Source organism: Elusimicrobiota bacterium, from assembly GCA_026388095.1.
Classification (GTDB): domain Bacteria; phylum Elusimicrobiota; class Elusimicrobia; order UBA1565; family UBA9628; genus UBA9628.
In genome coordinates this window covers 1-115,343 of record JAPLKL010000075.1, presented here as the reverse complement: position 1 = coordinate 115,343, position 115,343 = coordinate 1, and the positions used below count along the sequence as shown (strand labels likewise).

Here is a 115,343-nt window from a genome sequence, read left to right as displayed (position 1 = left end):
GCGGGTGGTCGCGCGAGACCTCAGGGCCGCCGACCACGGCGCGCAGGCGCGGGAGCCTCTTTTTCAGCGACCCCAGAAGCCGGATGCTGCGCTCGACGTTCCAGAGATAGACGGTGCACGCCACAACCGTCGGCTCGAGCTTGACGATGGCGTCGGCCAGGACGGCATTATCGGAGCTGTCCTGCTCCGCGGGCGTGGGCAGGATGCTCCAGGCCGCGCATTCCCGCGAAGTACGCAGCGCGTGCTGCAGACCGGCCGCGGCCAGCATCACGTTCTCGCCCGGCATGGAGACATCCGGATCGAGACGCGGCAGCTGGAGAAAGACGATCCGTTGATCCGAAGTCCGGGAAAGCGGCATAGGCCGTCGAGATTATACCACGACGGCTCTTGAGGTCACGATTTGGCGCCGCATGCCGGCGGCGCGTTTGATATCATCCCCACATGAAAGAGCTCACCACCAAGCAAGCCATACTCGCGCGGCGCAGCATCCGCCGCTACAAGCCCGACCCCGTGCCCGAAGAGCACCTCACCCAGCTCCTCGAAGCCGCCCGCCTGGCCCCCTCCGGCAGCAACTCCCAGCCCTGGCGCTTCAAGATCGTCCAGGACCCCGCCACCAAGGCCAAGCTCATGGCCGTGGCCAACGACCAGCCCTTCATCGGCGCCGCGCCCGTGGTGCTCGTCTGCTGCGTGGACATCAAAGCCTACGCGGCCGGCACCATCGCCACCATAGACGCCATGCGCGCCGACGGCCAGCTCCCCGCCCCCATGGCCGAGAGCATCCGCCGCCGCACCCAGGACCTCGTGGACGGCCCTCGCGACCTGGCCGCCCGCGGCATCGCCTTCAACATGGGCATCGCCGGCGAGCACATCGCCCTGCGGGCCTTGGACTTCGGCCTGGGCACCTGCTGGGTGCGCGCCTTCGACGAGGCCCGGGTGCGCGAGCTCTTCGGTTGGGACGAGAACCTCCACGTCGCGGCCCTTATCCCCGTCGGCTATCCCGATGAATCGCCGAAAGCGCGCCCCCGCCGGCCCCTCGACGAACTCATCCTGCCATGAGCCCTGACCAGAGCATTCCTGCCGGCAGGCTGCTGCGCATCATCCAAGAGCAGTTCGCCCTCGACTGCGACGGCGTCCACGGCAGCGCCCACTGGCAGCGCGTGCGGGACAACGGCCTGCGCCTGGCCGGGCTGACCGGCGCCAATCCCGGAGTGATCGAGCTCTTCGCGCTCTTCCACGATTCGCGGCGCCTCAATGACTGCCGCGACCCCGGACATGGGGCCAGAGGGGCCCTGTTCGCGCAGACTTTGGCCGGGTCCGCCTTCGAGCTCGCCGCCTGCGACCTCAAGCTGCTCATGGACGCCTGCCATGGCCACAGCGAGGGCCTGATGACCGGCGACATCACCGTCCTTGCCTGCTGGGACGCGGACCGCCTCGACCTCGGCCGGGTCGGCATCCGGCCCAGCCCGCAGCGGCTCTGCACGGAGGCCGCGCGCGACCCGGACATCCTCGACTGGGCCTACCAGCGCTCCATCCGCCCCGCGACGCGCTGACGACTACAGCCAGAGCGGCGCGGGGCCGGGCGAGTCTTGGTCCAGCTCGCCCGAGTCCAGCAAGGCGTCGAGCTCCGCCAAGAGCCGCGCCTGGTCCTTGGGCAGAGACCCCTCCAGAGGCACCACGTTGGAGGCGTGGTTGGCGCGGAACACGGTGCGCGAGAGCTTGAGCCCGGCGAGCAAGGCCCGCAGCTCCAGCGCCGCCTCGTGCTCCGAGAGCTCCGAAAAACGCCCGGCCCGGATCTGCTCCAGCAGCTCGGTGCCCCGCACCGGTATCACGCGCAGGGCCGAGAGCAGGCGCGGCTGCATCCGGTTGAGCGCCGCGGCCGTGGCTTGCGCGTGCTCCGCGCTGCGCGCTCTGCCGCCCAGGCCCAGCAGGACCATAACGGAGAGCTGCAAACCGCAGGCCTGGGCGCGCAGGCCCTGGCTCACCATCAGCTCGGCCGACTCCCCCTTGCGCATGCTCTTGAGCACCGCCTCGTCGCCGCTCTCCAGCCCCAGGTAGAGCGTGCGCAGGCGCAGAGCGCGCAAGGCGCGCAGTTCCGCGTCTGATTTCTCCGCGATGGCCGAGCCCGTGGCGTACGTGTTGACCCGGGCCAAGGACGGCAGACGCTCGCCCAAAAGCTTCAGGATCGCGGCCAGCTCGGCGAAAGGCCGGCGCAGGACGTCGCCGTCGGCCAGGAATACCCGCCGCGCCTCCGGGCGGGCCTGGCGCGCCAGCGCAGACTCGATCTCGACCAAGGTCAGCCGGCGGAAATGCACCCCCGAGTACATCCCGCAGAAGGAGCAGCGGTTGTAGGGACAGCCCCGGTCCACCTGCAGGATCAGGCTGTCCGCTTCGGCCGGAGGCCGGAACATAGGCTCTTGCATAAGGGACCATTTTATACAATCCCAAGCATGAACATCTCCCCAGCCCTTCTTCTGGCCGCAGCCGTAGCCGCAGCCCCGGCCCCCCGAACTCCCGAGGACTTCGCTTTCGACCTCTTCAAGAAGGTCGCCTCCGCCAGCCCCGCCAAGAACGTCTTCCTGTCTCCCTCCAGCGCGCGCTGGGCCCTGTCCATGGCCTATGCCGGCTCCGCGGGCGACACGCAGAAGGCCATGGCCCTGGCGCTGGGGGCGCCGCCGCTCGCCGAGGACCTGGCGCTTGAATCCAACCGGATCGCCTCTTTGATGTCGGCCGATCCCAAGGTCACGCTGCGCGTGGCCAACTCGATCTGGCTCAAGCGCGGCTTCCTGTTCAAGGAGGCTTTCACTTCCTCGGTGACCGCCGCCTTCCGCGCCGAGATCTTCGAGCGGGACTTCATGCCCGCCGACGCCGACGAGGCCAATGCCTGGGTCAGCGGAAAGACCGAGGGCAAGATCCCCACGATCCTGGACAAGTTCGGGCCCGGCGACAGGGCGCTGCTGCTCAACGCCGTCTACTTCAAGGGCAGTTGGACGGACCAGTTCAAGAAGGAGCGGACCAGGCCGGACGATTTTCATCTGGCCGGCGGCGCCGTGGTCAGGCGCCCGCTCATGGAGCGCTACGGCGGCTATCCCTACTTCGAGGGTGAGGGCTTCCAGGCCCTCCGCCTGCCCTACGGCGGCGGCCGGCTGGGCATGATCGTGCTGCTGCCCGCGCCCGGCCGCCCGCTCGATTCTCTCATCGAGACCACCGCCAACGCCGCCGGCTGGCGCGCGGTCATCGGCGGCTTGAATGAGAAGCAGGGGCTTGTCCGCCTGCCGCGCTTCAAACTCGATTTCAGCGCCTCGCTCGGCGGGCCCCTCGCGGGCCTGGGCATGGGCGTGGCTTTCGACCGGCTCCGGGCCGACTTCACGGGGATGGCCGAGGCGACCAAGCCCGCGGACCGCCTCTTCATCAGCCGCGTCCTGCAAAAGACCTTCGTCGAGGTCAACGAGGAGGGCACCGAGGCCGCCGCGGCCACCGCCGTGGTCATGGCGTCCAGAGGCTCGGCGCGCCCCGCGGCCCCGCCCTTCGAGTTCATCGCGGACCGGCCGTTCCTCTACGCGGTCGAGGACAACGCGACCGGCGAGCTCCTGTTCCTGGGCGCCCTCTACGAGCCGCCCGCCAAGCCGGCGCGGTGATCCGGCTGGAACCATTGACAGGATAATGAACTGGAGCTATCCTTACCGGTACCCGACTCCAGGCCTCTGCCGGAGGTGTCCCCCATGAAAAAGCTCATCGGCTGCATAGCCGTCGCGGCGTTCATCATCGCGGGAGCCCAGCTCCTGCGCGCGCACAAGAGCCAGGCCCTCGTCTCGCCCGCCGACCAGCTGACCCTGCGCGACGCGCCCAACGACGCTCCCCCCAACGGCGAGCCGCTCGCCATGCCCGAGTTGCCCAAGCTCAAGCTCAGCGGCGGCTCCGGGGGCTCCCAGGTCTACGAAGGCGTCGACGAGGACGGCAGCGCCTACAAGCACGTGGTCAACACCAAAGGCTTCTTCGGCGTGTACATGACCCGCAACAAGCACGTCACGGGCTTCCTGGACATCCTCGGCGGCAAGGACGGCTTCTGCCAGGGCGAGATGGTCACTATGCGGACCCGGGCCATGGACAACGACGGCAAGCCCATCATCATGGGGACCTGCCTGGCTCCGCCGGTCGACGGCGTGCTCCATTATGACTACGCGGGCTGCGCCTTCAAGCTGTCGCTCATGCGCGACGCGAAGAGCGGCGACGCCATGACCTACCTCAACGTCGTCGGTGGAAACTGCACGGACGTGGGCACCGGGCACGCGGACCTCTCCGCCATGAACGGCGTGGGTTTCTGGCTGCTGAAGTAGCGCCCGTCGCCGCGCCCGTCCAGGAAGCCATCCGCAAGGATGGCTTCCGCGTTTTCATAAGGGAACTTTTCGGGCCCGAGCTCGTATGTATAGTGGACCCCCGGGTCCAGGAGGATACATGCGGCTCTATCTCAACGACGCCCTCATCAACCCCAAGCCCGAGGCCGGCGACGTCCTGGCGGCCTTCGAGAACCTGCGCGCCTGCCGGGAGGCCCGCCTGGAGCTGCGCCGCGGCCCGAGCTCGTCCTTGAGCGTCAGCCGCGAGGCCGGGCTGGGATTCACGGTGGCGCTGCACCGGCCCGACGGCGTGTTCGGCGTGTGCATGGACGAGCTCTTCGCCGAGCAGGTGGCCGGCGCCTTGCGCGAGTACCTGGACGGCCAGAAGCCCGCCCTGGTCTCGGACGATCTCTACGAGCCCGACTGCCCGCTCTGCGCGGCCATGGCCGCCGCGCACGCCTAGGCCCCATGCCCCGGCTGGCGCGCCTGCTGCGCCCATGCGGCTGAGACCCATTGCGGCCTAGGACCATTGCCGGCGCGGCGCTTACCTTCCCAGCCCATACGCGCGCTAGCGCGTGTTGATAATATAGGGGCCTGCCATGCTGAGGCTCGCGGCTCTCGCCCTGCTCGCCCTCGATTCCCACGCCGCCCTCACCCTGTCCTCCATCCGCACCGCCCCGGCCCCGATACCCGCTTTGGCAGCGGCCCCGCTGCTGGCCAATCCCCTCTTGGGGCCCAGCGCCAGCCAGCCCTTGCTGAGCGCGCCGCTCCTGGCTCCGGCCTTGTCGCCTTCGACCCCGGCTCCCGTTCCCGTAGCGGCGCCTCTCATCGCCCCGCTGCCGGCCATGGCCCCGGCCGCCGCGGCGCTGGCGACGCCCGAGCCGGCCCAGCTCCCCGCGGCTCTGGGACGGGTCTTCGACGGCTCGGCCGCTCCAATACTCCCCGAGTTCGCTCCTCCCGGACAGACCTCGGCCTTGGGCAGGCTCTACGCGGCCGGCGAAGCCGCTTTCGCGCGCTATGCCAAGATCGGCCTCCAAGCGGTGCCGGAGGCGGACCAGGAGCGCGAGGCCTGGGCCAAGCGCAAGCTCCTCGATTACCGCGACCTCATGGCCGAGGTCTCGGCCAACCTGCCCAAGGACGCGGCCTTCATCTACCCCTTCATGGGCCCGGACGCGGTGCCCGCGCTCTTGCGCCCCACCTTCCCCATCGAGCACGACCCTGACGACTTCCGCCGCGGCCGCGCCATGGCCGAGAAAGTTCTGGGGCTCGACGTCTCGGCTTTGGACCGGAACCTCCTCAACCAGGAGGTCCTCGACGTGCGCCGGCTCGAGGACTACGCCCGGAAGGTAGACGCCATCGCCGGCCCGCGCGTCCTGGTGCTCAAGGACTTCTGGCGCTACGCGCAGGACCATCCCGAGCTCCTCGGCCGCATGCTGGACCGCCTCCTGCGGCCCGGCGACATGGTGCTCGTGCTGCGCGCAGGCGACGTGCGCCTCATGCAGGGCGCCGAGGCCCTGGGGCTCTCGCGCGTGGGACGCATCCAGACCGTGCCGGACCCCGGCGACTGGCTCTGGACCGAGCACCCGGTCATGGACCACAAGGTCCTCACCTTGCCCACCGCGTTCAGCCTCTGGGTCAAGGGGCAGACCGCGGCTGCGCCCGCGGCCGTTTCTTTGGCCAAGCCCAGCGTCTTGGAGCCCGGCTCCTGGCTGCCCGAGAACAAGGCGCGCCTGGAGCGCCTCATCCGCGAGCACGGCCGGGGCGCCCCCGGCTACGACCCCAAGCGTCCGCCCCTGGCCACCTTCGACTGGGACAACACCATGATCCGCAACGACATCGGCGAGGCCGTGTTCTACCGCGCGATCAAGGAGCTGGCCTTCAAGTTCGAGCAAGGCGACAAGTTCTGGGGCTTCATCCCCAAGGAGTTCGGCCGCGACGCCCTGCGCGCGGACTACGAGGCCATCGCCAAGCTGCCGCTGGCCCAGGCGCAGCGGACCCCGGAGTACCGCCGCTATCGCAAGCACTTCCACGAGGTCTACGAGCGCGTGAAGAAGGAGGGCCCGGGCCTCGGCCTGGACTACGGCTGGCTGGTCCAGCTCATGGTCGGCTTCTCGCCGGGCGAGCTGGAGCGCTTCGCCGATGAGACCATAGCCGAGGAGCTGGCCAAGCCCTTGGGCGAGGAGCTCATCGCCGGCTTCGACGGCGATCCGAGCCCGGTCAAGATCGCCTCGGGCATCCGGCCGCACAAGGAGATGTTCGACCTGGTGCGCCGCCTGCAGGAGGCCGGCTGGGAGGTGCGCATCGTCAGCGCCACGGCCGAATGGATCGTGGCGCGCTTCGCGGCCTTGGCCGGCATCCCGCCCGAACGCGCGCACGGCGTGCGCGTGCGCCTGCGCCGCGGCCGGCTCACCACGCTGCTGACCCAGCGCACCTGGGGCCAGGGCAAGGCCGACACCATCCTGCGCCTGGCGGGCCGGCCGAGCCTGCTGGCCGGGGGGGACAGCAACTCGGACACGCAGATGCTCGAGCTTTCCCAGGGCGAGCGCCTGGTGGTGGATTTCGGCCGCGAGCCTCTGCGCGGCAAGGCCCGCGAGCGCGGCTGGCTGCTGCAGCCTCCCTTCGTACCCTAGGGCGCTCTAGCGCTTGGCCGGGGCCGCCGGGGCCAGGCTTTCCAGGATGAGCTTGCTGTTGGGCAGGTCCAGCTGGACCATGAAGTTCTTCAAGAACGACATCCCCAGCAGGCCTTTCGCGTCCGGGCCGGGCGCGGCGATCACGATCACCGGCGTCTTCTCCACGCGCGCGTCGCCCACGGCCAGGGAATCCACGACGATCAGCCGGCCTTCCACCTGCCGGCCGTCGGCCACCGTGGAGTGCACCACCTCGCCTCCCTCCAGGCCCACCTCGGCCGCCACCTCGGGCGAGATCACGGTCTGGCTGGCGCCCGTGTCCACCAGCAGCGGCACGGTCACCTTGCCGTTGAAGACCACGTCCACGATCAGATGCGCGCCCACGCGCCGCGAGGGCACCGCCTGCTTGTTGAATTCCGCGGCCATCTCGGCGAGCTCCCGGGCCGCGTCCTCGTAGAAGACCTTGGCCGCCTCGTCCGGCGCGCCGGCGCGCAGGCGCTGGAGGTTGGCGGCCGAGTAGCGGCGCAGGGCGCTGTAGTCGCCGAGGTACTTGCCCAGCGCGGCCTCGCCCGCCTCGAGCTTGCGGCCCGCCTCCTCGACCTGGTAGGCGTTGGCCGACAGGCCGGCGTTGACGGCGTTGACCTCTCCGACCAGCGAGTTGTAGTCGCGCCGGTTGTTGGGGTTGGCGGAGCCCAGCGCCGCGGCCAGCCGGGGCTGGCGGCCGCGCAGCTCGCGCGCCTGCTCGGCGAGTTCGGCCTGCTCGTCCAGGATCTGCTCGCGCTCGCGGCGCGCGTCCTGGGCCTCTTCCCGGCCGCGCCGGGCCGCTTCCAGCAGGCGGGAGAGCTCCTCGGCGCCCGCGGGCGCCGCGATGGAGCCGGACTTGGCGGCCACGCCCAGGAGGCGGCGCTCCAGAGCCCGGCGCTGCTTCGGGGTGGAGCGGCGGATGGACGCGATGTCCGCCTTCTGCAGAGTCGTGGTCCCGTAGCCGAAGTCCAGGGTCACCTCGACGGCGTCCTCGCCGCGGATGATGCCTTCCATGGTCCGGCCGTTCTTGAGCAGGAGCTGGTCGGCCCGCGCCGCGGCGGGGTAGAGCGCGAGGAGCAGGAGCGCGAGCCGCAGACGCCGGCCGAGGGTGATCGGGTTCATGCGACGCGATATTATGGCAGAAATAGCCGGCCTTGGCGAACCCGGCGCGGGAGCCTCGGGCGGCTCAACACCGGGCCGTCTTATGCTATATTCTAATTCTCCGTCCAGTATGTGTCCCAGGGGGGCGGGGCCCCATCGCGCCCGCGCCCGGAAGACCAGATTCTCCGGAGTCCGAGGAACCCGCCATGTCCAACGTCGAAACCAAGAACATCAGGAACTTCATTCTCGCCGGCCATTCCGGCTGCGGCAAGACCTCTTTGGCCGAGGCCATGCTCTGCGCCGCGGGCGCCATCCCCCGGATGGGCAGCGTGGACGCCGGCAATACGGTCTCGGACTACAACGAGGACGAGAAGGAGCGGCACTGCTCCTTGAGCTCCTCCTTGATGAGCTTCAAGGCCGGCGCGGCCAAGGCCAACGTGATCGACACCCCCGGCTACACGGATTTCGTGGGCGAGATGATCGGCGGCCTGCGCGCGGTGGACGCCAGCCTGGTGGTGGTCAACGCCATGGGCGGAATCGAGCTGGGCACGGAGCGGGGCTACAAGATGGCCAAGGAGCGGGGCGTGGCGCCGTTCTTCTTCGTCAACAAGCTCGACAAGGACAACACGGAGTTCGACAAGACCTTGGAGGCCATCCGCAAGCGCTTCGGCAAGCACTGCGTGGCGCTGACCTACCCGCAGGGCGGCCAGTCGTCCCTGAAGGGCGTGGCGAACCTGCTCACGGGCGAGGGCCTGGACGCGCTGGCCGGCGAGGACAAGGCCAAGGCGCAGACGGCGCGGGAACAGCTGACCGAGGCGGTGGCCGAGACGGACGACGCCCTGCTGGAGAAGTACCTCGAGAAGGGGGCCCTCTCCGCCGACGAGCTGAAGGGCGCCCTGCGCAAGGCCGTGGCCGCGGGAAAGATCGCGCCCGTGCTCTGCGGCGGCGCGGTCCCGATGATCGGCATCAAGGAGCTGCTCGACGCGATCGAGGCCTATCTGCCTTCCCCGGCGGACCGGCCCGCGGTCGAAGCCACCAACGGCAGCGACGAGAAGAAGGAGCTGCCGCTCGATCCCGAAGGCCCGTTCTGCGCTTTGGTGTTCAAGACCTTGTCCGACCCCTACATGGGGCAGATCTCCATCTTCAAGGTCTACTCGGGCAAGGTGCAGTCCAACTCCGGCTTCTACAACGTGAACAAGGGCGCCAAGGAGAAGATCGGGCCGATCTTCTCCTTGATGGGGAAGAACCAGACGCCGATGGACGCGGCGGCCGCGGGCGACATCGCCTGCGTGGCCAAGCTCAAGGAGACCTCCACCAACGACTGCCTCTCCGAGGAGAAGGCGCTCTTGAAGGTCGAGCCGATCCAGTTCCCGGAGCCCGCGATCTCGTTCTCCCTCAAGCCGAAGTCGCGCGCCGACGAGGACAAGATCTCCACGGCCCTGCACAAGCTGACGGCCGAGGACCCGACCTTCCAGCTGACCCGCGACGAGCAGACCCAGGAGATGATCGTGGCGGGCATGGGCGACATCCACATCAACCTGATGATCAACCGGATGCGCATGCGCTACGGCGTGGGCGCGGACGTGGGCACGCCCAAGGTGGCCTATAAAGAGACCATCACGGCCAAGGGCAGCGGGATGTACCGGCACAAGAAGCAGACCGGCGGCTCCGGGCAGTTCGCCGAGGTCTGGCTGCACGTGGAGCCTCTGCCCCGCGGCGGGGGCTTCGAGTTCGCCAGCGCGATCAAGGGCGGGGCCATCTCGGCGCCGTTCATGGCCAGCTGCGAGAAGGGCATCCGCGCCGCGCTGAACCTGGGCATCCAGGCGGGCTACCCGATCATGGACGTCAGGGCCACGGTCTACGACGGCAAGATGCACCCGGTGGACTCCAAGGACATCGCCTTCCAGATCGCGGCGCGCTACGCCTTCCAGGAAGGGCTGGAGAAGGCGCGGCCGGTGATCCTGGAGCCGATCATGGACGTGGAGTTCGTGGTCCCGGAGCAGTACATGGGCGACATCGCGGGCAGCCTTAACCAGAGGCGCGGGCGCGTGATGGGCATGGAGGCCGGCGACGGCAGCCAGGTCATCAAGGCCAAGGTCCCGCTCGACGAGATGTACAAGTACGTCAACGAGCTGAAGTCCATCACGGGCGGGCGCGGGACCTACACCATGACCTTCTCGCACTACGAGACCGTGCCGTCGCACCTGGTGGCGGGGATCGTGGAGCAGGCCAAGGCGGCCAAGAAGCAGGAGCAGGAAGCCTAGCCGACGGGCGGCTCTTGGGCTGGGTGCTGTCTCTGCTGCTGGGCCTGGGCGGCGCGCGCCCGGCCGGGGCCGCGGAGCCGCCGCCGGTCCCCAAGCCTCGGATCGTGACCCGCGCGCAATGGGGCTCCAAGCCCATGCCCATCCCCGAGGCCCGCAGGCAGGTCCCGGTGTGGGTGACGCTCCATCATGCCGGCGATCCGTGGAAGAAGGGGGCGGACCCGGCCGAGTTCGTGCGCAGGATGCAGAGCTGGGGCCAGAACCGCGCGCGCCTGGAGAATCCGCCGCGCGACACCTTCTGGCCCGACCTGCCCTATCATTACCTCATAGCTCCCGACGGCCGCATCTTCGAGGGGCGGCCGGTGGAGTACGAGCCGGAGAGCAACACGGACTATGCCTTGAAGGGCAACATCGGGGTGGAGCTGATGGGCGACTTCAATCTCCAGCGCCCCAGCGTCGAGCAACTGCGCTCGGCGGCCCGGCTGACCGCCTGGCTCTGCCGCAAGCACGGCATAGACCTCTCCCATGTCCGGGGCCATCAGGACGCGGCGCCGGACCAGACCGACTGCCCGGGCCGGGACTTCTACCGCTACCTGCAGGACGGCCGGTTCAAGGCCTGGGTGCTCGAAGCCCTGGACGGCAAGATCCCCGACGTCAAGCCCGGGCCGCCTCTGCCCGGGGGGCCGGCCGACCCCATCCCGGGCGCGGCGCCCCAGTGAAGAGGCATTGTGTATAATCATCAGCTATGAAGACCCCGGTCTACCAGGAACTCGAATGGCGCGGCTTCATCAAGCAGAAGACCAGCCCGGACATCGAGGGCCTTCTGGCCCAGTCGCCCCTCAAGGTCTACGTGGGCTTCGATCCCACCGGGGCCAGCCTGCACATCGGCTCCTTGGTCACCATCATGGGGCTCTCCCACCTGCAGAGGGCCGGGCACACCCCGGTCATCCTCATGGGCGGGGCCACGGGCATGATCGGAGACCCCTCGGGCAAGACCGAGGAGCGCAGGCTCCAGACCTTGGAGACCATCCGCGAGAACATGGACGGCGTGCGCGGCCAGCTGCGCCGGTTCTTCTCCTTCGCGGGGCCCAACGCCGCGGTCATGGTCAACAACCTGGACTGGACCGCCAAGTTCTCCTACCTGGAATTCCTGCGCGAGGTGGGCAAGCACATCACGGTCAAGGACATGCTGGAGAAGGACTCGGCCAAAAGGCGCCTCGAGCGCGAGCAGTCCATCTCCTACACCGAGTTCTCCTACATGATCCTGCAGGCGCACGACTTCCTGCACCTTCATGACGAGCTGGGCTGCCGGCTGCAGGCCGGGGGCGACGACCAGTGGGGAAACATCACGCTGGGCATCGACCTCATCCGCAAGCTGAGGAGCAAAGAAGCCTATGGCCTGACCTTCCCCCTGCTGACCACGGCCTCGGGCGAGAAGTTCGGCAAGACCGAGAAGGGCACCAGCGTCTGGCTCGACGCCAAGCTCACCACCCCCTACCGCTTCTATCAGTACTTCGTCAACGTGGACGACAAAGATGTCGTCGGCCATCTCAAGCTCTTCACCTACCTCTCCCGCGAGGAGATCGCGGCTTTGGCCGAGGCCACGGCCAAGACGCCGGAGCAGCGCCAGGCCCAGAAGCGGCTCGCGCACGAGGTCACGGCTCTGGTGCACGGCGCGGCCGCGGCCGAGAGCGTGGCCAAAGCCTCGGAGGTCGTGTTCAGCGAGGCCGTCCGCGACATCCCGGAGGATGTGTTCCGCGAGGTGTTCGCCGACGTCACCACCGCCGCCTTCCCGGCCGCGGACCTGGCCGCCGGCCTGGCCCCGGTGGACGCATTGGTCAAGGCGGGCCTGGCCAAGAGCCGCGGCGAGGCCCGGCGCCTGGTCGAACAGGGCGGGGTCTACCTCAACAACCGCAAGGCCGGACTGGAAGCCAAGATCACCGCCGAGGGGCTCCTCTTCGGGCGCTGGCTCCTCCTGCGCAAGGGCCGCAAAGAAACCTGCCTGCTCAAGTTCGAATGAAGCCCGGCCTTCTCGCCGCGGCGTTCCTCCTCCCGGCGGCCGCGGCGGCCTGGGGGCTCATGAACGCCCATGAGGCCCCCGCCTGCCGGCCCGCGCAGCGCTACGCGGGCTCCTGGTCCGGACGGCAGACCTGCAGCAGCGGGCGGTACGCCGTCGCCTTCGACCTGCGCGGCGACACGGCGCGCTACACCGTTTCACCGGACGGCGGAGAGCCCGTCTCGGGCGAGGTCCGGCTGCTGGCCGGGCCCAAGCCCGACACCTGCGCGGCTTTGGCCGAGACCCCTTTGGGCGAGCTGGGCTTCTCTCTGCGCTTCGCCGCGGGCGGCGCGCGCATCTTCTACCAGGCTACCGGCATGCAGTTGATGGGCACGGCCGTGCCCGCCCCGGGCAAGGTCTACGGCAGCGCCAACGTGGACGCCTCCGCCAAGCGGGCGGACTACCGCTTCTGCAGCGAGGTGCCCCTGGCCGCAGACACCTGCCAGGGCCTCCTGCGCCGGACCTCCTCAAGGTAACGGCAGTTCCGCTTCGGGCCACAGGGGCGCGGCGAAGAGCAGGCGCTCCAGATACGGCGAGGACTTCCCGGCGTAGGACTTCCTGAGCGTGTCGTCGTAGAACCGGCGGGCTTGGTCCGCGGTCATCTTTCCCCGGGCGATGTCGCTGGCGAGGTTGAGGCAGAGGAGGTTGTGTTCCTCGCTGTCGCCGCTGGCCGCGAGCTCTCCCTGCTCCGGGTCGAAGCGCAGGCCGCGGCCGAAGCTCAGCAGGGCCGGCAGCCGGTCCCGCGGGATGCTGTAGGAGACCGCGTGCTCCAGGAAGCCGGCCGGCGAACTGCGCACCACGATCCTCTTCCAGGGCGGGACCACGAACCATTCCAGACGGCCCGCGCTCGCCCATTGCGGCGGCCCGTACTCCTCCACCATCAGCCGGGCGGCCAGGCTCGGGCCTTCGGGCCAGCCGGCGGTCTGCGCCAGCGCCCGCGCCCCGGCGTCGCGGCGCGCGCCTTGAACCCAGAGGCGGGCTCCGTAAACGGCCAGAGCCAAAAGCAGCGCTCCCGCGGCGACGGTCGCGAGCTTCTTGAACATGACGCACCTCCGGTCACTGATAGTGTGCCCGGAGGGGAGCAAGAAAAAGTCAACTCGACTTCACCCTCTCTCTTCGTTGCCGTTGCAGGAGGTTCCGGCGCACAGCGCCGGAACCTGCACGCCGCAGGTGCCCAAGAGGGGCTGACCACTAGCCTTTATGATTTCGCGCCGATGAGGAAAGGGCGGCACCGGGGTTGGCGCGGCGAACGCCGCGCCAGCCGCGAGAAGCATACCTGGGCATGCGGGATTCCCTACACTTTCTGAAAATTTCTGCTGGATTTTATGAAGTAATTCACATCGCGCGCGCGATGTGAATTATGATTATTAATTAAGCAGAATTTTTGCAAAAACGAAGGCTCGCGATGAACCCCCAATATCTCACAAGAAGAGGGTGAGGTCGTGAAAGTCAAGTCCGGTCAGTGGAAGTCAGGGCACCCGATCGCCTTGTGCTTGCCCGGGTGGCGCCGAGGCGTGTGACGGTGGGTGACCCGCAGGTGCGTGTGCCGGCGGAACTTGAGCCAGTGGCTGGTCTTGACGTCGATGTCGAGCGTCACGACCCGGGAATGCGTGTCCCCTTCTTTCTGGATGATCTCGGGCGGGACGTCCTTCTCGACCGGCTTCTCCACCAGGAATTTCACATCCACGAACTTGTACTGGTCGTAGTCCGCCGTGTCCTTGAGCGCGGGCTGGCCGTTGCCCTTGGCGCCCTTGCCGGAGGGGGCGGCGGGGCCCGAGGTCCCGTCCCCGTTCTCGCCCGAGGCGTCCACGGTCACCTGGCTCTGGTCGAGCCGCACGCCCTTGCCGTCGAGGTAGGCCAGGATGTACTTGAGGGCGGCGTTGGCGCGAGCCTGGCTGAGCTGCAGATGGCTCATGGCCGCGGCCTTGCCCGTATTGAGCAAAGTGCTGGCCGAGGAGTGGATGGTCAGGCCGGTGATGCGGCCTTGGGGGCCGGCCTGGGCCAGGGCGTCGTCGGCCTGGGCCTGCAGGTCCTGGGCGTCGTCCGAGCCTCCGAGCAGTTCCCACTCGTTGTCCTGGAACAGGCCGTGGAAGGGGTCGCCGTGGACCTCGATGAACTCCACGGCCGGCGGCCGGGCCACGAGCTCCGGAGGCGGGGCCGCGTCCTGCTTCTGCTGCTCGGAGACCACCTCCCGCTTGTTGATGGACTTGGCGTAGCGGGCGTAGAGGGCGTCGAGGTCGGCGTCGTCCACGTAGACGCCCACGTCGGTCTTGGAGAGGCTCTTCTTGCTGAAGAGGTGGGTCCAGTTGTAGCGGCGGACGTCGCGCAGCTTCTTGGCGATGGCCGAGACCACGAGGCGCTCCTCGGCGTCGTTGAGCTTGGCGAAGTCGGCGTCCTTATGCGCGATCGTCTCGGCCTTGCGTTCCAGGCGCTTGGGGACGTCGCCCCCCTGCTGGGCTCTCAGGGCCGGGGCCCAGAGCAGCAGCGCGGCGAGGGGAAGGATGGTCTTGAGCATGGGGCGGGCCTCCTGGGCTTCGCGTAGGGGTAATGATATCGTGGGGTCGGCGCCCCGTCAAGGCCTAGAGCGCAGGACCAGCCACAGCAGGACTCCCGCGGCCAGCAGACCCAGCCCCGCGCCGGCTTGGCGCTTGCGGCCGCGCGCCGCCCGCGCGGCCTGCGCGGCGCGCAGCGAGTCCTGGCTCCGGATGCGGCCCGGTCCGCCCGCGGCGGCACCGCCGGCCGCCGCCGAAACGGCCGCCGCTTCGCTGGAGAGCACATCGCCCGGGTCTTCGCCCGAGAACCAGCCGCGCCAGGAGGCCAGCCGGCCCAGCAGACGGCCCATGAGCGAGGGGGAGACCACGCCGGGGCCTGCGTCCGGCGCCGCGGCCCGCCGCCCCACCACCGCCTGCAGGAAGGTGTCCGCGGTCCCGTAGACCTGCCTCCAGATGCTGTCGAGGTCCTCGGGCGCCACCTCCGAGTCCTTCTTGTAGCCGCCCTCCCGGGCGTTGGGGTTGCAGCCGCCGGAGACCTGCTGGCAGGTCCGGTCCCAGACGAAGTCGCGGTCCTGCGGGGTGAGGCCCACGTCCTGGAAGGCCGCGGCCTTGAGCTCCGGCCGGCCGCGGAAATCCCGCTTGAGCTCCTGGTAATGCTCACGGGGCAGGACCTGGAAGAAGTCCGGGCGCCGCATCAGGGCCCGGGGCTCGGCTGCGATGCGCCGGCGCAGGGCCTCGAGGTCCGCCGGGGCCGCGGGCCGGCCGTCTTCGCGCAGAAGCCGGCCCGCGCCCGAGGCGTCGCGCTCGACCTTGAGGCCCACGGCCGCGGGCGAATCCCGGTACGCCGACTGCGCCGCCAGGACGAGCTCGTGCTCGGTGCGCGGCTGCGAGGGGTCGGCGGGCGGCCGCGCGGGTCCGGCGGGCGAGTTTCCCGCCACGGGGCCGGCCGAGGGCATCGCGCCCCGGGCGGAGGCGGCGTCCGGGAGCCCCGAGGAGGAGCCGTCCTTGAGCGAGCCCTTCAGGGCCTCGCCCATAGTCAGGGCCTTCTGGACCGCGGCTTCCCCGCTCTTCTCGGCGGCAGTGGCGTCCGCATCCTTGGCCGCGTCGGAAGCCTTCCGTCCGGCGCGCCGCCGAGCCCGGCGCTCGGCCCGGCGCATGCGCCGCAGCTCCTGGGCGCTGGGCGTCACGTCGGACTCAGGCGGTTCGTCCTGGGGCCCGGCGGCCTGCTCATGAGCGGGGGGCAAAGGGACCGGCGCCGGCCGTTCGTCGGCCGCCGCCGGCAGGCAGAGGCTGATGATTAGGGCGGCGCCGAGCATGGCTCTAGTATAGCCCCTTGCGCCCGAGGCCTCAAGCCCGGGCCGGCCTTGTCCGCGCGCCGGGCGGATTGGTATAGTGGCCCGAATGAGCGGCCTGAGCGCGCGCCTCCTGAGCCTCCTCATCATCCTGCTGGCGTCAGCGCCGGCCGCGGCCCGGCCCTCGGTGGGCCGCCTGCTCAAGCTTCTGCCCAAGACCCAAGGCGACGGCCAGCTGCGCCTGATCCGGGACCTGGGCCTCTCGGGCAAGCCCAAGGCCGCGGTCCCGCCGCTGCTGGCCCTGCTCGACGTGCGCCAGGACAGCCCGCGGCGCTCCGCGGTCATCGTCGAGGCCCTCGGGCGCCTGGGCGACCGCAAGGCCGCGGAGACCCTCTTGGGAGCCTGGGACTACCTGGTGGGCCTGCGCCAGCAGATGGACCTCACGGCCCAGGTCCAGGTCCTGCGCCTGGCCGTCGTCGAGGCCTTGGGCCGCGTCGGCGGGGAGGCCGCGGGCCGGGCCCTCATGGAGGCCCTCTCGGATCCCAACCCGGCCGTGGCGCAAGCCGCGGTCCGGGCCCTGGGGACGATGCGGGAGCGCAAGTCGGTCGAGGCCCTGGCGGAGCTGGCGGGGCGCGGCGGCGACCTGGGCCAGGCGGCCTGCGAGGCCTTGGGGGCCGTCGGCGACGCCCGGGGCCGGCCGGCCCTGGAGCGCCTGCTCAAGGCGGAGAACGCCTTGCAGGCGGCTCCGGCCGCCTACGGCCTGGCGCGCCTGGGCCGCAAGGAGGGCGTCCGGGCGCTGGAGGGGATGCTGGAGTCGTCCTTGACCGGGGATCCGGCGGCGCGGCTGGCCGCGTACTACCTGGCCAAGCTCGACCGCAGCTCCGGGCTGGATTTTCTGGTCCAGCTTCTGGAGGCCGAGGGCGGCAACCTGCAGATCTCCGCCGCCGAGATCCTGGGCAAGGCCGGCAACCGGCGGGCGGTGCTGCCGCTGACCGAGGCGATCCACGCGGCCGAGCCGGCTTTGCGGCTGGTCATCGCGCACAGCCTGGGCCAGCTCGGCGGAGCGCGGGCCGTCCTGACCCTCAAAAAACTCAAGGACGACGACCATCTCGCCGTGCGCGCCGCGGCCGCGGCCGCGCTCGCGGAACTGGGCGAGGATTAGGGCTCAGGCCCCCGAAGTCGGAGTCGCGAGGCGCCGCGCCAAAGCCTCGAAGTCGAGGGGCTTGGGCAGGAAGTCGGCGGCGCCCAGCAGCAGGGCGTCCTTTTTGAGCTCTTCATCGAAATGCGCGGTCATCATCAGGATGGGGGCGCGGCTGCGGCGCGAGAGCTCCGGGATCGCCCGCAGGCCGCTCATGCCGGGAAGCACGTTGTCGAGGAAGATGAAGTCGAACGGCTCTCGTTTGGCCGCGGCCAGGGCCTCTTCGGCGCTGGAGACCGGCGTCACCGCATAGCCCAGGTCGCCGAAATAGCGCGAGAAGGCGGCCAGGATGGACGGCTCATCGTCGACGACGAGCAGACGCCCTTTCATGCGTTCAGGACCTCCTGCAATCGGCGCGCCAATTCATCGGGCTGGAAGGGCTTGGAGATGAAGCCGCCGGGGTGGCTGCGGATGACGGCCTCGGCCTGCGCCGTGGCGTGTCCGCTCATGAAGACGACCTTGGTGTCGGGACGCAGCCCGCGGATGCGTTCGTAGGCGCCCACCCCGTCGAGCTTGGGCATGATCACGTCCAGCAGGACGATGTCCACCTCCGCCATGTGCGCCTGGAACAATCCCACGGCTTCCTCGCCGTCTTGCGCGGCCAGGACCGTGAAGCCTTGCATCTGCAGGATCTTCTGAAGCATGCTCCGGATGACCGCATCGTCGTCCGCGATCAGTATCGTCGGGTGGGATCGGGTCTTGACGTGTGCCGCGGCCGCGGCCGGGGCCTCCGGCTCGGCCTGCGCCTGCGCGCAGGCCGGCAGATAGACCTGGACGGCCGTGCCGCGGCCGAGCGCGCTTTTCGCGTCTATGGACCCGCCGTGCTCCTTTATGATGCCGTAGCAGATGGAGAGCCCCAGTCCCGTGCCTTGGCCGACCGCTTTCGTGGTGAAGAACGGCTCGAAGATACGCTTGAGGTCCTCAGGCGCGATGCCCGATCCGTCGTCGGCGACCGTCAAGACCGCGTAGGCCCCGCCGGGCAAGGAGCCCTGCGCGCAGCTCAGGGGGGATTCGAGCCTGCGGGCATGGGTCTCGATGCGCAGGCAGCCGGTCTCCGCCATGGCGTCGCGGGAGTTCAGGCAGAGATTGAGGAGGACCTGCTCCATATGGGCGAAGTTCGCGTTGATAGTCGGGAGGTCGGATGCCAAGTCGAGCTGGATCTTTATGCGTTCGCCGACCGCGGCCCTGACCATCTTGAGGTTGCGCTCTATGAGCTCGTTGAGATTGAAGATGCTCTTTTGGGACGGGACCTGGCGGCTGAAAGTCAGGACCTGGCTGACCAGGTCGACGGCGCGCCTGGAAGCGACTATGATCTCTTCGACATCGTCTTTGCTGGGGTGGGATTCCCCCAACGAGCTCTTGACCATGCTGGCGAATCCCATGATGCCGGTCAGTATGTTGTTGAACTCGTGGGCTATGCCGCCGGCCAGGCGGCCGAGGGACTCCAATTTCTGCGCCTCGAGCATCTGCTGTTCCCGCTTTCTGGTCTCGGTTATGTCCTCGGATATGCCCAGCAGGAACGCGTTGCGTCCGGCCTGGTCGCGGATGGGTATCTTCTTCGTGTGCAGCAGGCGCGGGCCGTTCTTGGTCTGGATCGGCTCCTCCGGTATGTCGAGGAGTTCTCCTTTATCGATGACGTCCCGGTCCTTGCTCGTGAAGAAGTCGGCTTCCTTTTTGGGGAAGAAGTCGTAGTCGTTCTTGCCGATGAGCTCGCCGCGGTCGTAGCCCAGCAGGCGCTCGCCGGCGCGGTTGAAGAGCACGAAGCGCAGGTCCTGGGCGTCCTTGACGAAGATCATGTCCGGGACGTTCTCCACGATGGAATCCAGGAACCCCTTGGCCTCCTGCAGTCCCTCCAGGGTCACTCTCCACCTTTCCGCGGCCCCCAAGGCCGCGGCCAGGATGCCGAAGAGCTCGAGGTCCTCGGCGGATGGTTCGTGGTCGCGCTGGAACACGACGCATAAGGAGCCGATCCCGTTGCCGCCGTACATGACCGGATGGCCCATGTAGGTCTTGAGCCCGTAGCGGGACACATTGGGGTCCTTGGCAAAGGGTCCTTGGTCCAGGTTGCGGATGACCCAGGGCTCGGCGCCGCCCTTCCGGATGACTTCGCAGCAGATATGCCCTTCGGCGGGGCTCGTGGCCGGAAGGTCGGGCGGAGCCTGCCACTTGGCGCAGGTGCGCAGGAGCGGGCCTTCGAGGCGGTTGTAGAACGCGGAGTCGCCGCCCATGAGCCGGCCGCACAGCTCCGTCACCTTCTGTATGTCGTCGTCACACTCTCCTCTGAGGGAAAGGAGGCATTCTCTGATCTGCGCGAGCCGGCTCAATGGCTGCTTTTTGGCCACGGAGGCGATGATACCATTCTGGAGGGCCCGCCGGGCGGCCGCGCGCCGGCTAGAACGGATATGCGCCGGCGCCCACGATGAAGGTCTCCGCGCCGTGCGCCGCTTTCCTGACGTAGGTGTGCTTCCGGGAAGGCGCGGTCTCCCCGGGCTTGGGCCACATGTAATCGACCCAGGCCGTGCCCTTGGCGAGCGCGGCCTGGATGAATTCGCGCACCGCGTATTTCCCGGCGGCATCCTTGAAATCCATCATGTTCTTGCCCTCCAGGCCGGGGAAGGCGGGGACGACCAGCTCGGTCCCGTCCGCGGCGACCACGAACACGTACGTGTCCAGGAAGATGAACGGTCCGTTCTTGTCGCGGAGCGCCGGGAAGGCGTCCCGCCCCTGTTTTTCGATCAGCGCGGCGGCGGCGTCGACCGCGCCGGAGAGGAACTCCTCCTCGATGCGCATGTTGTAGACCCCGCAGCCCACGATGTGGTCCCGGCCCGACGGGAAAGTCACCCGCTTGATGAAGGTGCTCTTCCAGGTCGGGAAGATGTCGCCGGGCTTGGGATAGAGATAGTGGACCCAGCCTTCCCCGGGCGCTCCCGCGGCCGTGTCGAGGAACATCCTGCCGATCGGCCGGCCCTGGACGTCTTTGAGGTCATGGACATCCTGGCCCTCGGAGCTCGGATCGGCCGCGTGGAAGATCCTTTTCCCCGCCATGTCCCAGACGAACAGGTAGGTGTCGCCGTCGAACCAGCGGCTCCCCTTCTTCCGGAATCCCGGGAAGGCGCTCTCGCCTTTTTCCTTCAGGAGCGCGGCGGCGTCCTGGACCAGGCGGATGATCCGCCGGGCGTCGGCGCTGGGAGCCGGCGCCGGCGCTTTGGCCGCTCCTTCCAGATAGACCCCGCAGCCGACCACGACCCAGCCGTCGCCCAGCCTGGCTTTGCGGACGTACGACGACTTCTGGGCGGGGATGTAGTCTCCGGGCTTGGGCCACATGTAGTCCACCCAGCCGGAGCCGCGGCCCTTGGCCAGGTCGATCATGTCCCGGATCGGGCGCTGGCCTTGCGTGTCCTTGAGCTCGAGCAGGTTCCGGCCTTCCAGGTTCCGGAACCCGGGATTGACGAGCTCCGTCCCGTCCGGAGCGAAGACGAACACATAGGTGTCCTTGAAGCGGAATTCCCCGGCGGTGGACCGGAGCCGGTCGAACGCCGCCTTCCCGTCCCGTTCGATCTGCGCGGCCGCGTCTGCGACCTTGTCGATCACGAACGCCCGCTCCATCTTCATGCCGTAGGCCCCGCAGGCGATCAGGTAGCTCTTGCCGGAGGGGGCGGCCGCCAGCTTGGCGAAAGTCGACTTCCAGTCCGGGAAGGATTTTCCGGGCTCAGGCCATTGATAATGGAACCACCCGCCATCACGCCGCTTGTCTGCGGCCGCCGCCATGAGGCCCTTGAAGATAGGCCGGCCGTTCAGGTCCATGAGTCCCAGCTGCTCCTTGCCCTCCAGCGCGGGGTCGGGATGCTCGACCATGAGCCCGTCCGTGTCCATGACGAAGACATAGAGGCTCCCGTGCCTCCACCGGCTCTCCGCTTTCTTGAACTCAAGGAAAGCGGCCTCGCCTTTGGCTTCGACCAGGCTGGCGGCGTCCTCGACCAGGGCCACGACGTCCTTGGTCTCCTGATACTGATATTCCGCGGCGGTCTCGGCGGCGAAGCTCGGCCCGCTGAAAAAGCAGACGCCGGCGAACGCGAAAAGAGCCATGATGGATGCCATTCAAACCTCCCGCCGCATGCCCCCAGCCTAGCCTATCCGACCGCGGCTGTCAATGCCGCGGATTTGCCGCGGATTGGCCAGACCGCCGCCAGAGGATTCTTGACGCCCTCTGCCCGCAAGCGGCATAATCCTCACCATGCCGCCCGGGGACGCAAGGAGATCGAGGATGAGGATTTTCTGGATCATGGTGGCTCTATTCATGCTGGCGGCCCCGGCACCCGCGCGGGGCGGGCTCGCCGAGGGCGAGATCCGGGCGGTGATCGCCAAGCTGCAGCGGGCTTCCCCCCCGGCGGAGCGGGAGCGCGCGCAGGCCGGGGTGCGGCAGGCGGCCACGCTGTGGACGGACGCCGACGGGACGGCGCGGGACTTCGAGCGGTTCTGCCTCGGGAACTTCGTCTCCGGCCAGCCGCTCGACGGCACCTTCGCCCGCTTCGAGAGCAAGCTGGAGGCTGTCCTCGGCCATTTCCGGGCGATGTCGGTGGATGTGCACCGGGAGGCCGACACGGACACCGGCCCCCTGCTCGCGGTGGACAGGCTCTTCGGCGGCTACAGCCCGGAGGCGCACCTGGCCGACGATCTGTTCCAGAGCAAGCTCGCCTTCACGATCCTGCTCAATTTCAAGAAGAGGACCTTGGCCGAGGCGCTCAAGGAGGGCGGCTCCTGGACGCGCCGCGATTGGGCGCAGTACCGGCTGCTCGGGCTGGTGGCGCATCGGGTGCCGGGTGCGGCCCTGCAGAAGACCGCCGCCGCGAAGGCGGAGGCGGACGCCTACATCGCCGATTATAAGGTCTTCACGGGCAGCCTGACCGCGGGCGGCCAGGCGCCGGTGTTCTCCGATGGCGAATTCCTGGTGTCCCATTGGGGTCTGCGGGACAAGCTCAAGGCGCTGTACTCCGACCCGGCGGCCAATCTGGGCAAACAGAAGCTGCTTTACGCCGTGATGGAGCGCATCGTCACCCAGGAGATCCCGGCCGCCGCCATCGCCCGGCCCTCGCGCTGGGACCCGCTGGCCAACACCATCGACGGCAAGCCCGCGGAGCGCGAGCCCGACCGGAGATACGCCGAGTGGCTCGACGTGTTCCGGGCCAATCGCGGGGAGGACCGGTACTACCCCGATCTGCCGACCTATCTCGACCGCAGCTTCGAGCTCGGGCGCGGCATGAAGCTGACCCAGGCGCAGGGGCTCATCGAGGCCATCCTCGACTCCGACCAGGAGGCCCCGCTCGCCGCCCTCATCCGCAAGCGCCTGGGGCGGGAACTGCTCCCTTTCGACATCTGGTACAACGGCTTCCGGAGCATCACGTCGCATCCCATGGAGGAGCTGGACCGGACCCTGCGGCAGAGATATCCTGCCGCGCAGGCGTTCCAGGACGACCTGCCCCGCATACTTACCGTGGTCGGCTTCGCGCCGGAGACGGCCCGCTTCCTGGCCGATCATATCGTGGTGGAGTCATCCCGCGGCAGCGGACGCTCCATGGAGCCCCTGATGCGGGGCGAGAAGGCCCACCTCTACGCCCAGGGCGTCGAGAACGGCCTCAACTCCCACAACCTGCGCACCGCCATGCACGAGCTGGGCCACTGCGTGGAGCATGTCTTCTCCCTGTACGGGATGGACCATTACCTGCTTCGGGGAACGCCCAGCGAGGCCTTCAGCGAGGGCTTCGCCTTCATCATGCAGGCCAAGCAGATGGAGATCCTGGGCTATGCCCCGGACGACGACTCCCTGAAGGCTTTGGACCGGTTCTCGGACTCTCGGCAGCTGGCTGGGGTCGCTTTGGTCGACATCCGGAGCTGGCAGTGGCTCTACGCGCATCCTCGGGCCGCGCCGGCCGAGTTCAAGCAGGCCGTGCTCGGCATCGCCCGGGAGGTCTGGAACCGCTGGTTCTCTCCCTACTACGGTGAAAAGGACAGCCCGATCCTGGCGGTCTACTCGCACCTGGTCGCGTCCACTCTCTATACTCCCGACTACCCGGTGGGCTTCATCGTGACCGCGCAGGTCGAGGCTTATTTCCGGCAGCACGGCTTCGCAAGCGAGATGGAGCGCGTCTGCAAGATCGGGGCGGTGACCCCGGACGAGTGGATGCGGCAGGCCGTGGGCTCGCCGGTCTCCGCCCGGCCCCTGCTCGATGCCGCGGCCTCCGCGATGCGCACGCTCAAGCAGTGATGCGCTTGTGATGATCAAAGTCCTCATCCTGCTCCTTCTTCCGTGGGATTGCCAGGCGGCCCGCTTGGCCGAGTCCGAGGCGGCGCTGCGCTACCGGCAGATCGCCGACCTGGGCTATACCCTCGCCCTCAAGGTGGACGCCGAGCGCGACGAGTTCGACGGCGCCGCCGAGATCCGTTTCGGTCTGCGCCCCGAGGCGGGCGCCGGCGACGTCTTCCTGGAATTCGATTCGGGACTGATCCGCAGGCTCGTGGTGAACGGGAAGTCCCTCTCCCAAGACGAAGTCGCGGCCCATTACGACGGTCAGCGCCTACGGTTCAAAGCGGCGGAGCTCAAGGAGGCGGGGAACCTCCTGGAAGTGGACTACACCCGGGCCTACGTCAACAACGGCAACGGCCTGGGCCGGTTCAAGGATGTGGCCGACGGCCGCGTCTACCTGTCCAATCATTTCGAGGCGTATTACGCGCACGCGGTCTTCCCATGCTTCGACCAGCCCGACCTCAAGGCCGCGGTGGACCTGACGGTCGAGGCGCCCGCGGATTGGGAGGTCGTGGCCAGCGCGCCCGTAAAGCGCGTCGTCAGGCAAGGTCCGCGCAGCTCCTGGGTCTTCGAGCGCACCCCGAAGCTGAGCACCTATTTCCTGAACCTCTCGGCCGGGCCCTTCCGTATCTGGAGCGGCCGCGCCGGCGCCGTCCCGCTGCGGGTCCTGGCGCGGCAGTCGGCGGCCCAGTTCGTGGAGGCGGAGGAGCTCCTCGAAGTCCTGCGCCAGACCGTGGGATTCTACGCCCGCGAGTTCTCGCGGCCGTATCCGTACCACGGCCTGGACCTGGTCCTGGTCCCGAATTTCGCGGCTGGAGCCATGGAGAACATGGCCGTGATCGTCGCCAACGAGAGCCTGACCGTCTTCCGTTCGCCCAAGCCCCGGAGCCAGCACGTGCGGCGCGCCCTGCTGGTGACCCACGAGACCGCGCACATGTGGTTCGGCGACCTGGTCACCATGAAGTGGTGGAACGACCTCTGGCTCAACGAGAGCTTCGCCGACCTGATGGGCTACCTGGCCGGCGCCGAAGCCACGGAGTTCAAGGCCGAGTCCTGGCCACTGTTCTACTCCGGGTCCAAGGCCGGCGCCTATCTCCAGGACCAGACGGCCACCACGCACCCGGTGGAGGTGGAGATCGCCGACACGGACCAAGCCCGCTCCAGCTTCGACGGCATCACTTACGGGAAAGGCGCCGCGAGCCTCCGGCAGCTGCGCTATCTCCTGGGCGGCGAAGCCTTCGGCAAGGGCCTGGACATCTATTTCCAGCGCTTCGCATACGGCAACGCCACGGCCCGGGGGTTCTTCGACGCCCTCGAGGAGGCGAGCGGGAAAGACCTGAAGGACTGGGAGCGCGAGTGGCTCCAGACCGCCGGCCTGGACGCCATGCGGCCGGATTGGGACTGCTCGGGGGGCCGGCTTAAGTCCCTCGTGCTGCTGCAGAGCGCGCCGGCCGGACTGCCGACCCTCAGGGAGCACCGCGCCGAGCTGGCCTTGCTGCGCTGGGACCCGGCTCATGCCAGGCTGGCGATGGAGCGGCTGGCGCCGGTGTCGTACCAGGGCGCCGCCACCGTCGTGCGGGCCGACGCCCCCTGCCCGGCGCTGGTCTTCGGGAACCACGGCGACTATGACTACGTCAAGAACGAGCTCGACCCGAAGAGCCTCAAGGCCGTGCGCGAGTCCCTGAGCTCTGTGGACGACGATTTCATGCGGCTCATGCTCTGGGGGTCCCTCTACGAGATGCTGCGCGACGCCAAGCTTTCCCCGTCGGATTACTTCGCCGCGGCGCGCCGGCATCTGCCCGCCGAGACCGGCTTGCTGGCCATCGAATCCGTCATCGACCATCTGAGCTCGGAGGTCCTGCGCTACACCCCGCCCGAGCGGAGGCCGAAGCTGGCGGCGGAGGTGGAGCGGTTCCTGAAGGCCCAATTGGACGCCTCCCCGCCGGGCAGCGACCGTCAGCTCCTCTACATGCGCGGGTACCTGGGGGTGGTCGGCTCGGCGCAGGGGCGGCAGTGGCTGCGCCGGCTGCTGGCGGGGGAGGCCTTCCTGCCCGGATTCGAGCTCATGCAGGAGCGGCGCTGGCAGCTGATACAGGCGCTGGCCCGCGCCGGCTCACCCGACGCCGCGGCCCTGATCGCGGCCGAGATGAAGCGCGACGCGACGGATGACGGCCGCAAGGAAGCCTACCGGGCCGAGTGCCTGCTCCCCGACGCGGGGACCAAGCGCCGCTGGTTCTCCCGGATCACGCGCAGCTCTTCCGACCCCGCCGAGAACAAGTTCGACGCGGGGGACCTCAAGCCCGCGCTGCGCGTCTTCCAGGTGCTCGCGCAGGAGGACCTGCTGCGCGAGTTCGAGGCCCCGTATTTCGAGCAGCTGGCCAGGCTCTCGGACAAGGAGGACCGGATGTACCTGCAGGTCCTTGCCGCGGGCCTCTATCCTCTGGACTGCGACGAGCGCCTGGTCCGCGCCACGGACGATTTCCTCGGCAAGCATCCCGAGCTCTTCTTCGGGATACGCAAAGCCCTCCTGCTGAAGCGTCAGGAAGCGGAGCGGTGTCTGCGGGCGCGGCGGCTCTGACGGTCAGTCGCCCAGGATCGTCCGGTGCAGCAGCCGCAGGGGCACCGGGCCGTTGCGGAGCACGCTGTCATGGAAGGACCGCAGATCGAAGCCGGCGCCCAGCCTCTTCTGCGATTCGCGGCGGATGGCCATGAATTCCTGCTGGCCGGTCATGTACGAGAGCGCCTGCCCCGGGTAGGCTATGTAGCGGTCGACTTCGGCCTGGATCTCCTGGTCGGACAGCAGGGTGTTCCGCTTGATGAAGTCGATGGCTTGCTGGCGGCTCCAGCCCAGGGAGTGGATGCCGGTGTCCACGACCAGCCGGCTGGCCCGCCAGGCCTGGTAGGAGAGCATCCCGAGGCGCGAGAGGTCGTCGTCGTACATGCCCATCTCGTCGGCGAGCCGTTCCGCGTAGAGCCCCCAGCCCTCGACGTAGGCCACGCAGCTCCATTTCCTGCGGAAGACCGGCAGGCCGCGGTCCTCGGCCGCGAGCGACATCTGCAGATGGTGGCCGGGGACCCCTTCGTGCGCCGCCAGAGCCATCATGGCGAAGCGCGCGCGCGTGCCCGGCTGGTAGGTGTTGACGTAATAGATCCCCGGGCCGGAGAGGTCCGCCGGCGGCGCGTTGTACCCGGCCATCACCGCGTTCTTCTCCTTGAAGTCCTCGAACGGCTTGATGACCAGGGGGGTCTTGGGCAGCCGGCTGAAGAACAGGGGCAGCTTGCCTTCGAGGCGCGCGATCTTCGACTGCGCGTCCGCCAGGACCTCTTCGCGCGTCGAGAAGTAGTTCTTCGGGTCGCCTTTGACCTCGCGGATGAAGGAGTCCAGGTCGGCCTTGCCCATCTTCCTGGCGAGCTTCTCCATCTCCGCCCGGATGCCTTTCGTCAGCCGGAGCCCTTCCGCGTGCAGCGCGGCGGGGTCCTTGTCGAGCGTGGTGTAATACCGGATCAGATAGCGGTAGTCCGCCGCGCCGCCGGGCAGGGCGCTGAGCCCGATCTTCACCTCGCGCGACTTGGCGAGGTATTCGTCCTTGAGGAAGTCCTTGTAGGTCCGCAGGGCCGGAGTGACGTCCGCTGAGACCGAGGCCGCGATGAGCGGGAGGAACTTGGACTGCAGGTCGGCGGGCAGGCGCCTTGCGGCCGCCGCGAAGGGCGAGTCTGCGGCCGGGGTCTTGAGCATCTCCTCGAGCTGGGAGATGGTCTTGGCCACGGGCGGGCGGGGCGCGGTCCTGCCCAGGCGGATGCCTTCGCGCAGGTTGGAGACGTGGGCGGCGAAGAAGGGGGGGATGGCCTTCAGGCGCGCCAGCAGCGCCGCGGCGTCCGCCTCGGTCCGCATCGGCTGATACTCGGCGACGAAGGAGGGGATCCGCGCATGGGGGCCGTCGCGATGGTCGATCTCCCAGAAGCGGAACCCGCGCTCGTAGCGCCCGAGGCGCTGGTCGATGAGGAGCTCCAGTATCTCCAGGGAGACGCGCTCGGAATCGCCGAGTCCCGAGACGGGGATGCCTTTGAGCCGGCCGCGCAAGGACTCGAGCTCCGCGACGCTCCGGGCCACCCCGGAAGGGGTGACATCCTCCAGCTTGTCGTCATAGCCGGGATGGTGCGCGAAGGTCGCTCCCAGCGGGTCGGAGCGCATGACGGCTTCCCAGTAGTCGTCTCCCAGGGCCTTGAGATCCGCGGAGGCTTTCGAGTCCACCGGGACGGGGGCGGCGGCCGTCAGGAGGGTCGAGCCGATCGCGATGCAGAGCATGGTCTTGATCATGAGGTCCTCTCAGGGAGAAGGCAGATGCCGCTGGCGCGCCAGCACCCCCATGATCTCCTGGGGTGTGAGCAGCAGTCCGGGGGAGAAGGAGAACTGCAGGGCGTCCCGGCCCAGCACGGCCCCGAGGTCGTCCGTGATGCCCATCTTTTGGGCTTTGGCCTCGTGAGCCTTCTGGATGGCCCTTCCCAGGGGCTTGAGAGACGGCGCCTGGGCCCCGTTGGGGACCGCCAGGATGAACTGGGTGCGGCCTTCGGCCAGCGCCTTGAAGCTGAGCTGCAGGCTCTTGCCGTGCGCCAGCGGGGGGCCGCCCCAGTTGGCGAAGAGGCCGCCGCCCGGGATCTTGTCCGCGTCGAAGACGAAGACGTCCTCGAGGCCCGGGACGGAGGGCTTGATCTCCGCGGCCCGCACGTTCTGCCGGGCCTGCTCGACTTCCGCGGCGAAGGCTTTGGCGTTGCGGCCGCGGAAGGCGGGGTCGTCGAGGCTCTGGCCTATGAACTGAAGGGTCTCGTCCATCAGCCGACGCTGCTTCGCGGCGGGAAGCCGGTCGAACCGGTCGGAGTCCTTGACTCCATACTTGCGCAGGATCTGGTCGTAGCCTTTGAATATGGACTGCTGCAGCTCGATGGCCTGCGCCAGGGCGGGGTCGGACTTGGCGTCCGCGTAGGCCTTGGGGCCGAAGAAGCCGAAGTCCTCGAAGCCGGTAGCCAGGCGGATGCGCTGGCGCAGGGCGGGGTCGCGGGCCACGAGGTCGAGGTTCTTGGCGATCCAGACGCACCAGGCCCCGTCGCCCAGGTTGTTGGTCGAGACCCGGGCGAAGTCCTGCTTGAGCCGGGCGGCTTTCTGCTCCTCGGTCAGGTCCTGGTTCTTCGGGTCCTTCAGGAAGGCCTCGATGTGGTCCAGGAACTTCATCGTGGAGTTGACCTCGGGCTTCTCGGAGTCGAAATACCGCCCGTGGTGGTCCATGATGGCCGGGTGGTCTTCGGGCAGCTGCGTGAGCCCGGCGTCGTTGTCGAAGACGGTGAACCCGCCCTTGCCTTCCTTGCGGCCGGGGCTGCCTTTCTTCGGGTTGAGCTCGCGGTAGAGTCGTTTCTGGACGATCTCCGATTCCTCGGCCGCGGTGAGGGGCGGCAGGCCTTTCTCGCGCAGGGTGTCCGCGATCTCGTCCAGGCGCTTGCGGACCGCGGCATCGGCCAAGGTCAGGGAGCTGTTGGCCTTCGCGCTGGTCTCGAACTCGGGGGTCTGCGACCCCGCGGCCTTGGCCGGGGCTGCGGGGATGTCGCCGGTCGCGGCGGCGCGCTGCCGGTAGAGGTCCACGCCCTTGCGGATGATGACCCGGTCCTTCTCCGCCTCCTCCGGGGTCAGCTTCTCGAACGGGACCTTCTGCTCGTCGGGCGCCCACGAGGCGTTGCGCTCCACCCACTTGTCGTGCAGGACCGAGCTGGCCTTCTCGATGAACTCGGCGTCCAGCGGCTGGCGCCGCCGGAGCCGGTCCGCGATGAGGTCCATGGTGACCCGCGCCGACTCGCGGTTCTCGGCCTTGAACTGCTCGGGCAGCTTCTCGTAAGGCAGGTTGGCGATGTCGACCTGCGTCTTGCCGTCCGCGCCGGTCTTGATCCTGGGCTCGTAGCGCTCCGTGCCGGGGATCTTCCTGGGGGCCCGCCATTCGTCATGAAGCAGGCCCGCCAGCCTCGCGGTGAGCGCTTGCGAAGGCGGGGACGCGGGCGCGGCCCGCGCGGGGGCGACCGGGGTGTAGCCCGGCTCGGACATGGCCTCCTTGACCCGCGTGATGTCGAGGGGATCGATGTCGACGAGCTTGCCGCCGGCCACCATGAAGTTGGCGAAATCCTCGTCGTTGTTCAGGAACCCTTGGCGCCGGTCCGCGAGCTTCTTTCCCGTCAGCTGTTCCGTGACCGCGTCGATGCGGCCCAGGGTCTCGAAGGCCTGGCGCTGCAGGCCGCTCGCGGTGCGGTCCGTCATCGAGTCGCCGGGGTTGAGCTTGTTGATGACGCTGAGCAGCGGGCGGCCCTGGACGCGGGGCATGCGGACGCCCAAGGCGCCGTCCGCGTTCTGGACCAGCTCCATCTTGACCACGGGCACGCCCCGCGCGCGCAGCTGCTCGTTGATCCGGACGAGCTCCTGGACGTGCGCCTGCGTGACCGACTGGGACTTGAAGAACTTGACCACGGTGTTGGGATCGGCCGGGCTCTGGTAGATGACGCCCTGGCTGCCGGTCTCGTTGAAAGACTTGAAATCGCGGGCCAGGTCGATCTGCGGGACATCGGCGTAGCGCTTCAGCTCGGCCGGCGGCTGGGGGCTCGTCTTCTTGGGCTCGGCCTTGGCCGCTTTCGTCTCTTTTTCGGAGCCGGGCTTGGCGCGCAGGGCCTTGGCCATGGGCACCATGCCGGCGCCGATCAGATAGAGGTCGCCGGCCTGCTCTTTGGCTCGGCGGTCGTCGCCCTTGCCCAGGGCTTGGGCGAGAGCCGCGGTCTTCTCCAGCACCTGGTCTCCCATGGGCAGCAGGAAGAAGGATTGCTCCGTCCCGGCTAGCATCTTGGCCAGGAGGGGGGACTTGAGCGCGGCCCCCATCTTGAGCGGCGTCGTCGCCCCGCCGATCACCCCGCCCACGCCGCGGGTCTCGGAATAGGTCAGAGCTCCGGCCGCCAGGAAGTAGGCCGCGGCTTTGAACTTGTCGCCGTCCTCCCACGCGGCCGCGCCGTTCTCCATCAGGTTCTTGGTCAGGTTGCCGACCCCGTACTTGCCGGCTGCGGCGAAAGCCTTTTCCTCGTCCGTGACCGCCTGTTTGGCCGCGATCTCCGCGACTTCCTCCGCCCCTTCGCCGTAGAGCTTTTTGCGCTCCTCCCGGACCCGTTCATCGAGGCGCTGTTCCATGAAGCGGCGGCCCGAGGGGTTGTCCTTGAGCTTCTCCATCGCGGAGCGATACAGGGCCAGGAGCTGCTCCTTGTCTTTCAATTCCGCTCCCTTCAGTTTCGCCTCGGCCTGCGCATCGGAGTAGTGCTGGTTGAAGACGTTGACGGCGGCGCGCTGCTCCGGGTTCTTGACGTCCCGGCCGGTGGGGCCCACGGCCGCGAGGTAGTACAAGGCTCCCTGGAACTTGTCGAACACCGGGGCCGCAGCGGCGCCTAGGGTCTGGAGTCCTGACTGGCCCCTGTCTTTGAGCTTGCCGAGGCTGGTCGGCTCTTGCTTCGGCGCGGGCTCGGCCCGGGGCGTGGCCGCGGCCCGCCAGCTCCCGCCCTCCTCATCGGAACGGTACTCCATGTCATGCTCGTAGGTCAGGACCCCGTCCTTTTCAACAGGGCGGTAGCGGTCGATCTTCGCGGCCCCTCTGAGCTCCCACTTCTCCGGAGCCTGGCCTCCCGAGAAGACCAGGACCTGGAAAGGCATATGCCACTGGTGGATGGCGACGAGCCGCTGGGCGGAGCAGCCGGTCAGGGCGAGCTCGAGCTTGCCGCCGCTGATGACGCCGGAGGCCACCGCGCACGGTCCCAGCGCCTTCGCCAGTGGGAAGTCGGGCCGGGCCAAGTCCTGGAGGAAGCGGGAATAGGACGCGAGCTTCTCGGGATCGAGGCTTCCCTCCGGCAGGGCTTCGGAGCCCTTGCCCGCCATCAGCGCGCGGAGGTCCTCCGCGGAGAGCCGGATCCCGTCGGGAGCCTTCTTCTTGGGAACCGCCTCCTTCGGGGCCTCGGCCGCGGGAGGCTTCGGAGTCTCGGCTTCCCCCGGAGTGTCGGGCTTGGACAGCCAGGCGCCGGCTTTGAGCAGGGTCGGCAGGGGAGAGTACGAGACCAGGACCTGCTTCCAATTCGAGCCCCCGCCGTCGCGCAGGCGCTGGCGCTCCGCGTCCGTCAGGGCCGAGCCGTCGGGCTTGCGCAGGCCCCCCTGGCTCCAGGTGAGCTTGGCCTGCAGGCAGGCGGCCTGGAGCCTGCGATACCGGGGGACGACCTCGGTCTTGACGGTCTCCTCCGGCACGCCCATATCCCGGCCCAGGTCCTGGACCCGCTGGCCGAGGTCTTCGGCGGGGATGGTCAGGAAATCGGACCGGAAAGCCTCATATCCATGGGATATCTTCTCGCAGGACTTCCAGAGGCCGGCCAGCACCGGCGACGAGGTGTGTATCTTCGCGAACTCATCCTTGAGTGCGGGGAGGGGAGAGGGCTCAAGCCCTGCCGCCGCGAAATCGGACTGCAGGGTCGCCAGGGCGGTGGTCAGCTTCTCGGTGAAGGCTTGTTCGGCCGCGGCCTTCTCGGTTTGGGCGGCGCAGAAGCCGGCGGTGCCCGCCAGGAACAAGGAGATGGAGGACAGCAGGGCCGCCAGGACTCGGCGCTTCATCGAGGATAGGGGGACTATCGCCAAGTGTAGCCCCGCCGGCCGGCACTGTCAAGGCGTTCCGGCGTTCCGGACGTCGAGACCTACTCGGGGACGCTCAGCCGCGCGTCGCGCTGCTTGATGCGCCGGGCTTTGGCAAGCACCTCGGCCGAGAGCTTCTCGTCCGTCGGCGGTTTCTTGACCTCGGGGCGCCGGGGGCTCTCTTCGTCCTCGAAAGGCGGGGGAGGCTCAATGATCCTCTTGGCGTCGTCGCATAGGCTGCCGATGGCTTTGACGACGCGGCTATTGTACGCCATGAACCCGTCGCTGAGCCCGTCGAGCAGGGTCAGGCTCTGATCGGCCAGGACCAAGGCGCGGTCCGGGTCCTTGGCGCTTCTGGCGTCGTGCATGACGTCCAGGGCGCGGCGGTAGCTCCGGTCCTCGTCCCAGGCGGACTTGCCCTGGTCCAGACGCAGCCTGATGGCGGTCCGGATGAAATCCGCCTTGTTCTGGATGTCTATCCACTCGTGACGGGGATCGATGTCTCCCAGCGGCAGCTCGGGGAAGACGGGCAGGCTCTTCACGCAGGCCCTGGCCGTCTGCAGCGTCTCGCCGAGGCTGGCGTAGAGCGGCTCCAGCTTGCCGGCGCCGGCCGTTTGGAAATAGGCTTCGTTCTTGGCTACGGTCTTGAGAGGCCCGTAGATCTGGGCCATGACCTCCGATGAGTTGCAGTCGACCTTGACGCCGGGGACGGGGGCGCCGCGCACGGGTTGTTCCGCGGCGCGCGCCAGCGGAGCCAGGACCGGGATGGTGAAGAGCAAGGCCAGGGCGGCGAAATCCTTCATGGGGTGAACCTCAGGGTCCTTTCTTGGATTTCTTGGCTGGGACGAGGCAGCGGTCCTGCTTCGCGGCGACATCCTTCCAACCCCGCATCTCGTCCTCCGCGCGGTCGCTATAGGGCGCGGCGGGGAGGAATACGCCGGCAGCGACCCGCCACGGGTCGGCTTTCTTCCCCATCTTCTGCGCATGTTCCTCGTATTCGGCGATCCACCACAGGATGCTCGCCCGGGGGTTGTACAGGTCCGAGCGCTCCCCGGGGCGGCCGAGCAGTCCCCGCACGACTTCGCGGTGGCCCTTGCACCATGTCCATGACGCGTCGGTCAATCCTTCGGCCGTCATGCCGCCCTTGGAATAGCGGTGGGAGGGCAGGAGGTCCGTGGCAAAGTCCCAATTGGCCAGCGCGATCCGCCAGGGGATGTTGTGGGCGCTCAGCTCGCGCGCCGCGAATTCGCAGAGGGCCATGTCCGCGGTCCGCGGGTGGCGGCAGGTCCAGATCTTGTACATCTCCTGGGCGTCCGCCCGCCACGGCTCCTCGGCCTTCGCCGGCGAGGCGGGGAGGCTTTCTTCCTTCTTGGTCGGAAGCAGAGCCTGGGCCATGCTGTCCTCATCGGCCTTCAGTGCCTTTTCCTTTTCAGGCCCCACCAGCAGGGCCTTTTCCTCCTGAGGCCCCAGCTTCCCCGGCGCCTCGGGCTTCTTGGCGGCGCCCGCCGCGCCGGCCGCCTGGGGCGGGGCCGGCGGCGCGAAATACTTGACATACTCGGGCTTGAACTCGCGCACGGGCAGGCCTTTGGCGATGGCGTCGAAATCGGCTTCCAACTGGGCCCCGGTCTTCGTGCCGGAGGATCTGTCCAAAGACGCCATGAACGCCTCGACCTGATTCGCCGTCTCTTCATGCTTGGGCAGCTGCCGGGTCTTGGCGAGCGCCTTGGAGGCCTTCAGGGCCCGAGCGCAGACCTTGCGGCCTTCCGGCTCGGCGCCGACCTTCATGCATGAGATCAGCGCGGCGCGGATCTTGTCCTCGGTCGCGGGCTTCTGGGGATCGGTCTTGGCCTGGGGCGGGACTTGCGCGGACGCCGGCAGGGCCAGGAGCAGGAGGCAGAGGCAGGGGAGCGCGGCCGGATTCTTGGTCAGGGTAGACATGACCCTAGTGTTGGCCCGGAACCGCCCATTGTCAAGGGGGTGCTACGGCGCCGGCGGGGCGTCGAACCGGCAGTCCGAGCCCATATCCTTCTCGACGGCCTTCAGGGTGAACGCCCGATCCGGACTCTCCGAGACCGCGGTCGCGAGATAGGGGTCCATGGGGAGGCCGAAGTAGACCTCGCGGCCCAGGAGTTCCTCCGGCTTGTCCACGGCCAGCTCATGGAGCGGCTCGGGTCCGGCCTGGGCGTAGCGGGGTCCGTCATAGGCGCTGGTGTCGAGCAGCCGCCACTTGCCGCCCCAGCGCACGGCCATGGCCCCGTGCCCGTTGCGGGGGGTGTCGAGCTTCTTGCGCTTGAGCTTGGCGCCGCCCTCGTAGCAGCCGGCGGCATAGGACTTCTTCTCGACGGTGCCCACCCGCCAGTCCTTGAGTCCCGCCGCCTGCGCCAGCTTGTGGAACACGCGGATATCCCCCGTGGAGCCGGTCACCGTGCGCAGGAGCTTGTATCGCATGATCTCTTCGGCCGTGAACGCGGCGAAGACGTCGTCGGGCTTGAGCCCGGATTTCTTGGCCAGCACTTCCAGGTAGAGCCGGCAGTATTTGTCGTCGGAGCGGCCCTTGCAGCTGGCCGGCTGCGCGACGATCCGCTCGAGCGCCTTGCGGGGCTCGGGCTCGGTGAACGGGCTTTGCGCGCGGAGCTCGCGCATCTGGGCGTAGATGGCGGTGATCTTGGCTTCGACCTGCTCCCGGGACGGTTCCGTCGCCTTGGGGCTGGCGCAGAGCGGTCCGGCGACGGCGAGGAGGCCGAGCATGGCGGTGGTCATCATGAGCGCATGATAGCATACTCCCTTGACGGCATCGGCAACCTGTAATACACTTAGGCCAGGATATGCCGGTGAGAAACCCCCCCCGCATCTCGGCGCTGGCCGCGCTGCTGCTCTGCCTGACGATGCCGGGCCTGGCCGACGACAAGCAGGAGCAGCTGGCGGCGCTGCAGTCCAACATCGAGATCGTCGAGGACGCGCTGACCATCGCCAAGAGCGACGGGGCCAAGACGCTCCTCCGGAACGAGCTCAAAGGCCTGGAGGCCCAGCGCCGCAAGCTCAACGGAGAGCCCGAGCCGCAGCCGCAGCCGGCGGCCACTCCGGAGAAGGCCCCGAAAACTGACACCCCGGCCTCCAAGCCCGATGCTCCGGAGACCCCGACCGATCCCGCGGCCGCGGCCGGCGAGGCGGCGCTGGCCCGGGCCGACGCCGTCGAGAAGAGCGGGGCGGGCTCGGGCTGGGGCGCGGCCGACCCCTTCATCAATCGCGCTCTCCAGCAGGACCCCAACAATCCCGCCGCCAACACGGCCGCGGCCAAGAGCGCTCTGGCCAAGGGCGACTTCGCCGGGGCGCGCAAGTTCGCCGACAAGGCCCTCAAGTCCGACCCGGGCAACAGCCAGGCCATGGGAGCGCGCGCCTTGGCCAACAACGCTCTGGGCGAGCGCGCCGCGGCCTTGAGCGACGCCAAGTCCGTGCTCAAGGTCTCCCCCGAGGACAAGACCGCCAAGTCCTTGGTGAGCCTGCTCGCGCCCCAGGCGCTGCCCAAGGACGCCGGCCGCGCCAAGGACGCGCGCTTCGACCAGGCCGGCGACCCGGGCGCTTTGGGCGGAGCCGCGGCCGGTCCGGCGCCGGGCGCGCGCGCAGGCCCGGGCCCCGGCGCCGCGGCCGAAGTCGGGACCAGCTCCGCGGACCGCTATAAGGCCGCGGCCCTGACCGAGGCGGCCGCGGCCAAGCTGCGCCTGGGCGACGCCGACGGAGCCGCCCAGGCCGCGACCGCCGCCATGGGCAGCGGCGCCTCCGGACCCGAGCCCCTCATCCTGCGCGGCAAGGCTTTGGACGCCGCGGGCCGCCACGAGGACGCGGTCCAGGACGAGACCGCGGCCTTGGAGAAGGAGATGGACGCGGCCTTGGCCGCGCTCATGGAGCGGGCCTGGTCGCAGGCTCGCAGCGGCCGCGCGCCCGAGGCGCGCGCCGACGCCCGCGCGGCCGCGCGCCTGGCGCCCGAAGGCTCCCCGGCCCTGGGCCTGGCCCGGAGCATCGCGGCGCGTCCGGAGGCGGTGGGCTCGCCCGCTGGCCCGGCCGAGCCGGCTCCGCCCGAGGTCCCTTCCCTCTATGCCGGGATCTCGCCTCAGTCTCTCGACGTCGCGCGCCAGGCCCGCGAGAGGCTCGCCGTGGGCGACACGCGCGAGGCCCTGCGCCTGGCCGCGCGCGCCGTGTCTTTGGACCGCGGCAATCACCTGGCCTTCATCGTGAGCGCCGCGGCCTACCGGGTGCAGGGGCGCTATGACGAGGCGATAGCCGCGGCGACCGAGGCCCTGCGCCTGCAGCCCCGGGCCGCCGACGCCCTGCTGGCGCGGTCGTTGGCCTATCTCCACCTCAAGGATTGGGGCCGGTCCGAGGCGGACGCCTCCGCGGCCATCGCTGTCGGAGGCGAGCGCATCGAGGCCTTCCGCCAGCGCCTCCTGGCGCGGCGGCAGCTGGGCGACGCCGCGGGCAGCGCCGCCGACGAAAGGAGGATCGCCGCCCTGGAGCAGGCCGGCCGCCCCCTGCGGGGCCCGTCCCGGGCCCGGCCCCTGGCCGTGGGTCTGGCTTTGGGCGGGGTCCTGGCCGGGCTGGCCGTATGGAGGCTCAGGCAGTTCCGGCGGCCTCCCGAGCCGCCCACCTACTCCTGATGAAGATCCTCATCCAGGGCCTCGCCGCCGGACCGGACGCCGACGCGTTCGTCGCGGCCCTGCGCGACGTCGAGTTCTTCCAGACGCTCACCGACGCCCAGCTGCGCGAGGTCCTCTGCTTCACGAAGGCCGTCGAATTCGAGGCCGGCGAGACCGTCTTCAAGAAGGACGCCGAGGGCAGCGAGTTCTACCTCGTGCGCTCCGGCCGGGCGGAGGCGCGGTTCCCGGGGTTCTTCGCGCCCAAGGTCATCGGCACGATGGGCCCCGGCGAATTCTTCGGCGAGATCGCGCTGATCCGCGACCGGCCGCGCGCGGCGACCGTCGTCTGCGTCGAGCCGACCGTCTGCCTCGTCCTCGCGTCCATCGACTTCGCGATCATGCTGGAACGTCACCCCGATATCGCCGCGGAGGTCCAGGCCGTGGCCCGGAAGCGCTCCGGCGGGTAGCCCTGGACATGAAAGGCATCGCCGATCTCCTCGTCGCCGCCGCGCTGTCGGGCTGGCCCGCGGCCGCGGGCGCCGCCGAGTTCCAGGTCAGTCCTTTGCCCGAGCTGCCCGCGGCCGCCGCACCGGCGACGGCCGGCGCCTGGAGCCGGCCGCGCGCCGAGCTGCCGGTGGAGGCGGGCCGCGCCGAGAGCTTCCATTTCGAGAACGTGGATGCGGCCGGGCTCAAGGAGTACGACGCGGTGGCGCATTTCGAGGACAGCGACGCGCCGCCCCAGGAGAAGGCGGCCCGCTGGCGCGGCCTGGGGCGCCAAGTCCAGGCCTTGGCGGGCGCCTGCCAGAACCGCGCCGCGCAGTGGGAAGAATACGCGGCGGCGCGGACGCTCGACGCAGTCCTGGAGAAGGAAGGCAGCGGCGCGGCCCCGGACGAGAAAAGGGCCGCCTGGCTGGAGCTGGCCAAGAGCTGGCCCGCCTACGCGCCGACGGCTCTGGCGCAGGCCCGGGAATGGCAGCGCTACGCGGTCGAGCTGGCCGCGGTGGATGAGGTCAGGCGCCAGCGCGCGAAGCTCCGGGACCAGGACTGGTCCCGGCTGAGCAAGCTCCTGGCCCTGGCCGATGTCGATGCGGGGGACAAGAGGAGGTTCGCGGCCGCTTTCGTCAAAGCGTACGGCAAGGACCCCGAGGACGACCCCCATATCGACGAGCTCCTGCCGTTCCTGCCCCAGGAGATGCTGAGCCCCGAGGACGCCGGCGCGCTGGCGGCGATCGACTGGGTGACCATCGCGGGCGGAAGCTTCGTCATGGGCGCCACCGACCTCGGCCCGTCCTCCTTGCCGCGGCACCGGGTCAGTGTGCGGACCTTCCGGCTGGCCCGGACGCTCGTGACGAACAAGCAATACCAGGCTTGCGTCCAAGCCGGGGCCTGCGCCGCGCCCGCGGACCGCGGCGACAAGTTCAAGGGCGGCGGCCAGCCCGCGGTCGGCGTGGATTGGGACCAGGCGCAAGCCTTCGCCCGCTGGGCCGGAGGCAGGCTGCCCACCGAGGCGGAATGGGAGTACGCGGCCCGCGGACGGGGCGAGCGGCTGAAGTATCCTTGGGGCGATGATGAGGCGACCTGCAGGCTGGCGGTGTTCGATGACTCGCGTTGGCCTCAGGCCAGCCGGACCGGCTGCGGCAAAGCCTCCACCTGGCCGGTCTGCTCGAAGCCCGAGGGCAATACCCGGCAAGGACTTTGCGACATGGCGGGCGATGCGTGGCAGTGGGTGCAGGACCGGTATCACGACACCTACAGCGAGGCGCCGAGGGACGGCAGCGCCTGGGAAGCAGCGGCCGGCCCGGAGCGGGTCATCCGGGGCGGCGCCTGGAGCTACGGCGCCGCCTCCCTGCGCTCCGCCGCCCGCGGCTCCCGCGACGCGGGCAAACGCGCCAGCGACGTCGGGTTCCGCCTGGCGCAATCCGACCTCCCAGAAAAAAGTCCGCCTCCCTGAGTCTGGAGGCGGACTATTCGTTAAGCCTTGGAGGGGCGTCCTCTTCGGCTCGGCTGTCACCCGGGATCCCTTGCGGGACTCTTCCGGAACGATGTCGGAAGGTGCCGCTCGGGTAGGAGGGTGATGCCCTTCATGTTCAGTATAGGGCGGGGCCGGGTCCGGCCCCAGGGCCATGGGGGGAAGCGGGCTCTGGGTCTAAAGGCCTATGACAAAGTGAGGCGCCAAGGCAAGCGTCGTTCTATCGACTGCCTTGGCGCCTCAGAGTCTGCCGGACGACCCGTCCTGAGTCCGGAACGCACCGCGACTGCAACGGCGACTTACGCACGGCCCGATGCGGCGACGGCCACGACCTCGGCGTACGGTCCGTTGAACCACTTCTCGTTACCGACCACTTCGACGACACCGGACTCAGGACAGGCACACGAACGTCCGACTCAAGGAGTATAGCCGGATACCGCGATTCGTCAAGACCCAGGTCCCGTCATCCGTCCGTTCTACGGGGCCTGGAAATATTTTTTAAGATCGATCTCCTCCCATTCCGAGTACCCGCGCACCTTGAGCCACATCTTCAGTTCCGCCGGCACAGCCACGACCTGATAGATCGACCTGACGACCCCATCGTCCGGGAACGTCGCGCCTCCCTGGGGGATCGGGGTGTCGAATATCCGCATCATGGCCTGCGGGGTCATCTTGCCTTTTGATTTCCGTCCAAGATCGAGCAGGTTCGTTCTTCTCGTATAGGTTTGTCCTACCCCTTCATTCTTCTTGTTGAAGTACGGCACCTTGTATTCCTTCCAGGACGGGTCGAGGAAGTCGTTGGATGCGGAGATGAGGCCAGGGCCCTCCCGGCGCACGGTCCGGAACGTCGCCCATTCATAGATGACGCTTTTCTCAGGCGAAGAGGCGTTCATGATCAGCCCGGCTTGCGGGCGTGTCGTCTGGAAGAAATTCTCCATATCCGCCATGGATGAGGCGCTGAACAAAGAGGCGAGAAGCGCGTGATTGGTGTTCTCTCTGTCCTTCGGGGTCTCCTTGTCCGAGGCCTGCCCGTTCTGAAGCTCCAGGAATATGCCCTTGCTGTTGAAGGCGGTCTGGTAGAAAAGACCGCCCACATAATCGATATGGGCGACAGAGTGGCCGTATCCTTCCGGATTCCATATCAGGACGTTCCAGTACTTGGCATACTTTCCGAGACTCTTGCTCGCAAGGTCCAGGTTCCGGCCCACCACAAGAGGTCCTCCGCCGGTATAGTCCCCCCAGGCTGACAGGCTGCTGCAGCCCGACATGGCCAGGATCAGCACCGTCGCCGTCTGTATCCTTGTCTTCTCAGCGTTGAGCCCGTTGGTCTCCGCGACGCCATCGACGAACTCTTTGAACATCTGCGGCATGGAGGCATAATAGGCCTCCCCCGACTGCGCCAGCTCCGCGAAGTTCGCTTTAGGCATCTTCAAGATGCCCTCGTCATAGACTTCCCGGTAGAAGGCCTGGATCTGTTCGCCCAAGAGATTGCCGTACTGCCTGCCCATCTGCCGGAAATTGCCGTGGAGCTCCGCGATGTAGAACTTCCCGCGGGGAGACATGTAGAGCTTGCCGCCCTCGAACGATCTCATCGGAGGCGGAGCGGGGGCGTCATCGCCGGCATAGCCTGGCGCTAGCGAGGCCAGCGACAAGGCGGTTGCCAGGAACCATCGCATAGAGCGTTTCATGGACATCCCTCCTGTTCTTCCGCGCGGTCAGGGCGCGGTCTTTTCGGGCGGCTTGGCCCGGAAGTCGGCGAGCGCGCGGCTCACATCCCAGAGACGCAGAGTGCGGTCATCGCTGCCGGAGAGGGCCAGCCGTCCGTCCGGCGAGAAGGCCACGGCATTGACCCGGCCGGTGTGGCCGGTCCAGACCTTGATGCATCGGCCCGTGGCCACGTCCCAGAGCCGGACCGTGTTGTCGTAGCTCCCGGAGATGACCAAGGTCCCGTCCGGGGAGAAGGAGCACCAGGCCACGGCCGCGCTGTGCCCCTTCCAGATGGCTTTCTCGTCCCCGGTCGCCGCGTCCCAGAGCCGGATGCTCCCGTCCCAGCCTCCGGTCAGGGCGAGCTTCCCATCCGGGGAAAGGTCGACGTCGTAGACCAATCCCAGCGGCGACGCGAGGAACACGAGGATCTTGCCGCTGGCCACATCCCGGATCTCCGTGGTGCCGCCGCCGACCAGAGCCCGGGTCCCGTCCTGGGAGAAGGCCACGGTCTGGATGTAGTCCGTATAGCCCGGCCAATAGGAGAGCTCCTTGCCGGACTTCGCGTCCCAGAGCCGCAGGGTGCGGTCGCTCCCGCCGGAGATCACCTTCGCGCCGTCCGGGGAGAATTGCGCGGCGTAGATGAAGGCGGCCTGCCCCGGCGTGGAGAGGACCGGCTCGCCCGTGGCGATGTCCCAGGACCGCAGGCAGAGCTGGTCGCTGGCGGAGAGCGCGGTCTTGGCGTCGGTGGAGAAGGCCACGGCCGCGACCGGGGTCGCGTGGCCCTCGAATGTGGACAGGAGCTCGCCGGTGGCCACGTCCCAGAGCCGGACGGTCTTGTCGCCGCTGCCGGAGAGCGCCTTGGTCCCGTCGGGGGAGAAGGCCAGATAGACGACGCCGTCGGTGTGGCCGTACCAGATGCCCGAAGGCTTCGACTTGGCCGAGGCGCTCAAAGACAGGCCGAGCAGCGCCGCGGCGGCGAGGGGAAAAGAGGGGCGTTTCATGGTTCTCTCCGTTGGGGTGCGGTCTTGCGCCGCGCGGGCACGATGATCACCCGGCTGCCGCGGATCTTGGCCTGCAGGCTCGCGCTCATGCGCTCGGACACTTCGTAGACCTCGGACATCTTCTGGTCCGGGTGGAACTCCAGGTGCAGCTCGATCTGCACGGTCCCCCCGGAGCGGCGCGACTTCACGTCGTGCAGCAGCCTGTAGTCGTGGAAGAAGCGGGCCAGCTCGCGCACGATGGCCAGCTGGAGGGTCTCGTCGAGAGTGCAGTCCGTCAGGTCGCCGAGGGCGCGGGCCGTGATCTCGTAGATCGTCTTCAGCATGTAGACCGCGTAGCCGAGGGAGACGAGGGGGTCGATGTACAGGGCCCAGGGATGGTCCTCCAGGAGCTTGCCGGCCAGGAGCGTGGCGGTGAGCGCCACGCAGACCACGGTGCCGGCCCGGTAGGATTTCCCGGTGGCTTCCAGCACGGGCGAGGGGTGCTGGCGGTCGAGCTGGACGAACTTCCACCAGTAATAGCCGTCCACGCCGATCCAGGCGACGATCATGGCCAGCCCGAGGCCGACCTTTTCCAGGGGCTGCGGCGCGGCCAGGCGCGCCAGGGCCTCATGGGCGATGGAGTAGACGGAGACGGCCATGCCTCCGGCGACCACCAGGCCCAGGAGGCTCTCCACCTTGCCGAGCCCGAAATCGAACTCATAGTGGTGCCGGCGCAGATGGCGCAAAGTGCCCCAGGCCACGATCGTGGCCAAGGTCTCCACGCCTTCTTGGATAAGGTCGGCGTAAAGCGAGAGGGAATTCGACTGGAGGGCGGCCGCGACTTCGATGACCAGGCCGGCGAGCTCGATGAGGACGCTCTGGCCTAGGAGGCTCTCCTTGGCGTCGCCTGACTTCTTGTCCGGCGCGTTCATCCTAGGATTGTAGATAAGATGGCCTCCGCAGGAAAGAGGTCACCGGGCCCCGGGACCGGATTTTGTAGGATTCAGCCATGGGCATCCTCGACCTCTTCATGAAGCCGCCGGACGCCGAGGCCGCCGAGCGCCTGGTCCGGGAGGGGCGGACCAAGCTGTGGCAGCGGCGGATCGCTGAAGCGGCCTCCGCCCTGGACCAGGCCGCCCGCTGCCCGCAGACCAAGGCCAAGGCCCTGGCCTACCGCAGTCTGCTCAAGCGGATGAAGCGGGATGTCCCCGGAGCCCTGAAGGACGCTGACGCGGCGATCGCGGCCAAGCCCGACCTCTTCGAGGCCCATTTCGCCCGGATCGTCGCCTTGCTCTCCGGGCAGGACCAGGACCGGCTCACGCAGACGATGGAGTCCTGGGGCCGCGCGGCCGACTGCGTCGCCCAGGACGTCGAGGCGCATTTCCTGAAGCTGCTGCTGCTGCTGCTCTTCGCCGAGATGGCGGCCAACGGATCAAAGGACGCCGCCGGGGTGGCAGTCAGCTTCCAACATACCCCGGTGGTCCGCGGAGCCATCCGGCTCCTGGACGGCTCTCCGGACATGGCCGCCCAGGAATTCGCCGGGGTGGACCACTTCGGCTCGTCGGCGGGGCTGGCCCAGATCGGCCGGGGCATGGCCTTGTATCGCCAGGGTCTGAAAGGCGCGGCGCGGGCGGCCTGGAACACGGCGCTCTCGGCCTGCGCGGGGAAGCTGGGCCAGGACCTTCTGTCGCTCAAGAGGCTGCTGGCCGAGGTGGAGACCCCCGGCGGCCCATAAAGAGCGAGGCGCCCAGGCAAGCGTCGTTCTATCGACTGCCTGGGCGCCCCAGAGTATACGACCTGGTCCTGAGTCCGGCACACACCGCGACTGCGACGAACGCCTGCTTACGCACGGTCCGATGCGGCACCGGCCACGAACGCGACGCACGATCCGCCGAACTCGCTTCTCGCTACCGACCACGTCGACGACGCCGGACTCAGGACATGCGCACGAACGCCCGACTCAGTGAGTATAACCGGATATCAGGATTAGTCAAGACCTGCGTTCCGTCATGGGTACTCGGATGGACGGCTTTTGATATCATGCCTGAAGGTCCGGGAACATTATCCCGGGGCCGGTGTCACATCGGCCGCAGGCCTGGAGGTGGGGCATGAAAATGGAGAATCTGACGAAGGTCGCGGCGGCGGCGTTCCTGGCCGCGGCGCTGGCGGCGCCGCTGGCGGCGCAGCAGGATCTTGGCGAGGGCTCGCTCCAGATCAAGTCGGAAGGCGCGGCCGAGGCGCCCAGGATACTGCCCCTCAAGAGCACGGACGTGAAGGCCAGAATATCGGGCTTCGTGGCCGACGTCGAGGTCACGCAGGTCTTCCAGAACCCGGCCGAGAAGCCCATCGAGGCCGTATACGTCTTCCCCTTGCCGGAGAACGCCGCGGTCAACGAGATGACGCTGACCGTGGCCGACCGGGTCATCAAGGGTCTCATCAAGAAGCGGGCCGAGGCCAAGGAGATATACGAGAAGGCCAAGCTCGAGGGCAAGACCGCGGCCCTGCTCGACCAGGAGCGGCCCAACATCTTCACCCAGTCGGTGGCCAACATCCCTCCGGGCCAGTCGATCACGGTCAAGCTCCGCTACCTCCAGACCCTCAAGTACGAAGCCAAGGTCTACACCTTCGTCTTCCCCATGGTGGTGGGGCCGCGCTACATCCCCAAGGGCGACGCGGTCCCGGACGCCGGCCGCATCACCCCGCCGCCGGTGCGCCCCGGGGCGCGGCCCGGGCGCAACATCACGCTCACGGTCCGGCTCGACGCGGGCATAGCCGTGCAGGACATCAAGTCCAAGTCCCACGACGTGAGCGTGGACCTCGACGGCGACACCAAGGCCGCGGTCACCTTGAGCCCGGAGGACAGCATCCCCAACAAGGACTTCATCCTGACCTACCAGCCCAAGGACAAGCCCGTGCAGACCGCGGTCCTGGCGCACAAGACCGGACCGGAAGGCTACCTCACCCTCATGATCCAGCCCAAGGCGGACTTCCCGCTCTCCCAGATCACGCCCAAGGAGCTGGTCTTCGCCCTGGACGTCTCCGGCTCCATGAGCGGCTTCCCGGTGGAGACCTCCAAGGAGCTGGCCCGGCACTGCCTGGACCAGATGAACCCCCAGGACACCTTCCAGATCCTGGCCTTCTCCGCCGGCAACCGGCTGGTCTTCGACAAGCCCCAGCCCAACACCCCGGAGAACGTGGCCCGGGCCCGGGAGGCCATCAACTCCTTGAGCGGCGGCGGCGGGACCGAGATGCTCGACGCCATCCGCCAGGTGCTGGAGGCCCCCAAGGACCCGGCGCGCCTGCGCATCGTGCTCTTCATGACCGACGGCTTCATCGGCAACGAGAGCCAGATCCTCGCCTACGTCAGGGAGCACCTCAACAACTCCCGCATCTTCCCGCTGGGCGTGGGCTCCGCGCCCAACCGCTACCTGCTCGAGGAGCTCGCGGTCATGGGCAAGGGCTCCGTCCAATACGTGCGGCAGGATGAGCGGCAAGCCAAGCTGGAGAAGGTCATCAGCGGCTTCTACGACCGCATCGCCAAGCCCTACCTGACCGACCTCTCCGTGGACTGGAACGGCCTCAAGGTGCTCGACCCTTCCCCGCTGTACGTCCCGGACCTCTTCGCGGGACAGCCCGTGTTCATCCACGGGCGCTACGAGACGCCCGGTAAGGCGACGATCACCCTCCAGGGCAAGCTCAACGGCAAGGCCTGGAGCATGCCGGTGGAGGTGGATCTGCCGGACCAGGCGCCCAAGCATGAGCCCATGGGCCCGCTCTGGGCCCGGTCCCGCATAACCGAGCTCGAGCGGCAGTGCTACCAGGGGAAGAACGAGACGGTCGAGAACCAGATCACGGAGCTCGCGCTCAAGCACAAGCTGGTCTCGCGCTTCACCTCCTTCGTGGCCGTCGATGAGACCCCCACCGTGGCCAAGGGCCAGAAGCCCATGGTCGTGCCGGTGGAGGCGCCGATACCCGAGGGCACGGTGCACGAGGGATTCTTCGGCGGCGCGGCGGTCTCGGCGGTGAGAGGCGCCGGCGGATCCTCCGGGATGTATCAGAACATGGCCGCCCCGGCTGGCGCTTCAGAGGCGTCGGGCCGGATGTATAAGACGATGAGGCAGAGACGCCCGGACGCGGGCCAGCCCATCTTCATGCCCGGGCCCGCCACCCCGCCCGTGCCGGCCCGGACTCAGGCGCCCGCCATGGTGGACAAGCTGGCGCGGGAACTGTTGGCGGCGCCGTCCGCGTCTTTGGCCCGCAAGCTCATCGCGCTCCAGGACGCGCAGGGGGCGTTCCACGAGCCCGGCGCGGACGCGGTCAAGGCCGCAGAGCAGGCGCTGGCCCTCCTCGCTTTGGCCAAGGCCCGGTCGGCATTGGGATCCGACATCGAGGAGGCCCTCAACCTGGCTTGGAGCGCGCTCAAGGCCCAGACGTCAGGGGCGGACTGCGCGTCGGCGGTCAAAAAGGCCCTCCAGGACGGCGGGCTCTGGAAAGGCTACGTGATCCGGGAATACGAGGCCTTGACCGCTGTGCTCAAGGCTATAAAATAGCCCTATTCGTCGGGCGGCGCGGCCGCCGGAAAACGATTCCGGCGGCCGTTCTCGCCTGACCATGCAGCGCCGACCACGACCTCACCCACTTCTTGTGAGATGTTGGGGGTTCATCGCGAGCCTTCGTTTTTGCAAAAATTCTGCTGAATTAATAATCATAATTCGCATCGCGCGCGCGATGTGAATTGCGTCATAAAATCCAGCAGAAATTTTCAGAAAGTGTAGGGAATCCCGCATGCCCAGGCATGCTTCTCGCGGCTGGCGCGGCGTTCGCCGCGCCAGCCCCGGTGCCGCCCTTTCCTCGTCGGCGCGAAATCATACAGGCTAATGATCAGCCCCTCTTGGGCACCTGCGGCGGGCGGGTTCCGGTGCTGTGCGCCGGAACCTCCTGCAACGGCAACGGAGAAATGTGGGTGAAGTTGAGGCGTCGACTCCTTGACAGAATCAAGGACCGCTATTACACTTCAAGTGCGGGTCGGTGTCCCTCCCAAACAACCAAGAAAAGCGATATGAGGCCGGGAAATCCGGGGCGGGCTCTGGGCATCCTTCTCTCAGCGGCGTTCTTCATCGCCGCCGGGGGACAGGCGGTCGCCCAGATGAGGGGTTCGGCGGCGGGGGGCCGCACGAATTGGGCCCCGCCCTTCGCCCCGGCGTCTTCGTCCTTGCTGACCGGCGTACAACGCTTCATGAGCACGCCGACCGGCGCAAGCCTGGTCTCGCAGATCCCGTCCTTCCGGGCCGTCAGCGTGTACTCCCCGGAGTCGGACCTGGACCTGCGCGCCATGGGCGCGCTGGGCGCGCAGCTGCCCGCGGGTTTCGAGGCTCGCTTGACCGTCGCCCTGCGCCAGCCCGGGGAAGGCTCGGATGAGCTCGCGGCATTGTCGAAGGAGCTGGAGAACGCCTACCAGGCGGCCATCCCGGAGGTGACCAAGGCCGTGCAAGCGCGCGCCCAGCAGGTCGCCCTTGGGGTCGCCTACGGGCAGATCGAGGGGGCGGAGCTCGGCGCGGCAGCCGCCGAGCTCGAACGCTTCGGGGTCTACGGCCCTAGCGTGCAAGAGAAGGCGAGCATCGTCAGGCACCTGGCCTCCCAGGCGACCATGGGGCATGCCCAGAGCATCGCGGGCGACTTCCTGCGCCGCACGAGATCCTCCGACGAGGTCGCGGCGGGAGCTTCCCTGCCAGGCAGCCAGCGGAGGATGCCCGACGAGTGGGTGCTTCACGCATACAAGCAGGCAGCCGCGGCGAAGCCGAGCGACCAAGGGGATTCCGCCAAGCCGAAGGAGCCGCCCCCGCCAAAACCCGAGGGGAGCGATCCCCAAGAGAAGGCCGGGGCGAAGCCGGGCGACCGCAAGGATTCCGCCAAGCCAAAGGAGGAGCCGCCCAAGCCGAAAGCCGAGCGGCAGGATTTCCGCGAATGGATCGGGGCGAAGTCGAACGACCGCGGCGCTACCGTGAAGCCGCAGGCGCCTCCCGCGCCGCCGGCGCTCCAGCCCAGGCCCGATGCGAGGAATTTCTACGAAAGGATCGGGGCCGCCAAGGATATGTCGGCGGATGAGATCAAGGCGGCCTATCGCAAGGCCGTCATGTTATATCACCCGGACAAGCACAGCAACGAGGGTGCGGCGGTCATCAAGAAGATGACCAAGGACTTCCAGAACATCCAGGAGGCCTATGCCGCGCTCTCCGACCCCAAGAAACGCGCCGCATACGATATCACGCTGGCGAAGACGTCTCCCGCCCAGGCCAAAGCCAGCGACTGGCGCCCCTGGACCTGGACCGACTTCGGCGCCGCCAAACGCTGACCCCGGCCCCGCATCGGCCTGCTCCTGAAATCCATAAGGGGAAAGAAGTAGAATCTCGCGCATGTGGACCAAATTGAAGGGGCTTCTCGCCGGACGCGCTGTGGGAGGCCTCGTGACGCTCCTCTTCGCAGCGGCCTGGCTCGTCTTGACGGGGCTGGCCGTGATGACCGTGCTCATGCTGTCGCCCGGGCTCTCCGCCGCGGCCACCGGCTGGACGACGCTGGCCATCGCCGTGGCCGTCTCCTTGGGCTATTTCATCCGGAGCTTCGTGCGGGGTTTCACCCCGCGCGGGCTCGCGACGGCGGCCCTGCAGCTGCTGGCCCTGGCTCTGGGCGTGCGGCTCATCATGTGGGGCGCGCACCGCGTCCAGCACGCGAGGTTCGACTCCTTCAAAGACGGCCTCAAGGCCCAGGGCCTGCCCTTGAGCGTGGCGCAGTTCCAGGAATCCTATCCGGATGAGGACTATGCCTATCCGGACTTGACCCGGGCCCTGGCCAAGTTCGACCCCAAGTTCCTCAACAGCAAGCCGCGGCCGGGAGCCTCCGGCGTGAAGCGCTGGGATGCCGGCATACGCAAGGATGCGCATGAGGTCGCGGCCCATTATGAGGCCGTGATCTCCCGCGATATCCTGCCCATCCTGGCCAGGCATCACCGTTTCGCCAAGATCGATTATCTCGCGACGGCCCGCGACCCGGTGCATGCCTCCTGGCCCAAGAGCGTCCCGTTGATCAGCATGGGAAGCGTCATCAGACTGAGCGCCCTGGACTTGGCGGAGCAAGGCCGCATGTCCCAGGCTTGGGAACGGATGGATAAATTATTCTCCATGGCCGACCTCGTGGCGCAGGACCGCACCCTGCTCGCCAAGATGGTCGCGGTGGCGCTGCGCCGAGGCGGCGCGCAGGCCTCCATGACGGTCATGCTCAATCATCCTGTCCTGAGCGTTCCCCGGAACATCTCCGGGAGGCTGGCATCCCTCCAGGACAACCGCCTGGTACAGGAAGGCATGCAGACGGAGGTGGCTTTGGTCTTCGACATCCGGAACGCCTGCGAGCCGCAGTTGGCCCGCGGGAATACCCAGTTCGACCTGTTCGAACCCATGCCCTCTTCCCAGTCGGGCGCGCGCGTCGTCGCTTGGCTCGACCGGCTGGCGGTCTGGAGCGGGGCCTTCGATGCCAGCTGCCTGAGATGGGCGCAGTACGTGACCCATATGGCGCGGGAGGACTCGGCACGCGCGGACGACCGGTTCCAAGAGACCGCGTGGGCGGATATCTTCGCCCGAGTCCTCATCCCGAGGCAGCTCTCCAGCCTGTGGGTCAGGGAGCGGGAGGCCAAGGCCTGGGCGCGGCTGGCTCTGCTTATGTCGGCGGCCGAGCAGTACCGCGCCGGTTCCGGCCGGTACCCGAATTCCCTGGATGCGCTGAGCCCGCGCTGGCTGGCCGCGGCTCACCTGGCCGACCCGGTCACCGGCAAGCCGTTCGAGTATGAAGCCGCTCCTGACGGCCGCGGCTTCAAGCTCTGCAGCCTGGGAGCCAAAGGCGACCGGAAAGACTCGCGCGACGAGGATTTCTGCGTGCAGCGCAAGCCTTGAACATGGGCATCCGCCTCATTCTTCTCGGACTCTCTGCAGCCGGCATGCTGGCCCTGCAAGGCTGCGTGGAATACGGGCCTGTGGGCCGTCAGGACATGGACAAGGTCCTGGACTGCCGCGGTAAGTGCATCGAGGAGCGTTCGCGCTGCGGCATGGACTTCAACTGCGACAAGCTGAGCCAGCTCTGCATGGATTCCTGCAAGGAAGCCGGCCAGAAGAAGAAGCTGCGCCTGAGCGCGCCGCCGGGGACCTCCTCGGACCAGTAGCCCCTTAAGTCCGGCCGGAGCTCACACTCTAGAACTTCTCGTCTTTGGGATAGCCCTTGTCCGTCAGCATGCGGGCCAGGCGCAGGGAGAGCTCGGAGCCGGAGGCGGAGCCGTTCTTCCGGGAGAACTCGTCGAGATCCCGGTAGCCCAGCAGCTTGACCGCGCTGACCACGGCGCGGCCGCGCTTCTCCGGATACCCCGAGAACAGGTCTTGGATCAGATTCCGGCCCTTGACCGTGTAGCCGTCGGCGACGGCCCAATCCAGCCACCGGTCGTATGACGTCCCATTGTCGGTCCTGGCGATGCGGCGCAAGCCGCCGAGGATACTCTCTCGTTGGCCGTCGAAGACCTTCCGGTTGAAATGCTCGTTGTAGCTGTCCAGCGCGTCCGAGATGCCGGCGGAAAGGACTCCGGCGATGGCGCGCGACAGGCTCGGCTGGGTCACGGAGTATTCCTCCTGCAGCAAGGGGACCAGGTAAGGCACCACGTCCGATTCGGAGTAGTCGGCCAGCCGCTCTCCGGCCAGCATCCGGGTGTCCTGGGACGAGGCCTGTCGGACGACGCGGGACAATTCGCCCCGGAGCTCATCGGAGCGGACCTCTTTGAATACGCGCAGCCCGCCGCGGACCAAAGACTCGTCGCCGGCCCGCAAAGAGCTTCGGTAGACATCCTTCTGGAGAGGGCTGTCTCCCCATCGGCGCACCGCGCGGTAGGCGATGACGAGCTCGACCGCGTCCCGGCTGCGGGCGAGGATGTCGGTGAACCGGGGCAGGTCGCCGGCGGAGCCGTTCTTGCAGATGTAGTCGAGGACCTGGGGGCGCAGAGCCGGGTCCGCGCTCAGCTTCCTTATGAAAGAGTCGTTGGCCGGATAGTCCAGGATGATCAGCCGCATGGCCTGGCCCCGGTCTTCGGACTCGGCGTCGGCCACGATCTCCTTGAGGAACTTTTCGCCCGCGGGCGCCCGCGCGCCGGCCATGGCCGCCAGGACCTTGGCCCGCCCGTCCTTGTCGATGGGCGAGCGGTACGCCTCGGCCAGGGCCGGGAAGGCGGCGGCCCCGTGCCGGCGCAGGCCCTGGGAGACCTGGTCTTCGACCATGTGGTTGCGCAGCAGCTCCTGGACCAGCCTGGCGTAGACGGGACCGTCCTCGAAGAGCAGGAGCCCGTCCACCGCCGCCAACTGGTCCCAATAGGACCGCTCGCCGAGCAGCTTGAGGAGCAGCTCCTTGGCCTCGGGTGTCCGCAGGCGTCCCAGACGCCGGCCGAGGTCCCGCTTCTCCTCCAGGCCCTTCTTCTTGAGTATGGCCTGGTAGAAGGAGTCGGCCCGGGGCTCGGCAGGAGCCGCGCTCGCGGCGGCGCAGGACACGATCAAGACGGCGCAGGCCAGCATCTTCACTTCCTGGACGCGGCGAAAGCTCTCATGCATTCCCTCCTCATCGTCTTGCTGTTGTCAAAACTACCAGAAGAACCTCTCGCTGTCAATGGCCGGGCCGCCTAGGCGAGAACCAGGGGTCACTCCGGAGCATTTGGTAATATAGCGACAGAATTATGGGGATGGTCATTCTCAGCGGCATGCTTTTGATCTTCCTGCTGCTGTTTTTTGGCATTCTTGTCGCGATCATCCGGGGAGCGGCGAAAATAGGCGGCAGGAAGGCTTTCCTGCGAGACAACGGTTTCGCGGCCTGCGATGCAGGGGCGATCCCTGTTCTCAAGATGCAGCCGGATGGGGAGAATGGCAATACTCCCAGGCCATCGGCATGCATGAGTCCGTTCCAGGCCATCATAAACGGCAAAGCCGTATTCTTCTTCACTGCCAGATGGCCTGTATCATTTTGCGCAGCCGGATCCGGGCGGCATAGCCGCTCCCCCAGACCTTTCTGCATGCAATGCCTCTTGCCATTCCGACGGGATTCCGCGAAAAACGTCGGCATCACACTCCGAGAAAATAATCCGATCCTGCGCGTGCTGCAAAGGGTCGCGCAGAGCGTGGAGTCCCTGAAGCCGGGGCTGGAGATGCTGAAGCTGCCGCCGGGACTGAATAGCTTCGGTATCGATGTCGCGGTCGGCCCGGCCGGAAGCGATGTGCGCGGGATATTCTCCGAGGATGAGCTCGGGATGTTCGCTCGCGGCGCAGGTTGCGGCGTCCAGGAATTGGTTTTCGATGGAGAATCCGTGCTGCTCCGTTTCGATTCCCAGCCTTCGGATTACGATAAGCTCCAGGCCTATCTCGGGGAGCTGACAAGACTGGGAGGATGAGTCCGGCTCAAATTGGTACGATGAGCCCTTGCCGGCCTTCTACGGGCCTGGCGGGTATCTCGTGATCTTGGGGGGAATCGTGAACTCTGCTGACGAGGTCGGCCAAAGCAAGCCGGACCACCCTCGCACCTATCGGGCTAACCTGGCTTGGAGAATCCTCGTGATGTGCCTGGGAGGGCTTTTTTTGATCCCGGCCGCTGGCGGGGTGGGCCGGATGCTGTATCTGCGCTATATCGACCGTGAACCCGGGATGGTCGTCGCCCTTTTGGTCGCTATGCCGGGTCTCTACCTGGTGCTGGGGGCACTGCAGAAAAAGATCGTCTTGTTCCGGGACCGGGTCGAGATCCACGGGGCCCTGTGCCGCCGCACCTTGCTTCGGGCTGACATCGCGGGCCGGAGGACCAAGACATATTTTGTGCGGAGGAAGATGTGCCGCATAATCTACCTCGTTCCGCGACAGGATGATAAGTCTTCGATCAAATTGATCGACACGGGCGACTGGATCACGACCGACTCGGTGTTCGAGCAATGGATGGGCGGCCTGGCCGATCTAGGCACCCGGTGACGACAGCAGTCTGGCTGGCGGCCTTGCTGGCGGGCTTGGCTGCGGCCGGCCCTATGGACATGACCTCCCCTCTCGACGCCCTATCCTTCGCCGACCCCGCGCATGCGGCTCTGCTCAGGCGCGTTGACGCGGCCGTGCGCGGGTTCGCCGCGGCGGGCTGGCGCCATCATCCCTACGCGCGCAGCGGGGCCTTCTATAAGGCCAGCTGGTGCGCGGGCCAAGGGGCGCGGGACGACTGCCAAATCACCGAAGCTGCGGGCGATGCCCGGGACCAGCACGCCATCGCGCTCTACACGCTCTGCTACGGGGACTCCTTCCCCAAGACCTTCGGCTTCGGCGTCCAGTCCCGCTGGGTCCCGCCCAAGGCGGGCTGGGGGGTCGAGTTCTACCTCTCCCTCGGCGGCCGCAACGTGGTGGGCGAGGGCTTCGTCCTGGACCTGCGCTCATACACGGAAAGGTGGAAGGTGCCCGCGGCCGTCGTCCGCCTGGGCTCGGTCATCTCCTACAGGATCTTCGAGACCGAGCTCAGCCGCTCCGCCCAGGAGCCGCCGCTCGAAGACTTCCGTCTTTACGCGGCCTCGGCGCAGGCGCTGCGCGACCGGGGCCTGGCGGCCATCGCGGAGCTCGAGCGCAAGGCCGCCCATGCGCTCGCCGCCGGAGAGGCCCGGGCCTGCGACTACGGGCCGCATCCCGCCGGGATCCCGCCCTTGTGCCAGCCGCGGCCTCTGACCGCGGTCGAGGCCAGGGAGGCGCAGGACGAGGCGCGTCGGCATTTCGCCGAGCAGCGCCGGCTCCTCTCCGAAGACTACCGCGGGATGTTCGACGCTCTTAACCAGGCCTTCCCCATCGCCGCGCTGAAGCCGTCCGCGGCGCCGGGGAAGGGCAAGTGAGATCGCAGCGGAGGCCTTCATGAACAGCCGTTTGACAACATGCGTGTTCGGAATCCTTGTCCTGGCTTTGGCAGGCTGCTTCAATTCCAGAAGGGTTCTCAAGCTCGATTTCAACATCCCTGAGCAGCCGCAGAACTTCTCGGCGCTCAACACGCAGTGGGACGACTACAACGCCTCTGCGCCCATCGGCTGGGAGCGCCGCAACGGCCCCGGCGGGCCGTTGTTCTGGTCCACCAACCGGGGCAGCCAGGGCGCGCAATTCGATATCTGGCGGGCCGACATCCAGGTCAGCCACGTCAATGGTTACCATCTGGGCATGACGGATACGATCTTTCCCGAGGATAGGAATAAAACATGGGATGGCGAAGCCAAGCCCATGACCAGCGCCAATTCTCCGGGCAACGAATTCGGCCCCGTCGTATACTGCGGCGACGCCCCGGCGGACCCGTGGCGGCCGAAGGGCTATGCGGGCGCGGACCTGCTCGAAGAGAAGGGTTGTACCCTTGTGTTCGCCAGCGACCGCCCGGGCGGCAAGGGCGGACTCGACCTCTACCGGGCCCAGCCTCCCGGCGGCGTGCCCTCGCCCATAACGACTCTCAACTCATCCGGCAATGATTCCTATTGGACCTATGCGGGCGAGGACCATCCCGCCGCGTACTTCGCCTCGGATCGGGGCGGGCACGGCTACAAGATATACGAGATCTGCTGGAAGGACCCGGCCAAGCCCCAGCCCTTCGGCGGTCCCGGCGCCGAGATCCGCATGGTCCCGGAGGTGGCCGGCGACGGCGACGACACGGCGCCGTATATCTTCTGGCGAGATGGCCTCAACATGGTGTTCGCCTCGAATCGGTCCGGCGGCCAGGGCGGCTTCGACCTATGGTTCTCGCACTACGGCAAGAACGGCTGGGATAAGCCGCTCAACTTGGGCCCCAGGGTGAACTCGCCTCAGGATGAGTTCCGGCCCTCGGTGACGGATAAGGACCTCTTGATATTCTCTTCGAACCGGCCGGGCGGCAAAGGCGGCTTCGACCTCTACTACGCCAAGTTCATATCGCCTAATTAGAAAAGGAGGGAGTCATGGAACGAACTGACGCGGTCCTCGTCCCGAAGGCCACGGTCCAGCAAGGCCTGGCGAACGTCTCGACGGTCAGCCTGGTCTGCACCCGGAGCTATGTCTTCGCGGTCCCCATCCAGAGCTTCGGCGGCGACGGCCTGACCACGATCGTCCGGCGCTACTCTTATGACGGCAAGAGCCCGCTCGAGATCGTCCGCGCGATCTACGACAACCCCGCCCTCACCCTGTCGGGCCTGGAAGAGGAGCTCAAGACGCTCCTTGCCGACGAGAGCGCCCAGCGCGTCTTCGTCCTCTCGGCCTACCCGGATTTCAAGCTCCGCGCGGGCTGGTTCGGCACGGGGTCCTTCATGTTCAAGGCGCCGGGCGAGGGCCTCATGCAGCAGCGAGCGGTCGCCATCAACGACCGCGACGCGGTCAAGCGGCTCAAGCTGCTGTATCCGGCATGAACATGTCGAAGCCTGCTACCGCTGAGTAGACGACAGCGTCACCGGCGCCTGGTTCTTCTTCACCAGGTCCCGGATCCCCCAGTAGAGGATGAGGCCCCCCAAAACGGACATGAGGATCACCGGGCCGTTCTTGCCGAGCAGGCGGTACGACCAGGTGACCAGTATGGGGATGCGGCGGCGGCCGCCGTTCTGCTCCATGTCCGTCAGCAGCCAGCGCGCCCAAAACCCGCCGCCAATCATGCACAGACCTAGAATGATGTTGTAGGCGGGACCGTGGGGCTTCGTCATGGGTGACATGATCATTGGAGATTACAAAATTCTTGAGGGCAGGGCAGTCAATACGGCGTGGAATTCAGCCTCTCGCCATCCCAGCCGCCGATGAAGAGCGACAGGTAGTCCTCCCCGGAGCTGTGCGAGCGGTCATGCTTGCGGAAGCGCTCGAAGAGCTTCTGGACCGCGGCGAAATCTCCCTCATACACGAAGTACCGGCGTTCCACCGGCTCGCTCGGATTGGGCCGTCGGCCCGGGGCCAAGGCCAGCCACACGCGCTGGTTGATCAGGTAGCGGCCGGCAGGCGGGGCGATCTCCCGCGCGCCGAGGCGCCGCAGCTCCTCAAGAAAGGCCTGCCCTTTCGCCTGCAGTTTCTGGCGTCCGGTCCGGCCTCCGTATGTGAGCTCGACCCAGAGGCTGTGGGAGGGGATGCGCAGGAACTCTCCCGTCTCATCCGCCTTGGCTATGCGCGCCGCGCCCTCGGGCTTGAAGGATGCGGCCGCGGAGGAATAAGACAGCGCGAATTGGTCGGTCCCCAAGGCACTGGTGACGCTCAGGCGCCAGGAGCCAGGCTCGGGAGGGAGCTTGAAGGCGCCTGAGGCCGGCAAGGGCTCCTTCATCATGCAAGCGAACTTGGGAGGTTCGGCCAGGACCCTCAGGTCCAGCCGTCCCGGAGCGGTGGACCCCTGGACCTGCAGGTGAGAGCAGTCGCGGGACTCAAGGTCTTTGAACACGAGCAGCAGGGCGCCGTGGGCGGCTTCCTGCAGGCTCAGCGACAGGGTGTGCGCGGCGAGCGGCAGGGAGTCCGCGGCGCACCAGGCCGGCGGGGCCAGCCACAGCGAGAGCAGGCAGAGCGGCATGGTCTTGTTTCGCATGGGTTTAATCCTGATATGGCATCGACTAGTCGGCGTCCTGCTCGCGGCGGAAAGCCCGCTCCCAGGCGGCGGTGTCGCGGTGGTAGACGCGCTTGAGCTCAGGCTCGACATCGCTCGAGCAGTTGAGTTGATCCGGGAAGGCTCCCTGGAACCGGGCCTCGTACTCCTGACGCCGGACCTCTCCCGCGCCTGTCACGCGCCGGGTCTCGCGGGGGGCGGACAGCTTCGTGCCGTCAGCCGGCTCAGGGTAGCTGCAATCGATGCTCCTTTTGCCGGCTCCGGGCGGCAGGTCCCAGAGGATATGGATGTTCAGGGTGAAGCTTTCCGGACGCTTCCACTCCTTCAGCGGCTTCAGGTAATAGTCGAAGCCATAGTAGCCGGATGACCTGCCGATCCCCAGATGCGCGTACAGGGGCTGCTGATAGTCGACCGCCAGCTTGCTGCGCCCTGCCGGCAGGAGCCCCTGGAAATCGGCCTCGTAGAGCTCCAATGTGCGGTACTGCGCGCTCAGCCGCTGATACTCGGATGGAGATTTCTTGCGGAACTCCTCATCCGTCAGGAGCTTGGCTGCAAAGCTCGGGACGCGCAATTTGTCATCGGACTGCCAGGAGCGGAAATTCCACTTGCGACGCTCCTCGTCCGGCGCCGGCTTGGATTCTATGGATGGAATCTCCTTGTCGCCCACCTTGGCGTTGATGTGGCGCTTGGTAGGCAGGAAGAACTTGAACCGCAACTCCATCTCCCGGGCGGCTTCGACCTCGTAGACCGCGCGGACCGTGCAGACGGCGAAGCGGCAGTCGAATTCCAGCTCCTCGGCCAGCACTTGGACATCGGCAGGCCCTTGGGACAGCGCGAAGGAGGGCAAGGCTCCGACTTCCAGCGGCCCGGATGTGTTCGGATAAGCCAGCGCCGGCAAGAGGAGACAGAACAGTTTCAACATGGCAAGGGTCTCCTTCGGCGCCTCAGCGGCGCTGACTTCCTCCGCCTTTGAGACGTTCCGCAATCTCGGCCTGGCGGGCCCTCATAGCGCGCAAGGCCGCGCCCCCCTCGGCGCCGGAGAGCTCTTTTTCCGCGTCATCGCGCAGGCTGGCGGCCGGGGCCAGGCCCTGGGAAGCGGCGATGCTCGACCAGATATAGGCTTCCGACATGTTCTTCGCCACTCCCCGGCCATGGAAGTACCACGCGGCGATATTGTACTGGGCTTCGACATCCCCCAGTTGCGCCGCCTGGTAGTACCATTTGAAGGCCGCGTCCAGGTCTTTCGGCACGCCTTCGCCTTGGTAGTAGATATAGCCCAAGTTGTGCGCGCCCTGGACCTCGCCGCTCTCTGCGGCTTTGCGGAACCATTTGATGGCTTCCGGCAGGTCCTGGGCCGTTCCGTCGCCCTTATAATACATCAGCCCGAGGTTGACCTGGGCCTTGGCGTGCCCCTGCTCAGCGGCCTTGCGATACCGGGAGATGGCCGCCCTTGGATCCTTGAGAAGGCCATCCCCATATTCATACGCGACGCCGAGCTCGAATTGGGAGTCGGCATCTCCCTGCATCGCCGCCTTGAGGTACCACTGGAGAGCTTCCTGCTGGTCTTTTGTCACGCCCTTGCCGACCCGGTACTTTTCGCCCAGGTCCCTTTGGGCTCCAGCCAGGCCCTGATCGGCGGCTTTGCGCAGCCAGGCTGCGGTTTGCGCGGAGTCCTGCGCCACGCCCAGGCCGCGTTCGTACATGAAGGCGAGGTTGTGCTGCGCCTTGGCATGACCCGCTTCCGCGGCCAGGCGGTACCATTTGGCGGCCTCCGTGGAATCCTGCACCACGGCCTCGCCTTGAGCGAAAATCGTGCCGAGCTGGAATTGGGCCTCGGCATTGCGCTTCCCCGCGGCCTTGCGCAGCCATTTGACCGCTTCCGCTGCATCCGCGATGACGCCTTCGCCCTGGAAATACATCTCGCCGACTTTCTCTTGCGCGGCTGCGTCGCCCTGCTCCGCCGCTTTGAGGGATTTTTCAAAGGTTACCCGGATGTCCTTGCGGTGCTGCTCGCTGCCATCCGGGACCTCGGCGGCGCGCAAGGCCGGGAGAAGCGACAATGCCGCAAGAAGGGATATCGTTGCCGCAGTGGTCTTCATGGGCCGATTGTAGCATTGATTCACGGCGGTCCATAAAGTAGAATCGGGCATCCAGACAGCCGAAGCAGGAGCATCCAAAGACCGTCGGGGGGGAAGATATGCGAAGCGGAATGATCCGGTTCTGCGTGGTCGCGGGAGCGTGCCTGCTGCTCGGCACGGGGGCATACGCCAAGAAACACCAAGCCTGGGAGACGCAGCTCGGCGACAGCGCGACCACCATCTTCAACCACTCCAGCAGCTCGGATCAGATGCTGGAGGCCGGCAAGGACTGCCTGGCCGCGCTCGAGGCGGCGACCGCTTCCGGGCTCACCGACGAGAGCAACGTCCATCTACGGGGCTTCTACGGCGAATTCCCCGGCAGCCGCGAGAAGAAAGGCGTCGTGGTCGCGCCCCTGGCGACCGTGCGCAACCAGGTCTGCCGCTATCCGAACATCGACGCCGTGGCCACGGCCGCCAAGAAATGCCTGAGCTGGCGTGAGGATATACGCAAGGACCCCAGCGCCTACAACAGGGCCGGCGAGGTCATGCGGGTCGATGTGCGGGACTGCAATAAGAGCGTGGACGACGCCTTGGCCGCCGGCATCCCGGCCGAGACGCCGATCCTGTGCGGGGAGAAGGAGATACCGCTCGGCGAGGTGAAGGTCAAGGCCTGCGAGGTGCTGGCCAAGGCGGCGAAGAGGGAGCAGAAGAAGGGCGATGCCGCGAGGGACGCCAAGCTCGCGCCGTTCCTCGCCGTGCTCAGCGACGACAAGCTGGCGGTCTTCACCAAGTGGCAGTGCACCTTGCCCGTCAACTGCTTCGGCCCCGGCGGAGTGGAGATGACCACCCCGGAGCAGTTCGTGAAGGCTGACGCCTGGTTCATGTGGGGCGTCAACCGCGACGCCCTAGGGCCGCGCTGGAGCCTGAGCGGATATAGATTCCGGGGGATGAAGCGCGACGGCGACCTGTTCCGCCGCGGCGGCAAAGGCGACGAGCCGCCCTCTTCCGCTTTCCGCTGAGACCGGATCTCTCAGGTCAGAACCACGTGCGCATCCTGTAATCGCGGTATTCGTCTCCGAACTTCTCTTCCAGCGCGAGTTCTTCCCCGCGGATGCCCAGGAACAGCCACGCTATCCTCGCTATAGCGAAAACAAAAAATACAAGGACGTGCGGGTCATGCAGGCGGTCGTGCAGGCAAAGAGCCAGCCCGATGCCAAGGAACAGACCGGACACATAGACCGGGTGCCGGATCTTCGAGTAAAGCCCGGTGGTCACAAGCTGGTGCTCCTTTGCCGAGACCGAAAAGGAGGCTCCCAGCTGGATCCTGGCGACAGCGATCGCGATATACGAAGGGACTATTAGAATCACGCCAAGCAGTGTGAAAGCATCATGCGGGAAAGGCTTCAGCAGCCAGTACAGGAAGCACGGGATGATGACGAAAAGCAATCCCGACGCCGCATGATCCGCGAGTTTGTTCCTCATTGGAATACGTAATCTTATAAGATTCGCACGTCCCTTTTCGTGGATCAGCCCGGGAGGCCGGCGTGGCCGCCAAGAGGGGGTCTCTGGCGGCCACACCCGGCCGAAGGGGCGAGGAGCGCTTCAGGCTACAGCCATCTCGTGGCGGAAGGAGGTTCGCCCGAGGAGCCGGGGAGGGCCGCTCCGGGGTCGGAGAAGAAGGCGACGGCCTCATCCCGGTCCCCGTTCATCAGCAGACGCAGGATCTTCCCGCCCACTGAGGCCGGGATGTCGATGACCCGGACCGTCTCGGAGAAATCCTTGCGGTCCGGCAGGAACTCGGCGAGGACGCTGGCCGCGCCGGTCAGGAACGCTTCGTTGAAGACCGCGGCGTCGTCGTCCGGATACAGCGGCAGGTAGCGGATGTTGGCCTCCACGAGGTCCTGGAAGAAGTGCGTGCCGAAGGACAGGTCCGGCTGGTAGCCCCCTTCGCGGCGGGCGACCTCGATGAGCGCCGCGGTGTTGCTGATGTCCGAGTAGGTGACGCCGACGCCCAGCTTGATGTCTCCCCGGCTGCCCCAGCGGCCGGGACCCATGAGGATGAAGCGGCGCTTGGGCAGGAGCACGTTGAGGCGCCCCACGATGCGCCCGACCTCCTTGAGGTCGTCGTAATCCTCCAGCCGCGAATACTTCGCGGGGTCCACGTAGACCACATGGGTGATCTCCGGCGTCCTGCCGTTGGAGACGTAGCGGTTCGCCGTGAACAGGACGCGGTCCCGGGGTATGTCCGCCGGGATATCCGCCGGCCCCGCGTCCGGACCGTAGCTCTGGGGCCGGCACTGCAGGAGGTAGAGGTCCTTGCCGTCCGAGGCGAACTCGATGTCCACCGGCGTCCCCAGCTTCTGGCGGAGCAGCCGCAGCAGGCTGTTCACGCGCAGCACGAAGGGGGTCCGGCTGATGAGGCCGTCGAAGGTGACGACGCAGTCGCTCTTCTCGAAATCCACCAGGCCCACGGGGCGCCGCAGCGTCCCCCCGTCGACGATCGAGACCATGTCCTCGATCCCCGGGACGGCGGAGCCGCATTCGCGCAGGAGCCGGGAGAGCTCGATGGTGTCGAACGTCCCGGTCTTGAGGTTGATGAGGTCCACCATCCGGGGGGCGTAGCGGAGGACCTCGTCGTCGGAGGCGTTGACCCGCAGCCCCGGCTGGCCGGGGGCCAGGAGCACGGGGAAATCGTCCCCCACCCGGTCGACCGCCCGCGTCCCCAGGCCCGGCACCAGGCGCACGAGCCCGTCGTCGCGCTTGATGCGCGGCGACCAGCGGAACTCGTTGTTGCTGAAGGCCACGCCGGCGTAGCTGGGCAGGAAGTAGTCCCCCACGCGGGAGCCGACCACCTCCTGGATCATGATCCCCATCTCCTCCTGCATGTCGAGGAGGTTGCGTTCGGCCCGGTACGAGATGGCGTCGGGGCCGAAGATGGAGGCGTAGACCTCGGCCACCGCGTCGGTCAGGGCGACCAGGCGGTCCTTCTTGCTCCCCTGGTTGGCGAGGAACAGGCTCTTGTACTTCCCGGAGAAGGCCGAGCCCATGCGGTCTTCCAGCAGGCTCGAGGAGCGCACGATCAGAGGCCGGTCCTCCAGGCTGTCCAGGGCCATGCTGAAGCCCTTGAGGAGTTCGGCCGGGAATCGCGAGTTCTTGAAGAGCTGCACGATGTGGGGATACTCGCGCCGGACCTGGTCGATCTCCAGGTATTTCCGGTCGTAGACGTCCTCCAGCTCGTTGTGGCGGATGAAGCTCAGCAGGGCGTCGGAGGCCAGGTACCACGTCCCGGGGGTCTTGATCCCGGAAAGCGTTTCCGCGTACTCCACGGACCGCCGGATGACCTGCGCTCCGAGGAAGAGCCCCGAGCTCTTGCCTCCCAGCCGGCCGTGACCGCCCGGAGGGGAGATGACGCGCTGGACCACGTCGCAGAAGTCCTCGATCGAGGCGCATTCCTTGGCGCGGTTCACGGACTCCAGCTCCTCCGTGAAGAAGCGCCGCATCAGAGCCGCGCGCAGAGCCGTCCGGATGGGGCGGGCCAGCGTCTTCTCGTCGACCCCCATGGCCCGGTAGCGCTGGAGCGAATCGGCGAGGTCGGGGATGGTGCTCGCCGGGTTCTCCAGGGCGTCCAGGAGGAAGGTCACCTTGTCGTCCCGGATCCACTTCTGGATCATGCCCACGATCTCTTCCGCCGAGAGGCGGGCGTCCGCGATGCGGAAGACCTCTTCGGTGAAGTCGTCGAGCTCCGCCGGGGTGGACTTGGCCAGGGGCCGGTTGTCCTCCATCAGCTCGGACAATCCTCCCCGCTTCGGGGAGAAGCGCTGCATCAGCCCGTGCGCCTCAGCCACGCCGCTCCAGCAGAGATGGTTGACCATCTTGCGGGCCAGGCGCAGGGCCATGGGCTGGTCCGTGAGGCGCAGGAAGTTGACGATGACCCACCAGTCGGGCTTCCCGACGGCGGAGCCCCCCGCGGCGGGCGGCCGGGCGCCGGCGTCCGCGCGCCCGCGCTGCTCCGCGAGATAGTGCGCGATGTTGTCGGCCAGGGTATCGATGAGCTTGCGCTCCTCCTTGAGGAACGGACCTTCGCCCGCCGGCGGCCGGGCCTCCGTGTAGAACACCTCCAGGCAGCCCGCCTTCCCGCCGTCCATCACGATGTCGGCCCGCTGGGCCCACGGGGAGGCCTGGAAGCCGGGAGACGTGAAGACGTCCTCGCCCACGATGAGGCGGACCTTGCAGATGCCCGAATGCTGATAGCCTGCGGGGATGGCCGCCAGGATGCCCCGCAAGACCTCCTCGCGCGACGAAGCGGCGGCGCGGAGGCACTCGTTGACGTGATAGAGGCACTGGAGCTCCTTGGCCCGCTCCTGCAGGGCGCGCAGGATGCCGTCGATAGGTCCGGTCGGCCCGCTGGTCATGCGGCCCCCTTGCGGATCAGCCCGCAGCCGGCGCGGCCGTCCACCTTGATGGTGAGCGGCGCCGCGAGCCGGACCTGCCGCACGCACTCGGACTGCGCGACCGTCTCCTGGCGGTCCAGCCAGGCCCAGTCCACTGCGGCATCCCGGTCGTGGCGCACGCAGAAATAGCTCACCCCGAAGCTCGATATGTTGTGGAAGAAATGCGAGCCCTGGCTGAGGTCCACGTTCATGTCCGGCAGGGTGGCCTCGACGATGGCCGCGGCCCCGCAGATGCTGCCCCACTCCACCGGGATGCCGAGCCAGGGATCCGAGCTGCCCCAGCGGCCGAAGCCGATGAGGAGGTAGGGCTTGCGGGCCTCCAGGAGCGCGGCGTTGAGGCGGGCGACCTCCGCGCCGATGGCGCGGGTCCGGCTCGCGTCGAAGGACTCCGGCCGGACGTAGACCACGTCCCGGATGCCCTCCAGCAGGCCGTTGCCCATGACCGCGTCCGAGGCGATGAGGATCCCGGGTCCGGCCATCTCCTCGGGAGCCACGTCGACGAACCCGTGGGCCACCACGAGCGGCCGCATCTGCAGGAAGCCGAGCCGCGCGGGGGCGCCGTCCTCTCCCAGGGTCACTGCGAACTCGATCTCCACCTTCTCGCCCACCGCCTCCTCGCAGACGCGCATGAGCGTGCGGACCAGGTCGTTGAAGGGCAGGGAGTCGTAGACCAGGATCGGCGCGAAATCCACGGCCCGCGGGCCGGCGCCGTTGAGGCCGGGGCGCAGCCGGTCGGACTGGGCGTCGTAGGTCGAGGCGAGCGGCGCCAGGACGCCGTCCGTCTCCGCGTCGGCCAGGCCGCAGCGCAGGAGATACTCCGTCTCCCGCGTGGGGTCGTGGGCCGGCGGCTTGCCCATGTTCACGGCCCAGAAATCGACCTGGGTCTCGCGGAGCATGGCCGAGGGCGACGCGTAAGGCGGCGCGGCCGCGGGGTAGGCCGGGGAATAGGCCCAGACCAGGCCCCCGTCCACGATGGTCTTCCCCAGCCCCAGGGCCAGGTTGACGACCCCGTCCTCCGGCCTGGCGCTGCCGCTCCGGTAGTAGCTGTAGGAGCGCGCCACGCCGGAGAAATCGGGGTAGAAGCGCTCGCCCCGGCGCCGCCCCACGACCTCCTGGATGATGACGGCCATCTTCTCGTCCCGGCTGGAGCGCCCCGCCGCGCGGATGTAGGTCCGGGCGCTCTCGAAGAACATGGAAGCGTACACGAATTTCACGGCCTCGACCAGCTTGTGGAAGCGGGCGTCCCGCTCGAGCTGGTTGTTGGGGATCATCTTCGTCTCATAGACTCCCGCGAAGGGCCGGTAGAGCGCGTCCTCCAGGAGGCTCGACGACCGGACCGCCAGGGGCTGGTGGACCTTCTCGATGAGGGCGCGCAGGTCTCCCAGGAGCTCGGCGGGCAGCGAGGCCTTCTGGAACGCCTCGGCGATGACGCCGTCGGACGCCCCGGCCAGCCCCGCCTCCCAGAGGCCGTTGCGCTCCATGAACGCGTCGAAGAGCCCCGTGGCGATCACCGTCAGCGTCGGGACCTCGACCACGAAGCCGGGATGGTCCTGCGCGCGCAGGCGCTCGGACAGGACGCGGTGGCTGCGCAGGAGCCCCGCCGCCTTGCCCCCGAGGGAGCCCTCGCCGATGCAGGTGAAGCGCTCCTTCCCGTCGAAGAAATGACGGTCGAACGCAGGGATGTCCCGTCCGGACGCCACCGCGCCATCCATGTCCGCCTCCCGCGTCAGAACCAGCCGCGCTGCCGGCAGGCCTCCACGACCCGGCGCACCGCGATGACATAGGCCGCGTCGCGCATGGCGAGCTTCTGTTTGCGCGCGCACTCGCTGACCGCGAGGTAGGCCGACGTCATCTGGACGTCGAGTTTGCCCAGGACCTCGTCTTTCTCCCAGAAGTAGTTCATGTTGCACTGGACCTGCTCGAAGTAGGAGCAGGTGACGCCCCCGGCGTTGGCCAGGAAGTCCGGGATCACGAAGATGCCCCGCTGGGAGAGCACTTGGTCGGCCTCCGGCGTGGTCGGGCCGTTGGCTCCTTCCGCGACGAGCCTGACGCGCTTGTGGATGCGGGGGGCGTTGGCGGCCGTGACCTGGTTCTCCAGGGCGCACGGGAACAGGACGTCGGCCTCCTGCTCGATCCAGGCGTCGCCCGGCAGGATCTCGTAGCCCAGGTCCTTGGCCCTGCCCTTGTCGATGCCGCCGAAGCGGTCGGTGATGCCGAGCAGCTGGTCCGGGTCCACGCCGGTCAGCTTGCGGAAGGTGTAGGATCTCTGGTCCTTCTGGTCCCACGAGGAGACGCACACCACCCTGCCGCCGAGCTGCTGGAACAGGCGCACGGCGTACTGGGAGACGTTCCCGAAGCCCTGCATCGCGGCCACGCAGTCGGCGGGCTTGAGCTTGAGCTCCTTGAGGGCCTCGCGGACCGTGAAGACCACGCCGTAGCCGGTGGCCTCGGTGCGGCCCAAAGACCCGCCCATGCCCACGGGCTTGCCCGTGATGAACCCCGGCGCCTTATGCCCGTGGATGGTCTCGTACTCGTCGAGCATCCAGAGCATGTGCTTGGGCGAGGTCATCACATCCGGCGCCGGCACGTCCTGGACCGGCCCCACATTGCGCGCCATATTGCGGATCCAGCCCCGGCAGATCTGCTCCTGCTCGCGCTCGCTGAGGTTGTGCGGGTCGCAGATGACGCCGCCCTTGCCTCCGCCCAGCGGGATGTCCACGACCGAGCACTTCCAGGTCATCCACATGGCCAGGGCGCGGACCGTGTCCACGGTCTCCTGGGGATGGAAGCGGATGCCGCCCTTGTTCGGGCCGCGCGCGTCGTTGTGCTGGACGCGGAAGCCGCGGAAGACCTTGACCGTGCCGTCGTCCATGCGCACCGGGATGCTGAAATGGAATTCGCGCATGGGCACGCGCAGGAAGTCGCGCGCGGGCTGGTCGAGCTTGAGGATGTCGGCGACCTTGTCGAATTGGGCCTGGGCCATCGCGAAAGCGTTGAAGCCTTTGCCTTCGGTTGATCTCATCTTGGCGCTGACTGCGGTAGCGACTGGCATGGTAAACCCCCTCGGGAATGCGTTCCGTCCGTCTTGGGCTGGCGGGCCGTCTGCAGCGCCCGCCTCCTTAATGATTATAGGACCGGTCCCGCGCTTTGGGTATCGGAGAACATCTGATGCCGGAGGGGAAGGCGGGGGCTAGAACGCCAGCCGGTTCTCGAGCGCGTAGCGCGCGATCTCGACGTTGTTGCGCAGGTTCAGCTTCTGCAGGATGTGCGCCCGGTAGGTGTCGATGGTCTTGACGCTCAGGGTCAGCGCCCGGGCTATGGCGCCCACGGTCTTGCCGGAGGCGAGCATGCACATCACCTGGTACTCCCGCGCCGAAAGGGCCTCGTGCGGCGGCTTGCGCCGGTCGGTCGCGCCCGGCATGGACATGCTCTCGGCCACCGCGGAGCTGACATAGCGGCCGCCCCGCACGACCTTGCGCACCGCTCCGATGACCTCGTCGGGCATGTTCTCCTTGCCGAGGTAGCCCGACGCGCCCATGCGCAGGGTCCGCTCGGCGTAGTGCTCCTCGGGGTACATGCTCAGCATCAGGACCGGGGTGGCGAGCTTCTCCGCCTTGACCCGCCGCAGGACCTCCAGGCCGCCCATGACGGGCAGCGAGATGTCCAGGATGAGGAGGTCGTACTTCCCCTGGCGCAGCTTCTTGAGCGCGTCCTCCGCGGTGGTGGCCTCGCCGGCGACGACGATGTCGGGAGCCTTCAGGAATATCTGCCGCAGGCCGTTGGGCACGATGGGGTGGTCGTCCGCGACGAGGATCCTGATCATCTCCGCGCCCTCCGCTGGGGCCAGGGGAGCCTGATCCTCACGGCCGTCCCCCGTCCTGGCGCGCCCTTGATCTGCAGCGTCCCCTTCCAGCCGTGGACCCGCTCCCGTATGCCCAGCAGGCCCAGGGTCTTGCCCGCGAAGAGCTCTTCCTGCCGGATGCCCCTCCCGTCGTCCTTGACGTTGAGGACCAGCCGCGCCCCGACCGGCCCGAGCTCGATGCTGGCGTTGCGGGCCCCGGAGTGGCGGGCGATATTGGTCAGAAGCTCCTGGACGATGCGGTAGAGGACGATGGAGAGCTCGGCATCGAGCTCTCGCCCCAGGCCCCACACCTTGACCCGGCATCTGACGCCGTGCCGGCCCTCGAAGTCCTTGGCCAGCGAGGAGACCGCCGCCGGCAGCCCGAAGTCGTCGAGCAGGACCGGCTTGAGCTCGGAGGCGACCCTCTTGAGGTTGCGCAGCGTCACGTCGATGAACTGCGTCATCGACTGCGCGCGCTCCATCAGCCCCGCCTTCTTCAAGTACTCGTCTTTGAGGCAGCCCACGTCCATCTTGAGCGCCATGAGGGCGTGGCCCAGCTCGTCGTGCAGCTCGTGGGCGATGCGCCGGCGCTCGTCTTCCCGGGCGCGCTCCACGCCGCGCAGCAGCTCCCGGAGCCGCTCATGGGAGGCCCGCATCTCGTCGGCGGCGCGCTTGTGCTCGATCATCTTCCCGAGCCGCTCCGCGATGACGCGCAGCAGCCGGCGCTCCGACTTGAGGAAGACCCCGGCTGGGCCGGGCGGCGGCGTCCTGCGGTAGCAGACCTCGATGAAGCCGGCCTTGCGGCCGTGGACGAAGACGCGCTCGGCCTGGCGGATCCGCGTGCGGCGGAATCCGCGGGTGTGGTATTCGGCCCCCTCCAGGATCAGGCGCGCGCGGGCCAGGTCCGGATATTGCCAGGCCGGGGGCAGCAGCCCGACGATGCCCTGGAGCATGCGCTCCAGCGAGCTGCCGGGCGTGTCGCGGATCTTGGAGAGCCCGTAGACGCAGCGGAGCTCCTTGGTCCGTTCCCTGAGCTCGAAAGCCGTGCGCTCGCCCGCGCGGCCGCGCTTCGGCTGTCTTCTCCCGGTCATGCCGTGTTCCTGGGGGACATCTCTCAGCGATATTATACGCCTCTGGCGGCGCTTGAGGTATCGGGGAATGTCTGATAGGGACCCCCGCTGGACACCAAGCGGATGGCTGGGGATTGCAGGGGTCTGGGGTGTGCTAGAATCTTGTTCGCGTAAGTCAATGCCATGAAATACTACTTCTCGATGGGCCTGACGGGGCTCTGCCTCATCGTGGCGCTGCTCGGGTTCTGGCGTGTGCATGTGGCGCGCACCGTCGTTGAGACCGGCGTGCTGTCCGGCAAGGTGGACGCACTCGTGGCCGCCTGGAACTCCAAGGGTGTGGCCGAGACGAACCGGGCCGTAGACATCATCATCAGCGACGCTGCGAGCGGACCGGATGTATTCGCTTTGATTGGCGAGCCTTCGTCCTGGGAGAGATTCGGAGACTGGATCCAGCGCGCTTTCTTCCGGACCAGGATGGCCTCCCGGGAGGATTCCCAGCTCGTCAAGTCGTGCTCTGACGATCTCTCGGCTGTCACATGGACGCATGAAGGCTTCGCGACGGTCAGCGAGAAAGAGATGACTGAAGAGGTCATGAGGGCCGTGGTGAAGGCCCACGACGCGGGCGCTGAGATCAACATCGTGGCGCAAGGCGTTTCGGCTCCGCCCGTGTTGACTGCCCTGAAGAAGTTGGAAGGAACAGAACGGGCCGGAGTGAAGGTCGGGGCGAACAAGGTCGTGTTGGTGGGGTGGAACCAACCGAGGCTCAAGCGCATACCGGCCCTGGCTGCCTATGACTTCACCCAACTGGGCAACATCATAGAGCTGGCGAACATCTGGGTGCCGAAGGAAGAGTTCGTCAAGACCACGAAGATGCAGATCTTCAGCCGGAATGGAGCCAGCGCCGAGTATGATGTTGAAAAGCTGTGGCCTCAGATCGGCCAGGATAACAGGTTGGCTTTCCTGATGCGGCTCGTGAATGGATTGGTCCGACAAGTGGAGTCCATGCAGCAGATCGTCAACCAGCAGGCATTGGCGATGAAGGATTGGGAGGCGAAGAAGGCGGCAGAGGAAGCGACCAAGGCGGCAGAGGCGGCGAGGCGGACCACGCAAGAGGCTGCGGCCCGGGATGCCGAGGCTAAGAGACTGGCGGAGGAGGCGGCCAGGAAGGAGGAGGCTGCGCAGAAGGCGGCTGAGGCCGCGGTCCGCAAGCCAGGCCAGAGGCCTTCCGGGGCCTCGCAAGGCCAAAAGGAGTGCGCCCAATGCTGCGCTGACGTGGGCGGCTCGTGGGTCTGGGGCAATGAAAACTTGCCTGATGCGGCCTCGGGTGAATTTCGAGCCAAGTATGGCTGCTGCAATGGCGCGGATTGGCCGATCAATTGGGAGTCCGTGGCCTCGTGCCGCGCCGCGGCCTACGACGAATACACCCACGGGTTCCGTTGCGCGCCCTAGGGGACGGTACAAGGAGCTCCCAGGAAATGTAGAATCAATTCGCTGGAGGGTTGGCCGAGTGGTTTAAGGCGGCGCTCTTGAAAAGCGTTAGACGGGAAACCGTCTCGGGGGTTCGAATCCCTCACCCTCCGAAGTTTTTTCAGGACCAGCAGGCTTCGAAGGCGGCGCAGAAGGCGGCGGCGTCGGCTGGCCGGCGGGCGGCGTCGCCGCTCAGGGCCGCGGCGAAGAAGTCGTCGAGCTTGGCGGGCAGCTCCGGCCGCAGGGCCTTCACGGACGTGATCTCCTCGCCCTCCTCGGTCTCCTCGGGCCGCTTGCCGGTGAGCATCTCGTAGGCCAGAAGCGCCAGCGCCTGCAGGTCCGCCGCGGTCGCCGCCTCCGCGGCCCCCTGCTCCCGGCGCTTCAGGTGGGCCTTGGTCAGGGCCGCGCACACGTCCATCAGCACCCGGCGCGCGTCGGCCGGGGCCATGGGTCCCCGAGCCAGGACCGCGTCCAAAGGCTCGCCCTCCACCAGCTCGAAGGCCAGCGCCAGACCAGAGTCGTCGGCCTGGCGGCGCAGGCGCCGGCGCGTCAGGTCGTAGAGCCCGTAGAGCACCAGGACCAAGGAGCCCGCGATGATCCCCCCGCGCAGGAGCAGTTCCTTCATGCGGAGAGGATAACATAAAATATCCGGCACGCTCCCCATGCCCTACCCCCACGGACTGCGCGCCCTCAACCACCGGGACTTCCGACTCTTCCTCGGCGGCCAGCTGGTCTCCCTCGTCGGCACCTGGATGCAGAGCGTGGCCCAGGCCTGGTTCGTCCTGGAGCTCACCGGCTCAGCCTTCAAGCTGGGCGTCATCAGCGCCCTGCAGTTCGGGCCCATGCTCTTCTTCTCCATCCCCGCCGGCGCCTTGGCCGACCGCGTGCCCAAGCGCCGCATGATCATGGCCACCCAGACCGCGCTCATGCTGCAGGCCTTCGCGCTGGCCGCCCTCTGCTGGTCCGGCCGGGCCAGCTACTGGCACGTCGCCGTGCTGGCCGCCCTCTACGGCGTCGCCAACACCGTGGACATGCCCGTGCGCCAGGCCTTCGTGGTCGAGATGGCGGGCAAGGAGGACCTGCCCAACGCCATCGCGCTCAATTCCGCGGTCTTCAACAGCGCGCGCATGATCGGCCCGGCCGCGGCCGGCCTGCTCATCGCCCGCTTCGGCGTGGCCTGGGCCTTCGCCCTCAACGGCCTGAGCTTTTTGGCCGTGCTCCTGGCTTTGGCCGCCGTGTCCGCCCAAGGCCTGCCCCATCCGGGAGCGAGGGGCCATCTGGCCGAAGACGTCGCGGAGGGACTGCGCTACGCCCGCGACACCCCCGTGGTGCGCCTGGTCCTCAGCGTGCTCTTCTTCATCAGCCTCCTCGTCATCAACAACAACGTCATGGTGCCCCTCCTGGCGCGCCAGGTCCTGCACGAGGGGGCGCAGGGCCTCGGCCTGCTCATGTCGGCTTTGGGCACGGGCGCGGTGCTGGGAGCCTTGGCCATGGCCTGGGGCGGCCGCCCGCGCCTGCGCGTGCTGCTCGGGGCGGGCGTGGCCGCCTCCGCGCTGACTTTGGCTTTGGCGGAGGCGGGCCGGTTCTGGCCGGCCATGGCCGGGCTCGCCCTGTTGGGAGCCTCGCAGATCGTGTTCATGGCCAGCTGCAACACCACCGTGCAGGCCGAGGTGCCCGACCGCCTGCGCGGCCGGGTCATGAGCCTCTATGCCCTCGTCTTCGTCGGCGTGGCGCCGCTGGGCTCGCTCCTGATGGGAGCGCTGGCGCAGGCTTTCGGCGCGCCCGCCGCCTACGCGGTGGGCGGCGCGGGGGGACTGCTCGCCGTCTTGACGCTGGCCTGGGCTTGGGCCCCTTCCCGAGGACCGTTGACAAGCCCGACCTAGGTCTTTACACTTTAAACCTATGCTACGCGCGTGCGTGCGGGCGAGAGTCCTGCTCCTGGCGGCCGTCCTCTGCGGCGTAGCCTCCGCGCAGGAGCGCGCCCCGCTCAAGTTCTCTCCGCGCCACCGGGACGAAGCCTGGGCGGCCTTGAGCCCGGCCGAGAAGGAGGGCGTACGCCGCTTCATCGCCGCCGCCCCCGATCCCGCGCGCGCCGAGGCCCAGTTCGTGGCGGTGGGCTGGCGGCTGATGGTCTTGCGCGAGCTGCAGGACAACGTCGAGGGGCTCGAGCCCGTCGCGCGCGAGCAGCGCCGCACGCGGACCAGCGCTCGCCTCGACGCTGAGCTGACCGCCCTGAATCCCGAAGAGCGCGGCTCCCTCCTGCTTGCGCTGGGAGAGCCCCTGCGGCGCGCGGGCTACGTCGCGGCCAAGCCCGAGACCGCCCCGCCCGCGCCCGCCCCCCTGGTCCTGCCCGCCGGGCCGCCGCCCGCCGACTACAAGGAGGCCGTGGCCAGGGCCCAGGAGGGCCTGCGCCGCCGCGACTGGGACGGCGCCCTGGCCGCGGCCCGCTTCGCCTCGGACCATGCCCCGGCCGAGGAGCTGCTGGCCTCCACGCTCAAGGCCGCGGCGCTCTCCATGCTGGGCCGCCACGATGAGGCCCTGACCGAGATCCGCACGGTGGCGCGCATCAAGCCCAAGGCCGCCTATCTGGGCGGCATCCACGCCTTCGTCCTCAACCGGGCCGGGCTCTACAAAGAGGCCAGCGAGGCGGCGGACGCGGCCATCGCGGCCCAGCCGACGCGGGCCTGGACCTGGTATCAGCTGGCCTACGCCCAGGCCGGAGCGGGCGACCGGACCGGCAGCCTGCGCTCCTTGGAGCAGGCCGGCCGCCTGGACGCGGCGCGCTTCGAGACGCGCCGGCGCCGGGCCCTGGCCGCCGCGGACGCGGCGCAACTGCTGGCCCAGTTCGCGGCCGACCCCGGGCTGGAGGCGGCGGCGCTGCTGACCTACCAGCCCGAGGCCGCGGCCCGGCGCCGCCTGCTGCGCTCCTTGGCCTGGCCCGCGGCCGGCGCCGCGCTGCTGCTCCTGCTCTTCCTGCTGCGCAAGCCCTTCGCCGCCTGGCTGGTCCGCTTCGGCATGGCCGCGGCCGGCACGCCTTTGCCCACGCCCTGCCCCACGCCCATCTCCGGCATGCCGCCGCTGACCGGGCCGGGCCTCACCTTGCCCGGCCTGCCCGCCGGCTACCGCGTCCTGCGCCAGATCGGCTCGGGCGGCATGGGCGCGGTCTACGAGGCCGAGGACCTCTCCCTGCAGCGCCGGGTGGCGGTCAAGCGCATGCGCGACGAGATCCGCAACGACCCCCGCGAGCGGGACCGCTTCCTCAAGGAGGCGCGCACCGTGGCCCAACTGCGCCATCCCAGCATCGTGGACATCCACGGCATCTTCGAGCACGAGGGCGAGGTCTTCCTGGTCTTCGAGTACCTCGACGGCAAGACCTTGGACCTGGTGGTCTACGAGAACGGCCATCTCGCCATCCCGGAGATCAAGGGCGTCCTGGCCCAGGTCTGCTCGGCCCTGACCTACGCCCACGCGCGCGGGGTCATCCACCGCGACCTCAAGCCTCCCAACATCATGCTCACCCGCGACAACCGCGTCAAGGTCATGGACTTCGGCGTGGCCCGGCAGGCCCACGAGGCCTTGAGCCGGCTCTCCGTCTCGGCCACGGTGGCGGGGACCCCGCCCTACATGGCCCCGGAGTCCGAGACCGGCGTGGTGCGCGCCGAGTCGGACCTCTACTCCTTGGCCGTCTGCCTTTACGAGATGCTCACCGGCGCGCGGCCCTTCGACGGGACCAACGCGGGCATGCTCTACACCAAGATGAACATGGTCTTCACCCCGCCCAGCCGCAAGGCCCCGGGACTGCCGCCGGCCCTGGACGCCTTCTTCGCCCGGGCCCTGCAGGCCGACCCGGAGAAGCGGCCGCGCACCGCGGCGGAGTTCTTATCCGAGTTCACTCAGGCCATAGGGCCGGCCTAAGGTGGACAGCGCAGGCGCCGTAGCCATCGCGGGCGCGACCGGCTTCGTGGGCCGGGCGCTGGCCGGCGCTCTGGCCGGCCGGCGCCGCGTCATCGGCCTGGCCCGCAACCCGCCCGGACCCGCGTTGGAGCCGGCTATCGAATGGCGGCCCTGCGACCTGTTCTCCTTGCTGCAGTGCGAGGAGGCCCTGCGGGGCGTGGAGCAGGCCGTCTACCTCGTCCACTCCATGCTGCCCTCCGCGCATCTGACCCAGGGCGCCTTCCAGGATTTCGACCTCATCTGCGCGGACAACTTCGCCCGGGCCGCGGCGCAGGCCGGGGTCCGGCAGATCGTGTATCTGGGCGGGCTCATCCCGGACGACCCGGAGCTGTCTGCGCACCTGCGCAGCCGCCTGGAGGTCGAGCAGACCTTGGCCAGCCAGGGCGTGCCGGTCACGGCCCTGCGCGCCAGCATCATCATCGGGCCGGGCGGCTCATCCTACCGGATGTTCCGCTCGTTGATCGAGCGCTTGCCCTTCATCCCCTGCCCGCCCTGGGCGGGCAGCCTCACGCAGCCCATCGCGCTCGACGACGTGCTGGCCCTGCTGGTCCATTGCCTGGAGCATCCCGCCTCCCGGAGCCGCAGTTGGGACATCGGCTCCGCGGACGTCATGACCTACCGCCAGCTCCTGGAGCGCACGGCGGGGCTTTTGGGGCTCAAGCGCCGGTTCTTCAGCGTGCCGGTCCCGGGGACCTTCTGGTGCCGGTCCTGGCTGGGCCTCATGAGCGGCGCGCCGCAGGCCTTGGTCGCGCCGTTGGTCGAGAGCATCCGGCATTCCATGGTCTGCCGCGACCGGCGCCTGCAGGAGGAGGCCGGCGTGCCGGGCATCCCCTTCGACACGGCGGTCCGGGCCGCCGCGGCCCGCCGCCACGTCTTGATCCGCCTGGGCCGCGCCCCGCGGCCCCTGCGCCATGCCCCCTGGCGCGAGCTCTACCGCTACGACGTGCGCTCGGTCCAGCGCATGGGCCTGCCGCCGGGGCGCACCGCGCGCTGGGCCGCCGAGCAGTACGGCGCGTTTTTGGCCCGGCGCTTCCGCTGGGTGCTGCGCGCGGACGTCAACCCCGGCCGCAGCGTGCGCTTCCGCCTGGCCGGCTTGCGGCTGTGCCTGGTGGAGCTCACCTTCGCCCAGGACCGCAGCCAGAGCGATTCGCGCCAGGTCTTCTACATCACGGGGGGGGCCTTGGTGCGCCGGGTCCAGCGCGCCACGGGCCGGCCGCGCCTGGAGTTCCGGCAGGTCCTGGGCGGCCGGACCCTCCTGGTGGGCATCCACGACTACCGGCCGGCCCTGCCCTGGCCCCTTTACAGCCTGACCCAGGCCCGCATCCACCTGCGCGCCATGCGCGCTTTCGCGCGCTACCTGGCCGGACTCCAGCCTCCGGGGGAATGAGATGACAGAGAAGAGATCGGTGTCGGCGCCCGGCTTCCGGGCCCTGCTGCTCACCCAGAGCCTCTCCGCCTTCAACGACAACGCCTTCAAGACCGTGACCGCCCTGCTCATGGTGGCGTCCTTGCCGCCGGGCCGCTCGGCGCAGTTCATCGCGGCCGCGGGCGCGGTCTTCATCCTGCCCTTCCTGCTGCTCTCCACCGCGGCCGGCTCGGTGGCGGACCGCTTCAGCAAGAAGAAGATCATCGTGGCGTGCAAGTGCGTGGAGCTGGCCCTCATGCTCCTCACCTTGCTGGCCCTGCCCAACGGGAACATCCCCGGCCTGCTCGCCATCCTCTTCTGCCTGGGCGCGCACAGCGCCTTCATCGGCCCGGCCAAGCTCGCCATCCTGCCCGAGGTCCTCGACGACGCGGACCTCTCGCGGGGCAACGGCCTGATGCAGATGATGACCTTCCTGGGCATCGTGCTGGGCACCGTGGCGGCGGGGCTGCTCATCAGCGAGTTCCCGGGCCGCCTGCAGGTCGCCTGCCTGGTCTTCGCCGCGGCCGCGGCCGCGGGACTGGGCGCGGCCCTGCGCGTGACCTCCGTGCCGGCCGCGGGTTCAGCCATCCCCATCCGCCTCAACTTCGTCGCGCAGACCTGGGACAACCTCTCCCGCATCCGCCTGCGCCGGCCCATCTTCCTGGCCCTGCTGGGGTCGGCCTATTTCTGGTTCCTGGGCGCCATCTTCCAGATGAACATCCTGGTCTATGGCCAGGAGCTCATGCACTTGAGCCAGCGGGCCCTGAGCGGCTTCCAGATCGCGGTGGCCCTGGGCATCGGCCTGGGCAGCTACGTGGCCGGCCGGCTCTCGCGCGAGAAGGTGGAGCTGGGCCTGGTGCCCCTGGGCGCGCTGGGGCTGGTGCTCTTTCCGGCCGACCTGGCCTTCGCCGCGGCCTCGCCGGTGCGCGCCGCCCTCGACCTGTTCCTGGCCGGCGTGAGCGGCGGGGTCTTCGTGGTGCCTCTCGACGCCTTCATCCAGCAGCGCACTCCCAAGCCGGAGCGCGGCCGCACCATCGCCACCGAGAATGTCCTCTCGCTGCTGGGCGTCCTGGCCGCTTCGGGCTGGCTCTATCTCTCCAGCAACTACTTCAAGCTCTACCCCAACCAGATCTTCCTGGTGGTGGCGGTCATGACCGTCGCGGTGGCGGCCTACATCCTGTCCGTGCTGCCGGATTTCTTCCTGCGCCTGCTGCTCTACCCGCTGGTCAACCTGGTCTACCGCATCGAGGTGGAGGGGCGCGGCCGCGTCCCGCTGGAGGGCCCGGCCCTGCTGGTCTCCAACCACGTCTCCTTCGTGGACGCCTTCCTCATCGAGGGCGCCTCGCCCAGGCTGGTGCGCTTCATGATGCTGCGGCGCTTCTACGGCCTGCCCGTGCTCAACTGGTTCTTCCGGGCCATGGGGGTCATCCCCATCTCGGACCACGACAGTCCCAAGGCCCTGCTGCAGTCCTTCGAGGCCGCGCGGCAGGCCCTGCGCGAGGGCGACCTGGTCTGCATCTTCGCGGAAGGCGAGATCTCCCGACACGGCCAGATGCTGCGCTTCAAGAAGGGCGTGGAGCACATCGCCGAAGGCCTGTCCATGCCCATCATCCCCGTGCACCTGGACCGGGTCTGGGGCAGCATCTTCAGCTTCGAGGGCGGCCGCATCCTGCTCAAATGGCCGCGGCGCCTGCCCTACCCGGTCACGGTCAGCTTCGGCGCGCCCCTGCCTCCGGACGCCAAGGCCGAGGACATCCGGCAGGCCGTCCGGGAGCTGGGCGCCGATGCTTTCCAGAAGCGCCTGGCCGAGAAGCAGACCCTGCCGCGGACCTTCGCGCGCGAGGCCAAGCGGCGCTGGTTCGGCTTGGCCATGGCGGACGTCCTGTATGGCCGCCTCTCCTGCGGCGCGGCGTTGGTCCGGGCCTTCCTCCTGGGCCGCGTCCTGGACCGGGTCCTGCCTCCGGGCCCCAACGTGGGCCTGCTGCTGCCGCCTTCCGTGCCCGCGGCTCTGGCCAACCTGGGGCTGTCCCTGCGCGGCCGGATCCCGGTCAACCTCAACTACACCCTGCCGCGCGAGACGGCGCTGCGCTGCGCGGAGCGCGCGGGCGCCAAGGGCCTCGTGACCTCGCGGCGCTTCCTGGATAAGCTGGGCTGGGAGCCGCACGAGAGCATGGTCTTCCTGGAGGACCTGGCCCCGCGCATCAAGCCCCTGCGCGCGGCCCTGACCACGGCCGCCTTCTTCGTCCTGCCCCCCGCGCTCATCGAGTTGTTCTTCCTGCGCAAGGCTCCGCGCCTGCTGAGCGACACGGCCACGGTGATCTTCACCAGCGGCTCCACCGGGGAGCCCAAAGGCGTGGTCCTCTCCCACGCCAACATCCAGGCCAACATCGAGGCGATCGCCCAGGTCTATCAGATGCGGGGCTCGGACCGGCTCCTGGGCGTCCTGCCGTTCTTCCATTCCTTCGGCTATACCGTCACCCTGTGGATGCCGGCGGCCGCGGGCCTCGCCGCGGTGTACCACCCCAATCCTCTCGACGCCAAGGGGGTCGGGGAGCTCATCGCGCGCTACGGGGTGACCATCGTGCTGGGCACGCCCACCTTCCTGACCCTCTACCTGCGCCGGATCGAGCCGGCGCAGATGAAGAGCGTCAACATCGTCATGGCCGGGGCCGAGAAGCTGCGCGCCGAGCTGGTGGCTGCCTTCGAGGAGAAGTTCGGCATCACGCCGCTGGAGGGCTTCGGCTGCACCGAGCTCTCCCCCGTGGCCTGCGTCAACATACCGGACGTGGAGATCGACGGGGTGCGCCAGAGGGGGACCAAGATCGGGACCATCGGCCAGCCTCTGCCCGGCGTGGCGGTCAAGGTCGTGGACCCCGAGTCTTTGGAGCCTCTGCCCGCGGGGCAGGCGGGCCTGCTGCTGGTCAAGGGGCCCAACGTGATGGTGGGCTACCTGGGGGACCTGGAGCAGACCGAGAAGGTCCTCAAGGAGGGCTATTACTCGACCGGGGACATCGGCTGCGTGGACGCGGACGGCTTCGTCACCATCACCGACCGCCTGAGCCGCTTCAGCAAGATCGGCGGCGAGATGGTGCCGCACCTCCACGTCGAACAGCGGCTGCACAGTCTGGCCGGGCGGCTGGAGCAGACCTTCATCGTGACCGCGGTGCCCGACGCGAAGAAAGGCGAGCGGCTGGTGGTCCTCTATAAGGACTACGACGACATCGACGGCCTCTGGCGCAAGCTCAACGACTCCGACGCGCCTAAGCTCTGGGTGCCGGAGCGCTCCTGCTTCCACAAGGTGACGGAGTTCCCGCTGCTGGGCTCGGGCAAGCTGGACCTGGCGGCCCTGAAGAAGACGGCGCGGGAACTCGAGGACCGCAAGGCCGCGGCATGAGGAAGCTCACCGACGTCCACGTGCATCTGGCGGCCCTGCCTACGCCCGAGAACGGCTGCCGGCTCTCGCGGCGCATGCGCGAGGGCCCGCTGGGCTCCATGCTGGCGAGGACCATGGGCCTGCCCCTGGACCAGCCCGAGCGGGCCAACCTGCTCTACCTGGAGAGGCTGCGCTCCGAACTGTTGGGTTCAGAGAGGGTCGGCCGGGCCGTGCTCCTGGGCATGGACGGCGCCTATGACGAGTCGGGGCGCCTCGACGAGGCTCATTCGGACCTCCTGGTCACCAACGACACGGTCTTGCGGGCCGCTGCCACGGCCCCCGGCCTTTTCCTGCCGGGGGTCTCCATCAACCCCCAGCGCGTCGATGCTTTGGACGAGCTCGAGCGCTGCGCGGCCCGGGGCGCAGTCCTGGTCAAGGTCCTGGCCAACGCCCAGCGTTTCGACCCGGCGCTGCCGCGCTACCGCCCCTTCTACAAAGCGCTGGCGCGGCTGGGTCTGCCCCTGCTGGCGCACGTGGGCTTCGAGTTCGCTCTTATCGGCCATGACCAATCCGTGGGCGGCCTGGACCGCCTGGTGCCGGCCCTGGAGGAGGGCGTCACCGTGATCGCGGCGCACGGCTGCTCCACTGGGCTGTTCTTCCATGAGCAGCACGGGCCCCTGATGCTCAAGCTGGCGATGCGTTACCCGCGCTTCTACGTCGACGTCTCGGCCCTGACCTTCTTCAACCGGGTGGGCCAGCTTCTGCGCATCGCCCGCCGCCCCGAGCTCTTCGAGCGCCTGCTCTTCGGCACGGACTATCCCCTGCCGGTCTTCTCCTATCCCTGCCTGCTGGCCGGCTCCTGGGAGCGCTTCCGCGCGGCGCGGAAGACCGCCAGCCGCTTCGACCGTCAGGTCCTGGTCCTGGAGGCGCTGGGAGTGGAGCTCAAGGCCGACTTCGCGGACCTGCACAAGCGCTGAGGGAAAAGGTTGGGGCGCTAAGGCAAGCGTCGTTCAATCGACTGCCTTAGCGCCCCAGATCGGCACAGGGCCCGCCCTGAGTCCGGAACGCAACTGCGACTGCAACGGCCGCGTCGACGTCGACTGCCACGGCACCGGCTTGCACCCCGTCACAACCACGACCACGTTACCGACCGCTTCGACTCCACCGGACTCAGGACGGGCTGGTGAGGATACGACAATCTGAGTATAGCAGGCGCTCTTGATTTGTCAAGGCCCATGGTCTTGACGCGACTCCGTCCATATACAAATGCGAGGGGCGCTCAAGCTGGCGTCGTTCTATCGACCGCTTTAGCGCCCCTGCACAATGAGTATAACAGGCGGACAAAAATTGTCAAGACCCAAAATGGTCCCGGCCGCTCGTCGAGAAGATGTTGATTTGATATACTCCGCGGATGACCACGATATTTCTGCTCCTGTCGGTCGGCGGAGCCTTCGCCGCCGAGCCCGCGGTGTCCACGAGCACGCCCGTCGCCGCCGTTGAGGTCTCTACTCCCGCCGCGCCGAAGCTGCAGCCGCCTCAGCCGCCCGCTCACACCCAGCGCCTGCTGCAGACCGCGACGGACGTGTCCCAGGACCTGGCCGTCACCGTGGCGTACCTCGATGCCGGGCAGCTCTACTTCCGCGCCTTCGCCCGTGAGACGCACACGCACGCGGAGAATCAGCACATGCTGGAGTTCCTGCGCGAGTACGAGGCCGAGCTCAACACGGCCAAGAAGGAAGAAGTCATCCTCAACGACTGGATCAGGAAGGCCGCCAACCTGCGCTGAGCTAGAGGGGCGGCGCGCCGGGCCGCTGGAAGCGCCGGGCCAGCTCATCGCGGGAGAGCGCGAGCATGGTGCGCCGGCCGTGCGGGCAGCAGGACCCGTCACGGCAGTCCTTGAGGTCCTCGACGAGACGCAGCGCCTCCTTCTCGGAGAGCGCGTCGTGGGCCTTGACCGCGGCTTTGCAGGCCACGGTGGCCACCGCGTCGTGCTGGACCGCCTCGGCCGCGGAAACCGGGTCGTGCAAGGAATCGAGCAGACGGTGCACCAGCTCCTTGAGGTCGGCCTCCTTGTGGAAGAGCGCGGGCACGGCCAGGCAGTGCAGGCCCCTCTTGCCGAAAGCCTCGAAAGAGAACCCCAGCCGTTCCAGTCGGTCGGAGAGCGAGAGCACCTTCTCCACGGCTGACGCCGGCAGCTCGACGGTCATGGGCAGCATCAGCTTCTGCGAGCGGGCGCGGCCCTGCTCGACTTCCTTCAGGAATCTTTCGAAGAGGATGCGCTCCGCGGCCGCGTGCTGGTCCAGGATGAAGAGCCCGCCGGAGGCCTCGAAGACCAGGTAGGCGCGCTCGATCTGCCCCAAGAAGCGGAAGGGGGGCGTGAACCAGCGCGGCAGGCCCTCGGCCGCTGCGAATGACTCGGCCGGGGCCGTCTCCAGGGCCAGGGGGGCTTGTTCAAGGACGGCATGATAGGCCGCGGCCAGCTCGCGCACCGCCCCCGTGGAGACGGACACGCGCGGCGCGGGCGTGATGGGCGCCGGGGCCTTGGACTTGAGCAAAGCCGAGGCCACCAGCCCGGAGACCAGCTCGAAGACGTCGCGGTCGGAGCGGAAGCGGATCTCGCGCTTGCCCGGATGGACGTTGACGTCGAAGGCGTCGCCCGGCAGCTCAAGGTGGCCCACGCAGACGGGGTGCCGGTCCGAGGGCCGGCCCTGGTAGGCCCGGTAGAGGGCCTGTTGCAGGATGCGCGCCGAGACCGGCCGGCGGTTGACGAACCAGTATTGGAAGTCCCGCGTGGCGGCCAGCGCGTCCCAGGGCGAGACGAAGAGGCGCAGCTTCATCTCCGGCCGGTCCACCACGATGGGCAGCAGGGCCGCGGCGTTGGCTTCGCCCAGCACCCGCACGGCCCGGCGGCGCAGGCCGTCGGCCAGGTCCCGGCCGGGCTCGGGCGCAAAGCGCAGCACGGTGCGGCTTTCCGACTTGTAGGTCAAAGACAGCGCCGGGTCGGCCAAAGCGGCTTCTTCGACGATCGCGGCCAGGCGGCCCCGCTCGTAGGCGTCGGACTTGAGGAACTTGCGCCGCGCCGGGGTGTTGTAGAAGAGGTCGCGCAGCTCGACGGCCGTGCCCGGGACCGCCGGGGCCGGGCCGGAGGAGACGACCTTGCCGCCCTCGGCCTGAACCTTCCAGCCGGACTTGGCCCCGCGCAGGGTGCTGGCCAAGGTCAGGCGCGAGACCGCGGCCGCGGCGTAGAGGGCCTCGCCGCGGAAGCCGAAGGTGGCCAGGCGCTCGAGGTCGCCGAGGTCCGTTATCTTGCTCGTGGCATGGCGCTCCAGGGCCAAGGCGCAGTCCTCGGGGGACATGCCGCAGCCGTCGTCCACCACTCGCAAAGAAGTCCGCCCCGCGCCCGCGCACTCCACCGTGATGCGTCGCGCGCCTGCGTCGAGGGCGTTCTCCAGCAGCTCCTTGAGGGCCGAGGCTGGCCGCTCGATGACCTCTCCCGCGGCGATGCGGCTGGCGACCTCCGGGGAAAGCCGGTGGATCATGGGGTCAGGTCTTGACATTGGACTCTTCGGAAGATTCCCCAATGTCAAATGTCAAGACCTGACCCCCCCCTTAGAGCTTCTTCTTCAGGGCCGCGATGGCTTCCAGGGCTTCGAGCGGGGTCATGGCTTCGGGGTCGAGGAGGCGCAGGGCGTGCAGGACCGGGTTGTCGTCGAAGAGCGGCAGTTCCGGGTCCCCGCCCTTGGGCTGGGCCGGGGAATTGGCCAGCCGCCCGGAGGCGGACTCGTTCTCCAGGCTGGAGAGGATCTCCCGGGCTCGGGCCAAAACGGCGGGAGGGAGGCCCGCCAGGGCCGCCACGTGGATGCCGTAGGAGCGGTCGGCCGGCCCATCCGAAATCTTATGCAGGAACACCACTTCGGTGCGGCCCTCCGCGTTGGTCCACTCCCGGGCTTCCACGTTGGCGTTGGCCACGCCGTCCAGCCGGTGGGCCAGCTCGGTGAGCTCGAAATAGTGCGTGGCGAACAGCGTGCGCGGCCCGCGCGGCCCCTCGGGCTCCGCGGCCTTGGCGTAGGCGCTCTGCAGGTGCTCCAGCACCGCCCAGGCGATGGAGATCCCGTCGAAGGTGGAGGTGCCGCGCCCGACCTCGTCGAGGATGACCAGGCTGCGCGGGGTGGCCGACTTGAGGATGGCGGAGGTCTCGTTCATCTCCACCATGAAGGTGGAGGCGCCCTGGGTCAGGGCGTCCTGCGCGCCGATGCGGGTGAGGATCTTGTCCACGATGCCGACCCGGGCGGACTTGGCGGGCACGAAGGAGCCCATCTGGGCCAGCACCGCGATGAGGGCGTTCTGGCGCAGGTAGGTGGACTTGCCCGACATGTTGGGCCCGGTCAAGACGATGATCTGCGGGTCGCGGGCGTTCAAGGTCAGAGAATTGGGCACGAAGGTCCCGGCCGGCAGGACCGCGGCCAGGACCGGGTGGCGGCCGTCGACGATCTCCAGGTCGTGGCTCAGGTCCACCTGGGGCTTGACGAACTCATGGAGCGAGGCGCATTCCGCCAAAGCGTTGAACACGTCGAGCTCGGCCAGAAGGGCGCCCAGCCGCTGGACCGCGTCGTGGCGCTGGAGGACCTCGCCGCGGACCTCCTCGAACAGGCGGGATTCCAGGCGCAGGATCTTCTCCTCGGCGCCCAGGATCTTGTTCTCGAGCTCCTTGAGCTCGGGGGTGATGTAGCGCTCCGCGTTGGTCAGGGTCTGCTTGCGCGTGTAGCGGGGCGGGACCTTGGCCTTGTGCGCGTTGGTGATCTCGAAATAGTAGCCGAAGACCGAGTTGTAGCCGGCCTTGAGCGAGCCGATCCCGGAGGCCTGGCGCTCCTCGGCCTCCAGACGGGCCAGGAAGCTCTGGCTGTCCGAGCGCAGCAGGCGCAGCTCGTCGAGCTCGGCGTGGAAGCCCTCCCGGATGAAATGCCCGTCCGAGAGCCGGGCCGGAGGGTCGTCGACCAAAGCGCGGGCGAGGTAGTCGGCGCAGGCCGAGAGCCCCGCGGCGGTCTCCTGCAGCTGCGCGGCCAAGGTGGTCAGGCCCGGACAGAGCTCGTAGGACTTGAACCAGCGCTCCAGGGCGGGCAGCTGGCCCAGGGACCGGCGCAGGGCGGCCAGATCCCGGGGCGTGGCCTGCCGGGTGCTCAGGCGGCTCACCACGCGGGGCAGGTCCGAGACCTCGCGCAGGAGCCCGCCCAGGTCTTCGCGCGCCCCGGGCTTGTCGAAGAGGTCCTCCACGCAGTTCTGCCGCAGCTCGATCTCGGCGAGGTCGGTGGAGGGATGCAGGATCCAGTGGCGCAGCTTGCGGCCGCCCATGGCCGTGCGGCAGCGGTTGAGCAGGCCCCAAAGGCTGTGGCGCCGGTCGCCCGAGGAGGCGTCCACCAACTCCAAGGTGCGCAAAGCGGTCTCGTCGAGCTGCATCTCGTTGGCGGCCTCGCGGTAGACCGGGGCGATGAGCTCCTGGAGGTGGAACTGCGTGCGGGCCACGTAGCCGCGGCAGCGCAGGGCCGCGCGCAGGGCCAGGCGGTGGTTGGCCCAGACGGATTCCCGCGCCCAGTCCGGGGGCGCGGCGGTCTCGGGCCGCCCCGGCTCGGCGGTCAGGCAGACGGCGGCGGGCAGGGCGGGCCGCAGTTGGGCCGCGGTCTCGGGCGCGCAGAGCACCTCGGCCGGCCGCACGCGCGCCAGCAGGTCGAAGAGCCGGCGGTTGCCGCGGTCGTTGAGGGCCTGGGTGGCCCAGAACTCGCCGGTCGAGACGTCGATGCAGGCCGCGCCCCAGCCCACGATGTCCGATTCGACCGCGACGAGGAAATTGGTGGAGGTGGCCTCCAGGAGCTCGTCTTCGATGATGGTCCCGGGAGTGATGAGGCGGATGATGTCGCGCTTGACCAGCTTCTTGGTCTTGGAGGGGTCCTCCATCTGCTCCGCCACGGCGACCTTGTGGCCGGCCTTGAGGAGCTTGGCCAGGTAGGTCTTGGAGCTGTGGTAGGGGACCCCGCACATGGGGATGCCCTGGCGGGCCGTGAGCACCAGCCCGCACAGGGGGGCCGCGGTCTGGGCGTCGGAGCCGAAGAGCTCGTAGAAGTCGCCCAGGCGGAAGAACAGGAGCGCCTCGGGGTGGCGGCTCTTGAGCTCCTGGTACTGGCGCATCACCGGCGTGTCGGGCAGGGTCTCCGTCGGGGACATATGAGGGATTCTAGCAGAAATGGGGAGCCCAAAAAAATGAACTTCAGCCCAGACCGCTACGCGGTCTGGGCTGAAGTCGCGCCGAAGGCGCCAGCCCTCGGCCCGCTTCTAGTGACCGGCCGGCGGCTGGGCGCCGCCGGTGCCCGTGCGCTGCAGGAGGCGCCGCAGGTCCTCCGGGTCCAGCGAGCGCATCATGGCCTCCTGGAATGTGACCCGGTTCTGGCGGTAGAGGTCGGCCAAAGACTGGTTCATGGTCTGCATCCCCATCTTGCCGCCGGTCTGGATGGCGAGCTGGACCTGCTCGACCTTCTGCTCGCGGACGAGGTTGCGGATGGCGGCGGTCACGATGAGGATCTCGGTGGCCAGGACCCGGCCCGTGCCCGAGGAGTGGGCGATGAGCTGCTGGCAGATGACCGCCTGCAGCACGAAGGAGAGCTGGATGCGCACCTGGTCCATCTGGTGCTGGGGGAACACGTCGATGATGCGGTTGATGGTCTGGGCGCAGTCCGTGGTGTGCAGGGTGGCGAAGACGAGGTGGCCGGTCTCGGCGATGGTCAGCGCCGCCGAGATGGTGTCGAGGTCGCGCAGCTCGCCGATGAGGATGACGTTGGGGTCCTGGCGCAGGACGTGCTTCAAGGACGCCGTGAAGGACTCGGTGTCCTGGCCGACCTCGCGCTGGTTGATGATGCACTTCTTGTGGCTGTGCACGTACTCGATGGGGTCTTCCACGGTCACCACGTGCGCGCTGCGGTTCTCGTTGACGAAGTCGATCATGCTGGCGATGGTGGTGGACTTGCCCGAGCCCGTGGGCCCGGTCACCAGCACCAGGCCCTTGGGGACCTTCATCACGTCGTAGATCACGTTGGGCAGGCCGATCTCCTCGAAGGTCCTGAAGGAGGAGGGGATGGCGCGGATGGCCGCGCCGATGGCTCCGCGCTGGCGGTAGACGTTCATGCGCAGGCGCCCGATGCCCTTGAGGCTGAAGGCCAGGTCGAGCTCGTTGGTGGCCTCGAAGCGCTGGCGCTGGCTCTCCGTCAACAGCGAGAAGATCAAGGTCTGGCTGGCCTCATGGGAGAGCTTCTCGAAAGGCGTGGGCACCAGCTGCCCGTCGATGCGCAAAGTCGGCGGCGCGCCGACCGTCATGTGCAGGTCCGACGCTCCGCGCTCGTGCATCAGCAGGAATAGTTCGCTCATCGATATCATGGATGTCCCCTCGTTGCCTTCAACCTTCGATGTCCGAGGCCGTGACCCGGATCATCTCCTCCACCGTCGTGACGCCGCTCAGGAGCTTGCGGATGGCGCAGGCGCGCAGGGTCAGCATGCCCTGCCGGCACCCCTGCTCCTTGATCTGCCGCGCGGTGGCCTTGTCCAGGATCATCTGCCGGACCGTGTCGGTGACCTCCAGGACCTCGTAGAGGCCCTGCCGGCCGCGGTAGCCGGTGCCGGCGCAGTTCTCGCAGCCCTTGCCCTTGTGCAAAGAGACCTTGCCGCCGCGCGACTGCAGCTGGGTGAGCGACACTCCCAGCTTGATGAGCCAGTCCTGCTCGACCTCGTAGCTCTCCTTGCACTTGGGGCAGATGCCGCGCACCAGGCGCTGGGCCACGACCATGAGGATCGAGGAGCTGGAGAGGAAGGGCTCCACGCCCATCATGTTGAGGCGCGTGATGGAGCCCGGGGCGTCGTTGGTGTGCAAAGTGGAGAAGACCAGGTGGCCGGTCAGGGCCGCGTTGATGGCGATCTGGGCCGTCTCCAGGTCGCGGATCTCGCCGACCATGATGATGTCGGGGTCCTGGCGCAGGAAGGAGCGCAGCCCCGCCGCGAAGGTCAGGCCGATGGCGGCGTGGACCTGGACCTGGTTGATGCCGTGGAGCTGGACCTCGACGGGGTCCTCGATGGTCATGATGTTGTGCTCGGGCGTGTTGAGCAGCGAGAGAGCCGAGTAGAGGGTGGTGGACTTTCCCGAGCCCGTGGGGCCGGTGATGAGGTTGATGCCGTAGGGCGCCTTCATGCTGCGGTTGAACACGGCCAGGGCCTCGGGCTCGAAGCCCAGCTTGGACAGTTGGACGCTGAGGCCCCCGCTGTCGGCGATGCGCATCACGATCTTCTCGCCCGGGGCGCAGGGCAGCACCGAGACGCGCAGATCCATCTCCTTGTCGCCGACGCGCACCTTGAGCCGGCCGTCCTGGGGCAGGCGCCGCTCCGAGATGTCGAGGTTGGACATGATCTTGAGGCGCGCGCAGATGGCGGCGTGGAACTTCTTGGGGGGGGCGGGCTGCTCGTGCAGGACCCCGTCTATGCGGTAGCGGATGCGCAGGTCCTTCTGGTAGGGCTCGATGTGGATGTCCGAGGCCTTGGCCTTGATGGCGTTGGCCAGGATGAGGTTGACCATCTTGATGACCGGGGCGTCCTCGGCGGACCTCTCCACGGAGACCCGGTCCTCCTCCTCCTTCTTTTCATCCACGTGCTGGACGTCGTCGGCCGCCGCCTCCGAGGTCTGGCTCTGCCTGACGATGTCGTCGAGAGCGTCCTGGGAGTTGGGCGGCTTGTAGTATTTGTCCAGGGCCGCGAGGATGTCGCTCTCCGAGGCCAGGGCCGCCTTGATGTCGCAGCCCGTCATCATCTTGAGGTCGTCGAGGATCATGACGTTGAGGGGGTCGGCCAACGCTATGGTGATGGTGTTGTTGGTCTTGTTGAAGGGGAAAAGGGTGTACTGGCGGGCGATGGACTCGGGGACCAAAGCGATGACCTCGGGCGTGATCGCGGTGATGCCGGAGAGCGTGATGTAGCTGATGTCGCACTGGGCGCTGAGGAATTGCAGGATGCGATCCTCGCTGACGAAGCCCTTGCCGATGAGGATGGTGCCCAGCTTCTCGCTCTTCTCGCGCTGGGAGTCCAGGGCCTCCTGGAGCTGCGCCGGCGTGATGACCCGCTCCTCGACCAGCAGCTCGGCCAGCCGCCGCGAGAGGCTCAGGGAGATCGCGTGCTCGTCGTTGGGCATGGAGCTATAGATTAGCGGCCTGGCCAGAGTTTGTCAAGCTTGGATGCTAAGTCGGATGTTAAGTGTCCTCTTGCTATCAAACCGGCCCGCGCGTTCAGGGGTTGGGCCGCACCGTGTCGGACCGGAACGCGGCCTCGTCCTCGGCGGGCGGAGTCAGCTCGGCGTCCGAGGGCAGGGGCAGGAGCGGGACTTGCTTGGGGCTGGGCGCGGGCGCCGCGGCGCGCCGGGGCGGCGTGCGCTTCTTGGTCTTGGCCGGCCGGGCCTTGGCCGCGGCCTTGCCCCGCGCCGGGGAACGGCCGGCCAGGAGCCCCCGGGCGGTCGCGTTCATGCCCTTGACCGTCCTGCGCGCCAGATCGGCTTCGAAAAGGTAGGTGATGGCGTCTTTGCCCGCGGGCTGGACCGTGTATTTGACCGCGTAGGTGCTCTCCTCGTAGGCGCCCGCGTCCCACTTCTCTTCGCTCTGGGCTCCGGGCGTCGCCGCGAAGGAGTACTGCAGCCACTGGGCGATGGTGCCGCGGTCGCCATCCAAGGGGTACTCCTTGACCATGTTCACCGCCGCGGGACGCTCGTCGCGGATGGCCTCAGCCTGCGGCGCGGCCGCGGGGGGCGCTGGCGCGGCTGCGCCGCCGCCCTGAGGGGCGGGCGCGGCCGGCGGAGCGGCGGCCGTCGTGGTCTGGGCGGCCGGCTGGGCGGGCTGCGCGGCCGGCGGCGCCGGCGCGGCCAGACCGGGCTTGGCGGTCCCCGCCGATTCGTCGGACACCGCGGATCCCACCGGCGGCCGGCCGGAATCCATCTGCAGAGCGGTCTTGAGGCCCTTGGAGTCTCGGAACAGGAAGAACCAGCCCGCGGCGATGACCACCACGCTGGCGACGCCGATGATGATGAGGAAGGTCTTCGAGCGGCCTTTGGGCGCCTGGGGAGGCTCGGTCTTGGCCGGCACCGGCTTGGCGAGCTTGGCCAGCACCTCCTGGGTGGACGGCCCGGCGGCCGACGCAGGCATCACGGCACTCTTGGAGAAAGCCATGGTCATGGGAGGCAGGACGGCCGGAGCCGGCGCGGCATTCGCCAGGGTGGGGACGGGCGGGACCTCCATGGTCCGGGACAGCGCCGGGATCATTTTCCCCGGGCTGGGCATCGACATCATCGATTCGGTGGGTGGCGGGGCAGAAGGTGATTGACCAAAGGCCCCGGGCATGACGGTCATGGGAGGCGGGGCCAGGAACGGCTGGGGCTGGGAGGTCAGCGGCGGCGGGAAGGCTCCGGGCACGATGGTCGCGGGCGGGGCGCTGAGCTCGATGGGCGCCGGGCCGGCGGCGCTGGGCACCGGCAGCGGGGCGATCCCGGCTGCCGGCAGGCTGCCGCCGGGGGTCGGCTGGGGGCCCCATTGGTAGGGGGACTCCTCCGGTTTCAGGCCGGGAGCCGCTACGGGCGGCGGGGGCGCCGTTTCCGGTATCGGCGCCTTGTCCGCAATGGACGGGGCAGAGGGTGTGGCGGGCAGGGTAGAGGGAGGTATGCTCTTTTCCACTTTGCGCAGCGAACCCGGAGCCGAGACCCTGACCACGCGGCGAGGCCGCCCCTTGGGCGCAGGAGGAATCTCGGGCGCTGCGGCCGGGGGCTCGGGGGCCGGGGGCGGGGCGGAGGGGGCTGGCGGCAGGCCGCCGCCGAGCGCCGGCATGGCGCCGCCGATCCCAGGCAGGCCGCTGCCTATCACCGGCAGGCTGCCGCCTAGAGGCGGGGTGTCCCAGCGGTAGGGGGACTCTTCCGGCGAGAGAGAGGGGCCTTCCTGCACCGGCGACTTGATGTGCTCCGGCGTCGGCACATCGACCTTCGGCAGAGGCGCGAGCACGGGCGGCGGGGCCGTGGGCGGGAGCGCCGGCGCGGGCGCGGCCGGCGCAGCGGCGGAGGCCCTTTTCGCAGGGGCCGGCGCTTCGGGCGCCGGGGCCGCGGGCGGCGGGACCACGGCGGCCTTCTTCAGCGGGACCGGCGCCTGGCGCGGCGCGGCCTCCAGCTCCGCCAGGCGGCGGTTGAGCAGATCGAGTTTGGAGGTGAGCTCCTGGATCCGGGCCTGGGAGTCCTTCAGCTCCTGGCGCGTCGCTTCGTCAGGCCGGGGCAGGTCGGCCGCGGGGATGCGCGAGGCGGGCGAGAAGATGTCCGTGAGCCAGCCCTCGCCTTCTCCTTCGCCCGGCAGGGACAAAGTCTCGGATTGCAGCCGCTCCAGAAGGCCGAAGCCCGGCTCCAGCAGGTCCGCGCTCACGGCCGCCGGGGCGGTCGCGCAGAGGCTGGAGAGCTCGCCGACCTCCTCGGCGCAGCGCCAGTCGACGTCCATGCGGCCGGCGGTGCCCTCGGCGCAGACCAAGGTCTCGGGACGCACTCCGCCGACCAAGCCGAGGTCTTCCTTGGCCAGCGGCCCCAGAATCTGGGAGTCCTTGTAGACCCAATATCTCATATGGAGGGAGGTCCCCCAATGATAGCCTGCGGGCTGTTACGTTTTCAATACGGCGCGCCCTGGGGCGCGCCGTCCCGGAAGGGGCGGCGGGTCCGGTCAAGCCTCCCGGCTGGGTTCCTCTCCGATGCCGCGGAAATCCGCCACCGACTCGGCCAGCTCGGGAACGCTCTCGGCCGAGCTCTGGCAGCCGATGCAGTAGCGGGCGAAGGGCAGGGCCTCCAGTCGCGGCTTGGGGATGGGCTTGCGGCAGGATTCGCAGGAGCCGTAGGTGCCCTTGTCGATCTTGCGCAGGGAGGCCTCGATGTGGTCCAAGGTCGTGCGCTCGTTGTCGGAGAGCTCGAAGAGCAGCTCCTTCTCGATGGACTGGCTGGCCTTGTCCGCGTCGTCGCCGGTGTCCTGCTCGGCGCTCTCCTCGAGCTGCTGGGTGCGCACGGTCTTGATGAGGTCATCGCGCATCTCGAGCAGCTTGCGCTTGATGCCCGCGAGCTTGCCCGGGGCGGGGGCTGCCGCCTTCCCGGCGGCGGGTTTGCGCGCCGCGGTCTTGGCCGTCTTCTTTTTCATGGTCGTTGACTCCTCAAATCCAAAGCGTGACATAGTATATCGTTTGAAGTTCCGGGCGCAAGGCCTAATTTGGACCCAGGCGGGTTCAGTTTTGACTCAGCTTTGACACTGCGCCGCGCAGGCGCGCCACCACGGTCTCGCGGCCCAGCAGCTCGAGCATCAGGAACAAGGTCGGGCCGTCGGTCCGGCCGGAGACCGCGGCGCGCAGGGGATGGAAGACCTGGCCGGGCTTGAGGGCCCGGCCCGCGCAGAAGCCGCGGATGGACTCCTCCAGGGGCTTCTCCGTGAAAGGCTCGAAGGCGGCGAGCAGCTCGCAGAGCCCGGAGAGCACGCCCTTGGCCTCGGGCGCGGCCAGGACCTTGCGGGCCTTGTCCGTGACCTCGGTCTCCCGGTAGAAAAAGTCCACGCGTCCCGGCACGTCGGGCAGGAGCTTGAACTTCTCGCGCTCCAGGGCCGCGACCTTCTCCAAAGAGGGGCCGGCGGGCTGCGGGATGAGCCCGGCCTTCTTGAGGAACGGCTCGGCGCGTTTGATGATCTCGGCGGGCGCCAGGGCGCGCATGTACTCGCCGTTCATCCAGCTCAGCTTGACCGGGTCGAAGGTGGCGGGGTTCTTCTGGCAGCCGGGCAGGTCGAAGGCCGCGGTCAGCTCCGCCGGGCTGAAGAGCTGCTTGGACTCCGTGTTGGACCAGCCCAGCAGGGCCAGGTAGTTGCGCAGGGCCTCGGGCAAGAAGCCCTGGTCGCGGTACTCCAGCACCGAGGTGGCGCCGTGGCGCTTGGAGAGCTTGGTGCCGTCCGGGCCCAGGATCATGGAGAGGTGGGCGAACTTGGGCGGCTGCCAGCCCAAGGCCTCGTAGATGCGCAGCTGCGCCGGGGTGTTGGAGAGGTGCTCGTCGCCGCGGATGACGTGGCTGATGCGCATGGCGTGGTCGTCGCAGACGCAGGCGAAGTTGTAGGTCGGTCCGCCCGTGGTCTTCTGGATGACCAGGTCCGGCGCCAGCCGGTTCTCGAAATGGACCTGGCCGCGGATGATGTCGTCGACCACGGTCTCGCCCTCGTCGGGCATGATGAAGCGCACCGCGGCCTTGCGGCCGGCGGCCTCGTGCGACTGGCGCGCGGCGTCGGCCAGGCGCCGGCAGGGGTCCTCGGGCACGGGCTGGCCCGCGGCCTTGGCCGCTTGGCGCACCACGTCCGTCTCCTCCTTGGTGCAGTAGCAGGGATAGGCCTTGCCTTCGGCGACCAGCTTGCGCACGGCTTCCTGGTAGGAGGCCAGGCGCTTCATCTGGTAGTAGGAGCCGTAGGGGCCCTTCTCGCGCTCGAAATCCAGGGGGCCCTCGTCCCAGTCCAGGCCCAGCCAGTCGATGGAGTCGAGGATGGCGGTGACGGACTCCGGCGTGGAGCGCACCTCGTCGGTGTCCTCGATGCGCAGGACGAAGGTCCCGCCGTGATGTCGGGCGAAGAGCCAGTTGTAGAGGGTGGTGCGGGCCCCGCCGATGTGCAGGTAGCCGGTGGGGGAGGGGGCGAAGCGGGTGCGGATCTCGGGTTGAGGGGTCATAGTGTCGAGCTCTCCAATAGTTCCTGCGCGTGCTTGCGGCTGGCCTCGGTGGCGGCGCGGCCGCCGAGGAGCTGGGCCACGGTCTCCAGGCGCCGGCCGCCGTCCAGGCGCTCCACGCGCACCAGGGTGCGGTCGCCGGCGGTCTCCTTGCGGACGTGGAGATGGGTCGAGGCGAAGCAGGCCACCTGGGCCAGGTGCGTGACGCAGAGGATCTGCCGGGACCGGCCCAGAGCCGCGAGGCGCTGCCCCACGCAGCGGGCCACGGCGCCGCCGATGCCCGCGTCGATCTCGTCGAAGACCAGGACCGGCACCCCGGAGCCTCCGGCGAGCACGGTCTTGAGCGCCAGCATCACGCGCGAGAGCTCGCCGCCCGAGGCGATGGAGCGCAGGGGCTTGATGGGCTCGCCCGGGTTGGGCGCGAGCAGGAATTCCACCTCGTCGCTGCCGCTGGCGGTGAAGCGCTCCTCCGCCTCCTCCACGCTGACGCAGAGCCGCGCGTGGGGCATGCCCAGCACCTTGATCTCCTTGGCCAGGGCCGCCTCCAGCTTCTTGGCCGCGGCCGCGCGCAGCTTGTGCAGCCGGCCGCAGGCGGCGGCCAGGACCTCGCGGGCCTGCGCCAGGGCGGCCTCCAGGTCCGCGATCCTCTTCTGGGAGTTCTCCAGGAGGTCGAGCTCGGCGGCCAGCTCCGCGCGCTTGGCCAGGATCTCGGCGACGGTGGCGCCGTACTTCTTCTTGAGGCGCGCCAGCGCGTCCTGACGGCCGAGCAAGGCGTCGAGACGGGCGGGGTCGGCCCCCACGCGCCGGCGCAGCTCGCCCAGGCGGCGGGCCACCTCGTCGACCGCGATGCGGGCGGTCTCGAGCTCGTCGCGGCCCTGGCGCAGGGACTCGTCGAAACGGCAGAGGTCCTCGATGGTCCGCACCGATTTCTGCAGGGCTTCCAGGGCCGAGCTCTCCCCGGCGTAGAGCCAGCCGTAGGCGGAGTCCGCGAGGTTGCGGATGCGGTCGGCGTTCTTGAGCAGGGGCAGGTCGGCCTCGAGCTCCTCGTCCTCGCCCGGGCGCAGCTTGGCGGCGTCGATCTCCTGGACCTGGAAGCGGTCGAACTCGATGCGCTGACGCCGCTGCGAATCCGACATGCGCGCGGAGTCGAGCTCGGCGCAGGCCCCGACCCAGGCGCGATGCAGGCCGGCCAGCTCCTCGCGCTTGGGGCCCAGCCCGGCGAAGGCGTCCAAGGCCTCGAGCTGGGCCGCGGGCTTGAGCAAAGACTGGTGCTCGTGCTGGCCGTGGAAATCCACCAGGCCCTCGCCGAAGGCGGCCAGGACCGCGGCGCCGGCCGGCCGGCCGTTGAGGGTGGCCCGGCTCTTGCCGGAGGCGTCGAGCTCGCGGCGCACGGACACGGGCGTGGGTCCCACCTGGAACTGCTCGCGCAGAGCGGCGGGGAAGTCCTCCGGATCGAAAACGCCTTCCACCGAGAGGCGGGAGGCCCCGGCGCGCAGCCAGGCGGTCGTGGCCCGCGCCCCCAGCAGGAAGCCCAGGGCTTCGATGAGGATCGACTTGCCCGCTCCGGTCTCGCCCGTGAACACGTTCAAGCCCCGGCCGGGCTCCAGGGTCAGCTCCGAGATGATGGCGAAATCGCGGACGCGCAGGCTCCTCAGCATGCCGGTCTCAGGTCTGGCCCCAGCGCAGCTTGCGGCGCAGGACCTCGAAATAGGAGTGCCCGGGATCGAGGACCAGGCGGAAGGGCTTGTCGTAGCGGTGCACGCGCACCTCGTCGCCGACGCGCAGGGCGCAGCCGACCTGGCCGTCCAAGGAGATCAGCACCTGGGGCGCCTCGCCGGGGTGGCGGGAGGTGAGCTGGACCGCGAAGGGGCTGCCGGCGGAGACGATGAGCGGGCGCTGGGTCAAGGTGTGGGGACAGATGGGGGCGATGAGGAGCACGTCGAGGCCGGGGTCCACGATGGGGCCGGAGGCGGCCAAAGCGTAGGCGGTGGAGCCGGTGGGGGTGGCGACGATGAGCCCGTCGCCGAAGTAGTCGGCCACGAAGCGCGCCCCGGAGCGGGCCTTGAGCAGGATGGCCCGCGCCTGCTCGCCGCTGCGGATGACGCATTCGTTCAAGGCCAGGTGCGGGCCGAAGACGCGGCGCTTGCCGCGCGCGACCTCCACCGCGATCATCCAGCGCTCCTCGATGAGGAAGCGGCCGCGCAGGATGTCGCGCCAGTGGCGGCGGAAGCCCGCCAGGTCGGTGCCGGTGAGGAAGCCCAGATGGCCGGAGTTGATGCCCAGCAGCGGCACGGAGAACGGCGCCAGGGCGCGGGCGGCCGCGAGCATGGTGCCGTCGCCGCCCAAGGCCACGGCCAGGTCCGCGGCCAGGAGCTCCCGGGCGCCGGCCCGGCCCCGGCAGAGACGCACCTGCACCCCTTGGCGGCGCAGGAGGGAGGAGACTTCCCGCATCATGCGCCGGGCCTCGGGCTTGGTCTCGTTGTGGAAGACCACCACGGAGCGGACGAACTGGGTCGTTCGGGCAGGCATGGCGATAGGACCTCGGCATGGCGCCCGTCGGTGGAGACCTCGACGGCGCCGGACTTGAGACGTTCGGGGATTATACTATATTGAGCCGCGCCCCTCAGGACGCGGGGCCCCTGCGGTCCTCCGAACTCGAAGCAGACCTCTTGCTCGCAGAGCCGCCAGGGCGCGGGGACCCGGACGGCTTCGCGCCAGGACAGGCGCCGCCGCAGGCGTTGCCGGGCCCGCGGCGGCCAGTCCGCGCTCAGGATCAGGCGGTCGAGTCTGGCCACGCCGCGGCTGCGCAGGGTCTTGGCGACCGCGGCGGTCTTGGTCCCGGGGTCCACCAGCCAGCGGCGGCCGTCCGCGAAGCTGACCAGCGCCGGATGGCCAGGCGGCAGGCGCAGGAACAGCACGCTCAGCTCCGGAGCGGTCAAGCGTCCGGCCGCCGCGGTCCCGGCCCATATCAGAAGGCCCGCCGCGGCAGCGGCGGCCGAGGCTTTCCAGCGGGGGACGAGGAGCAGCGCCGCAGCCAAGAGATAATAGATGAGGACCGCCGGGATGCTCATGGGGGAAAGGTCTACGGCGGCGCAAGGCAAGGAGGCGAAGGCGCGGCAGGTCGCCATGAAGAGCCTGGCCAAGAAGCTCAACACGGGGCCTGATGCCACCCATTGGCCGATCATCCAAGCGCTGAAACCGGCGGCCATGAGCAGGCCGGAGGCCGGGACCAGGACCATGTTCGCCATGACCCCCACGACCGAGCCCCGGCCGAAGGTGTTGGCGAATTGGGGCCAGAGCATGATCTGGACGATGACGCTGATGCATGCTACGCAGGCCAGGCGCCCAAGCCAGCGGGGCAGCTTTTTGACCACCCTTTGGAGCCCCGGCATGGCGGTTATAAGGCCCAGGACCGCGGCATAGGTCATCTGGAAGCCGGTATTGAAAAGCTCCCGGGGCTCCCAGAGCAAGGTTAGGAGAGCGGCCCACACTGTGGCCTGGAAGGCCCCAGAGTCGCGGCCTGACATCAGGAATATCCCGATGGCGGTTCCTCCCCAAAAAGCCCGGGTATACGGCGCCTCGGCTCCCACCATCAAGGTGTAGAATCCTCCGACGATGACGGCCAGCGCCAGGCGGGGCCATGGCGGCAGTCTGAGTAGTGTGGCCAAAAAGGCCACAGAGAGCATGACAAAGGCCACCTTGGCTCCGGACGGCACGATGAGGTGCGTGGCTCCGGCGTCCTGGATGGTCCGGTTCCAGTCCCTCCGCAGGGGACCTTTGAAGCCCATGGTCAGGCCTGAGAAAATGCGGGCTTCGTCTTCCGGGAGAGTTCTCCTGAAGAAGCCTTCCCAGGACTGGCGGGCGCCTTCGGCCCAGGCTTTGGGCAGCCAGTTCCAAGGGGGCTGGCCAAGGACTTGCAGGGTATCGGCGCTCATGATGCAGGAGGCTCCGCGGTCCTCCAGGAATGCTTCTTCATCGAATTCGCCTGGGTTTCGGGGCATGCGGGGCAGGCGCAGGCGGCCGGTCAGCTCGATCGTCATGCCGGGCCGAAGGCGGCTCCAGTCCGAGCCCTTCGGCAGGTAGGCCAGGAGCTTGCAGGGGAGGGGGCGGTTGTCCAGGGAATCGGCTCTGATGAAGACCTTTTGTCCGCGGAAGTCCTCCTTCAGGGGGGAAACGACCCGGCCCAGGACCTTGGCCTCTTCGAGCCGGTGGTAGCGCTCCAGCAGGTCGGGCGCAGGGATCCTGAAGAAGCCCCGATGATGAAGGAGCGCCAGCAGGCAGACGTATGCGAGCAGGCACAGGAACAGGGGCCGGCGCAGGTATGAGAGGGGCACATACTATATACGAGGAAGGGGGGCATTTTGTTCCTGGCGCTGGGGCAGAACGGCGACTTTGACAAATAAAAGTGTATGTTCTTAAAGCATTTTTTTGCATTCTGCCTCCAGCGCTGGAGGTAAATGATTAAAAATGTCAATAATTAAAGGATAAATCAGTTTCAAAGTCTCCGTTTGTTCAGCCACGATTTTCGAGGAGCAGCGCCTGTTCATGAAATCCTGACACCATTTACGGAGAAGCCTGGCGCCATGCTAGAATACGTCATGATTCATCTCGCCCTCTGCATTGCCGCCATCATAGCCCCGGCCCAAGCCGCTGAACTCAGGCTCACCCGCGACGACGCCTCGCGCTTCGCCAAGCTGGCTTTGGCCTGCGTGGGCAAGGAATTCCCCAACAAGCCCGACCACGTCATGAAGGACGCCGCCGACGTCCGCGGCCCCAAGTCACAGCACCCCGCCTTCTACGGCTGCTACGACTGGCACTCCTGCGTGCACGGCCATTGGCTGCTCGTGCACATCTTGAAAGAGTACCCGGACCTGCCCGAGGCCAAGGACATCCGCGCCGCTTTGAACGAGAACCTCACCGCGGAGAACATCAAGGGCGAGCTCGCCTATCTCGAAGGCCCGGAGCGCAAGGGCTTCGAGCGCACCTACGGCTGGGCCTGGCTGTTCAAGCTGGAGGCCGAACTGCGCTATTTCGACGACCAGGACGCGGTGCGCTGGTTCACCGTTCTCAAGCCTCTGGCCGACGCGTTGGCCGTCCGTTACGCGGACTTCCTGCCCAAGCAGACCTATCCCATCCGCACGGGCGTGCATCCCAACACCGCTTTCGGCCTGTCCTTTGCTTTGGACTATGCTTTGGCGGCGGGCGACGTGAAGCTCGCGGTGCTCCTGGTCCAGCGCAGCCAGGATTACTTCCTCAAGGACCGCGACTACCCCGCGGCCTGGGAGCCCAGCAGCGAGGATTTCTTCTCGCCGGCCCTGATGGAGGCGGACCTCATGCGCCGCGCCTTGAAGCCCAAGGAATTCCCGGGCTGGTTCCATGAGTTCCTGCCCAAGCTCCCCGACAACCTCCTGACCCCGGCGACCGTGACCGACCGCTCCGACCCCAGGCTCGTGCACCTTGACGGCCTCAACCTCAGCCGCGCCTGGACCATGCGCTCCATCGCCGCGGCCTTGCCCAAGAAGGATCCGGCCCGCAAGGTCCTGGCCGAGGCCGCGGCGCGCCACGCCAAGGACGCTTTGGCCAACGTGGCCAGTGGTCACTATGAAGGGGAGCACTGGCTGGCCACTTTCGCCGTCTACATGCTCTCCACGCCCCAGCCCTGAATCAGGCGATTGGGTGCCGGTGGTCAACTTACTTAACTTTTCAACTTTCGAGTGGAAAGTTAAAAAAGTTGACAAAGTTGACCACCGGCACCATATTGAAGATTCGGGCCTAGCGCGAAAGCTTGACAAAGGCCGTAATCGGACTATACTTCTCCAGTAAGCTCATTTTTGGAGGCTGTCATGAAAAGGGTATCCTCCCGCCTGATGACCTGCGGCGCCCTTCTTGGGCTCGGACTCTTGAGCGCGCCGCTGCCCTTGATCGGGCAGCTCAGCCGCCAGCCGGCGAAGGTGGCCGCGCCTTCAGGAGATTTCGCCGGCGCAGCCATCAATAGCGTCCTGAGCACGGTCTCGCCTCAGCTGCGGCTGGAAGTCGTCAACTTCCTGAAATCCCCCGACTATGATGCCGTGCGCCTGAGGCAGGCGGTCATTGCCGGCGTGCAAGCTCAACCAGTCCTGCCGCCTGCGAGCCTGAACACGCCGCAGGCCCCCGCCGGCGAGCTCGTCGCCCGTCTCGCGAACCCGCAGAGCGAGCCGGAGCGGGTAGTCCTGGTGGAGAAGATGCGCGGCCTCGGCATCGCGCTGGGTCCGTTCCTCCAGGAGCAGACCCGCGTCCAATTGGCGCAAGCGGCCGAGCTCATGCAAGCCCGCCTGGCGCCGGAGGACCAGCAAAAGCTCCAGGACAAGATGCTGGCCTTATCCAAAGCCTTGGGACAGTCCGCGCAGACGACAGGCGGCGAGCCTGCGGCTTCCGCGGTCCAGACCGGCGGCGTCGAGGAGAACAGCTTCGCGCGCCGGCTGGCGCGCCTGCTTCCGGCATCTGCCGCGAAGCGGCGCGCCGAGTCCTATCTGGCGTCGAACAAGGCCGCCATCCTGGCCATCCCAGGCGTCACCAAGGTCAGCATCGGCAGCGTCCTCACCAGCCCGGAGAGCGCGGAACAAGGGGTGATCGTCCGGTACGGCCTGGGCACGGACGCGAAGAGCCTGCGCGCCAGCCTGCCCAAGTCCCTGGACGGCGTCGAGATATCAGTCAGGCCGGCTTATTCTCCCAAGGAGGCCGCTGCCGCGTATCTGCGCGCCCATGAGGCCGAGCTCCGGACCATGCCTGGCGTCACCGAGGTCAGCATCGGCAGCGTCCTCACCAGCCCGGAGAGCGCGGAGCAAGGGGTGATCGTCCGCTACGGCCTGGGCGCGGACGCGGAGAGCCTGCGCGCCAGCATGCCCAAATCCCAGGACGGCGTGGAGTTCGCGGTCATCCCGGCCTACTCGCACAAGGAGGCCGCCGCCGCGTACCTGCGCGCCCATGAGGCCGAGATCCGGGACATGCCGGGCGTCACCACGGTCGGCGTCGGCAGCGTGCTCACCAGCCCGTACAGCTCGGAGCAAGGGGTGGTGGTCCGGTACGGGCTAGGGACGGACGTGGAGGGCCTGCGCGCGCGCCTGCCCAAGTCGCGGGACGGCGTCACGGTCGCGCTCATCCCGGCCTACTCGCCCAAGGAGGCCGCTGTCGCGTATCTGAGCGCCCATGAAGCCAAGATAAGGACTATGCCGGGCGTCACCACAGTCAGCGTCGGCAGCGTCCTCACCAGCCCGGAGAGCGCGGAGCAGGGGGTGGTGGTCCGCTACGGCCTGGGCACGGACAAGGAGAGCCTGCGCGCCAGCCTGCCCAAGTCCCTGGACGGCGTCACGGTCGCGCTGATCCCGGCCTACTCGCACAAGGAAGCCGCCGTCGCGTATCTGCGCGCCCATGAGGCCGAGCTCTTGGCCATGCCGGGCGTCGCCAAGGTCAGCGTCGGCAGGGTCCTCACCAGCCCGTACAGCGATGAGCAAGGGGTGGTCGTCCTGTACGCGATGGGCGCGGACGCGGAGAGCCTGCGCGCGCGCCTGCCCAAGTCGCTGGACGGCGTCACGATAGCTCTCATGCCGGCCGGAAAATAGCCCGGCACTGATTGGCACTCCGTGATCAGACACCCTGTCGCCCTCCTCCTGGCCGTGATGCTGGCGGGTTTTTCCTGGTTCGCCGTGCGGCGAGCCCAACGACTCTCAGGCCGCGACCTTGCAGTCCTGACCGGCCAGATGGACTCCCTGGCGTCTGATTGGGAGGCGAAGCAGGTCCCGCGGGGCCGCCGGGCCGTCACTGTCCTCTTGAGCGACGCTCAAGCCGCCTCCGACCCGCTGTTGCTGGCCCCCGCGCCGAAGAGCGGGCTTGTGGATACAGCGGGCGGCTGGATCAGCCGGAACCTCATCGGCGGCGACCCGGCCGTTGACACGCCCACCGAGCTCGCGCGGGCATTCGCGGGCTCGACTGCGCTCGTGGGCTGGACTCATGAGGGATTCTCAACGGTCAGCGAGGAGGCCATGTCCCGCGAGGTGGAGAAGGCCGTCATCCGGGCGCATGACGCGGGCGCGCAGATCGACATCGTGGCCCAGGGGCCGGCTGCCGCTCCGGTGCTCATGGCCTTGAAGCGTCTGGAGGGGATAGGGGTGAACAAGGTCGTGCTGGTGGGGATGGACCTGCCCAGCCTCAAGCGGCTGCCCTCGATCGCAGACTATGACTTCACGCGGCTGGGCGATGCGACGGAGCTTGCGAACATCTGGGTGCCGCGCGAGGAGTTCGTCAGGAAGACGCTGATGCAGGTCTCCGGCAAGGGCCGCGAGGGCGAAACGATCCGCGTCGAGGAGGTTTGGCCGGACTTGGCGGGGCGCAGCGCCTTCGCGGCGGATTTCCTCCCGTTGTTGCGGCGTCTGTTGGAGCGAGGCGAGACCCTGGAGCGGAGCATCGCGCAGCAGGAGCAGGCGCTGCGGGATGCGGCGCAGGCGCGCAGGCAGGAGGTGGAGGGACGGGCGGGCATCGAGTGGGTGATGATACCCGGCGGGCAGGTCGCGATGGGCTCCGACAAAGGCGGTGCGGGGCCTCGGCACCAAGCGGCGATAAAGACCTTCCAGCTGGCCAAGACCGAGGTGACATTCGCGCAGTACGGCAAGTGCGTGCGAGCCAAAGCGTGCTCGCCGGCGCATGTGTCTGACGGGTCGTGCAACGTGTGGACAGGATCGCGGTATCGGAAAGGGACTCTGCCCGCTTCGCTTCAGGGTGATGCCCAGCCGGTGGTCTGCGTGGACTGGGACCAGGCGCAAGCGTACGCCAAATGGGCGGGAGGGAGGCTGCCCAGCGAGGCTGAGTGGGAGTACGCGGCGCGCAGCGGGGGCCGGGACCGGGACTATCCGTGGGGCGATGAGCCCGCGACCTGCGAACGGGCGGTCATGGGCGATGGGGGCAACGGCTGCGGCCGGAACGCTTCGTGGCCCGTGTGTTCCAAGCCGAGAGGGAATACTTCGCAGGGCTTGTGCGACATGGCGGGCAATGTCTGCGAGTGGACGCAGGATTGGTTCCATGACTCCTACGCTGGCGCGCCGGCGGATGGGAGCGCATGGGAAAGCCCCGCGGGTTCCAGCCGGGTGGATCGCGGCGGCTCCTGGCGCAGCCTCCCCGAATCCGTCCGGGCCGCCTTCCGCCGCGACGACTTCCCGGATGCCCCCGGCGAATACCTGGGGCTGCGCCCGGCGAAGTCAGCAGGCCGTTGAGCGCTGGTTTGACATCGGCGGCCCAAAGACCTAGAATCGCCCTAGGTCTCAGCGGAGGTCAACCCTTTGAAGAACATGAGAAACAGCCTCGTCCCAGGACTTTGGGCCGCGCTCCTTCTGGCCGGCGCCATGACGGCCGGCGCGCAGGAGATGCTCTCCGGCGGTCCCGATGAGCAGATCGCCCAGGTCCAGACCGCGATCAAGGCGAAGGGCGCCAAGTGGGTCGCGGGCGAGACCGCCCTCTCCCGGCTCTCCGGCAAGGAATGGGGCCTGCGCGTGGGCCTGAGCATGGAGCGCCCCGAAGGTCCCGACATCCAGGTCATGATGAACGAGGCGCTCCCTCCCCGCATCGACTGGCGCGACCACGACGGCAAGTACGTGACCCCCGTCCGGGACCAGAAGCACTGCGGCAGCTGCTGGGCCTTCGCCATGACCGGGGCCCTGGAATCCAACGTCCTCCTGGCGCGCCACGAGCCGGGCAAGGACCTCAACCTCTCCGAGCAGGTCCTCGTCTCCTGCTCCTGGGTGGGCTCCTGCAGCGGCGGCATGCTCATCCCCCATTTCCTCGCGAGCACGGGCCTGCCGCCCGAGGCGGATTATCCGTATACGGCGGCCAACGGGAACTGCAAGAGCGCGGCTGCGGGCTGGAAGGACCACGCCTACAAGATCGGCTCTTGGGGCTTCGTCTCCGCCAAGCTCGCCGCGCTCAAGGCGGCTTTGGTCCAGTACGGCCCCCTGCCCACCTCCTACATGGTGTACGAGGACTTCAAGCACTACAAGTCGGGCGTCTACTCCTACGTCTCGGGCCAGAAGCTCGGCGGGCACGCCGTGCTCCTGGTCGGCTACGACGACAAGGAGAAGTGCTTCATCGTGAAGAACAGCTGGGGCCCGGACTGGGGCGAAGACGGCTACTTCCGCATCGCCTACTCCGAGATGGACAGCGTCGTCGGCTTCGGCAAGATGACCGTCGCCTACAAGACGCCGCAAGCCCGCAAGGCCGAGCTCATGTCCTCGGCTCAGGCCGGCGCCGTGGACGCGGACGCCACGCTCAAGCAGATCGAGCCGCTTCTGCAGAGCAGGCCCTAGAGCAGCTCCTCCAAAGAGCGGTCGAGCCGCTCGCGCGGCGTGGGGGTGTACTGCATGATGCGCTTGCTCCTCTGCAGGTCCGCGTCGAAGAGCCAGCGCTCGATGTAGGCGGCGAGCTTGCGGTCCATGAGCACCAGGTTGAGCTCGTCGTTGTTGCTCAGGCTGCGGGTGTCCAGGTTGGATGAGCCCACGGTGGACCAGTAGGTGTCGATGACAGCCACCTTCTCGTGCGCCATGCGGCCCTGGTACTCATAGACCTCGACGCCGGCCTGGATCAGGTCCGGGTAGTAGGCGCGCGAGCCGCGCTGCACGATCTTGACGTCGTTGTCCTCGGGCAGGACCACCTGGACCTTCACCTTGCGCCCCGCCGCCTCGCAGAGCGTCTGCACCACGTCCGCGTCCATGAAGTACGGGTTGGCGATGCGGATGGAGGTCTGGGCCGTGGCGAAGGCGCGGATGTAGGCGGCCTTGATGTTCTGGTCCGCGGCGCCGCCGCGGTGCACGACCACCCGCGTCTCCACGCCGTTGGCCGGCTCCTCGATCGTCGGATAGACGCCCGGCTCGTTGGGGTCCACCGCCCCGCCCTGGGCCCGCCACTGCTCCAGGAAGTTGTCCTGGAGCCTGGCCACGGCCGGGCCGATGATCATGGTCTGCTGGTCGTGCCAGTCCATCTGATAGCTCTTGCCGATATTCATGCCGCCGGTGAAGCCCACGTCGCCGTCCACCACCATCACCTTGCGGTGGTCCAGGTGGCCCGCGCCGAAGGGGGTCTTGCGCACGCGCACGTCCACGCCGCCGGCGCGCATGAGCGCGATGAGCTCGCGCACCGGCCCGCCGGACGGCTCGTCAGGCTGCGTGCCGTGCTCGTCGAGCAGCAGGCGCACCTTCACGCCCTTGGCCGCCTTGGCCGCCAGGCGCTCGGCCACGGCCTTGCCGACCTCGTCGCCCTGCAACTGGAAGACCTCCATGTGGATGCTGTACTTGGCGTCGTCTATGACGGCCAGGCCGGGCGCGATGACATCCGCGCCGTCTATGAGGAACTGGACCTGGTTGCGCCCCGCGCTCTTGGTCTCAGCCACGGTGTCGAGGTAGCTCAGGTAGCCGTCCCAGTCTCCGGGCACGGCGCCGGCCCGGTAGCGGGCGGAGAGGGCGCGCAGTCCCCGGGAGTCCATGACCCGGAACATCGTCGCGGTATTGGCGCGGTAGTAGACCCAGTCGAAGGAGGCCGCGTCCGGGGCCGAGCCCAGCATGCCCTGCATGGCGGCATCGCGGCGCCAGCGGTCCGGGTCGCCGCCTTCGCCGTTGTTGTTGCTGCTCCGGGACGCGGCGTCCATCAAAGTCTTGAGCATCTGGAGCTTCTCGGCCGGCGTGGCCAGGGCCCGGGCCTCCGGGCTGAGGCTCATGATGGCCCAGTCCCCGCTTTTGACCGCTGCGGCGAGCTCGCGGCGCAGGTCCGCCTCGGAGCGCGTGGGGACGGACGCCACCTCCGCGGCGGGCGCGACCGCCAGGGCGGCGCCGGAGGCGCCGCCGTCGAACAATGAGCCCACGCTGGCGGCCCCGGAGAGCGCCGGCATGCTGCCGAACTTCAGGCGGGACTGGGCCTGGGCCGCGGCGCAGGTCAGTATAAGGGAAAGGGGGACCAGGAGTCTCGACGTCGTTTTGCGGTCTATCGTCATGATGTGCCTCCTACGGGATCAAGCCGGGGAACGCCGGGTGTGGGGAGGCAGTCAGAGACCCGAAGTCAGGTCGATGAGGAGGACCATCATGTAACAGCTGTGGGCGGGATGGGTGACAGTCATGTCCTCATGAGTATACAAGGAGGGCCCGACTCATTTCAGGGGCCGTTCGGCCTTGTGCGCCCTAGGACCAAAGGCCCAGAGATCGGGGACACATTACTTAATTCGCCGAGATAAGTATTGTGTCCCCGAACTACAGGGGCGCGCGATGCAAAGTCAGGCCCAGGCGCTTGCCGTCGCGGGGAGAACCGCAGGCCAGCACCGGGAAGGGGGAGAAATCCGCCTCATTGAGCGAGGCCGTGCACAGGGCCGCGGCCGCGCCGGAGAGCTCCACCTGGACGCTGAAGTAGGGCGCCGCTCCCGGAGGGTAGAGGGCGTAGAAGTCCGCCTGGACCTGCAGAGTCCCGCCGGAGACCTGATATTCGCGCTTGAGGCGCACGGCTCGGAACTGCCCCGGCTTCTCCGGCAGCGGCAGCTCCAGCAGCACCGGGTCGTTCTTCACGATGGCGGAAGGCAGGCCGCAGTCGGGCGCGCAGTCCTGGGTCCAGACGGAGAGCAGGCCGCGCAGGCGCATGACGGCCTGGGCCGGTACCGTGGCGGGCGCTGACGGGGCCGCCGTGTGCCGCGCGGACCAGCCGGAGAGGAGCCGCTCCCAGTCCACGGCGGGCAGGCCCGCGTGGGCGGTCAGGGGCAGGCACAGGAGCAGCGCCGCGAGCAGCGGATGCATGGCCGGATTCTACCAAATAGGGCTGGGCGGGCTTACGGCTGGGCCGCTCCGAGCGCCTTTTTGACATCGTCGAGGACGCGCTTGGAGGTCTCGTCTTTCTGCTTCTTCTGGGCGTTCTGCGTCACGGGGCGGGTCTTCTCCTCGCTCTGCCGGGCGACGGCGGACACCTCGTCGGCGGAGTCGCAGTCCAGGCTGACCTCGGGCGGGGACTGGCACCAGCGGTCGGCCAGGACCGGCTTGAGGGCCGTGCCCGAGTCCTGCTTGAGGACGCTTTTTTCGGTGAACTCGTCGATCTCCTTGTCCGGGATCACGGCCTTCTTGTCGACCGCGAAAGAGCCGCCCTCCCAGCGCGGCGCCGCTTTCTCGAGCTTGGGCAGGATGGGGCTGATGCGGTTGACCAGCTTGACCTGCTCTTGGAACACGCCGGCGACCCGCTGGTCCTGCTCGCGCACCTGGCGGACCCAGTCCTTCCAGTCCTTGGTGACCTTCAGCATGTCCACGGTGTCGTCCGAGGTCAGGCTCAGTTCGTCGAGCAGCTGGCGGGCCTGCGCCAGCAGGCCGGAGGCGCGGTGCAGGTAGTCCTGGCCCTCGGCGCCTTCGGCGGAGCCGCCGGCCTCCTTGCCGTCGAAGCGGCACTCCTGGGCCTGGGCCGCGCCCTTGCAGACCGCCTCCAGGGCGGGCCCCACCTTCTCCCGGTTGAGCGCGGAGACCGACTCCTCGGCCTTGCGCAGCGGCGTCTGGCCGTGCTGGAAGGCGCTTTCGATGTCGTCGTAGGCGCGCTTGAAGCCCGTGCAGCCCGCGTCCTTGACCTTGGAGTTCACCTGCCGGACCGCGGTCTGGCGCGCGGTCTTGTTGGAGGTCTCGCAATCCGCGCACACGGCGTCCTTGCAGGGGGACTGCGCGCTGGGCTGGCAGATGCCCTGCACGCGCACGTAGAAGTCGCAGCAGTAGCGGCCCACGGTGCAGGGCTCCACGGCCCGCGTCAGCTCGCGCGAGACGTCCCGGTTCACCGAGGCCACGGAGCTGACGGCCTTGGAGTCGGCCTGCTTGCAGAGCCGGACCGCCTCGCTGAGCTTGGGCAGGACCTCAGGTCCGCCGAGGACTCCGAGCGCGCGCTGGAGGATGGCGTTGACGTCGCTGTCTTCCTCGCTCTTGGGGTCCTTGGCGAAGCGCTGCGGCTGCACGCCCTCGGCGCAGATGAGCTGTCCGCCCGCTTTGAGGTTGACCTCGGCCGCGGTCACCAGGCCGATGGCCCGCATCAGCTTCTGGGCCATGGGGTTGGCGGGCACCCCGCGCAGGTCGGAGCAGATCTGGGACAGGCTCTTCTTGCCCAGGCCGCTCATGTCCGCCCCGCTCTTGCCGGCCAAGGACGGCTTGGCGCCGGCGCCTTCGGGCGAGGAGGCCCCGCTGTTGAAATCCTTCTCGCCCTTGTCCTTCACGGGCTCGGGCCTCTCGTCCTGCGGAGGGGTCCGGGGCTCTTCCTTCTTCTCGGCAACGGGCTTCTCGCCGGCGGGGGGGCCGCTGACGGGATTGCCGGCGGGGCCCGCCGCCTGGCGGTCGAAGTCGCCGCTGACCACGTAGCTCTCGGGCGAGGCGTTGGGGTCGTAGGCGCTGGTGGCCGTCTGGTTGGGGGCCAGCTTGTTGTAGGCGGAGTGGATGGCGGAGGAGTCCAGCCTGGCCGAGGCGCGGCCGTTGCCCATGAGCGCGCGCAGGCCGTCGCGGCTCACGGCCAAGAAGCTCTGGCGCCCGGCCTTCATCCAGGAGTCCTTGGGCCGGGGCAGCCCCGACCAGGCGGAGGCGGCCGAGACGCCCGCGGCCGCGGCGCGCGAGAAGGAGTCCAGCCAGCCCGTCTTCGGGACGCGGCTTTGGTCCAGGGCCGGCAGGGGCGCCAAAGCGGAGGGCTGGACCGAGGCGTCCGGGCCCATGGCGAGCCCCGAAGGGTCGCGGCTGTCCAGGGCCTGGCCCGAGGCGGCCGCTTCCTCCGGCGCGGGCAGGGCGCCGCGCCAGCCGTCCTCGCCGGCCGGCTGGGTGGAGACGGTCCAGCCCAGCCTGGAGGGCAGGCCCGAGACCTGCACGGGCGCGGCCGGGAAGATGCCGGCCGAGGCGTCGCTCCGCGCGGCCGGGCCGGGGAAGAACTGCTGGGAGGCCGGGACCAGGAACAGGACGCCGGCGCCGGCCAGGAGGAAGGACAGCTCCCGATCCTGGAACCGGGTCAGCCGCTCCAGCAGGGACAAGCCGCGGGGGCGGACCGCTATGCCGGGCTTGCGCTCCTCGTCGCCCATCCTAGGCCGCGTACTGCCCGAGCACGCGCAGGATCTCCACCATACCCAAGGTGTCCTGTCCGCAGTACTCGCGCAGGGCGGCCATGGTCTTCTTGGCCTGGGCCGCGGAGAGCTTGCCCGCCATCAGGGATTCGTAGGCCAGGAAGGCCGCCACCCCGTCGCCGATGTCGAGGTGGTCGTAGTCCATGCCCGGGACCAAAGCGGGCAGGACCGCCTTCATGGAGGCGCTGCCGCGCATGTCCGGATGCATGAAGAGGCTGGTGCGGAAGGGCACGGCCAGGTCCCAGAGCCGCTTCTGGACGCCGAGCAGGGCCTTGGCCTGGCGCGGGAAGGCCTCGGCCAGCTCCGCCAGGCGGCCGCCCTCGAAGCTGGCGTTGTAGACCACCACCGAGCCCTTGGGGCCTATCTTCCCGATGAGGAAATCGACCATCGCCGCCCGGGGGTCCGACTTCGGGTCGCCCAGGAATTCCAGATGCTCGGCCTTGCCGTCGGGCTCGGCCTGCACGTGCAAGGAGGCCTGGAAGGGCAGGGCCTGGAACGGGCGCAGGCCGTCGTAAGGCGGGATGGCCGGCGCCACGGTCTCGAAGTCCAGGTAGTGGAGGGGGTAGGCCAGGCTCTGCAGGCACTTGCGGATGCCCGGTCCGTCGATGTGCGGCTCGCCGGTCTTGGCCACCCGGACCTGGATCTCCTGGGCGTCCGTGAGGCCGAAGTCGGGGGGGATGTCCTCCAGGCGCATCACGCCCAGGTGGCGCAGCTCCGTGATGGTGCCGAAGTCGGCGCGCTTGAGGTCGTAGACCGAGTAGTCGGGCACGTGCTTCCAGCAGAAGTCCCGGAAGTCGCAGTCGTAGGGCGAGCTGCAGTGGGCGCCGATCTCGACTTCCGGCAGCACGCCTTCCATGGTCGCCTGCATGGCCGCGAGCTTGGCGGGCAGCTCCTTGAGGTGCGGCGCGCAGAGCGCGGAGACGTCCTGGGTGCGGAAGAACTTGTGCGGGTCCACGGGGCCTTTGCGCACGTAGGCGTTGTCCACGTGCATGAGCAAGGTCCGGCGCACCTTGAGGCCCGAGCCTTCGACCGCGAAGCGCTGCGCGGCCACGTCGGGCAGGTAGACCTCCTTGACGTCGGTGGAGGCCTTGACCTCGATGAGGTCCCAGCCGCCTTCGTCCCGGACCAGGATGTCCGGCCGCGCCAGCAGGTCGTCGTGGACGAAGGCGGGCTCGAAGAGGGCGGATACCCCGGTCTGGAGGGCCGACTGGGTCTGCTGGAGCGCCTCGGGGATGTGGTCGTGGTCCGCGGCGATGAGGATGCCGCCCGGGAAAGCCCGTCGCGCCAGCTCGCCCACGGCCCGGCCCTGCTCGAAGATGCGCTGCAAAGCGGGCGAGACCGGCACGCGCAGGTCGGGCCGGAAGTGATGCAGCCACAATGATTTGAGGCACTGCAGGCCGCGGATGTACTGGGTCTTGGACAGGCGCATGGGCATCAGGCGCTCCGTTGGGACTCCACGAGCCCGGCGGCCTGGGGCGCGGCCAGGGACACGCCGCGGGTCAGGCTGACCTCGAAGTCCGACAAGCCCTGGCGGGCCTCGTCGAGGTTGGCCTTGGCGTTGCCCATCTGCTTGGAGGCTTTGTCCACGGCCTCGCGCACCTCGTGGAAGCGGGTGAGCAGGCCCTGCAGGTTCTGGTGCAGCTCCTGGGCCTTGTTCTGGAGCTGTTTGCCGGCCATGGCCACCATGACCAGGCGCAGGTAGGGGTAGAGGGTCTGGGGCGAGACCAGGATGACCTTCTTGGCGCGCGCGTAGCTGAAAAGGTCCGGGCCGGCGTCCTCGCCGGTCTTGAACTCGGTGATCTCCATCCACAGGCTCTCGGCCGGCACGAAGAGGAAGGCGAAGTCGTGCGTGCCGCGCTCGGGCCGGATGTACTTGGCGGAGATGTCCTCGACCGAGCCCTTGATGGCGTTGAGGAAAGCGGTCTTGTCCTTGCGCGCGTTGGTCTTCTTGAACTCCAGGAACTTGTCGATGTGGGCCTTGGAGTCTATGGGCAGCCAGCGCTCCGCGATCTTGACCGCCGCCTCGACCTTCTCCGAGGCGCCGGGGTCGGGGCTGTAGGGGAACTTGAGGTCCTCGTGGGGGAAGATGTTCTCCAGGAGGGACTGGAGGTGCACCTCGGACTGGGGGCCGCGGCGCTGGGGAACCAGGAACACGTCGCGCAGCTCGGAGACGGTCTGCAGGCCGGCGATGAGCTGGCCGGTGGAGTTCTGCAGGCTGTCCAAGGTGGCGCCCGCGGCCTTGAGGCGCTCGCCGAGCTGGCCGGTGACGGCCTGGATGGAGGCCACGGCGGAGTCGGTCTTGTTCTGGAAGTCGGCTTTGGTGGACTTGAGCTCCTCGCGCACCTGGCGCAGGGTGTCGTCCTTGTTCTGGTCGATCTGCTGGGGCAGGGCTTCGGCCTTGCGGGTGCGCTCGTCCAGGCGGACCATGGTGAGGATGACCCAGAGAACGAGGGCCAAGGTCACGACGTTGAAGACCACGAGGGCGTAGAGCATGGCAAGAGGATGATAATACCCTTCCGAACGTAAGTCAATGGGGCTGACAACTTGCTATAAAATGGTCCATGGCGCCCCGCATGCTGATGCTGCACAAGCCGAAGGGCTACGTGGTCACGCTCTGCGACGAGAAGGGGCGCAAGACGGTCTACGACCTTTTGCCGGATTGGGCGCGCGCCGAGGGCTGGATGCCGGCGGGCCGGCTGGACCTGGATTCGCGGGGGCTTCTGCTCTTTGCCAAAGAGGGCAAGGTGCTTGACGCGCTGACACGGCCGGGGCATCTGCTCAAGACTTACGAGGTCTGGGTGCGGGGTTTGGTGACGCCGGAGCATGTGCGGCAGGCTTTGGCGGGGGTGGAGACGCCGGAGGGGCTGTGCCGGGCCCGGGAGGTGGAGGTGCTGGGCCGGGCGGGCCCTAAGACTCGGGTCCGGGTGAAGCTCGACGAGGGGAAGAACCGGCACATCCGGCGGATCTTTGGGGCGCTCAAGGACCCGAAGTTCGGGACGGCGCTGAAGGTGCTGGAGCTTAAGCGGGTGGCCGTGGGGGGGCTGGAGCTGGATGTGGCTTCGGGGCAGTGGCGCTTCCTGAGCGACGGGGAAGCGGCGCACCTGCTATAATTGGTTGGCCATGGAACACGAGCCGACCAAGCGCACCGGCGGGCTTGCCGCGCTGTTGGCGGGGCTGCTCATCGCGGGGTCGGCGGTGGGGGTGATGTTCTGGCAGCTCTCCCAGAAGGAGAAGCCGGTGGCGGTGAAGATCGGGCTGGATTCGGTGGCGCCGGGGCAGGCGCAGTCCGCCGCGCCTTTGGCTGAGCCGCAGTCGGGGTTGGATTTGGTCAATCCGGGGGACTTCCCTGGGTCGGCGGCTCCGGCCCCGGTTCCCGGCCAGCAGGCCGCGGTTCCTGTTGCTCCGCCGCCTGCGCCTGCGGCGGGGGGGGCGGCTGTTTCCGCTTTTACAGAGGCGGTGCGCAAGAGCGAGGCGAAGGCGCGGGACTTGGCCATCCAGTACACGCAGCGGTATCCGGCCATCCATCAGTACGGGCGGGACTGGATGCATTATCCGGACCTTAAGAAGCTCAACGACGACTACATGAAGGACCACGACCCGGTGAAGTTCCTGCGGGGGCTGGCGGGGTCCAAGAACTTCGTGGAGTTGGGGGCTAAGTACGCGGCCGATCCGGCGGTGCGGGCTTTCGTCAAGGACGCGCTCAAGCAGGCTCCGCGCGATGTGCTGGCGGCTTCATCGGACCTGCTGGTGGAGGATGGTCTGCTGCGGGCTTTGGTGGCGGACGCGGGGAAGGCGTTGGGTCTGCCGCAGGATTTTACGGATGGGCTGGCGAACTACGGGAAGGCGCAGCCGGCGGCGGGGCAGGCTAAGCCGGGGCAGTGAGCCCTGTCGGTCAGCCGCCTTTTCCTGCCAGGCTGTTGATGGTGTCCCAGACGACACTGACCACGGTGTGAACGGCTCCCGGCTTGATGCCCAGGCGGAGCTCGCCGCCGGGCCTGGGGTAGAGATAGTAGTAGGGTGAATCCGGCGGCGCGTGGAGAGTGGGGTTGCTGATGGCCTTGGCGCTGCCGAAGCGGTCGGCGACCTCGCCGGGGGTGATGGCCAGCGCTGGGTCGATGTCTACGATCAGGATTCCGCGCGCCGCGTTGGAGCCGACGCGGACTTCGACTCGCCGGAAGACGCCGTCAGGGAGCTTGGCCTCATAGATGACGAAGTATTCGTTTCTCTGCGTCTCTTCGTACTTCGGGCGCAGGCCTAGGACCTTGGCGACTTTTTTGAGGTCGAAGGATTTGAGCTTGGTCAGGGCGTCGATCTTGTCGAAGAGCCGTTGCAAGGCGGCGGCTTGCTGGGGCTGGCGTGTGGGACGTTTGGCGTCGTGAGCGGCGTCCCATTGGTCGCCGGCCCGGCGTTCTAATTCGTCACGGTTGGTGGACATGGCGGGGCTCTCCCTGGCCTTGAGCGGCGGGGCCGTGATGAGAAGGATGAGTGCGGCCAGAGCGATGGCGCGGACTGGTTTGGGGAGCTTGCTGGTGTCCCCTATGTCCCTGGACGTTTTTGTCACCTATCTCCCCGGCCGTTCACAGGGGCCTCATAGGGTAACATGCTCCCAGATATCGCACCGACCGCAAACTTCCCCTGAATGTGCATTGAGCCAACAGTTTGGATATGGATTGTGCCCCTGTTTTCTCGCCTTGCCGTAGATCTTCCAAACTAGCACCGGGCTCTCAGGCGTACCGCACTCGCTACTCAAGCCGATCTCAATTGAAAGCATGGGCTGATCGATTCTCTCTATTTCGACGCCCTGCGAAAGGCCCTGCGAAAGCCATTTTTGGCGAGCCATGGATGTCGCCGTCGCAGAACTGACTGAGGGAATGCTATTCAATGTCCATGAACGGGTATTAATTCCCAACGGCCGAATGAATAAATCGTCCCCGGAAGGGGCCGTGGCCCCATGAGTCCACAAGGGGTAAGTGTGGATGTACACGCCGTTCCATCTTTGTACCGCCCAAGTCCCCGACGAAGTTTGTCTGCCTGGGAATATGGTTTGAGGGTCAAGGCCAAACATGGCCGCATTTTGTCGCACGAATTCCGGCCATTGTCTTAGGATTGCAGATTTCCGCTTCAACTGAATGTCTGTTACGGATGCATCGGCGTTAAACGGGTAGTGGTGCCCGCATTTAAACCCAAAGTCTCCCCAACGCGGATTCGCCCGCGCCGCTTCGATCGCGGTTTGAACAGACTTCTGGCAGTCAGCCAGATTATTGCTGAGAGGCTTCAAATCGCGAGTCGACCAGTAGGGGAGATACAAAGCCCGCAGCTGTCGCGGCCGAGCTTCTTTTGCTCGAGGTCTTTGCCGAACCGCAATGGCTGCGAGCAGCAAGATGAATATTGCGCCGACGACGATAACGCGGTTCCCAATTTTCATGCTACGTTATCAAGCTTTCGCCATTCCGCACAACGCGACGGTCTGCGGCGCGCGCTATTAGCGCGCCGCAGAGGCTGACCACATGTAGGGCGCCGCGTGTGCGCGCGCCCGCAACTCCGGATGTTAGATTGCCTCAATCGATTGGAAATTGCTGAACCTTGGAAATGGTCTTAACGGGGACGGGGAGAGGGCCGGACCCTAGGACGACGGCAAGGTCACGGACCTCCTCCCGACTGAACTGTCCATCAATAATCAATGACCCTTGCTTGATGGGCCCTTTGATCCTAGGAGCGGTATAGACCAAACCGTCCAAGACGAGTGCCATACGTTTGCCGACGTTGGCGGCAGTGACCTTCTCCAGTATGTCGGCGCCATGACTATTGAACTGAACACTGACCCCACGCTGGCCAGCCGCACCGTCGGGCATGCTGGCCGCGCTCTTCAAATCCGAACCCGTCAATGGGGTTTTGCCTCGGACAAGATAGGGAGTCCCATCTTTCTCCCGAAGCAATGTATCCCCAGCAGGGATGGGCTCGGCTGAATTGGCCTCCTCACCGATGTGAGAGAGCGCCTTCTGCGCAAATGGTGAATCGTCGATGAGTCGGAACTCGAGCACCCCCGGCCGTGATATCACTGTCTTTAATTTCTCCAAATCGTCGACGCCGCGCACCTCGATCCGCAGCCGGTTTCGTCCATCGCGCTCGAAGACATGGGCAGATTGAAGGTATTGAGTGAGCCGCCGTTTAATGATTTCAGCCGCTTGGGTTGTCGCGGAATCCCGATCCGCAGACGAAGGTAGTCGGTCCACATCGAACTCCACCGTGAGACGGGTGATCGCAGACCTCTTGAGGATTGACTTCTCAACCGGGTAGACCAATATGAGACAGAGAGATGCGCATGCGATGAAATGTAAAATCTTTCTCAGGTTCGTTGTCTCACGATTGCTGCGTAGGCCGAGGGTCGGCGGACGCTCGCTGCCGCCCGAAGCCCCGCCTTTCCCCCGCCCGCGAAGGAACTGCATTCTGGTCAAAACCAAGAATCCGGTGCAGATGCCGATGTTGAGAACCTCCGAGACCCTTAAGGGCATGCCAGCGACAATCCCGATTGCATCGGAGTAGCGTTGAGCGATATGCTCGGCTTCCTTCTGCGCCATCCCAGCCGATCTCATGAACTGGTCCATGAGCGATTGTAAATTGCTAAAGCGAGGTAGGAACCCCGGCGTAAAGCAGTAAGCCAGCGATAAGATGGCAGCTCCGACAAGAAGCCACCAAGTCTGCCTCAGGTGGCCTTGGATCACCCATGCGGCACCGAGTATTCCGAGCAAGAGCACACAAATCTCGTGGACTTGCCACCAAGGGCCCATGATGGACCCGACGTTTACGGGCAAGACACAGCCAAAGGCGAAACGAGAGGCCTTGCCGTAGGCGATCGAAAATGACCACACAAGAATCACCAACGGCGCGAATTGAAAGCGGTTGCTCCAATCAGGCTTTTGGTTACGGCTCACGAAAGTTGCATGGACCTGCTTCGATAGCAATGCGGAGACTATGAAGGCCAACATGGCCACTTTCGCCGCCAAGTAGCAGAACGCGAACGTAATGGCAAACGAGCCATACGGACCGGGAATCTTCTGGCTTTGCCCCGCACTGACGGCCATCATGATGATGTTTGAAATGAGCTCGGGGAGACAGATGAGGCCCAGCGATATCAGCAACCCTCGTGCCCAGTGCCGGAATCTCATGCAGCCCCACCCCATGGCAATCAGCACCAGCGCCGATCCGATCTCTTCGAGGCCGAAGAACAAGGACAATGTTGCCGACGACTTTCCGGCTAAGAAAGCAGCCACTATTGCCCAAAGGAATTTCCCGCAGCCACCGAGAAGACAGAGGACACCGATGAGCCTTACAAACCCCGGGCGTTCGTCTGTGGCGACGGTTTCATTCATGGGATTCTCATCGGGGCAATCTAACGCCGGGGCCTACGGCGCGCGCTATGTGCGCGCGGCGTTGGCCCACCTGACCGGGCTCCGCGCATGCGCGCGGCCGTAGAGCCCGATGTTAGGTGGACTTTTTGCATTTCGTTTGCCATTCTCATTTCTGTATGGCCTTGTTTGGGATGCCCACATTTACAGTGAACGGATCGCTCTTCGCGTGCAGATTGGAATAGCTCACATCCCCAGACTTGGTCATCCGTGTGCATTCGAATCCGCACTCCACGACGAATTCGTAGTGACCCGGTGCATCTAAGACCCAATCATCGTCGATTCGCATGATCTCGACCGGAGTGCCGTACATGCCACCGAGAGCATTGTTGTTGTCCCACGGATGGACCACTCGATGTAGACCGCTCTGATCCTTGGTGGGTCTTATATAGCAGAACCGTGGGCCACAACGGAAGGTCGCTTTGCTAAGATTCAGGAATTGGCATTTGACACGACGTGCATCCTCGGGATGGTTGGGTACGTCTTCAAGGGGTTCAGCCACAATACGGACCTTTGGTCGATTTGCAAAATGCATTAGGGCCCCTATAAGCAGCGAGAGCAAAACGATTCCGAGCACCAAGGCTAATATCTTACGCATCGCTCTATTGAGTATGCTTACCTACTGACGTTCTCTTGCGAAATCGGATGCCCCTAAATAGTTCCACCTAACGCTGGGGTTTGCGGCGCGCGCTATGCGCGGGCCGCAAAGGCTGCCCCCACGTTGGTGTTCCGCGCTTGCGCGCGGCCGCAATACCCGATGTTAGGCAGACTTTTTTTCTGTTTGGCACTACCACTTCCTTTCGAGGGGAGCTCGCACGTGCTTGAGTCGTTCATCCGTCCATGGGAAATCATGTACTTTTAAAATCTGACCATGCCGTTTGGATACCGCGTCGAATGCTTCGTCTGTGAAATTCCAGCCGGCGACAACTATGTGTTGAGATGAGTCGGCTGGGATCTTCTTGAGTGCTCTTTCGACTAGGTTCGAATGGACCGTTTCATCCATGCCGCAGTCAAAAAGGACAAGTGCGTAATCTCCCTTCCCGCGTTCGACCAATTCAGCGAATTCGGCCAACTGATGCGGCAACGAGTGGATTAACTTCTCCCTTTTCAGGTGTTGCTGAACTCGTCCTTTCTTCATGTCGTTGTCGTCTAATACTGCCTAACG

At 67.8% G+C, this 115,343-nt stretch carries 88 protein-coding genes and 1 tRNA gene (1 of these 89 running past the window's edge); 41 read left to right on the top strand and 48 right to left on the bottom strand.

Annotation, left to right across the window (positions count from 1 at the left end; genetic code table 11):
- Window positions 1-358: the 5' portion of a B12-binding domain-containing radical SAM protein gene (locus NTY77_19175; protein MCX5797618.1), read on the bottom strand. The gene continues 1,337 nt to the left of window position 1, outside the view; only the first 358 of its 1,695 coding nucleotides appear in the window; the start codon lies at window positions 356-358; its stop codon lies beyond the left edge, outside the window.
- 83 nt (window positions 359-441) lie between these two features.
- Between NTY77_19175 and NTY77_19170 the strand changes: the two genes are divergently transcribed.
- Complete coding sequence (locus NTY77_19170; protein ID MCX5797617.1) at window positions 442-1,056, top strand: nitroreductase family protein; 615 nt, start codon at window positions 442-444, stop codon at window positions 1,054-1,056.
- Window positions 1,053-1,550, top strand: a complete 498-nt coding sequence (locus NTY77_19165; GenBank protein MCX5797616.1) for a hypothetical protein — start codon at window positions 1,053-1,055, stop codon at window positions 1,548-1,550. The genes NTY77_19170 and NTY77_19165 overlap by 4 nt, the downstream gene beginning before the upstream one ends.
- A gap of 3 nt (window positions 1,551-1,553) precedes the next feature.
- Here NTY77_19165 and NTY77_19160 read toward each other — a convergent pair whose 3' ends face one another.
- Window positions 1,554-2,420, bottom strand: a complete 867-nt coding sequence (locus tag NTY77_19160; protein MCX5797615.1) for a radical SAM protein — start codon at window positions 2,418-2,420, stop codon at window positions 1,554-1,556.
- A 27-nt stretch (window positions 2,421-2,447) separates the two neighbouring features.
- Between NTY77_19160 and NTY77_19155 the strand changes: the two genes are divergently transcribed.
- The 4 genes from NTY77_19155 (at window position 2,448) to NTY77_19140 (ending at window position 6,961) form a co-directional block, all read left to right on the top strand.
- On the top strand, window positions 2,448-3,635 hold the full coding sequence (locus NTY77_19155; GenBank protein MCX5797614.1) for a serpin family protein: 1,188 nt from the start codon (window positions 2,448-2,450) through the stop codon (window positions 3,633-3,635).
- A gap of 84 nt (window positions 3,636-3,719) precedes the next feature.
- Window positions 3,720-4,334 (top strand): hypothetical protein, encoded by a 615-nt coding sequence (locus tag NTY77_19150; protein ID MCX5797613.1) that lies wholly within the window; start codon window positions 3,720-3,722, stop codon window positions 4,332-4,334.
- A 118-nt stretch (window positions 4,335-4,452) separates the two neighbouring features.
- Window positions 4,453-4,794 carry a hypothetical protein gene (locus NTY77_19145; GenBank protein MCX5797612.1) on the top strand — a complete coding sequence of 114 codons (342 nt, stop codon included), beginning with the start codon at window positions 4,453-4,455 and terminating at the stop codon, window positions 4,792-4,794.
- Window positions 4,795-4,930: 136 nt separating this feature from the next.
- A complete protein-coding gene (locus NTY77_19140) occupies window positions 4,931-6,961 on the top strand; it encodes a hypothetical protein (protein ID MCX5797611.1) in 2,031 nt (676 codons plus the stop codon).
- A gap of 6 nt (window positions 6,962-6,967) precedes the next feature.
- Here the strand turns inward: NTY77_19140 and NTY77_19135 are convergent, their stop codons facing one another.
- Window positions 6,968-8,104 (bottom strand): retroviral-like aspartic protease family protein, encoded by a 1,137-nt coding sequence (locus NTY77_19135; protein ID MCX5797610.1) that lies wholly within the window; start codon window positions 8,102-8,104, stop codon window positions 6,968-6,970.
- Window positions 8,105-8,289: 185 nt separating this feature from the next.
- Here NTY77_19135 and fusA point away from each other — a divergent pair, with 185 nt between their 5' ends.
- Genes fusA through NTY77_19115 form a run of 4 tightly spaced genes read left to right on the top strand, consistent with a single transcriptional unit; the run spans window position 8,290 to window position 12,876 of the window.
- Window positions 8,290-10,347 carry an elongation factor G gene (fusA, locus tag NTY77_19130; protein MCX5797609.1) on the top strand — a complete coding sequence of 686 codons (2,058 nt, stop codon included), beginning with the start codon at window positions 8,290-8,292 and terminating at the stop codon, window positions 10,345-10,347.
- A gap of 23 nt (window positions 10,348-10,370) precedes the next feature.
- On the top strand, window positions 10,371-11,063 hold the full coding sequence (locus tag NTY77_19125) for a peptidoglycan recognition family protein (protein ID MCX5797608.1): 693 nt from the start codon (window positions 10,371-10,373) through the stop codon (window positions 11,061-11,063).
- 26 nt (window positions 11,064-11,089) lie between these two features.
- The gene (tyrS, locus tag NTY77_19120) at window positions 11,090-12,364 is read left to right on the top strand and encodes a tyrosine--tRNA ligase (protein MCX5797607.1); all 1,275 of its coding nucleotides are present in this window, start codon (window positions 11,090-11,092) and stop codon (window positions 12,362-12,364) included.
- Entirely contained in the window at window positions 12,361-12,876 is a 516-nt protein-coding gene (locus NTY77_19115) for a hypothetical protein (protein ID MCX5797606.1), read from the top strand. The genes tyrS and NTY77_19115 overlap by 4 nt, the downstream gene beginning before the upstream one ends.
- On the opposite strand, the gene NTY77_19110 is transcribed toward NTY77_19115, so the two are convergent.
- The 3 genes from NTY77_19110 to NTY77_19100 all read right to left on the bottom strand — a co-directional run bounded on the left by NTY77_19110 (window position 12,868) and on the right by NTY77_19100 (window position 16,208).
- A complete protein-coding gene (locus NTY77_19110) occupies window positions 12,868-13,443 on the bottom strand; it encodes a hypothetical protein (GenBank protein ID MCX5797605.1) in 576 nt (191 codons plus the stop codon). The two genes, NTY77_19115 and NTY77_19110, sit on opposite strands and share 9 nt — an antisense overlap.
- Window positions 13,444-13,859: 416 nt before the next feature.
- Window positions 13,860-14,915, bottom strand: a complete 1,056-nt coding sequence (locus NTY77_19105; GenBank protein ID MCX5797604.1) for a hypothetical protein — start codon at window positions 14,913-14,915, stop codon at window positions 13,860-13,862.
- Window positions 14,916-14,972: 57 nt separating this feature from the next.
- Window positions 14,973-16,208, bottom strand: a complete 1,236-nt coding sequence (locus NTY77_19100; protein MCX5797603.1) for a hypothetical protein — start codon at window positions 16,206-16,208, stop codon at window positions 14,973-14,975.
- Between the two features lie 85 nt (window positions 16,209-16,293).
- Between NTY77_19100 and NTY77_19095 the strand changes: the two genes are divergently transcribed.
- The gene (locus NTY77_19095; protein MCX5797602.1) at window positions 16,294-17,346 is read left to right on the top strand and encodes a HEAT repeat domain-containing protein; all 1,053 of its coding nucleotides are present in this window, start codon (window positions 16,294-16,296) and stop codon (window positions 17,344-17,346) included.
- A 3-nt stretch (window positions 17,347-17,349) separates the two neighbouring features.
- Here the strand turns inward: NTY77_19095 and NTY77_19090 are convergent, their stop codons facing one another.
- The 3 genes from NTY77_19090 to NTY77_19080 are packed head-to-tail and all read right to left on the bottom strand — an operon-like array spanning window position 17,350 to window position 21,480.
- Complete coding sequence (locus NTY77_19090; protein ID MCX5797601.1) at window positions 17,350-17,712, bottom strand: response regulator; 363 nt, start codon at window positions 17,710-17,712, stop codon at window positions 17,350-17,352.
- Complete coding sequence (locus NTY77_19085; GenBank protein MCX5797600.1) at window positions 17,709-19,724, bottom strand: response regulator; 2,016 nt, start codon at window positions 19,722-19,724, stop codon at window positions 17,709-17,711. The genes NTY77_19090 and NTY77_19085 overlap by 4 nt, the downstream gene beginning before the upstream one ends.
- Before the next feature lie 49 nt (window positions 19,725-19,773).
- Window positions 19,774-21,480 (bottom strand): cache domain-containing protein, encoded by a 1,707-nt coding sequence (locus tag NTY77_19080; GenBank protein MCX5797599.1) that lies wholly within the window; start codon window positions 21,478-21,480, stop codon window positions 19,774-19,776.
- Window positions 21,481-21,646: 166 nt separating this feature from the next.
- Between NTY77_19080 and NTY77_19075 the strand changes: the two genes are divergently transcribed.
- Both NTY77_19075 and pepN read left to right on the top strand, forming a co-directional pair.
- Window positions 21,647-23,644 (top strand): hypothetical protein, encoded by a 1,998-nt coding sequence (locus NTY77_19075; protein MCX5797598.1) that lies wholly within the window; start codon window positions 21,647-21,649, stop codon window positions 23,642-23,644.
- Window positions 23,645-23,654: 10 nt separating this feature from the next.
- Window positions 23,655-26,261 (top strand): aminopeptidase N, encoded by a 2,607-nt coding sequence (gene pepN / locus NTY77_19070; protein ID MCX5797597.1) that lies wholly within the window; start codon window positions 23,655-23,657, stop codon window positions 26,259-26,261.
- A 3-nt stretch (window positions 26,262-26,264) separates the two neighbouring features.
- Here the strand turns inward: pepN and NTY77_19065 are convergent, their stop codons facing one another.
- The 5 genes from NTY77_19065 to NTY77_19045 form a co-directional block, all read right to left on the bottom strand.
- A complete protein-coding gene (locus NTY77_19065) occupies window positions 26,265-28,001 on the bottom strand; it encodes a DUF885 domain-containing protein (protein MCX5797596.1) in 1,737 nt (578 codons plus the stop codon).
- A gap of 9 nt (window positions 28,002-28,010) precedes the next feature.
- Window positions 28,011-32,345, bottom strand: coding sequence for a hypothetical protein (locus NTY77_19060; protein ID MCX5797595.1), 4,335 nt, complete (start codon window positions 32,343-32,345; stop codon window positions 28,011-28,013).
- Between the two features lie 80 nt (window positions 32,346-32,425).
- Entirely contained in the window at window positions 32,426-33,166 is a 741-nt protein-coding gene (locus tag NTY77_19055; protein ID MCX5797594.1) for a hypothetical protein, read from the bottom strand.
- 10 nt (window positions 33,167-33,176) lie between these two features.
- Window positions 33,177-34,301: a hypothetical protein gene (locus NTY77_19050; protein MCX5797593.1), complete on the bottom strand. Its 1,125-nt coding sequence runs from the start codon at window positions 34,299-34,301 to the stop codon at window positions 33,177-33,179.
- 42 nt (window positions 34,302-34,343) lie between these two features.
- Window positions 34,344-35,126, bottom strand: a complete 783-nt coding sequence (locus tag NTY77_19045) for a hypothetical protein (protein MCX5797592.1) — start codon at window positions 35,124-35,126, stop codon at window positions 34,344-34,346.
- 68 nt (window positions 35,127-35,194) lie between these two features.
- On the opposite strand from NTY77_19045, the gene NTY77_19040 reads away from it, so the two are divergent.
- Genes NTY77_19040 through NTY77_19030 form a run of 3 tightly spaced genes read left to right on the top strand, consistent with a single transcriptional unit; the run spans window position 35,195 to window position 38,945 of the window.
- Complete coding sequence (locus NTY77_19040) at window positions 35,195-37,015, top strand: tetratricopeptide repeat protein (protein MCX5797591.1); 1,821 nt, start codon at window positions 35,195-35,197, stop codon at window positions 37,013-37,015.
- Window positions 37,015-37,461, top strand: coding sequence for a cyclic nucleotide-binding domain-containing protein (locus NTY77_19035; GenBank protein MCX5797590.1), 447 nt, complete (start codon window positions 37,015-37,017; stop codon window positions 37,459-37,461). Before NTY77_19040 ends, NTY77_19035 begins: the two co-directional genes overlap by 1 nt.
- Window positions 37,462-37,469: 8 nt before the next feature.
- A complete protein-coding gene (locus NTY77_19030; GenBank protein MCX5797589.1) occupies window positions 37,470-38,945 on the top strand; it encodes a formylglycine-generating enzyme family protein in 1,476 nt (491 codons plus the stop codon).
- Between the two features lie 494 nt (window positions 38,946-39,439).
- Here the strand turns inward: NTY77_19030 and NTY77_19025 are convergent, their stop codons facing one another.
- From NTY77_19025 to NTY77_19015, 3 genes are all read right to left on the bottom strand, one after another.
- Window positions 39,440-40,525, bottom strand: a complete 1,086-nt coding sequence (locus tag NTY77_19025; protein MCX5797588.1) for a C45 family autoproteolytic acyltransferase/hydrolase — start codon at window positions 40,523-40,525, stop codon at window positions 39,440-39,442.
- Between the two features lie 153 nt (window positions 40,526-40,678).
- Window positions 40,679-41,671, bottom strand: a complete 993-nt coding sequence (locus NTY77_19020; protein MCX5797587.1) for a WD40 repeat domain-containing protein — start codon at window positions 41,669-41,671, stop codon at window positions 40,679-40,681.
- Window positions 41,668-42,582, bottom strand: coding sequence for a cation diffusion facilitator family transporter (locus tag NTY77_19015; protein ID MCX5797586.1), 915 nt, complete (start codon window positions 42,580-42,582; stop codon window positions 41,668-41,670). Before NTY77_19015 ends, NTY77_19020 begins: the two co-directional genes overlap by 4 nt.
- 77 nt (window positions 42,583-42,659) lie before the next feature.
- Between NTY77_19015 and NTY77_19010 the strand changes: the two genes are divergently transcribed.
- The 5 genes from NTY77_19010 to NTY77_18990 all read left to right on the top strand — a co-directional run bounded on the left by NTY77_19010 (window position 42,660) and on the right by NTY77_18990 (window position 49,856).
- On the top strand, window positions 42,660-43,385 hold the full coding sequence (locus tag NTY77_19010; protein MCX5797585.1) for a hypothetical protein: 726 nt from the start codon (window positions 42,660-42,662) through the stop codon (window positions 43,383-43,385).
- Between the two features lie 373 nt (window positions 43,386-43,758).
- Window positions 43,759-46,200, top strand: coding sequence for a VIT domain-containing protein (locus NTY77_19005; GenBank protein MCX5797584.1), 2,442 nt, complete (start codon window positions 43,759-43,761; stop codon window positions 46,198-46,200).
- Between the two features lie 509 nt (window positions 46,201-46,709).
- Window positions 46,710-48,002: a J domain-containing protein gene (locus NTY77_19000; GenBank protein ID MCX5797583.1), complete on the top strand. Its 1,293-nt coding sequence runs from the start codon at window positions 46,710-46,712 to the stop codon at window positions 48,000-48,002.
- A 61-nt stretch (window positions 48,003-48,063) separates the two neighbouring features.
- Window positions 48,064-49,590: a hypothetical protein gene (locus NTY77_18995; GenBank protein MCX5797582.1), complete on the top strand. Its 1,527-nt coding sequence runs from the start codon at window positions 48,064-48,066 to the stop codon at window positions 49,588-49,590.
- Between the two features lie 2 nt (window positions 49,591-49,592).
- Window positions 49,593-49,856: a hypothetical protein gene (locus tag NTY77_18990; GenBank protein MCX5797581.1), complete on the top strand. Its 264-nt coding sequence runs from the start codon at window positions 49,593-49,595 to the stop codon at window positions 49,854-49,856.
- A 28-nt stretch (window positions 49,857-49,884) separates the two neighbouring features.
- Here NTY77_18990 and NTY77_18985 read toward each other — a convergent pair whose 3' ends face one another.
- Complete coding sequence (locus NTY77_18985; GenBank protein ID MCX5797580.1) at window positions 49,885-51,279, bottom strand: hypothetical protein; 1,395 nt, start codon at window positions 51,277-51,279, stop codon at window positions 49,885-49,887.
- Between the two features lie 128 nt (window positions 51,280-51,407).
- Here NTY77_18985 and NTY77_18980 point away from each other — a divergent pair, with 128 nt between their 5' ends.
- The 5 genes from NTY77_18980 to NTY77_18960 are packed head-to-tail and all read left to right on the top strand — an operon-like array spanning window position 51,408 to window position 55,085.
- Entirely contained in the window at window positions 51,408-52,109 is a 702-nt protein-coding gene (locus tag NTY77_18980; GenBank protein MCX5797579.1) for a hypothetical protein, read from the top strand.
- A gap of 28 nt (window positions 52,110-52,137) precedes the next feature.
- Window positions 52,138-52,674 carry a hypothetical protein gene (locus tag NTY77_18975; GenBank protein MCX5797578.1) on the top strand — a complete coding sequence of 179 codons (537 nt, stop codon included), beginning with the start codon at window positions 52,138-52,140 and terminating at the stop codon, window positions 52,672-52,674.
- Complete coding sequence (locus tag NTY77_18970) at window positions 52,671-53,564, top strand: hypothetical protein (protein ID MCX5797577.1); 894 nt, start codon at window positions 52,671-52,673, stop codon at window positions 53,562-53,564. The genes NTY77_18975 and NTY77_18970 overlap by 4 nt, the downstream gene beginning before the upstream one ends.
- A 43-nt stretch (window positions 53,565-53,607) precedes the next feature.
- Window positions 53,608-54,627, top strand: a complete 1,020-nt coding sequence (locus NTY77_18965) for a hypothetical protein (GenBank protein ID MCX5797576.1) — start codon at window positions 53,608-53,610, stop codon at window positions 54,625-54,627.
- A 14-nt stretch (window positions 54,628-54,641) separates the two neighbouring features.
- Entirely contained in the window at window positions 54,642-55,085 is a 444-nt protein-coding gene (locus NTY77_18960) for a hypothetical protein (protein ID MCX5797575.1), read from the top strand.
- A gap of 15 nt (window positions 55,086-55,100) precedes the next feature.
- Here the strand turns inward: NTY77_18960 and NTY77_18955 are convergent, their stop codons facing one another.
- From NTY77_18955 to NTY77_18940, 4 genes are read right to left on the bottom strand one after another with little or no spacing between them, the layout of a single operon-like run.
- Complete coding sequence (locus tag NTY77_18955; protein MCX5797574.1) at window positions 55,101-55,373, bottom strand: hypothetical protein; 273 nt, start codon at window positions 55,371-55,373, stop codon at window positions 55,101-55,103.
- A 47-nt stretch (window positions 55,374-55,420) separates the two neighbouring features.
- Window positions 55,421-56,230: a hypothetical protein gene (locus NTY77_18950; protein MCX5797573.1), complete on the bottom strand. Its 810-nt coding sequence runs from the start codon at window positions 56,228-56,230 to the stop codon at window positions 55,421-55,423.
- Window positions 56,231-56,255: 25 nt separating this feature from the next.
- On the bottom strand, window positions 56,256-57,170 hold the full coding sequence (locus NTY77_18945) for a hypothetical protein (GenBank protein MCX5797572.1): 915 nt from the start codon (window positions 57,168-57,170) through the stop codon (window positions 56,256-56,258).
- Window positions 57,171-57,192: 22 nt separating this feature from the next.
- Window positions 57,193-58,347: a hypothetical protein gene (locus NTY77_18940; GenBank protein ID MCX5797571.1), complete on the bottom strand. Its 1,155-nt coding sequence runs from the start codon at window positions 58,345-58,347 to the stop codon at window positions 57,193-57,195.
- Window positions 58,348-58,445: 98 nt separating this feature from the next.
- Here NTY77_18940 and NTY77_18935 point away from each other — a divergent pair, with 98 nt between their 5' ends.
- Entirely contained in the window at window positions 58,446-59,345 is a 900-nt protein-coding gene (locus NTY77_18935; GenBank protein MCX5797570.1) for a hypothetical protein, read from the top strand.
- A 16-nt stretch (window positions 59,346-59,361) separates the two neighbouring features.
- On the opposite strand, the gene NTY77_18930 is transcribed toward NTY77_18935, so the two are convergent.
- The 6 genes from NTY77_18930 to NTY77_18905 all read right to left on the bottom strand — a co-directional run bounded on the left by NTY77_18930 (window position 59,362) and on the right by NTY77_18905 (window position 67,709).
- On the bottom strand, window positions 59,362-59,808 hold the full coding sequence (locus tag NTY77_18930) for an isoprenylcysteine carboxylmethyltransferase family protein (GenBank protein MCX5797569.1): 447 nt from the start codon (window positions 59,806-59,808) through the stop codon (window positions 59,362-59,364).
- Between the two features lie 125 nt (window positions 59,809-59,933).
- A complete protein-coding gene (locus tag NTY77_18925) occupies window positions 59,934-62,738 on the bottom strand; it encodes a PEP/pyruvate-binding domain-containing protein (protein MCX5797568.1) in 2,805 nt (934 codons plus the stop codon).
- Window positions 62,735-64,489, bottom strand: coding sequence for a hypothetical protein (locus NTY77_18920; GenBank protein MCX5797567.1), 1,755 nt, complete (start codon window positions 64,487-64,489; stop codon window positions 62,735-62,737). Before NTY77_18920 ends, NTY77_18925 begins: the two co-directional genes overlap by 4 nt.
- A 14-nt stretch (window positions 64,490-64,503) precedes the next feature.
- Window positions 64,504-65,799 carry a Glu/Leu/Phe/Val dehydrogenase gene (locus NTY77_18915; protein MCX5797566.1) on the bottom strand — a complete coding sequence of 432 codons (1,296 nt, stop codon included), beginning with the start codon at window positions 65,797-65,799 and terminating at the stop codon, window positions 64,504-64,506.
- A 168-nt stretch (window positions 65,800-65,967) separates the two neighbouring features.
- On the bottom strand, window positions 65,968-66,600 hold the full coding sequence (locus tag NTY77_18910) for a response regulator transcription factor (GenBank protein ID MCX5797565.1): 633 nt from the start codon (window positions 66,598-66,600) through the stop codon (window positions 65,968-65,970).
- Complete coding sequence (locus tag NTY77_18905) at window positions 66,597-67,709, bottom strand: sensor histidine kinase (protein MCX5797564.1); 1,113 nt, start codon at window positions 67,707-67,709, stop codon at window positions 66,597-66,599. The genes NTY77_18910 and NTY77_18905 overlap by 4 nt, the downstream gene beginning before the upstream one ends.
- A gap of 162 nt (window positions 67,710-67,871) precedes the next feature.
- Between NTY77_18905 and NTY77_18900 the strand changes: the two genes are divergently transcribed.
- The gene (locus tag NTY77_18900; protein ID MCX5797563.1) at window positions 67,872-69,137 is read left to right on the top strand and encodes a hypothetical protein; all 1,266 of its coding nucleotides are present in this window, start codon (window positions 67,872-67,874) and stop codon (window positions 69,135-69,137) included.
- Window positions 69,138-69,181: 44 nt separating this feature from the next.
- A tRNA-Ser gene (locus NTY77_18895) sits at window positions 69,182-69,268 on the top strand.
- 8 nt (window positions 69,269-69,276) lie between these two features.
- On the opposite strand, the gene NTY77_18890 is transcribed toward NTY77_18895, so the two are convergent.
- On the bottom strand, window positions 69,277-69,780 hold the full coding sequence (locus tag NTY77_18890) for a hypothetical protein (protein ID MCX5797562.1): 504 nt from the start codon (window positions 69,778-69,780) through the stop codon (window positions 69,277-69,279).
- A gap of 37 nt (window positions 69,781-69,817) precedes the next feature.
- Here NTY77_18890 and NTY77_18885 point away from each other — a divergent pair, with 37 nt between their 5' ends.
- From NTY77_18885 to NTY77_18860, 6 genes are all read left to right on the top strand, one after another.
- Entirely contained in the window at window positions 69,818-71,038 is a 1,221-nt protein-coding gene (locus NTY77_18885; protein ID MCX5797561.1) for an MFS transporter, read from the top strand.
- Between the two features lie 34 nt (window positions 71,039-71,072).
- Window positions 71,073-73,070, top strand: coding sequence for a serine/threonine-protein kinase (locus NTY77_18880; GenBank protein MCX5797560.1), 1,998 nt, complete (start codon window positions 71,073-71,075; stop codon window positions 73,068-73,070).
- A gap of 1 nt (window position 73,071) precedes the next feature.
- Window positions 73,072-74,496 (top strand): NAD(P)H-binding protein, encoded by a 1,425-nt coding sequence (locus NTY77_18875; protein MCX5797559.1) that lies wholly within the window; start codon window positions 73,072-73,074, stop codon window positions 74,494-74,496.
- A 1-nt stretch (window position 74,497) separates the two neighbouring features.
- The gene (locus NTY77_18870) at window positions 74,498-77,908 is read left to right on the top strand and encodes an acyl-[ACP]--phospholipid O-acyltransferase (protein ID MCX5797558.1); all 3,411 of its coding nucleotides are present in this window, start codon (window positions 74,498-74,500) and stop codon (window positions 77,906-77,908) included.
- Window positions 77,905-78,864, top strand: coding sequence for an amidohydrolase family protein (locus NTY77_18865; GenBank protein MCX5797557.1), 960 nt, complete (start codon window positions 77,905-77,907; stop codon window positions 78,862-78,864). Before NTY77_18870 ends, NTY77_18865 begins: the two co-directional genes overlap by 4 nt.
- A gap of 434 nt (window positions 78,865-79,298) precedes the next feature.
- Window positions 79,299-79,673 (top strand): hypothetical protein, encoded by a 375-nt coding sequence (locus NTY77_18860; GenBank protein MCX5797556.1) that lies wholly within the window; start codon window positions 79,299-79,301, stop codon window positions 79,671-79,673.
- Window position 79,674: 1 nt separating this feature from the next.
- Here the strand turns inward: NTY77_18860 and mutL are convergent, their stop codons facing one another.
- From mutL to NTY77_18810, 10 genes are all read right to left on the bottom strand, one after another.
- Entirely contained in the window at window positions 79,675-81,444 is a 1,770-nt protein-coding gene (gene mutL / locus NTY77_18855; protein MCX5797555.1) for a DNA mismatch repair endonuclease MutL, read from the bottom strand.
- 52 nt (window positions 81,445-81,496) lie between these two features.
- Window positions 81,497-84,103, bottom strand: a complete 2,607-nt coding sequence (gene mutS / locus NTY77_18850; protein MCX5797554.1) for a DNA mismatch repair protein MutS — start codon at window positions 84,101-84,103, stop codon at window positions 81,497-81,499.
- 108 nt (window positions 84,104-84,211) lie between these two features.
- Window positions 84,212-85,306 carry a type IV pilus twitching motility protein PilT gene (locus NTY77_18845; GenBank protein ID MCX5797553.1) on the bottom strand — a complete coding sequence of 365 codons (1,095 nt, stop codon included), beginning with the start codon at window positions 85,304-85,306 and terminating at the stop codon, window positions 84,212-84,214.
- A gap of 19 nt (window positions 85,307-85,325) precedes the next feature.
- On the bottom strand, window positions 85,326-87,101 hold the full coding sequence (pilB, locus tag NTY77_18840; protein MCX5797552.1) for a type IV-A pilus assembly ATPase PilB: 1,776 nt from the start codon (window positions 87,099-87,101) through the stop codon (window positions 85,326-85,328).
- A 94-nt stretch (window positions 87,102-87,195) separates the two neighbouring features.
- Window positions 87,196-89,547, bottom strand: a complete 2,352-nt coding sequence (locus NTY77_18835; protein MCX5797551.1) for a hypothetical protein — start codon at window positions 89,545-89,547, stop codon at window positions 87,196-87,198.
- 96 nt (window positions 89,548-89,643) lie between these two features.
- Window positions 89,644-90,108 (bottom strand): TraR/DksA family transcriptional regulator, encoded by a 465-nt coding sequence (locus NTY77_18830; protein MCX5797550.1) that lies wholly within the window; start codon window positions 90,106-90,108, stop codon window positions 89,644-89,646.
- An 85-nt stretch (window positions 90,109-90,193) separates the two neighbouring features.
- On the bottom strand, window positions 90,194-91,660 hold the full coding sequence (gltX, locus tag NTY77_18825; GenBank protein ID MCX5797549.1) for a glutamate--tRNA ligase: 1,467 nt from the start codon (window positions 91,658-91,660) through the stop codon (window positions 90,194-90,196).
- Window positions 91,657-93,315, bottom strand: coding sequence for a DNA repair protein RecN (gene recN, locus NTY77_18820; GenBank protein MCX5797548.1), 1,659 nt, complete (start codon window positions 93,313-93,315; stop codon window positions 91,657-91,659). Before recN ends, gltX begins: the two co-directional genes overlap by 4 nt.
- Before the next feature lie 7 nt (window positions 93,316-93,322).
- The gene (locus tag NTY77_18815) at window positions 93,323-94,186 is read right to left on the bottom strand and encodes an NAD(+)/NADH kinase (protein MCX5797547.1); all 864 of its coding nucleotides are present in this window, start codon (window positions 94,184-94,186) and stop codon (window positions 93,323-93,325) included.
- Window positions 94,108-95,991, bottom strand: a complete 1,884-nt coding sequence (locus NTY77_18810; GenBank protein MCX5797546.1) for a ComEC/Rec2 family competence protein — start codon at window positions 95,989-95,991, stop codon at window positions 94,108-94,110. The genes NTY77_18815 and NTY77_18810 overlap by 79 nt, the downstream gene beginning before the upstream one ends.
- A gap of 264 nt (window positions 95,992-96,255) precedes the next feature.
- Here NTY77_18810 and NTY77_18805 point away from each other — a divergent pair, with 264 nt between their 5' ends.
- The 4 genes from NTY77_18805 (at window position 96,256) to NTY77_18790 (ending at window position 101,985) form a co-directional block, all read left to right on the top strand.
- Entirely contained in the window at window positions 96,256-97,320 is a 1,065-nt protein-coding gene (locus NTY77_18805) for a DUF2891 domain-containing protein (protein ID MCX5797545.1), read from the top strand.
- Between the two features lie 180 nt (window positions 97,321-97,500).
- Window positions 97,501-99,255 carry a hypothetical protein gene (locus NTY77_18800; GenBank protein MCX5797544.1) on the top strand — a complete coding sequence of 585 codons (1,755 nt, stop codon included), beginning with the start codon at window positions 97,501-97,503 and terminating at the stop codon, window positions 99,253-99,255.
- Window positions 99,256-99,276: 21 nt separating this feature from the next.
- Window positions 99,277-100,899, top strand: a complete 1,623-nt coding sequence (locus NTY77_18795) for an SUMF1/EgtB/PvdO family nonheme iron enzyme (GenBank protein MCX5797543.1) — start codon at window positions 99,277-99,279, stop codon at window positions 100,897-100,899.
- 75 nt (window positions 100,900-100,974) lie between these two features.
- Window positions 100,975-101,985 carry a C1 family peptidase gene (locus tag NTY77_18790; GenBank protein MCX5797542.1) on the top strand — a complete coding sequence of 337 codons (1,011 nt, stop codon included), beginning with the start codon at window positions 100,975-100,977 and terminating at the stop codon, window positions 101,983-101,985.
- Here the strand turns inward: NTY77_18790 and NTY77_18785 are convergent.
- The 5 genes from NTY77_18785 to rmuC all read right to left on the bottom strand — a co-directional run bounded on the left by NTY77_18785 (window position 101,982) and on the right by rmuC (window position 109,265).
- On the bottom strand, window positions 101,982-103,661 hold the full coding sequence (locus NTY77_18785; GenBank protein MCX5797541.1) for a phosphatidylserine/phosphatidylglycerophosphate/cardiolipin synthase family protein: 1,680 nt from the start codon (window positions 103,659-103,661) through the stop codon (window positions 101,982-101,984). The two genes, NTY77_18790 and NTY77_18785, sit on opposite strands and share 4 nt — an antisense overlap.
- A gap of 253 nt (window positions 103,662-103,914) precedes the next feature.
- Window positions 103,915-104,448, bottom strand: coding sequence for a hypothetical protein (locus NTY77_18780; protein MCX5797540.1), 534 nt, complete (start codon window positions 104,446-104,448; stop codon window positions 103,915-103,917).
- 32 nt (window positions 104,449-104,480) lie between these two features.
- Window positions 104,481-106,730 carry a hypothetical protein gene (locus NTY77_18775; protein MCX5797539.1) on the bottom strand — a complete coding sequence of 750 codons (2,250 nt, stop codon included), beginning with the start codon at window positions 106,728-106,730 and terminating at the stop codon, window positions 104,481-104,483.
- Between the two features lies 1 nt (window position 106,731).
- On the bottom strand, window positions 106,732-108,207 hold the full coding sequence (locus NTY77_18770) for a DUF2779 domain-containing protein (protein MCX5797538.1): 1,476 nt from the start codon (window positions 108,205-108,207) through the stop codon (window positions 106,732-106,734).
- A complete protein-coding gene (gene rmuC / locus NTY77_18765) occupies window positions 108,207-109,265 on the bottom strand; it encodes a DNA recombination protein RmuC (protein MCX5797537.1) in 1,059 nt (352 codons plus the stop codon). Before rmuC ends, NTY77_18770 begins: the two co-directional genes overlap by 1 nt.
- A 68-nt stretch (window positions 109,266-109,333) precedes the next feature.
- Between rmuC and NTY77_18760 the strand changes: the two genes are divergently transcribed.
- Window positions 109,334-109,882 (top strand): pseudouridine synthase, encoded by a 549-nt coding sequence (locus NTY77_18760; GenBank protein MCX5797536.1) that lies wholly within the window; start codon window positions 109,334-109,336, stop codon window positions 109,880-109,882.
- Window positions 109,883-109,892: 10 nt separating this feature from the next.
- Window positions 109,893-110,654, top strand: coding sequence for a hypothetical protein (locus tag NTY77_18755; GenBank protein MCX5797535.1), 762 nt, complete (start codon window positions 109,893-109,895; stop codon window positions 110,652-110,654).
- A gap of 10 nt (window positions 110,655-110,664) precedes the next feature.
- Here NTY77_18755 and NTY77_18750 read toward each other — a convergent pair whose 3' ends face one another.
- From NTY77_18750 to NTY77_18735, 4 genes are all read right to left on the bottom strand, one after another.
- Window positions 110,665-111,333 (bottom strand): hypothetical protein, encoded by a 669-nt coding sequence (locus tag NTY77_18750; GenBank protein MCX5797534.1) that lies wholly within the window; start codon window positions 111,331-111,333, stop codon window positions 110,665-110,667.
- Window positions 111,334-111,360: 27 nt separating this feature from the next.
- A complete protein-coding gene (locus tag NTY77_18745; protein MCX5797533.1) occupies window positions 111,361-112,197 on the bottom strand; it encodes a hypothetical protein in 837 nt (278 codons plus the stop codon).
- Window positions 112,198-112,330: 133 nt separating this feature from the next.
- The gene (locus tag NTY77_18740; protein ID MCX5797532.1) at window positions 112,331-114,142 is read right to left on the bottom strand and encodes a hypothetical protein; all 1,812 of its coding nucleotides are present in this window, start codon (window positions 114,140-114,142) and stop codon (window positions 112,331-112,333) included.
- Between the two features lie 823 nt (window positions 114,143-114,965).
- Window positions 114,966-115,316, bottom strand: a complete 351-nt coding sequence (locus tag NTY77_18735) for a hypothetical protein (GenBank protein ID MCX5797531.1) — start codon at window positions 115,314-115,316, stop codon at window positions 114,966-114,968.
- Window positions 115,317-115,343 lie beyond the last annotated feature (27 nt).

Excerpts from the sequence above, each read along its gene's own strand:
- NTY77_19170 (MCX5797617.1), top strand. The coding sequence starts at position 442 with ATGAAAGAGCTCACCACCAAGCAAGCCATACTCGCGCGGCGCAGCATC.
- NTY77_19165 (MCX5797616.1), top strand. The coding sequence starts at position 1,053 with ATGAGCCCTGACCAGAGCATTCCTGCCGGCAGGCTGCTGCGCATCATC.
- NTY77_19160 (MCX5797615.1), bottom strand. The coding sequence starts at position 2,420 with ATGCAAGAGCCTATGTTCCGGCCTCCGGCCGAAGCGGACAGCCTGATC.
- NTY77_19155 (MCX5797614.1), top strand. The coding sequence starts at position 2,448 with ATGAACATCTCCCCAGCCCTTCTTCTGGCCGCAGCCGTAGCCGCAGCC.
- NTY77_19150 (MCX5797613.1), top strand. The coding sequence starts at position 3,720 with ATGAAAAAGCTCATCGGCTGCATAGCCGTCGCGGCGTTCATCATCGCG.
- NTY77_19145 (MCX5797612.1), top strand. The coding sequence starts at position 4,453 with ATGCGGCTCTATCTCAACGACGCCCTCATCAACCCCAAGCCCGAGGCC.
- NTY77_19140 (MCX5797611.1), top strand. The coding sequence starts at position 4,931 with ATGCTGAGGCTCGCGGCTCTCGCCCTGCTCGCCCTCGATTCCCACGCC.
- NTY77_19135 (MCX5797610.1), bottom strand. The coding sequence starts at position 8,104 with ATGAACCCGATCACCCTCGGCCGGCGTCTGCGGCTCGCGCTCCTGCTC.
- fusA (MCX5797609.1), top strand. The coding sequence starts at position 8,290 with ATGTCCAACGTCGAAACCAAGAACATCAGGAACTTCATTCTCGCCGGC.
- tyrS (MCX5797607.1), top strand. The coding sequence starts at position 11,090 with ATGAAGACCCCGGTCTACCAGGAACTCGAATGGCGCGGCTTCATCAAG.
- NTY77_19115 (MCX5797606.1), top strand. The coding sequence starts at position 12,361 with ATGAAGCCCGGCCTTCTCGCCGCGGCGTTCCTCCTCCCGGCGGCCGCG.
- NTY77_19110 (MCX5797605.1), bottom strand. The coding sequence starts at position 13,443 with ATGTTCAAGAAGCTCGCGACCGTCGCCGCGGGAGCGCTGCTTTTGGCT.
- NTY77_19105 (MCX5797604.1), bottom strand. The coding sequence starts at position 14,915 with ATGCTCAAGACCATCCTTCCCCTCGCCGCGCTGCTGCTCTGGGCCCCG.
- NTY77_19100 (MCX5797603.1), bottom strand. The coding sequence starts at position 16,208 with ATGCTCGGCGCCGCCCTAATCATCAGCCTCTGCCTGCCGGCGGCGGCC.
- NTY77_19095 (MCX5797602.1), top strand. The coding sequence starts at position 16,294 with ATGAGCGGCCTGAGCGCGCGCCTCCTGAGCCTCCTCATCATCCTGCTG.
- NTY77_19090 (MCX5797601.1), bottom strand. The coding sequence starts at position 17,712 with ATGAAAGGGCGTCTGCTCGTCGTCGACGATGAGCCGTCCATCCTGGCC.
- NTY77_19080 (MCX5797599.1), bottom strand. The coding sequence starts at position 21,480 with ATGGCATCCATCATGGCTCTTTTCGCGTTCGCCGGCGTCTGCTTTTTC.
- NTY77_19075 (MCX5797598.1), top strand. The coding sequence starts at position 21,647 with ATGAGGATTTTCTGGATCATGGTGGCTCTATTCATGCTGGCGGCCCCG.
- pepN (MCX5797597.1), top strand. The coding sequence starts at position 23,655 with ATGATCAAAGTCCTCATCCTGCTCCTTCTTCCGTGGGATTGCCAGGCG.
- NTY77_19065 (MCX5797596.1), bottom strand. The coding sequence starts at position 28,001 with ATGATCAAGACCATGCTCTGCATCGCGATCGGCTCGACCCTCCTGACG.
- NTY77_19060 (MCX5797595.1), bottom strand. The coding sequence starts at position 32,345 with ATGAAGCGCCGAGTCCTGGCGGCCCTGCTGTCCTCCATCTCCTTGTTC.
- NTY77_19055 (MCX5797594.1), bottom strand. The coding sequence starts at position 33,166 with ATGAAGGATTTCGCCGCCCTGGCCTTGCTCTTCACCATCCCGGTCCTG.
- NTY77_19050 (MCX5797593.1), bottom strand. The coding sequence starts at position 34,301 with ATGTCTACCCTGACCAAGAATCCGGCCGCGCTCCCCTGCCTCTGCCTC.
- NTY77_19045 (MCX5797592.1), bottom strand. The coding sequence starts at position 35,126 with ATGATGACCACCGCCATGCTCGGCCTCCTCGCCGTCGCCGGACCGCTC.
- NTY77_19035 (MCX5797590.1), top strand. The coding sequence starts at position 37,015 with ATGAAGATCCTCATCCAGGGCCTCGCCGCCGGACCGGACGCCGACGCG.
- NTY77_19030 (MCX5797589.1), top strand. The coding sequence starts at position 37,470 with ATGAAAGGCATCGCCGATCTCCTCGTCGCCGCCGCGCTGTCGGGCTGG.
- NTY77_19025 (MCX5797588.1), bottom strand. The coding sequence starts at position 40,525 with ATGTCTCCCCGCGGGAAGTTCTACATCGCGGAGCTCCACGGCAATTTC.
- NTY77_19020 (MCX5797587.1), bottom strand. The coding sequence starts at position 41,671 with ATGAAACGCCCCTCTTTTCCCCTCGCCGCCGCGGCGCTGCTCGGCCTG.
- NTY77_19015 (MCX5797586.1), bottom strand. The coding sequence starts at position 42,582 with ATGAACGCGCCGGACAAGAAGTCAGGCGACGCCAAGGAGAGCCTCCTA.
- NTY77_19010 (MCX5797585.1), top strand. The coding sequence starts at position 42,660 with ATGGGCATCCTCGACCTCTTCATGAAGCCGCCGGACGCCGAGGCCGCC.
- NTY77_19005 (MCX5797584.1), top strand. The coding sequence starts at position 43,759 with ATGAAAATGGAGAATCTGACGAAGGTCGCGGCGGCGGCGTTCCTGGCC.
- NTY77_19000 (MCX5797583.1), top strand. The coding sequence starts at position 46,710 with ATGAGGCCGGGAAATCCGGGGCGGGCTCTGGGCATCCTTCTCTCAGCG.
- NTY77_18995 (MCX5797582.1), top strand. The coding sequence starts at position 48,064 with ATGTGGACCAAATTGAAGGGGCTTCTCGCCGGACGCGCTGTGGGAGGC.
- NTY77_18990 (MCX5797581.1), top strand. The coding sequence starts at position 49,593 with ATGGGCATCCGCCTCATTCTTCTCGGACTCTCTGCAGCCGGCATGCTG.
- NTY77_18985 (MCX5797580.1), bottom strand. The coding sequence starts at position 51,279 with ATGCATGAGAGCTTTCGCCGCGTCCAGGAAGTGAAGATGCTGGCCTGC.
- NTY77_18980 (MCX5797579.1), top strand. The coding sequence starts at position 51,408 with ATGGTCATTCTCAGCGGCATGCTTTTGATCTTCCTGCTGCTGTTTTTT.
- NTY77_18960 (MCX5797575.1), top strand. The coding sequence starts at position 54,642 with ATGGAACGAACTGACGCGGTCCTCGTCCCGAAGGCCACGGTCCAGCAA.
- NTY77_18955 (MCX5797574.1), bottom strand. The coding sequence starts at position 55,373 with ATGACGAAGCCCCACGGTCCCGCCTACAACATCATTCTAGGTCTGTGC.
- NTY77_18950 (MCX5797573.1), bottom strand. The coding sequence starts at position 56,230 with ATGCGAAACAAGACCATGCCGCTCTGCCTGCTCTCGCTGTGGCTGGCC.
- NTY77_18945 (MCX5797572.1), bottom strand. The coding sequence starts at position 57,170 with ATGTTGAAACTGTTCTGTCTCCTCTTGCCGGCGCTGGCTTATCCGAAC.
- NTY77_18940 (MCX5797571.1), bottom strand. The coding sequence starts at position 58,347 with ATGAAGACCACTGCGGCAACGATATCCCTTCTTGCGGCATTGTCGCTT.
- NTY77_18935 (MCX5797570.1), top strand. The coding sequence starts at position 58,446 with ATGCGAAGCGGAATGATCCGGTTCTGCGTGGTCGCGGGAGCGTGCCTG.
- NTY77_18930 (MCX5797569.1), bottom strand. The coding sequence starts at position 59,808 with ATGAGGAACAAACTCGCGGATCATGCGGCGTCGGGATTGCTTTTCGTC.
- NTY77_18925 (MCX5797568.1), bottom strand. The coding sequence starts at position 62,738 with ATGACCAGCGGGCCGACCGGACCTATCGACGGCATCCTGCGCGCCCTG.
- NTY77_18920 (MCX5797567.1), bottom strand. The coding sequence starts at position 64,489 with ATGGATGGCGCGGTGGCGTCCGGACGGGACATCCCTGCGTTCGACCGT.
- NTY77_18915 (MCX5797566.1), bottom strand. The coding sequence starts at position 65,799 with ATGAGATCAACCGAAGGCAAAGGCTTCAACGCTTTCGCGATGGCCCAG.
- NTY77_18910 (MCX5797565.1), bottom strand. The coding sequence starts at position 66,600 with ATGATCAGGATCCTCGTCGCGGACGACCACCCCATCGTGCCCAACGGC.
- NTY77_18905 (MCX5797564.1), bottom strand. The coding sequence starts at position 67,709 with ATGACCGGGAGAAGACAGCCGAAGCGCGGCCGCGCGGGCGAGCGCACG.
- NTY77_18900 (MCX5797563.1), top strand. The coding sequence starts at position 67,872 with ATGAAATACTACTTCTCGATGGGCCTGACGGGGCTCTGCCTCATCGTG.
- NTY77_18890 (MCX5797562.1), bottom strand. The coding sequence starts at position 69,780 with ATGAAGGAACTGCTCCTGCGCGGGGGGATCATCGCGGGCTCCTTGGTC.
- NTY77_18885 (MCX5797561.1), top strand. The coding sequence starts at position 69,818 with ATGCCCTACCCCCACGGACTGCGCGCCCTCAACCACCGGGACTTCCGA.
- NTY77_18870 (MCX5797558.1), top strand. The coding sequence starts at position 74,498 with ATGACAGAGAAGAGATCGGTGTCGGCGCCCGGCTTCCGGGCCCTGCTG.
- NTY77_18865 (MCX5797557.1), top strand. The coding sequence starts at position 77,905 with ATGAGGAAGCTCACCGACGTCCACGTGCATCTGGCGGCCCTGCCTACG.
- NTY77_18860 (MCX5797556.1), top strand. The coding sequence starts at position 79,299 with ATGACCACGATATTTCTGCTCCTGTCGGTCGGCGGAGCCTTCGCCGCC.
- mutL (MCX5797555.1), bottom strand. The coding sequence starts at position 81,444 with ATGTCAAGACCTGACCCCATGATCCACCGGCTTTCCCCGGAGGTCGCC.
- mutS (MCX5797554.1), bottom strand. The coding sequence starts at position 84,103 with ATGTCCCCGACGGAGACCCTGCCCGACACGCCGGTGATGCGCCAGTAC.
- NTY77_18845 (MCX5797553.1), bottom strand. The coding sequence starts at position 85,306 with ATGATATCGATGAGCGAACTATTCCTGCTGATGCACGAGCGCGGAGCG.
- pilB (MCX5797552.1), bottom strand. The coding sequence starts at position 87,101 with ATGCCCAACGACGAGCACGCGATCTCCCTGAGCCTCTCGCGGCGGCTG.
- NTY77_18835 (MCX5797551.1), bottom strand. The coding sequence starts at position 89,547 with ATGAGATATTGGGTCTACAAGGACTCCCAGATTCTGGGGCCGCTGGCC.
- NTY77_18830 (MCX5797550.1), bottom strand. The coding sequence starts at position 90,108 with ATGAAAAAGAAGACGGCCAAGACCGCGGCGCGCAAACCCGCCGCCGGG.
- gltX (MCX5797549.1), bottom strand. The coding sequence starts at position 91,660 with ATGACCCCTCAACCCGAGATCCGCACCCGCTTCGCCCCCTCCCCCACC.
- recN (MCX5797548.1), bottom strand. The coding sequence starts at position 93,315 with ATGCTGAGGAGCCTGCGCGTCCGCGATTTCGCCATCATCTCGGAGCTG.
- NTY77_18815 (MCX5797547.1), bottom strand. The coding sequence starts at position 94,186 with ATGCCTGCCCGAACGACCCAGTTCGTCCGCTCCGTGGTGGTCTTCCAC.
- NTY77_18805 (MCX5797545.1), top strand. The coding sequence starts at position 96,256 with ATGATTCATCTCGCCCTCTGCATTGCCGCCATCATAGCCCCGGCCCAA.
- NTY77_18800 (MCX5797544.1), top strand. The coding sequence starts at position 97,501 with ATGAAAAGGGTATCCTCCCGCCTGATGACCTGCGGCGCCCTTCTTGGG.
- NTY77_18790 (MCX5797542.1), top strand. The coding sequence starts at position 100,975 with ATGAGAAACAGCCTCGTCCCAGGACTTTGGGCCGCGCTCCTTCTGGCC.
- NTY77_18785 (MCX5797541.1), bottom strand. The coding sequence starts at position 103,661 with ATGACGATAGACCGCAAAACGACGTCGAGACTCCTGGTCCCCCTTTCC.
- NTY77_18780 (MCX5797540.1), bottom strand. The coding sequence starts at position 104,448 with ATGCATCCGCTGCTCGCGGCGCTGCTCCTGTGCCTGCCCCTGACCGCC.
- NTY77_18775 (MCX5797539.1), bottom strand. The coding sequence starts at position 106,730 with ATGGGCGACGAGGAGCGCAAGCCCGGCATAGCGGTCCGCCCCCGCGGC.
- NTY77_18770 (MCX5797538.1), bottom strand. The coding sequence starts at position 108,207 with ATGCCCATGCGCCTGTCCAAGACCCAGTACATCCGCGGCCTGCAGTGC.
- rmuC (MCX5797537.1), bottom strand. The coding sequence starts at position 109,265 with ATGCTCTACGCCCTCGTGGTCTTCAACGTCGTGACCTTGGCCCTCGTT.
- NTY77_18760 (MCX5797536.1), top strand. The coding sequence starts at position 109,334 with ATGGCGCCCCGCATGCTGATGCTGCACAAGCCGAAGGGCTACGTGGTC.
- NTY77_18755 (MCX5797535.1), top strand. The coding sequence starts at position 109,893 with ATGGAACACGAGCCGACCAAGCGCACCGGCGGGCTTGCCGCGCTGTTG.
- NTY77_18745 (MCX5797533.1), bottom strand. The coding sequence starts at position 112,197 with ATGAAAATTGGGAACCGCGTTATCGTCGTCGGCGCAATATTCATCTTG.
- NTY77_18740 (MCX5797532.1), bottom strand. The coding sequence starts at position 114,142 with ATGAATGAAACCGTCGCCACAGACGAACGCCCGGGGTTTGTAAGGCTC.
- NTY77_18735 (MCX5797531.1), bottom strand. The coding sequence starts at position 115,316 with ATGAAGAAAGGACGAGTTCAGCAACACCTGAAAAGGGAGAAGTTAATC.